The following is a 109318-nucleotide window of genomic DNA, read 5'->3' as shown; positions in this document are numbered from 1 at the left end:
GCCAGTTCGCGGAACATCCGCCCAACCCGCTCCGGATCGGGTCCCTGATCCCCGGACGGACCGAAGACCGCCGGAAAGGCGGCCGGCTGCAGGCGGCCCAGCAGCAGGTTGGCGTCGGTGATCGTCAGCGGTCCGCCGCGGCGATAGCAGGCCGGCCCCGGATCCGCCCCGGCGGAGGCCGGCCCCACCTGCAGACGCTGCCCATCGAAATGGAGCACCGACCCACCTCCGGCGGCCACGGTGTGAATCGGCAGCATCTCCGCCTGCAGGGTGAGGCCGGCGATCTCGGTGTCCTCGCGGCGCTCCCAGACGCCCTCGGAGGCGTCGGGCCGTGCGTGAAAGACATCGGTGGAGGTGCCGCCCATGTCGAAACCGACAATCGGTGCGACTCCGCCGGCGAGCCTGACCGCGGCCACCATCCCGCCGGCCGGACCGGAGAGGATCGTGTCCTTGGCACGGAGCAGCTCCGGGGCGATCAGCCCCCCACTCGACTGCATCACGCGCAGGCGGCAGTGAGGACCGAGGTCGTCTCGCAACCGGTCGAGATAGGCCTCCAGCACCGGTGAGACGCAGGCCTCCACCACGGTGGTCTGGGCTCGTGACACCAGACGGGGCCGCAGGCCCACCCGATGGGAGAGCACCACGGGATCGAAACCGAAGGGCCGCAGCCAGTCGCCCAGCTGCTGTTCGTGGCGGGGGTGCCGTGTGCCATGGAGCAGGGCCACCGCGCAGCTGCTGAGGCCCTCGGCACGGGCCGTTCTCAGGGCGGTCTCCAGCTGGGCATCGAGCCGCAGAGGAAGAAGTTCGATGCCGTCGGCCGCCAGCCGCCCCTCCACCTCCAGCACACGCCGGTAGAGCGGGGCCGGACGCTGGATGTCCAGAGCGAAGATGTCGGGGCGATGCTGATCGCCGATCCAGAGGGCATCGGCGAAGCCCCGGGTGATCAGCAGCAGGGTGGGGGAGCCGCGATCCTCCAGCAGGGCGTTGGTGGCCACGGTGGTGCCGAGACGGACCTCGCTGACGGCCCCCGGCGGCAGGGGCTCGCCCGGGGAGACACCCAGCAACTCACGGATGGCGGCCACGGCCGGATCGCCCAGCAGCCCCTGCTGCTCCGAGAGCACCTTGCGCACCACCAGTTCACCAACGGGGCTACGCCCCACAAGGTCGGTGAACGTGCCGCCTCGGTCGATCCAGAAATGCCAGCCGGAGGACGGACGGGCGGACTTCCGGTTGCCGGGTTCTGCGACAGCTGGCCTATCGCGCTCCAGAGGACCTTCTGCCCAACGCAAGCCCGACGCTATTCGATCGATATGCAGAAGGAACCGCGAGCGGCGACGCGGAACACAACGCGACCCCCGCGCAGGCAGGGGACATGGGATGGAGAGGATCCAGCACAGGCTGAGACCCAGCAGGAATCAACGTGTCTCAGACAGCGATCTAACTGTTCTCTCTTTTGTACTGACCATAATTCGTTCCTTCATAACGAACGGAGGGATTGCCGAGACCACCACCTCCGTTCTTTGTGGCCTGGCCATAGTTCGTACCGCCAGATCTTGGCAGTTAGACTTCCGACGGGTTGTTAGTCAAGTTCGGGTTTCCGCCAGTGATGCTTTCCTCATCAGAAAAGGAAATCAGTTCGAAGAATTTCATGGCTGTTCATCCGATAAGGCGAAGGTGCCAAGAAGCTAGGTCCACTGAAGGGCACCTCGAATAATCAGCACAAATAGGAAATCTTGCGGACATAAAAATGCCGCCATGGAGGCGGCTACGCAAGAAAGCATTATATCAACTATTGACGAGTTTCACTGAACCGTATCACTTCTATGAGTGACTCATGCAACCACTACTACGTGGGCAGAGCGCTGGAGATAGCGCAGTAAATTAAATGTTAGGTTCTTGAGACCCCACCAAGCCTCGTTCCTTTCTAGCCCAATCTTTCTTGTCAGCTTTCCACCCATGGACATGGTCATGCAGCCAAAGACATGCTCGACACAAGCTCTGATCGACGACTTAAGACGATTTAATTCCTTGGCTGCGTCGCTAAGCGGATGATTGCGAGCGCCTTTTTCGTGGATCAGGCTTTCGAAGCCACCGAGACTCAGAAGAGCATCAAAGCATTCGCCGGAATATGCTGAGTCTGCCCAGACATAGTCATGCTCGTTTTCTGGATCAAGCAGAAGTGGAAGCATCTGGCTGTCGTGGATATTGGCAGGAGTGACAGCATATCGGCGTATGAATCCATGGTCGACATCGATGCAAATACTGTTCTTGTAACCGTAGTAACTGAGGCCGTTCTTTTGTGTCCAGCGAGCGTCTAAATCCTTTTGCTGCAAGCGGTCTAGGTTTTCATCCCAGCCCTCTGGCAGCCTTCCGGCTTTGATTTCCTTGTTCTCCTCGCGGGTATTGCGTTGCTTGGGAACAGGGACGAGAGTCGCGTCAATGATCTGACCACCCCGGGCTTGGAGACCCTGAGAGCGCAGGTATTCCTCAAACATCTCAAAGAGTTCCTCGATAACTCCCGCCTTGCGCAGTCGCTCTCTGAAGAAGGCGACTGTGGTGGCATCTGGTATGTCATTCATCACCCCAAGACCAACAAACCCCTCGAAGGAGCGACGGTCATTTACTTGGAATTCGATCTCTTCATCACTTAAATTAAATAGCTGCTGGAGCACCAGCATCTTGAAAAGAATCAGTGGGTCGATTCTCTTGCGTCCAGCATTGCTTTTGCGCTCCTGGCTATAGCCCTTGTCAAGCAAAGGGCGGAAAGATTCCCAGGGAATCGATTCTGCGAGACGGATCAGAACCGGCTTCTTCTCTTGGAGCTTTGCAACTCTTTGTTGTTCGTCCCAGAAACCTCGCTGGCCCATAGAAAGTATGTAATCGGTATGGCCTAGTATAATCTAAATCCGGACGTTATCAAGCGGTCTTACGATTTTTCGAGGTGCCCTGAAGTGAGGCCTGATCACATCAATCCCATCTCAAGAATGACGCTCTGATCTGGCATCACCTGATCAGCAGAACCCAACCGTCTGACAACTCAAGCGTAGCTTCCGCCGATCCGCTGGCCGCCCATGCCCTGACCCCGAAAACACTCTTCACCGCGGCTCCACAGAACCAGGACAAGTAGAGAATGGGAATCATCATCAGCGGTAGTTCTCGAACTGAATCGGCACGTCCAGGTCTTCGGCCCGCAGCAGCTGGATCACCTGCTGGAGATCGTCCTTGTTCTTGCCGGTGACGCGCAGGCTCTCCCCCTGGATCGCCACGGTGACCTTCTTCACCTGGTCGCGCACGGTCTTGCTGAGCTTCTTGGCCAGCTCCTGGCTCAGCCCCTTGCGCAGCTTCACCACCTGCTGAATGCGGTTGCCACCCACGGGCTCGGCGGTCTGGAAATCAAAGATCTTCAGGGAGAGCTCCCGCTTGGTGGCCTTCTGGCGCAGCACATCAGCCACCGCCTCCAGGGTCATGTCGCTGGCGGTGGTGATGGTGATGCTCTCGTCATCCAGCTCGATCTCGGTCTTCGAGTCCTTGAGGTCGTAGCGCTGACCCACCTCGCGCCGGACCTGGTCCAGGGCATTCACCAGCTCCTGACGGTCGAAATCGGAGACCACATCGAAGGAGTAGGTATCGGCCATGGGCGGCGCCGGGCGGTGGAGGTTCAGCGAATCCTAGAAAAGGGGTTCCGCGCCCCCTCGACGATGCCCTCTGTCCTGACCGCCGCGGCCCCTGCCCTGGCCTGGTCCCTGCTGCTGTCGGGCGCCGTGGTGATCCTCAGCCTGGTGCCCCTGGGCGCCGGGCGAGCCAGCGCCGACTTCACCCCGGCCGATCTCGCCGCGCCCCGGGCGATGTTCGACCGGCTGCCGGCCTGGGGCCAGCGGGCCAGCTGGGCGCATCAGAACAGCTTCGAAGCCTTCACCCTGCACGCCCCCGCCTGTCTGCTCTGCCTGCAGGCCGGGGCCGCCGGCTCCGTGGCGCTGGTGGCAGCCTGGCTGCAGCCGGCCCTGCGGCTGCTCTACATCGCGGCCTATGTGGCCGACCAGCCCCTGCTGCGCAGCCTCTGCTGGGCCGGGGCCCTGCTCTGCACGGCCGCTCTCTACGTGGAAGGCCTCCGGGCCGTGCTGGCGGGTTAACCCTTCTGCAGCCCCCGCAGGGCCGCCAGCAGGGCCGCCGGGCTCTGGGGATCCACCATCAGCACGCTGCCGCCGGGGGCCTTGCCCAGCTCCTCGCCCATGGCCATCCAGTCCTGGGCGAGCAGGAGGCGCAGGGCCTCCGAACCCGACGGGCTGGAATCGATCAGTCGGGCCAGTTCAGCTGCCGCCCGGCCCCGAGCCACGGCCAGCATCTCCTGCTGCTTGGCCTGGGCTTCAGCATCGAGCAGCAGCGCCTCCTGCTGGGCCTTGGCATCAAGCACCAGGGCCTCGGCACGGCCCTTGGCCGCATTCACCTCCGATTCCCGCTGCCCTTCCGAGCGCAGCACCGCCGCCCGCTTCTCCCGCTCGGCCGTCATCTGCTGCTCCATCGCCTGCTGGACGCCTTGGGAGGGCATGATGTCGCGCAACTCGACGCGGGTCACCTTCACGCCCCAGGGATCGGTGGCCTGGTCGAGCTCCCGCAGCAGCATCTCATTGACGTCCTGGCGGGTGGTGAAGGTCTGGTCGAGATCGAGCTTGCCCATCTCGGCGCGGATCTGGGTGAGCACCAGATTCACCATCGCCGCCTGCAGGTCATCCACGGAGTAATGGGCCTTGGCGTGCTCCAGCAGCTGCCAGTACACCACCGCGTCCACGGTGATCGAGACGTTGTCGCGGGTGATGCACTGCTGGGGGGGGATGTCGAGCACCCTCTCCTTCATCGACTGGTTGCTGACCACCCGCTCCAGGCCCGGGAGCACGAAGGAGAGTCCCGGCTGCAGCTCGCGGTCGTAGCGGCCCAGCCGCTCGACAAGCAGGGAGCGGCCACCGCTGGTGACCTTCACCCCGCTGGCGCCGAGCACGGCCAGCAGCACCAGGGCAGGGATGGAGAACAGACCTTCCATGACAGGAAGCGCCGCAGAGCGCAGGAGGGGGGACAGCGGCCCAGGCAGAGCCGGGCTCACCCTAGGAAGGCCTCCGCCGCAGACTGGAGGCCCCCGGACTCTCGTGATGCATCCCCTGATCTGGCTGGCCGGTGGCGGGGTGCTGCTGCTGCTGGAGCTGATCTTCCCCAGCGTGGATGGGTTCCTGATCGGCGGGGTGGCGGCGCTGCTGCTCTCAGCCGTCGCGGCCCTGCTGCCCCTGGGCGCAGCCCTCCAGCTGGCCCTGTTCAGCCTGCTCTTTCTGGGGGGCTACGGCGGGCTGAGGCGCTGGTCGCTGCGGGGGCGCCCCACACCCGATGCCCTCAGCGAGCCCGGCAGCGAGTGGGCCGAGGTGATCCAGACCTTCGACGCGCGGGGCCGAGGGAGGGTGCGCTGGCAGGGCCAGAGCTGGGCGGCCGAACTGCTCGAGACGGATGGTGGGCCGGGCCCCAGAGCGGGGGAGGAGGTGACCGTGCTGCGGCGGGAGGGAACACGCCTGCAGGTGCTCTCTGCGCTCAGTCGAAGAACATCAGGCTGACCACCTTGTTCATGTCTTCGGCGGTGCGACAGCTGGAGAGCAGGGTTTCGCTGTCGTGGAAGGCATAACAGATGAGCTGGTCACAGCGACCGATGATCTCCTGATTGCAGAGGCTGCTGGCCATGGGCAGGGGAAGCTCGTCGTGTTCGGGCTTCTCCACGAGATGGAGCACCCGCTCCATCTGCTCGCGGGATTCGCTGGGCTGGCGCTCGAGGCTCTGCGGCAGCAGAACCGTGAGCCGTGCCGGATCGACGCTGAGCACACCGCGAATCACCGCCGCGTTGACCCCCTGGGATCCGGAGGTGATCAGGTTGTGACCCTCCTGGGCCAGCGAGCGGGACACCAGTTCCACCAGGTGGATCGAGACGGCCGGAACGTGGCGGCTGCCGAGGATGGCGATGCGGCGCTTGCCGCGATCCTGGAGCAGGGCCAGCTCCTGGGCCAGCGTGTCGATCCGGTCGAGGGCCGGCAGATCAAGGGACCGGGTCACCTCATGAATGCATCCGATCGGCCGAAACTAGCAGCGCCCTTGCGGGGCCCACGCTTCAGGCCTTCACCACCAGTCCGAGACGCTCGAACAGGCGCTCGAAACGGCAGTGCTCCTCCACCAGACGAATGGCGTAACTGGCCTTGACCGTCTCGTGAAGACGCACGTGGCCGAAGGCACGCTCGATCACCTCCACCGTGGTCAGGGTGTCCTGCTCCACCTTCAGGATCGGCACCTCCAGCTCCTCGGCGCGGCTGATCAGCTGGGGCAGGGGTTCTCCTGCCCCTGTGAGGATCAGGCACTGGGTGGAGGCCTCCAGGGCGGCCAGCTGGATGTCGGTGCGGTCGGCACCGGTGACCACGGCCATGTTGCGGCGGCGGCGGAAGAACTCCATGGCGGAGTTGACGTTCATCGCTCCGATCGAGAGGGTCTCCACCAGCAGATCGAGACGCTCGAGGCAGCAGAGCACCCGCGCTCCCAGGCGGTCCACCAGCTCCTCGACGGTGACGCTCCGCAGCAACGGACTGCGGGGCATGACCCCGAACACCGGCAGGCCCAGCTGCTCCAGGGCGGGCACCACCTCGGCACGCAGGCGCTCCACCGCCTCAGGATCGACGGCGTTGAGCACCACGCCGGCCAGGCGGTCCTGCAGCAGGTCGCGGGCCGCCAGCAGGGGATCGACACTGCGGCTGTCCTCCCAGAGGTGGACGAGCACCACGGGGGCCTCCAGCCCCCTGGCCAGCTGGGGCAGGCTGAGGCCGTAGAGCAGGCCCTCGCTGAGGGTGCCGGTGCCCTCCAGCAGGGTGAGGCCATCGCGGAAGGCCGCGAGCTGCTGCCGCAGGCGGGCGAAGCCCTCACCGGGCTCCAGATCGCCGCGCAGCAGCCGTTCCTGGGCCGTGGCAGCCTCCAGGAGATGCAGGGAGGGCAACAGGTGCTCCTCCGGCAGGCCGAGGATGCTGCCGACGAAACGCACGTCATCATCGAGGCAGCCCAGGGAGGGGGTCTCCCCCTGCCGTGGTGGGCGCACACTGGTGGCCAAAGGCTTGCCGTAGCGGACGGGGAGTCCCTGTTTCGCCAGGGTCCGGGTCAGGCCGAGCACCAGGGCTGACTTGCCGCTGAAGGGATCACAGGATCCGATCAGCAGGGTGCTGCTCATGAAATGACCTCTGGGCTGGGCTCTGGGCCGTCAATCTATGCGGCGGTGGGAGGGTCCCCCAGCAGCAGCCAGCGCCAGAAGGCCTCGGGCAGATCGCGCTGGGGATCGCCGAAGGCCTGGGGTCCCGGCGACTCGAGCAGATCCATCAACCAGCGCACCAACTGATGGGTGGGCAGATCAAAGGAGTAACTGTGCACCGGTGATGCCGGGAAGCTGAGCTCACAGTGGCTGGTTTCCTGCGGCGCGAGCCCCGCTCGCCAGCGCAGCAGGAAGGGATGCTCCCCGTCCGGGCGCAAGCGACGCACCCCCTGGATCTCGCCGATGGCCAGCAGGTCGAGGGCCTGGATCAGCCAGGGTTCCCGCTGCACGCCGTCGCAGTAGGGGGCGTAGAGAGCAACCTGCCCCGGGTCATGACTGGGTGTGGCGCCGAAGATCGAGAAACGGCCCAAGGACAGTGGCGGCACGGAACGCCGAGAACAAGAGACTGGAGGCCACCGTGAGCAGCTCGAACCTGGCCTGGCGGCCAGCCCGATCGCCGTTCGCGGATGATTCCCATGGAAAGAATGCCCCATCCCCGATCCCGCCGTGCCAGGCCAAGACCCTTCTGCCCCAGAAGGGGCGCCCTACGCCCCGCCTGCACTTCTGCCCCTGAGGGGGAGAACGGTGGCTGTGACCGGGGCCAGCGGGGCCCTGGGCACCGCCCTGCTGCGCGCCCTCCATGGCCAAGGGGCTGAGCTGATCGCCCTCACCACCGCCTCCGCACCGGTGGCGCTGCAGGACGGGGAGGGCAGGACGATCCCCCTGCGCCAGGTGGTCTGGTGCTGCGGCGAGGAGCAGAAGCTGGAGGCCAGCCTGCGCGACGTCGACATCCTGGTGATCAACCACGGGGTGAACGTCTACGGCGACCGCAGCGCCGCGGCGGTCGCGCGCAGCCTGGAGGTGAACGCCCTCAGTGCCTGGCGCCTGCTGGAGCTGTTCCTGAGCCTGGAGGAGAGGCCCGCCGGCACCCCCTGCCGGGAAGTGTGGGTGAACACCTCGGAAGCGGAGCTGCTGCCGGCCCTGAGCCCGCTCTACGAGATCAGCAAGCGGCTGCTCGGCCAGCTGCTGAGCCTGCGGACCCTGGACCGGCAAGGCGAGAATCCCTGCCGGATCCGGCGGTTGGTGCTGGGACCGTTCCGCTCCGCCCTCAATCCCTACGGCGTGATGGGCGCGGACTTCGTGGCCGGCCAGGTGATCGCCCAGGCCCGCAGGGGATTGGGCCTGATCATCGTCACGCCCAATCCCGTCACGGTGGTCCTGGTGCCCCTGCAGATGGCGCTGAGGCGCCTCTACGGCCTGCTGTTCAGCCGGGCCGGCGCCTGAGTTGCGGGATCAGAAGTCACGGTCGGTGAGGATCTCGCAGCCGTCGGAGGTGACCACGATCGTGTGCTCCCACTGGGCCGAGAGCGATCCATCCACCGTCACCACGGTCCAGCGGTCGCGCAGGGTGCGGCATTCCTTGCCGCCGGCATTGAGGATCGGCTCCACAGCCAGGGTCATGCCGGCGCGCAGCTTGAGATTGGGGAGGTCGTTGGTGCGGAAGTTGAACACCGAAGGCTCCTCGTGCAGGTTGCGGCCCACGCCATGGCCGGTGTAGTCCTCCACGACGCTGTAGCCATGGGCCTCGACGTGGTCCTGAACGGCGCCGGCGATGTCGAGCAGGGTGTTGCCCGCCTTGATCCTGCCGAGGCCACGCATGAGCGATTCCTGGGCCACGCGGCTGAGACGGGTGGCGTCCTCGGAGCACTCGCCGACGCAGATGCTCACGCAACTGTCGCCGTGGTAGCCCTCGTAGTAGGCACCGGTGTCGATCTTGACCAGATCACCCGCCTGGATCACCTGCCTGGAGCTGGGGATGCCGTGAACCACCTGATTGTTGATGCTGGCGCAGATGCTGGCGGGGAAGCCGTGGTAGCCCTTGAAACTGGGGGTGGCTCCCATGGCGCGGATGCGTTCCTCGGCGTGGCGGTCGAGATCGGCCGTGGTCATGCCCGGAGCGGCCATCTCCATGATCTCGCGCAGCACCGTGGCCACGATGCGGCTGGCCTGGCGCATCACCTGAATCTCGCGGGCTGATTTGATCTCCACCCCCCGCCGTCCCTTCTGGATGCGCGGGCCGGTGCTGGTGGTGGCCGCGGCAGCCCTGCCGGCGGCGTTCGGGGTGGCCGCCAGCAGGTCAGCAAAAAGATTCATTGATGGAGCCCGGGCAATCCAGCGTTCAAGCTATCAACTTTCCTGATCGATGCTGTCGACCATGCAGGTCCTGGCCCGGCTGCGCCGCTGGCATGCCCTGATCGCGCCGGTGGTGGTGCTGCCGCTGCTGATCACGGTCAGCAGCGGCATGGGCTATCGCCTTCTGCGCGACTGGGGCGGTCTCAGCCGCGACCAGGTGCATGGGCTGATGGTGCTGCACGAGGGCGAATGGCTCGGGCCCGTCGGCAAGAGCTGGTACGTGGCCCTCAACGGACTGGGGCTGCTGTGGATGCTGATCACCGGCGCGGGCCTGGCGCTGCAGGGGTGGAACCGGCGGCGGGGACGGACGGAACGTGAGGAGCGGGCGGAGGAGGGGGGAACATGAGCCGTTACAGTGGTTGTTTGGCCGGGCGATCGCACCTCTGGGATGGCCGCGGACAAGAAAGCCAGCGCCGAACTGATGGCGGAACTGAAGGACGACATCAACATGGATCAGACGAGCGTGGATGAGACCGGCACTGCCGAGACCGCGGCCCCGACGGCCGTGGCTGACAAGCCCGCCGTATCCCCGGCTCGCACCGGCAGGCTCAGCGCCCAGGACCTGATCAGGGCCTTCGAAGCCGAGCAGCTCAAGAGCGATCTGCCCGAGATCTACGTGGGCGACACGGTGCGCGTGGGCGTGCGCATCAGCGAGGGCAACAAGGAACGGATCCAGCCCTATGAGGGTGTGGTGATCGCCAAGCGCCATGGCGGGCTGAACGAAACCATCACCGTGCGCCGGATTTTCCAGGGTGTCGGGGTCGAGCGGGTCTTTCTGCTGCACAGCCCCCAGGTGGCCACCGTCAAGGTGGAGCGTCGCGGTAAAGTGAGACGTGCAAAGCTCTTCTACCTGCGCGATCGTGTGGGGAAAGCCACCCGCGTGAAGCAACGCTTCGATCGCTGAAGCTTCATCGCTCAATTGCCCATGCCGGTGCCGTCTTGCGCACCGGTTGAAGGGGCATCGCCATGCGCCGTTAGTTCAGTTGGTAGAACGCAGGTCTCCAAAACCTGATGTCGGGGGTTCAAGTCCTCCACGGCGCGTCGATGCCCCTTCCTGCTCTTTCCTGGTTCCAGACATGGAGTTGGATTTACAACCCGGTGATGTGGTCAAGGTGCTCGAGTCCGCTGCCCTTGGCTGGGTGCGGGCGCGGGTCATCCGGGTCAAGTCCGGCGGTCGTGTGGTCGTCCAGAGCGACCAGGGCCGTGAATTCACAGCGAGAGGCAATCAGGTGCGCCTGATCGAACCCGCCGGTTTCCGCCCCTAGAGCACTGCCGCTGGCCCCGCCGGTTGACGGCGGGGCCAGCGGCAGTGGATACTTTGCTTGTCGTCAACACGACACCAGAAGCCAGGTCGGGCAAGGGTTTTCACCCTTCTCAACCTTCATCTGGGACTGTAGTTCAACCGGTTAGAGCACCGCCCTGTCACGGCGGAAGTTGCGGGTTCGAATCCCGTCAGTCCCGTTTCACTCTCATGAGCGTCCGCCGGTGACCGTTCGGGTTCGTCTGGCTCCCAGCCCCACGGGAACCCTGCACATCGGCACCGCCCGCACGGCGGTCTTCAACTGGCTGTTTGCCCGCCACCACGGTGGGCAGTTCCTGCTGCGGATCGAGGACACCGACCGGGAGCGCTCCCGGCCCGAGTTCACGGCCGACATCCTTGATGGCCTCTCCTGGCTCGGCCTGAGCTGGGATGCGGAGCCCGTGATCCAGAGCGAGCGGATCGAGGCCCACCGCAACGCCATCGGCCAGCTGCTGGAGGCGGGTCTGGCCTACCGCTGCTACGCCTCGGAGGCCGAACTGGAGCAGATGCGCGAGCAGCAGAAGGCCAGCGGCTCCGCCCCCCGCTACGACAACCGGCACCGCCATCTGACACCCGCTCAGGAGCAGGCCTACCTCGCCGAAGGGCGCGAAGCGGTGGTGCGCTTCCGCATCGACGACGGGGCCACGATCGCCTGGAGCGACCTGGTGCGCGGGGAGATGCGCTGGAGCGGCAGCGATCTGGGCGGCGACATGGTGATCGCCCGGCGGGCTCCGGCCGATCGGATCGGCGACCCGCTCTACAACCTGGTGGTGGTGGTCGACGATGCCGCCATGGCCATCAGCCATGTGATCCGCGGTGAGGACCACATCGCCAACACCGCCAAGCAGCTGCTGCTCTACGAAGCCCTCGGCCTGCCCCTGCCGGTCTTCGCCCACACGCCCCTGATCCTCAATCAGGAGGGCCGCAAGCTCTCCAAGCGCGATGGGGTCACCTCCGTGGGTGAGTTCCGGGCCATGGGCTACACCGCCGAGGCGCTGGTGAACTACATGACCCTGCTGGGCTGGTCGCCTCCGGAAGGCCTGGGCGAGCGCTTCACGCTCACGCAGGCCGCCACGGCATTCGACTTCGATCGGGTCAACCGGGCCGGGGCCCGCTTCGACTGGGACAAGCTCAACTGGCTCAACGCTCAGGTGCTGCATGAGCTCAACCCCGCCGAGCTGAGCCAGGCCCTGGTCCCGCTCTGGCAGGCCGAAGGCTGGAGGGCGCCAGATGCCGGCCGTGACACCTGGGAGCAGGAGCTGGCCGAGCTGCTCGGTCCCTCCCTCACCACCCTGCGCGATGGAGTCGAGCAGGCCCGGCCGTTCTTCGAGCGCCCCGAGCCCGACGCCGGCGCCCGCCAGCAGCTGGAGACCGATGGGGCCATCGCGGCCCTCAGGGCTGTGCTCGAGCGGCTTGAGGCCACTGACTCCCCGGACCTGAGCCTGGAGCAGGCCAGGAGCCTGCTGACCGAGGCCGCCAGCACGGCGGGGGTGAAGAAGGGTGTGCTGATGAAGAGCCTGCGGGCAGGCCTGCTGGGCAGCCTGCAGGGACCTGATCTGATCAGCACCTGGAGGCTGCTGCATGCCAGCGGTGAAGACCGGAAGCGGCTGATGCTGGCCGTGGCTCAGGGCTGAGACTGCTCAGGGGGCAAGGCCTGGCTGGCCGCAGCCGGCGCGGGGATGGCCCCAGCAGCGGCGAGCTGCTGATCCCTGGCCTCCTCCCGCTGACGCTCCTCTTCCTCCAGCTCCTGCTCGCTCAGGCGCAGGCCCAGCAGGCCCGCCAGGGGAGCCGCGGTGAATCCCTGCAGGCCCACGGTCATCAGGATCGTGAGGAACACCAGCCCCTGCAGCGCTCCCGCCCCCTCCACTCCCGCTTCGTAGAGGCGCAGGGCGAACAGGCTGGCCACTGCGGCGGTGACGATCCCGCGCGGAGCCAACCAGCTCAGCAACACCTTCTGGCCCATGCTGAGGGGCAGGCCGAAGGTGGCGATCTGCATCGCCACGGGCCGCACCAGCAGCATCAGGGTGAGCACGCAGCCCACCCCTCCCCAGCCCAGGGGACTGAGGTCGGCCCAGGCCACATCAGCGGCCAGCAGCGGGAAGAGAATGCTGATCGCCAGCTGGGCCAGCTGGCGGATCAGGTCGTCGAGCATGGCGGCCTCGGTGTCGGCGCAGCGGCCCACCAGCACCCCGGCCATCACAGCTGCGGGCAGGCCCGACTCGGGCATCAGCACCTCGCAGCCGGTGAACATCAGAAACATCACCCCCAGGGTGAGCTGCAGGCGCAGGCCGCTCTCCGGGTCCACCGGCAGCCGCCGCAGCAGCACCGCCAGCAGGAACCCGCTCAGGGCGCCCACCGCCACACCGAAGCCCAGCCGTTGCAGCAATTCCAGGGCGAGATCCTGCCAGTCGTAGCGGTCGGTGAGCACCAGCTCCAGCAGCAGCAGGGCCAGCACGGCACCGACCGGCTCCAGCACCAGACCCTCCCCCTCCAGCACATCCCCCAGGGGAGGGGCCAGGCGCATCTGCTGGATCAGGGGGGTCACCACCGTGGGGCCCGTGCCGAGCACGATCGCGCTGTACACCGCCGCCAGCTGCCAGCTCAGCCCGGCCAGCCAGTGGGCCGCCAGCAGGCCGGCGGGGAGGGCCACCAGCAGGCGCACCACCACGATCCGCAGCACCGCCTGGCGGGTGGTACTGCCCGGAAGGCTCAGCTTCAGGCCCCCGTCGAACAGAACCAGGCTGACCAGCAGCCCCACGATGGTTTCCAGGCCACTGCCCAGGGCGAGCGGATCCACCAGCCCCAGCCCCGAGCGGCCGATCAACAGCCCCGAGGCCAGCAGCAGCACCACCGACGGCAGCCCGGTGAGCAGGGAGGTCAGCTGGGCCAGCGCCCCGGAGAAGACGGTGATCCCCCAGAGCAGCTGCAGCCTCTCGGGGGCATCAGTCATGGCTCGATTCAACCACCATGGACTCAGTCGTCGAGGGCGGTGTACCGGGGCTCGACGCGGATGCCGACCACACTGCTGGGACGCAGCACCAGGTACTCCCCCTCCAGGTCGTTGATCGGCACATTGACGAAGGCTTCGGCCGGACCGGCATTGAGCACGCTGCCGTACCACTGCTGAAAGGCCTCGAGGGTGGCGAAGTGCACCAGCTCCCGGTGCCCCCCGGCCAGGAGCAGGTGGATGGCGTAGCGACGGGGTTGGCGCGTCATGGCGGCACGACCGGTGCCCCCAGAATGCCCCAGCCGGAATGGGGAACGGGATGGGGAAGGCCGAAGCACCGATGCTGCTGCTGGTGGATGGTCACTCCCTGGCCTTCCGCAGCTTCTATGCCTTCGCCAAGGGGGGAGAGGGGGGACTGGCCACGAAGGATGGCGTTCCCACCAGCGTCACCTACGGCTTTCTCAAGGCTCTGCTCGACAACGTGAAGGGACTGACCCCCCAGGGGGTGGTGATCGCCTTCGACTCGGCCGAGCCCACCTTCCGCCACGACGCCGACGCCAGTTACAAGGCCCACCGGGACGTGGCTCCGGAGCAGTTCTTCAGCGATCTGGCCAACCTGCAGGAGATCCTCTCGGAACCCATGGATCTGCCCCTGTGCACGGCACCCGGCTACGAGGCCGACGACATCCTCGGCACGCTGGCCAACCGGGCGGCGGACCAGGGCTGGCGGGTGCGCATCCTCTCGGGCGACCGCGACCTCTTCCAGCTGGTGGACGACGATCGCGACATCGCCGTGCTCTACATGGGAGGGGGTCCCTACGCAAAGAGCTCCGGTCCCACGACCATCCGCCGGGAGGAGGTGATCAGCAAGCTGGGGGTGTCGCCGGAGGAGGTGGTGGACCTCAAGGCCCTCACCGGTGATGCCAGCGACAACATTCCCGGCGTCAAAGGGGTGGGGCCCAAAACCGCCATCACCCTGCTGAAGGCCCACGCCAACCTCGATGGCATCTACGCCGCCCTCGACCAGCAGAAGGGGGCCCTCAAGACCAGGCTGGAAACCGACCGGGAGAACGCCTACCGCTCGAGGATGCTGGCGGAGATCCTGGTGGACATCCCCCTGCCGGCCGAACCGCGGCTGACCCTCGGTGATGTGAACGCCGCGGCCCTGGCCCAGCGGCTGGAGGAGCTGGAACTGCACAGCCTGGTGCGGCAACTGGCGGCCTTCGAGCGGGCCTTCTCGGCCGATCACCAGGCCCACCAGGACCTGTCGGGCTCAGCCACGGGCAGCTCACCGTCTGCGCCGGCCGATCCGGGTGCTCAGGCTTCGCCCTCAGTGGCGCCATCCGGCTCGCCGCAACCCGACTCCGCCCCGGAAGGCGCACCGCCCCTCCTGGAGCCGGAGATCATCCAGAGCCCAGAGCAGCTCGAAGCCCTGATGGCGCGGCTGATGGCCGCCACCGACCCCGTCCAGCCGATCGCCCTCGACACCGAGACCACCTCGCTGAACCCCTTCCAGGCGGAACTGGTGGGGGTGGGGCTGTGCTGGGGTGAAGGCAGCGACGAGCTGGCCTACGTCCCGATCGCCCACCAGCCCGCTGACGCCACCGATCTGCTGGAGCCGGCAGAGGCGCCACCGCGGCAGCTGCCCCTGGATCAGGTGATGGCGGCGCTGGCCCCCTGGCTCGAGAGTGCCCGGCACCCCAAGACCCTGCAGAACGCCAAGTACGACCGGCTGATCCTGCTGCGCCACGGCCTCGGCCTGGACGGGGTGGTGATGGACACCCTGCTGGCGGATTACCTGCGCGATGCCAACGCCAAACACGGGCTGGAGGTGCTGGCGGAGCGCAATTTCGGCTTCACGCCCACCAGCTTCAGCGCGCTGGTGGCCAAGGGGGAGACCTTCGCGGCCGTGCCGATCGACGCCGCCGCCCGCTACTGCGCCATGGATGTGCATGTCACCCGGCGGCTGACGCCGCTGCTGCGCAGCCAGCTGCAGCAGCTGGGGGAGGCCCTGCCGCGGCTGCTCGATCAGGTGGAACTGCCGCTGGAGCCCGTGCTGGCGCGGATGGAGGCCACCGGCATCCGCATCGACAAGCCCTACCTGGCGATCCTGAGCGAGGAACTGGCGGGCACCCTCGCCAGCCTCGAGGCCGACGCCCGCCAGGCCGCCGGGGTCGACTTCAACCTGGCCTCCCCCAAGCAGCTGGGCGAGCTGCTGTTCGAGACGCTCGGACTTGAGCGCAGGAAATCGCGCAAGACCAAGACCGGCTGGAGCACCGATGCCGCCGTGCTCGAGAAGCTCACTGACGACCACCCGGTGGTGCCGCTGGTGCTGGAGCACCGCACCCTGAGCAAGCTCAAGAGCACCTATGTGGATGCGCTGCCGGCCCTGGTGGAGCCGGAAACGGGCCGGATCCACACCGATTTCAACCAGGCGGTGACGGCGACCGGGCGGCTGTCCAGCAGCAACCCCAACCTGCAGAACATCCCCATCCGCACCGAGTTTTCCCGGCGCATCCGCAAGGCCTTCCTGCCCCAGGAGGGCTGGCAGCTGATCAGCGCCGACTACTCCCAGATCGAGCTGCGCATCCTCACCCACCTCTCCGGCGAGGAGGTGCTGGTGGAGGCCTACGCCAACGGCGACGATGTCCACGCCCTCACGGCCCGGCTGCTGCTGGAGAAGGACGAGGTGACAGCCGACGAACGGCGCCTGGGCAAGACGATCAATTTCGGCGTGATCTACGGCATGGGCGCCCAGCGCTTCGCCCGCGAGACCGGCGTCAGCCAGGCTCAGGCCAAGGAGTTCCTGAGCCGCTACAAGCAGCGCTACCCGAAGGTGTTCGCCTTCCTGGAACTGCAGGAGCGGCTGGCGCTCAGCCGCGGCTACGTGGAGACGATCCTGGGGCGGCGGCGTCCGTTCACCTTCGACCCGGGCGGCCTGGGGCGGCTGAAGGGCAAGCCGCCAGAGGAGATCGACCTGGAGGTGGCCCGCCGGGCCGGAATGGAGGCCCAGCAGCTGCGGGCGGCGGCCAATGCGCCGATCCAGGGCTCCAGCGCCGACATCATCAAGCTGGCGATGGTGCAGCTCGACCACGAGCTGCGGGCCTCGGGCCTGCCCGCCCGGCTGCTGCTGCAGGTGCACGACGAGCTGGTGCTGGAAGCGGCTCCCGAAGCCCTCGAGAGCGTGCTGGCCACGGTGAAGCGGGTGATGGAGAACGCCATGGAGCTGCGGGTGCCCCTGGTGGTGGACACCGGCTGGGGACCCAACTGGATGGAGGCCAAGTAGGCGCCGGTGCACACCGATCGCCGCAGCCTGGCCGCTCCGGCCTTCGCCGCTGATCTGGCCGACCTGCCCAGCTGCCTGAAGCCCCGCACCCTCAGCGCGGTCACGGCCACGATCACCCAGGCCAGCGTGATCAAGGATCCCCTGGTGGCTCAGGGGTTCAGGACCTCCGACCCCGCCTGCACCTACCAGGTGGCCAGGCCCGTTTTTCAGGAAGTTCCCGTGCGCGGCCTCTGGTGATCAGCTGATCCCGGGGTCAGAACACTGACCCCTTACGGTGCCTGCAGCTTCTGACGGCAAGCCTTGACCCTGCGGCTCACCAACACCCTCACCAGGCGCACCGAGCCCTTCGAACCTCGGGTGCCCGGTGAGGTCACCATCTATTGCTGCGGGGTCACGGTCTACGACCTCTGTCACCTCGGCCATGCCCGCAGTTACATCGTCTGGGATGTGCTGCGCCGGTATCTGATCTGGCGTGGGTTCCGGGTCACCTTCGTTCAGAACATCACCGACATTGACGACAAGATCCTCAGGCGTGCCGCCGAAGAGGGCAGCTCGATGGAGGCGGTGAGTGAACGCAACATCACGGCATTCCGTGATGACATGAATGCCCTGAACATCCTTCCTCCCGACAGGACCCCCCGCGCCACAAAGTGCCTGGATGGCATCCGCGCCATGATCGCCGAACTCGAAGCCTCCGGAGCCGCCTATTCCGCCGACGGGGATGTCTACTTCGCGGTGATGGGCCGGCCTGATTACGGCAAACTGAGCGGACGCAGTCTCAGCGATCAGCTGGAGGGCGCCAGCGGCAGACTCAACAGTGACGAAGAGTCCCGCAAGCGCCATCCCTTCGATTTCGCCCTCTGGAAAGGCGTCAAACCCGGAGAACCCAGCTTCCCCTCGCCATGGGGTCCCGGGCGGCCGGGATGGCACATCGAATGCTCGGCGATGGTCCGGCAGGAACTGGGCACCACCATCGACATTCACCTGGGGGGCTCGGACCTGATCTTTCCCCACCACGAGAATGAAATCGCCCAGTCGGAGGCGGTCAACGGGGTACCCCTGGCCCACTACTGGCTGCATAACGGCATGGTCAATGTCGATGGAGAGAAGATGTCGAAATCCCTCGGCAACTTCACGACGATCCGTGCCTTGCTGAGCAGTGGGGTGTCGGCGATGACCCTGCGGCTGTTCGTGCTCCAGGCCCACTACCGCAAACCCCTCGATTTCACCCGTGAAGCCCTCGAGGCCGCCGCCACCGGCTGGCATGGGCTCAACGAAGCCCTGGGGCTCGGTCTGAACCGGGCCTTCAGCGAGCCCCTGGGCTGGGCGGATGCCGCCCCTGGCCACGACACGGGGCTGGAGACCAGCCGGCAGGACTTCATCGATGCCCTCGACGACGACCTGAACACCTCCGCCGCGCTGGCGGTGCTGTTCGAGCTCACCCGTCCCCTGCGGGCCCTGGCCCGGCGGCTCGAGCGGGGATCGTCGCCCAGTGGCCAGGATCGTGCCCTCCAGGGGCGCTGGCTGCTGCTGCAGGAGCTCAGCGGCGTCCTGGGGCTGAAGCCGGAGTCCCCCTCCAGCAGCGAGGCCGAAGCGGGCGCCGGTCCGGAGCCGGCCGAAATTCAGGCCCTGATCAGCGAGCGCCTGGCCGCTCGCCAGGAGAAGCGCTACTCCGAAGCCGATTCCATCCGCGACCGGCTGCGTTCCGCAGGCATCGAGCTGATCGATCGGCCCGATGGCAGCACCGAGTGGATCCGGCGCTGAAGTCAGCGAGGGTCCTCGGCCGGCGGGGAAGCCGCCGGCGACTGACCGCGCATCAGGGTTTCGATCCGGCGGATGCGCACCCGGGTGGTCTCCCACACCTCGAGCCTGAAGGCAGCGTCGGCAGCCGCCGGGGTGCCGGGTGGGCCCTCCGCCAGGGAGCCGCGCAGCTGCTTCACCATGGCCTCGATGTCGTCACCCGCCTCGAACGCATCCCAGAGTTCCCGCTCCAGCCGCGCCCGCTCGATGAAATTCCAACGCTTGAGCCAGAGCATCGCGGCCGCCAGGGGTGAAGATCACCAGTGCAGCCAGTGTGCACGAGCCGCTGGGATCGGTGGGAGACTGGCGCCCGTCGCAGGGATGGCCTGGTGAAAGCGATCAGCGTGCTCGGCTCCACAGGGTCGATCGGCACCCAGACCCTGGCGATCGTGGAGGAGTTCCCGGAACGCTTCCGGGTGGTGGCGCTCACGGCGGGCTCCAATCTCGACCTGCTGATCGACCAGATCCGCCGCCACGCCCCCGAAGTCGTGGCCCTGGCCGACTCCGAGGCCCTGCCTGAGCTGCTCCGCCGCCTGGAGGCGCTGGAGCCTTCCCAGCGACCGGCGCGTCAGCCGGAGCTGGTGGGGGGAAGCGAAGGGCTCTGCGCCGCCGCCGCCTGGCCCAGCGCCGAGTTGGTGGTCACGGGCATCGTGGGCTGCGCGGGCCTGCTTCCCACCCTCGCGGCGATCGAGGCCGGCAAGGATCTGGCCCTGGCCAACAAGGAAACCCTGATCGCCGCCGGGCCTGTGGTGCTGCCGGCCCTGAAGGCCAGCGGCAGCCGCCTGCTTCCCGCCGACTCGGAGCATTCCGCCCTCTTCCAGTGTCTGCAGGGCACCCCCTGGGCCGACACGGCCCGCCTCTCCACCGGCGTCCCCACCCCCGGCCTGCGGCGCATCCAGCTCACCGCCTCAGGCGGTGCCTTCCGCGACTGGCCCGCCGCCGATCTGGCCAAGGCCACCGTGGCCGATGCCACCAGCCATCCCAACTGGAGCATGGGCCGCAAGATCACGGTGGATTCAGCCACCTTGATGAACAAGGGCCTGGAGGTGATCGAAGCTCACTACCTCTTCGGGCTCGACTACGACCACATCGAGATCGTCATCCATCCCCAGAGCATCATCCACTCGATGGTGGAACTGGCCGACAGCTCCGTGCTGGCCCAGCTGGGCTGGCCCGACATGCGCCTGCCGCTGCTCTACTGCCTCAGCTGGCCCGAGCGGCTGGAGACCCCCTGGCGGCGCCTGGATCTCACCGAAGTGGGCCAGCTCACCTTCCGCGCCCCCGACGAGCAGAAATACCCCTGCATGGGTCTGGCCTACGCCTCCGGACGTGCCGGCGGCACCATGCCCGCGGTACTCAACGCCGCCAATGAACAGGCCGTGGCCCTCTTCCTCGAGGAGCGGATCTCCTTCCTCGACATTCCCCGGCTGATCGAGGGGGTCTGCGAACGCCACAGCCCCGACCTCCGTCAGGACCCCAGCCTCGACGACGTGCTGGCCATCGACGCCTGGGCCCGTCTGGCTGCCATCGAGCTGGCCGCCGCCTCGCCCGCCCTGCTGACGGCATGAAGGTCGAGAGGCACCTGCTGCTCTGCGCCACCCCCACCAAGGCCCTCTGCGGCGATCCGCAGACCGGGGCCGCCAGCTGGGGCCGGCTCAAGCAGCTGATCAGGGAGCGTGGCCTGGAGCAGCCCGACCGCCCCCAGGGGGTGGTGCTGCGCACCAAGGCCGACTGCCTGCGCATTTGCGCCGGCGGACCCATCCTGCTGATCTGGCCGGAGGGGATCGCCTATGGCGGGGTCACCCCGGAGAGGATCGAGCGGATCGTGGAGGACCACCTGATCGGCGGACGGCCCATCGAGGACTGGATCGTGGCTCAGCACACCCTGCTGCCCAGCCGCTGCTCCAGCCAGCGCAGCACCAGCTGATCCGACCAGCAGCCTCCTGGCGCATGGAAGCCGTTGTGGCCGCCGCCGGGGCTGATCACCACCTCCAGGGGCGGCCCCAGGGCCAGGGCGCCGGCGGCGGGGACCCAGGGATCATCCAGAGCCTGCACGATCAGCGTGGGCGGCAGCGGGGGCTGCCCGGGCTCGGGCACCAGCAGCCGCGGCAGGGGGCTGGCCTGGCGGTAATAGGCGTCGACACTGGGGTAACCCCAGCGCGGTGCCGTGATCAGGGCATCAAAGCCGCGGATGCTGTCCACCCGCCGCAGGCGCTCAACCAGCTCAGCATCAGGCCTTAGACCGTCGTTGAGGGTCTGCTGGCGCAGGCGCTCCAGCAGCCATCGCTCGTAGAGGAGGTTGCGCGGCCGGGAGATGGTGGCGGAGCAGTGGGCCAGATCGAGGGGACTGCTCACCAGCGCCAGTCCCTCCAGCTGCGCGACCCCGTCGAGCACGGCATTGAGCAGCACCGTCCCCCCCAGGGAGAGCCCCACCGCCAGCAGGGGCCGATCAGCCGCCAGCTCCCGGGCCCGCCCCAGGGCCGGCGCCAGATCCGAGCTGCAACGAGCGGCATAGGTGCCGCTGGCCAGGGCCCGCCCGTCACCGGCGCCACGCATGTTCAGGCGCAGCACCGCGAAGCCGGCCCGGTTCAGGCACCAGCCCAGCCTCCGTACGCCCTCGGCCTGACTGGAGCCGCCCAGGCCATGCAACAGCAGCACCAGCGCCCTGGGCCGACCAGATGGCGCGTCCGCAGCCGGCGGATCGAGCCAGGCGAGCAGGGAACCGTCCCGACCCTGGCGGGAGGGCCCCAGGGGAAGCGCAAGTGGCGTGCTGGCACACGCCGGCAGCACATCCGGCCGGAGCGTGTCGCGCAGGGTCTGCAGGTCGGGTCCCCACCAGGGCGGCCGGGGCCGGAAGGGCTCCAGCCCCAACCGCTCCAGCAGGGTCTGGGAGCTCACACCGGCTGGGGCTGAACGGCAAGCCACTGGGCCAGGGAGACGGGCTCCACCCCGGCAGCGCTGGTGACCTCGATGATCCGCCCGATCGAAGCCGGCGAGTCCAGGGCGTCCAGGCACACCCGGGCCACCAGCCGGCGGGGAATGCTGTTGCTCTCCTGCTGGTCAGGCCCGCTGAAGCGGATGCCCTGGCCGTCGAGGTTCTCCTCCGTCTCCTTGAGGCCACCGGGGCGCACCACGGTCCAGTCGAGGCCACTGGCCTCCAGCCAGCGCTCCCCCACCCGCTTCCAGACCAGGATCAGGCCGAAGAGGTTGAGGGGGTGCAACCAGCGGCCGCTGCACAGCGAGCTCACCAGCACCACCCGCTTCACCCTCGCCGCCGTGCAGGCGGCGCACTGCCGGCGGATCGCCAGGGCATCCACCTTCAAGGGTCCCGCCAGATCCACCGAAGGACGGGCGCCGGTGGCGATCACCAGGGCCTGGACCCCCGCCAGCGCCTGCTCGAGGGCAGCCTGATCACCCAGCTCCAGACGGATCAGCTCGGCCCCCGTCAGCCCATCGGGGACCTGAGAACCAGGGCGCAACAGGGCCTTGACCCGGTAGCCCCGGGCCAGTGCCTCCTGGACGACACGCCAACCGGTCTTGCCGGAGGCACCGCTCACAGCCAGCGTGAATGAGGACTCGGAAGGCACGGATCTCAGAACAGCGGCATCAACTCCTGTTCTAGGCAGCGGGCCCGGGGGAAGTCCCCCTGGTGGCGCAACTGACGCACCCTCAGGATCATCGGATCGATGTCGCACAGCTGGCTGTAGCAGACCTCCAGGTGCTCACGGAACCCGGGCTGGAAGCGGCTGATGGGAAAGGGGTCGTCCAACGGTGATGAAGGCGGGGCCACTGGAGAGCGAAGAGATCTGACCGGGCAGCGCTCGGGATGATGCCCGGACGGTAGGGAAGCTGCATGCGGAAGCCCTGGTGACAAACACTCATTTCCAGGCCGCAGCACGCACAATGACGCCACTCCTGCCGGCGTCGCTGCCATGGACACCAACGCCCGCGGCAGGCCGTCCTTTGACCTGGGTCACGCCCTTGGCCTGCGTCTGGCTCCGCGGCAGTGGCAGTGGCAGCTGATCAATCTGCTGCGCCGGCGCCTGGAGGTGCCCGGCAGCCTTGGGCAGGACGTCCTGGTCCACGCCGGACCCGGCGCCGGCAAGACCTTCGGGGCACTGCTGGGCTTCCAGTCCCTGCTGCGGGAGGGCCGTCTCGCCCATCTGCTGGTGTTCTGCCACCGCAGTTCGATCGCCGCCCAGTGGCGCGACTCGGCCCGCCAGCTGGGGCTGGAGCTGCGCGAGTGGGATCCGGCTCAGGCCCCCGAGGGCGGCCAGGGTCTGCTGCTCAGCTACCAGAGCGCCGCGCGCCACAGGCACCGGCTGCAGCAGGAGCTATTGAGCCTCCTGCCCGGGCCCACCCTCACGGTGGCCGATGAGGTGCATCACCTCGGACTGGATCCGGAGGAACCGGAAGCCACGGCCTGGGGCCATGCCTTCAGCGAGCTGAGCCGGGATCATGCGCTGCGCCTGGGCCTGAGCGGCACCCCCTTCCGCGCCGACAACCTGGCTTTCTGTGCCGCCCGGCGCGTGCCCCGGCACCAGGAGGGACTGCTTGTGGAACAGATCGAGCCCGACCTGAGCGTGGAGCCCCGCCAATTGATCGTGGCCGGTGATGTCAGGCCGCTGGAGTTTCGCTTCCAGGACGGCTGGGTGGACCACGGCCGTGGCGAGGCGGAGCGGGAGGGCGAGGCGGAGCGGTCACCCCTGTCGCTGGAAACCCGCGAAAGCTGGCGGGCCCGCAACCTGCGCCGCGCCATCCGTCCCGGCGACCAGAGCAGCATCGCCCTGCGGGTGCTGCTCAATGCCCGAGAGCGCCTCGACAGACTCCGCATCGACGACCATCCCGAGGCGGGCGGGCTGGTGATTGCCCGTGACATCGCTCACGCGCGCGGTCTGAGCGGCCTGCTGGAGGAGCAGGGGGACCGCGTGCGGCTGGTGCACTCCCAGGATCCCGAGGCGGCCGCCCATCTCCAGGCCTTCCGGGCCGGCGACGCCGACTGGCTGGTGAGCATCGACATGTGCGCCGAGGGATTCGATGCTCCACGCCTGCGGGTGGTGGCCTACCTGAGCACCGTGGTGACCCGCAGCCGTTTCCTTCAGGCGATCACCAGAGCCGTGCGGATCGATCCCGGCCGGGCGGCTCTGGAGCCCATCCCGCGCCATCCCTCCTACGTGTATGCGCCCGCCGATCCACTGCTGATGGGCTATGCCCGCAGCTGGTCCGTGGCAGAGGCCTATGTGATCCGGCCGAGGACCCCGCCGGAGGACGAGCTGGCAGGTGCCGGAGCCGGAGCGGGAAGCCAGCTGCCGCTGGAGGCCCTGCGCGATGGCGCCGGAGAGGTGATCCGCCTGCGCGGCCCCCAATTGCCAGGGTTTCTTGACAGACGACGCTCCTGAGCGCTTGAGCCGCGCGCCCCGGTCCAGTGGCGCTGGTTACAGCACAAAAACGAAGAGAGTGCGAACATCTCCAAACCAACACCACAAATGGTCTAGTCACCATTCAGCCTGGTGCTCACCCGGAGATGGATCATGACCAAGGCCTCTCCCCACCGCCATCTCGCCGCACTGGTGAGCTGGGCCGTGGCCCGCATCGCCGAACTCGACCGCCTGGAGCACTACGAGGAGAGCTTTGCCCTCACCGAAGAGTTCCGTGACTGGATCCTCGGCATCGACCACCAGCCCGAGCGGCTGGCCATGCTGCTCGTGCCCCAGGGGCTCGGAACTCTGGACCTGGCGGAATAGTCGAAGCCACGGCGGGCGAGGGAGCTGAGCGCAAATCTAAGGCAATCCTTAAGAAGCAGGACCCTCCGGCAACCCTCGTCTCATTTCTTCAGGATTCCTGGGCTGGGCCGGCGGAGCGCTTCCCACAGGTCCGCACGCTGTGATCTAAGCTCAACTCATAGTCAGTCCGCATTAGATCCCATGAGCGTTTCCTCAGGCCCCAGGGGCGACGAGGCTGCGGTGGAGAACCTGGTGATCGTGGGCTCTGGCCCGGCCGGATACACCGCAGCCATCTATGCGGCCCGCGCCAACCTCAATCCCCTGCTGATCACCGGCTTCCAGGACGGGGGCATCCCCGGTGGCCAGCTGATGACCACCACCCATGTGGAGAACTTCCCCGGCTTCCCCGATGGCATCCTCGGCCCCGACCTGATGGACCGCATGAAGGCCCAGGCCGTGCGCTGGGGCACCCGACTGGTGGAGGCCGATGCCGAGGCGATCGACCTCTCCGAGCGCCCGTTCAGGATCAGCGCCGAGGGGCGCACGATTCGCACCCAGGCCGTGATCCTCGCCACCGGCGCCAGCGCCAACCGCCTCGGCCTTCCCCACGAACAGCAGTTCTGGAGCCAGGGCATCAGCGCCTGCGCCATCTGCGATGGAGCCACCCCCCAGTTCCGAAATGAGGAGCTGGCGGTGGTCGGAGGAGGGGATTCGGCCTGCGAGGAAGCGGTGTATCTCACCAAGTACGGCAGCCACGTGCACCTGATCGTCCGCCGCGAGAGCCTGCGTGCCAGTGGCGCCATGGCCGACCGGGTGCTGGCCAACCCCGCCATCACCGTGCACTGGAAGCGGGACGTGGTCGATGTGTCGGGGAACGGCTGGCTGGAGGCGCTCACCCTGCGCAATCCCGACGACGGCAGCACCGAGGAGCTGCCGGTGCGGGGGCTGTTCTATGCCATAGGCCACACCCCCAACACGCGCCTAGTGCGGGACCAGCTAGCGGTGGATGCCAAGGGTTACCTCGTCACCACACCGGGTCAGCCCGACACCAGCCTGGAGGGGGTGTTCGCCGCCGGTGATGTGGCCGATGCCCAGTGGCGTCAGGGAGTCACCGCCGCCGGCAGCGGCTGCCAGGCGGCCCTGGCCGCCGAGCGCTGGCTCACCCACCACGGCTTGGCCTCCACGGTGCATCGCACCAACGTGGAGCCGGAACCCAGCGGTGAACCCATCCACACCGCCGTGAGCGATGCCGACAACTTCGACCCCGCTGCCCTCTGGCAGAAAGGCGGTTATGCCCTGCGCAAGCTCTACCACGACAGTGACAGGCCCCTGCTGGTGGTCTACACCTCCCCCAGCTGCGGGCCCTGCCATGTGCTCAAGCCTCAGCTCAAGCGTGTGCTGCAGGAGCTCGGCGGTGCCGCCCAGGGCGTGGAGATAGACATCGAAGCCGAGCAGGAGATCGCTACCCAGGCCGGTGTCAACGGCACCCCCACCGTTCAGCTCTTCCACGCCAAGCAGCTGGCTCAACAGTGGCGCGGAGTGAAGCAGCGCAGCGAATTCAAAACCGCCATTGAAGCTCTCCTGCCGGTGCCGGTGGCCTGAGCCGAAGCCAGAACAGGAGCAAGAGCCGAGCCTGAAGCCGGCCTGCGCTCAGCGCCGCCTCGGACCACCGGGGCGGTTGCCGCCAGGCCTGGGGCCGGTGGCTCCGGCGTTGCGTTCCCGGTAGGTGATCCGGCCGCGGGTGAGGTCGTAGGGGCTGATCTCGACAAGCACCTTGTCGCCTGCGAGCAGCTTGATGCGGAACTTGGTGAGCTTGCCGGCGGCACGGCAGAGGCACTGGTGCCCGGAGGGCTGATCGAGGGTGACCAGGTAGAACCCGTTGCCCTGTTCCTTCTCGATCACTCCCGAGGTTTCGATCATGCGCTGCCGTGGCTCGATGCAAAGGTCACTCCACCTTAAATTGGCGACCCGCTGGCCACCCATGGGCCGATCTCCGGCCCTTGGGGCAGCACCGTCCCTGCATCGAGAGCCCTAGGGTCTGGGACGTTGCCGGCTTGCTCCTTGCTCGTTCCACCCCTGACCCTTGATCTGGGCCTGCTGCTGATTTCAATCGGGGTGGTGAATCTCTGGAAAGCCCGCCAGAGGAATGGCGGTTTCTGAATCAGCCTCCGCGGCCGGGCCGGCCCCGACCACCCTGGTACTGAACAAGCCCTACGGGGTGCTCAGCCAGTTCAGCCCCGAGCCGCTCAGCCCCTGGTCGACCCTGGCCCCCCTGGTGCCCGTGCCTGGGGTCTACGCCGCCGGCCGCCTCGATGCCGACAGCGAAGGCCTGCTGCTGCTCACCAGCGATGGCCGACTGCAGCAACGCCTCACGGATCCCCGCTGGGGCCACTGGCGCCGCTACTGGGTGCAGGTGGAGGGAACCCCCAGCGAGGCCGCGCTGGAGCAGCTGCGGGAGGGAGTGATCGTGCAGGGCCGACGCACCCTCGCCGCCCAGGCCATCACCCTGGCTGATCCGGGTCTGGCGGAGCGGGTGCCACCGATCCGCCAGCGCCGCTCGATCCCCACCTCCTGGCTGGACCTGAGGCTGCGGGAAGGTCGTAACCGCCAGGTGCGGCGGATGACTGCGGCCGTGGGACTGCCCACCCTGCGGCTGCTGCGGGTGGCGATCGACCTGATGGATGGAGGCCCGCCCCTGAGCCTCGAGGGTCTGGCGCCCGGTGAATGGCGGCCGGTGACCGCTGCCGAGCAGGAGCGGCTGAACCGACTCCTCGACAGGCGCGGCGGCCGGTTCAGCCGATGACCTGCTGCAGCTCGCGCACGGTCTGGAGCTGGCCGTAGTAATAGTTCGCGCGTGCCCGCCGGTCGGCCTCCTCGAGGCTGTCAAGGGCATCGAAACCCAGACTCATCCAGAGCTCATGGCCGCAGGCCCGGTTGAGCTCGGCGGTGGCTTCCTGCTCGAGATTGGCCAGCCGGCGCTGGAGATTCTTGATCTGGGCAATGGACATGGACGTGCCGGCAGTGTCGATTGATGGTACAAAAGAACTGTTGGTCCATCAGAACGGCAGCTTCTTCTTTCCCTCCTTGTCGAGGTCGGCATCCAGCTCCCGCAGGCGGCGCAGGATCGTGTCGTAGTACTCCTTGAGGTAATCCTCCAGGCGGGTGGTCTCAGCAGGATCGAGGGCGAAGGCCTCGTAGCTGGCCTCCATCGGGGCATCCAGGGGCTGACCGCCACCGGTGACCTCGGCAAAGGCCAGCCGCTCCGCCACGTTCACCCCGGGCTCGAAGAAGGACGCCAGCCCCTGCATCAGACGGATCAGAAACGGCCTCACCCGGAACACCCGGGCCGGCTTGCCGCTGTAGCGCTCACACAGCTGGGTGACCTCACCGGTGTTCCAGGCTTTGGGACCCACCACCGGGAAGGCCTGACGCACGGTGGCGGGCTGGCTCAGAGCCGCCACCGCGAAGCGGGCCACGTCCTGGGTGTTCATGTAGGCGATCGGAGTGGGGGTGCCGCTCACCCACACGGTCTGGCCCTCGAGCACGGGAATGGCGAACTGACCGATCACCCCCTGCATGAAGGCCACGCAGCGCAGGATCGTGTAGTCGAGATCGGAGCCGATCAAGAGCTGCTCGGTGCAGTACTTGATGTCCATCAGGGGCACCTCGCGGTGGAGTTCAGCCCCCAGCAGCGACACGAAGACGAACCGCTTGACACCCGCCTGCTCACAGGCCCGCAGCAGGTTGAGCTTGCCGTCCCAGTCGATCGTGTAGATGCCGGCGCTGTCCGTGGGACGGGCGGTGGCCGCATCGATCACCGCATCCTGCCCCTCGAGGGCGTAGGCGAGGCTTTCGGGTTCGAGCAGATCACCGCGGGTGAGTTCACAGCCCCACTCCTGCAGGAAGGCGGCCTTGCGGGGTGAGCGCACCATGCAGCGCACCTGGTGGCCCTGATCGAGGGCACGGCGGGCAATCTGGCGACCAAGGGTGCCGGTACCGCCGACGACCAGAACCTGCATGAAGCACCCGACCAGGAGGGGCTGAGCCTAGAGGTGCGGCTGTCACCGGCGCGCCGGCGTAAACGTCCTGGCCGAGGGCGAGGACTTCACCCCCAGGGCCTCAATCTTTCTGCAGTTTGAGCAGAAGGGCTCCGCCCACGAGGCCGACGGGGATCAGCACCCAGAAGACCGCTGCGGTGAAGAAGATTTCCGAGGCCATGGGGGCAGGCGAGAACGGCTACCCGCCCAGTGTCCCATCTCCCGCAGCGGCCAGCTCCAGGACCACCGCCCAGGGCGCTGAGGTGCGCAGCTGCCCGGGCATCACGCCACTGACGCCCGCGCTCCAGCCCCCCCGGCGCAACCGCTCCTGCAGCTGCCGCAGGCGGACCGTGCCGCCGGGCGATCGCCGGGCGATCTCCGCCATCGGCCAGACCCGCGCGCCCTCCCCCGCGTCGGCACTCAGGTTGGCCAGCAGCCGCCGGCCCTCCTCAGCCATGGAGCCAGAGACGGCCAGGGCCGAGAGCTCGCCAAGGCAGTCGGCATCCTGGAGCGGACCGATCCAGAGCGGACCACTCACCGCCAGGGGTGGGGCAGCGCTGCAGCCGCAGCTCTGCCAGCCCCGCAGGCGCTTGAGGCTCTGCACCTGCTGATCCCCGCAGCCGTGGCAGTGGGCCAGCAGACCCAGCTGGTCTTCCTCCCGAGCGACGGGACTGCGCTGCACCTGCACGGCCGTGCGGAAGGTGCGGCCGTCGCTGAAACTCAGCAGCGGCCTGATGCCCCGGCCCAGGCACCAGGCCGCCCGGGCCACGACCCCGAGCTGAAGGCGCAGGGCCAGCTCCCAGCTGGCGGGGTGGGCCCGGGCCGCCGCCCCCAGCGAGCGCAGGGCGGCCACACGGTCGTGGCCGGTGGGGGAGCGCCCATCGGTGCTGGCCAGATAGAGCACGCCGCCGAAGCGCACGGCCTCCAGCGCCAGGGGCAGCAGCGCCGCGGGAGAACCGAAGGCATCGAGGTCCACCAGCTCGAAGCGCTGATCGCGCAGCAGGCAATCGGCCAGGAGCTTCTGGGCCGTCAGGGCACTGAGCCGCAAGGCCAGACGCTCCGCCAGAGGCTGCAGATTGACCTGCAGCAGCGGCAGCCGCTCCGGATCGGCATCGTTGGCCCAGATGGCGGCGGCCCCGGCCTCGAGGCCATAGCGCAGGGAGCGCACGCCGCAGCCCGCCATCAGATCCAGCACCCGCAGGGGGCCGACACCCGCCAGCCGCCGGGCCAGCAGCACCCCCAGATCCCTGGCCGGGCGCGAGTCACGGCGAAAGAAGCCCTCCCCCAGCCGCAGCCGGGCCGCGCCTTCGCAATAGTGAGGGTCGTTCGGCGTGGCTCCGACTCCGGTGGTGACAGCTCCAGCCCAGCCTGTCGCAAGGGACGGCATCGACTGGGGTCTGCACGGCACCTGGCACTGGCGCGGCCTGGCCTGCCACTGGCGCGTGCTCGGCGACCCCTCCCATCCGCCGCTGCTGCTGCTGCATGGCTTTGCCGCCAGCAGCGGCCACTGGCGTCACAACGTCGCCGGACTGGTGGCGTCGGGCTGGTGTGTGTACGGACTGGACCTGATCGGCTTCGGCGCCTCCGACCAGCCGGCCCTGCCCCTCGACAACCGGCTCTGGGCCCGCCAGAGCGCGGCGTTCCTGCAACAGGTGGTGCAGCGGCCCGCCGTGCTGCTGGGCCACTCCCTGGGTGGTCTGGTGGCTCTGACCACGGCGGTTTTCAGCCCGGAGTGGGTGCGGGCGGTGGCGGCCGTGCCCCTGCCTGATCCCAGCCTGGTGATGGCCGTGCCGCGGCGGCGCCCCCCCTGGCGGCGGCGGCTGCAGCGGGTGCTGGTGCTGGTTCTCTGCCGGCTGCTGCCCCTGGAACTGCTGGTGCCCCTGATCGCCCGCACTCCCCTGCTGGACCTGGGGCTGCAGTCGGCCTACAACCAGCCGGTGATCGGTGACGCGGAACTGCGCCGGCTGTTCGCCCGGCCGGCCCGTCGGGCCACCGCCGCCTGGTCCCTGCGGGGCATGAGCATCGGCATGGCCCTGCGCCCCAGGGGTGCCACGGCCGAGGCGCTGCTGGCGCGACTGGTGCAGCCGCTGCTGCTGATCTGGGGTGAGGCCGACCGGCTGGTGCCGATCGAGGTGGGGGAGCTGATCGCCCGCCTCAGACCGGATCTGCAGCTGGAGCGCCTGGAGGGGATCGGCCACTGCCCCCACGACGAGGCCCCCGAAGCCTTCGAGGCGCTGCTGCTGAGCTGGCTGGAGCGGCTGGACGCAGAGCCGCAGGCGGCCGGCACGTAATTTGGGGCCTTGATGCCCCGTCGAGCGCCGCCCCGGCCATGAAACACACCCTCTCGGTGCTGGTGCAGGACGAATCCGGCGCCCTCAGCCGCATCTCCGGGCTGTTCGCCCGCCGCGGCTTCAACATCGAAAGCCTGGCGGTGGGTCCAGCCGAGCAGCGCGGCCATTCCCGCCTCACGATGGTGGTGGAGGGTGACGATCACACCCTCGAGCAGATGACCAAGCAGCTGAACAAGCTGATCAACGTGCTCAACGTGATCGATCTCACCCGCATCCCCGCGGTCGAGCGGGAGCTGATGCTGCTGAAAGTGGCGGCACCGCCGGAGAACCGAGCCGCGATCCTCGACCTGGTGGAGGTCTTCCGCGCCAAGGTGGTGGATGTGGCCGACAATGCCCTGATCCTGGAGGTGGTGGGCGATCCGGGCAAACTCGTGGCCCTCGAGCAGATTCTCGAGAGCTTCGGGATCCTCGAGATCGCCCGCACCGGCAAGGTAGCCCTGGAGCGGGCCTCGGGCGTGAACACCGCCTTCCTCAAGGTCACCGCCTCCGACAAGCGCGTTCCCGCCTGACACGGGTCCAGGCTCAGGGCTTGTCCTTCACCAGGGTGCCGCCCTTGAGGAGGGTGGCCTTGACAAGCCGGTCACCCTGCTTGATCCGGTCGACCACGTCCATCCCCTTCACAACCCGGCCGAACACCGCATAGCGGCCATCGAGCTCGGTGAGGGGCTTGAGGGCGATGTAGAACTGCGCGCTGGCGGAGTTGGGATCGGCCGAGCGGGCCATGGCCAGGGCTCCACGGTCGTGCTTGAGGCTGAGCTTGGCGCTCTCGGCGGGATCCACCACCTCGACGCCGTAGCGCGGCTCCGGTTCACCCTTGAGACCAAGCTCGAGGGGGATCAGCCGGGGCTGGTCGGTGGCTGGATCGATGAAGCTGCCGGTGCCGTAGAGGGTGGCCGGAACCTTCGGGTCCGCGCTCTGGGGATCTCCTCCCTGCACCACGAAGGGGGTGGGCTCATTGACCACCCGGTGGAACACCGTGTTGTCGTAGGTGCCACGGCGCACCAGGTCGACGAAGTTTCCGGCCGTGAGGGGGGCGGCATCTCCGTCGAGCTCGAGTTCCACAACCCCTCGGCTGGTCTTGAGCGACACCAGGGCGGAACCACTCAGGCAGGGTGTGCCCGCGGCGGCGCAGCCCAGCGGACTCTTGGGAGCATCGGCGGCACAGGCCCCGAGCCCGAACGGGGTGAGCAGGAGCACTCCCAGGAGCAGCAGGCGGCTGAGGCGGATCGTCATCAGCTCAGACTCCTTCGAGGGGAACTTTGAGGAAACGGGCCAGTTCGGCGCCGCTGCGCTCCAGCTCGGCCAGGGGCAGGGGTTCCCCCACCCGGGTGAGCGGCAGATCGCGGCGGCCCTGCAACCGCAACGAGAGCCGGCGGCGGGGATTGAGGCCATCGCGCACATCCACCTTCACCGCCAGGATCTCGCGCAGGGGGATGTCCACTTCGATCTTCTGACGGAAGCCCCGCCTGGTGATGGTGGCCTTGCTGCTCTCCTGATCGAATCGGTTGCTGCCGGCCCCCACGTCCAGGGTGATCACCGACCAGAGATAGAGGGACAGCAGAAGAGCGGCGATGCCGTAGGCCCCCATCACCAGTCCCTGGGGAACCCACTCCAGCTCGGCCGGATGGCCCAGGGGGAGCAGGTCGAGGCCGAGACGGCTGGAGAGGCTGGTGAGCAGGAAGCCGATTCCGCCGGCGGTGACCACGGAGGCCACCAGATAGTTGGAGAGGCGGCGGGAGCCCTGCACCGGCTGCTCGAGCAGGGAAGGGCGGGTGGCGGAGGCGCCGTTGGCCATGGGGTCGGCTGGGAGGCGGTGAACCGTCATCTTGGACGGCGGCGGGCGAGGGCAATTGGAAGAAATACCTAGAAACCCTGCCGAGACGGGCAATGTCAGCCCATTGCGGGCGCGCTCGCGCTGCCCGTGAACATTGTTACCATCGCCCGGTATCCCACAGCCAAGCGGGATTTCCGCACCGTTTCTACCCATGACGATCGCTGTAGGGCGCGCGCCTGCCGCACGGGGATGGTTCGACGTCCTCGATGACTGGCTCAAGCGTGACCGCTTTGTTTTTGTCGGCTGGTCCGGCCTGCTGCTGTTCCCCACGGCCTACCTGGCCCTGGGCGGCTGGCTGACCGGCACCACCTTCGCCACCTCCTGGTACACCCACGGCATTGCCAGCAGCTACCTGGAGGGTTGCAACTTCCTCACCGCCGCGGTGAGCACCCCGGCTGATGCCATGGGGCACAGCCTGCTGCTGCTCTGGGGCCCGGAAGCCCAGGGTGACTTCGTGCGCTGGGTGCAGCTGGGCGGCCTCTGGCCGTTCGTCGCCCTGCACGGCGCCTTCGCTCTGATCGGCTTCATGCTGCGTCAGTTCGAGATCGCCCGTCTGGTGGGCATCCGTCCCTACAACGCCATCGCCTTCTCCGGTCCGATCGCGGTCTTCGTCAGTGTCTTCCTGATGTACCCGCTGGGCCAGAGCAGCTGGTTCTTCGCCCCCAGCTTCGGGGTGGCCGCCATCTTCCGCTTCCTGCTCTTCCTGCAGGGCTTCCACAACTGGACCCTGAACCCGTTCCACATGATGGGAGTGGCCGGCATCCTCGGTGGTGCTCTGCTCTGTGCCATCCACGGCGCCACGGTGGAGAACACCCTGTTCGAGGATTCCGAGCAGGCGAACACCTTCAAGGCGTTCGAGCCCACCCAGGAAGAGGAGACCTACTCGATGGTCACCGCCAACCGCTTCTGGAGCCAGATCTTCGGGATCGCCTTCTCCAACAAGCGCTGGCTGCACTTCTTCATGCTGTTCGTGCCGGTGATGGGTCTGTGGACCAGCAGCATCGGCATCATCGGCCTGGCCCTCAACCTGCGTGCCTACGACTTCGTGTCGCAGGAGATCCGCGCTGCTGAGGACCCTGAATTCGAGACCTTCTACACGAAGAACATTCTTCTGAACGAGGGTCTGCGTGCCTGGATGGCACCGGCCGACCAGCCGCATGAAAACTTCGTCTTCCCTGAAGAGGTCCTGCCCCGTGGAAACGCCCTTTAATTCGTCCATGGTGGCCGTCGGGGGCAAAGACCTCGACTCCACCGGTTATGCCTGGTGGGCCGGTAACGCCCGCCTCATCAATCTCTCCGGCCGCCTGCTCGGCGCCCACGTGGCCCACGCGGGTCTGATGGTCTTCTGGGCCGGAGCGATGATGCTGTTCGAAGTGAGCCACTTCAGCTTCGACAAGCCCATGTACGAGCAGGGTCTGATCCTGTTCCCGCACGTGGCCACCCTGGGTTACGGCGTCGGCCCCGGCGGAGAGGTCACCAGCCTCTACCCGTTCTTCGTGGTCGGTGTGTTGCACCTGATCAGCTCCGCCGTCCTTGGCCTTGGCGGCCTGTACCACGCCCTCCGTGGTCCCGAAATCCTGGAGAACTACTCCTCGTTCTTCTCCCAGGACTGGCGTGACAAGAACCAGATGACCAACATCATCGGCTACCACCTCATCCTTCTGGGTGTGGGTTGCCTGCTGCTGGTGTTCAAGGCGATGTTCTTCGGAGGTGTCTACGACACCTGGGCGCCCGGTGGCGGTGATGTTCGCCTGATCACCAACCCCACCCTCGATCCGGGTGTGATCTTCGGGTACCTCTTCCGCGCCCCCTTCGGCGGCGAGGGATGGATCATCGGGGTCAACTCGATGGAGGACATCATCGGCGGCCACATCTGGCTCGGCCTGATCTGCATCTTCGGTGGCATCTGGCACGTGATCACCAAGCCCTTCGGCTGGGTGCGCCGCGCCTTCATCTGGAACGGTGAGGCCTACCTGAGCTACAGCCTCGGCGCTCTGAGCTTCATGAGCTTCATCGCCTCGGCCTTCATCTGGTTCAACAACACCGCCTATCCCTCGGAGTTCTACGGCCCCACCAACGCCGAATCCTCCCAGGCTCAGAGCTTCACCTTCCTGGTGCGTGACCAGCGCCTGGGTGCCAACATCGGTTCCGCCATGGGCCCCACCGGCCTGGGCAAGTACCTGATGCGCTCCCCCACCGGCGAGATCATCTTCGGTGGTGAGACCATGCGCTTCTGGGACTTCCGCGGTCCCTGGCTCGAGCCCCTGCGTGGCCCGAACGGCCTCAGCCTCGACAAGCTCCAGAACGACATTCAGCCCTGGCAGGTGCGCCGCGCGGCTGAATACATGACCCACGCTCCCAATGCCTCCCTCAACTCCGTGGGCGGCATCATCACCGAGCCCAACTCGGTGAACTTCGTGAACGTGCGTCAGTGGCTCTCGGCCACCCAGTTCGTGCTCGCCTTCTTCTTCCTGGTGGGTCATCTCTGGCACGCCGGCCGCGCCCGCGCAGCCGCCGCCGGGTTCGAGAAGGGCATCGACCGTCAGGCCGAGCCCACCCTGGCGATGCCGGATCTCGACTGAAGTCCTTTTGCCGCTTCACCCCGGCATCAAGGCTCGACCCCCCGCGATCGCGGGGGGTTTTTTCATGGCCTGAACGCATCACAGGCCCATGACCACTGGGCGCATGGACCTTGTCACCCCTGGCCCGGGCCCAGATGAACTCTGGTTGCACCTTCAGCGCTCAGGACCCATAAGTTGCGTGCTGTCCGCTGAACGGAGCCCCGATGACGACCACCATCAAGAGCCCATCCCGGCCGTCCCAAGCCTCTCTGGCGATGGCGGCCAGTTGGCTCATGCTCACCGCCCTCCTGCCCCAGCCCGGCTGGAGCCGCACCAGCAGCCTCGATTTTCCCAGCGACGGAGTCGTCTGTGATCGCGGCAGCAGGATTTGCTACGACCGCCAGGGTCCCTCGCTGTCATTGACCCGGCGCGAATACGGTCAACGCTCGGAGCAGAACCTGCTGCGACAGCTTTCAGGCCGCCCCATCTCCAGGGATATTCGCTTCAGCAGCGGTGAAGTGTGCGATCTGCGCCGGGAAATCTGCTGGGATGACGGCTGGGGCCGCACCAATGTGAGCAAGCGCCTCAGCCGCCAGCTGTTCGGTGACAACGGCGGCTGGACGCGCGACAACGACTGGAGGAACGACAACTGGCGGGGAAACCCAGGCAACTCCAGCTGGGGACAGACGACAGCACAGGACTCAGGATTCTGTGAGCTCAGTCAACGCGGGCGCCGCATCTTCTACGGCAACTGCAACCTGCAGCAGCGCTACACGCCGAATGGCACCGCCTATCTCGTCGACTTCCGCAATGGACGGAGCTACAGCTTCTACAACCGCCGGGGACAGCTGGTGATGGTGGATGGCACGGGAACGTGGCCCGTGTCCTACAACCGCAATGGAGACGGAGGCGAGTTCCGCTGGGGAGACCTGCAGCTGGTGGCCCGCCAGACCCGATTGATCGCGCCTGGATACAACCCCGGATACAACACTGGAGCCTCGGCAGGCTTACTGCAGGATCTGATCAACAGCCTCTTCCGTTGATCAGGCCAGCCAGCGACGCAGAAGGGGCAGGCTCAGGCCGATCACGTTGCTGAAGCAGCCCTCGATGCGCTCCACCAGGGCACCCGCCCGGCCCTCGAGGGCGAAGCCGCCGGCACAGGAGAGGGGTTCACCGGTGGCCACGTAAGCGGCGATCTCCGCGTCGCTGAGTTCCGCGAACCTGACGCGGGTGGTGACCGTGGCCACCAGGGGATCGGGCGGACAGCAGCCCGGCGTCCCGAGGGTGTCCCCCATCGGCAGGAGGCAGTGACCGGTGTGCAGTTCCCCCCACGACCCGGCCATGCGCCGCCAGCGGCTGGAGGCTTCCTCGGCGTCCCGAGGCTTGCCGTACACGCTCCCGTCGAGCACGAACAGGGAATCGCAGCCGAGCACTCCAGCCACCCTCTCGCCCTCGCTCAGCACCAGCGCACGCCCCACCGCCTCGGCTTTGGCCCGTGCCAGCGCCTGCACCAGCTGGAGCGGATCCGGATCCCGCCAGGCCTCCTCGTCGACGCCGCTCACCCGAACCCGGTGGGAGATCCCCGCCTGCTCCAGCAGCCGGCGTCGCGCCGGTGAGGCCGAGGCCAGCACCAGTGGGGCTTGCGGCACGGACCCTGACCTCCTGGCCTGGGATGAACCCAGGGATTCTCCCCCGCCGGTGGACCCTGCCAGTAGACCCTTCCGGTTCGCCGCCACCAGGGCACACGCTGATCCGTGAGAATCGGCCCATGCATGGCTCCCTCACCAGCACCCTCAACGATCCCCGCTCACTGGAGCGGGCGGCCAGCGCTCTGCGTTGCCTGCCGTTCCGGCGGGCTTTTTACGGGCTGCTCAGCGGCGAGGCGATCAGCAGCGAGGAGCTCCACCGGCGTGACGACCAGCCGCAGTTCACCTTCACTCCCCTGAGCAGCGACGGGGCTGAAGGGCACTTCATCTGGCTGATCCGGGTCGGGGTCCTGCGCCGGGAGGTGGATGGACAGGGCCTCACGGAGCGTGTCCGGCTGACGCCGATGGGCCGGGAGCTGCTGCAGCGCTGGAACGGGGAGATTCCCAGGGCCGCTCTGCTGGAGAGGATCCGCCATGGCCTGCGCCGCCGCTGGCCGCGCCTGTGAAGCCCCTGATGGTGCTCGGAACCAGCAGTGGCGCCGGTAAATCGCTGATGGCCGCCGCCCTCTGCCGGGTGCTGCGCCGCCGGGGCGAGACGCCCCTGCCCTTCAAGGGTCAGAACATGAGTCTCAATGCCTGGGTGGATGCCGCCGGCGGCGAGATGGCCTACAGCCAGGCCCTGCAGGCCTGGGCGGCTGGGCTTGAGCCGACGGTGGCGATGAATCCGGTGCTGCTCAAGCCCCAGGGCGACAGCACCAGCGAGCTGATCCACCTGGGGCGTTCCGTGGGGGTCTGCCGGGCCGAGCACTATTACCGCGACTGGTTTCGTCCAGGCTGGGCAGCGATCCGCCAGGGCCTGAGCGATCTGCAGACCGGCCATCCGGGCGGCCGTCTGGTGCTGGAGGGGGCCGGCAGTCCCGTGGAGGTGAATCTGCAGCCCCGGGATCTCACCAACCTGCGCCTGGCCCAGTTCCTGAGGGCCCGCTGCCTGCTCGTGGCCGACATCGAACGGGGGGGAGTCTTCGCCCAGATCGTGGGCACCCTGGCGCTGCTGCGACCGGTGGAGCGGCCCTTGATCCGGGGCATCCTGATCAACCGCTTCCGTGGCCGCCGGGAGCTCTTCGACGAGGGCCGCAGCTGGCTGGAGCGCCACACCGGCCTGCCGGTGCTGGGGGTGATGCCCTGGCTCGATGAACTCTTCCCTCCCGAGGATTCCCTCGACCTGCTGGAGCGCAAGGCGCGCAAACCCGATGCGGACCTGGAGATCGCGGTGATGCGCCTGCCCTCGATCAGCAATTTCTCCGATCTCGATCCGCTCGAGGCCGAACCCAGCGTGCGGGTGCGCTGGCTGCGCCCCGGAGAAGCGCTGGGCAGCCCCGATGCCGTGGTGATTCCCGGAAGCAAGCAGACGCTGCGGGATCTGGAGGTCCTGCGCGCCAGCGGCCTCGGCGATGACCTGCGGCGGTATGTGTCGGGCGGCGGCCATCTCTTCGGCCTCTGCGGCGGCCTGCAGATGCTCGGCCGACGTCTGCTCGATCCCCTCGCTCTCGAAGGCGGTGGCGGCAGCGGCGGTCACACCGGGCTGGGGCTGCTGCCCCTGATCACCCACTACGGCGACGGCAAGGCGACGCAGCAGGTGTGCGCCCCGGCCCTGTGGCCGCCGGGCAGCAGCCTGATGCTGGAGGGATTCGAACTGCACCGGGGCCAGAGCCTGTGCCAGGAACCCGATCAGTGCCAGCCCATCGCCATGCGCCCGGGCCTCGGCTGGTGGACAGCCGGGCCGAGCGGCTCCGTGGTGGCCGGCACCTACCTGCACGGGGTGTTCGACTCGGGACCCTGGCGACGGCGCTGGCTGAACCAGCTGCGCCGTCGCCGCGGCCTGAGTCCGCTGAGTGAGCAGCAACCGCACCACGGGCAGCAGCGGGAGGCCCTGCTCGATCGCCTCGCCGGGGCCTTCGAAGCCCACGTGAATCTGACTCCCCTGCTGGAGAGGGAATGAAGTCCGCCGCCTCGCCGGTCCTCGTGCACTGGCCCAATGGGCGCAGCACCCGGGTGCCCCCAGGCAGCGACTGGCTGCAGGCGGCGGCCGAGGCCGGCCAGACGATCCCCACCGGCTGCCTGGGGGGCAGTTGCGGCGCCTGTGAGATCGAGGTGAACGGCCGGGTGGTGAGGGCCTGCATCGCCACGGTGCCCGCTGCGCGCAGCGGCGATCTGCGGGTGGAACTGGCCTGCGATCCCTACTGGTGAGCCGGATCGGGCAGCTGTCCCTGGATCAGCCCGCCACCGAGCACCACCTCGCCGGCATAGAACACCGCCGCCTGGCCAGGGGTGATCGAAAACTGGTCATCGCGGAAGGTCAACCGAGCACGGTGGGGGCGGCCCGCAGCATCGTCAGCGGCCGTGGGCTCGAGGGGAACGAGCTGGGCCACCACCGGCGCGCTGCGATAGCGCACCTGCACCTCCAGCTCCAGCGGTGCGTCCGGGGGGGGCATCGAGATCCAGTTGATCGCCCCCACCACGCAGCCGCTGCGGGCCGCCTCGGCCCGTGGAGCCACCACCACCCGGTTCATCGCCCCATCGAGGCGCACCACATGCAGGGGCTCGCTCCAGGCCACACCCAGCCCCTTGCGCTGGCCGATCGTGAAGTGCTCGATGCCATCGTGCTCGCCCACCACCGTGCCGTCAGCCAGAACGATCTGACCCTGGCGAGGCGGCAGGAAGGCATCGAGGAAGGCCTTCATCGAACCGTGGTGGTCGGCCAGGCAGAGATCCTGGCTTTCCGGTTTCCGGGCGGTGCGCAGGCCGAGAGCCTCGGCCTCCAGCCGGGTGTCGGGCTTGGTGAGTTCTCCGAGGGGGAACACCAGCCGCGCCAGCACCGACTGGGGCAGGTCATAGAGGAAGTAGCTCTGGTCCTTGTGGGCATCGAGACCCCGCAGCAGCTGGTGGCGGCCGGCGGCGGCGCTGGGGCCAGCGGAGTCAGCCAGGCGGACCCTGGCGTAGTGGCCGGTGGCGATGCGGCCGATCCCCAGTTCGGCCTCGGCCCACTCCAGCATCGGCGCGAACTTCACCTCCCGGTTGCAGCGGGAGCAGGGCAGCGGTGTCACCCCCTGCTCGTAGCCCTGCACCAGAAAGTCGACGATCTGCTCGCGGAAGCGCTCGCGGCTGTCGACCACATGATGCGGCACTCCCAGCTGGTCACAGAGGCCGGCTGCATCCACCAGCCCTTCGGCGCAGCAGGCCCCCTTGCCGCTCATCAGCCAGAGGGTGAGACCGTCCACCTGCCAGCCGGCCGCCACCAGCAGGGCGGCGGTGAGGGAACTGTCGACCCCGCCGGAGAGGCCCACCGCGACCCGATGCTCACCGGGCCAGGCGCGCAGGCGTTCGATCGCCGCGGCCCCGGCCGCGGTGACCGGGCCACCGGCAGCCGTGAGGGGGGACAGCGCAGGTCCGACGGGACCTGGACCGGAGGCTGGGGCAGTGGTGGTCAAAACCGGAAACCTCCGGGGCGGGGGAGGAACGACACAAAGCCGAGTTCCCATCATGGGACCGGGGCCCCGCCGGCGGGGCCCGCATCCCCCCCGCAGCGGAGCCCCCTTGAGCAGCAGCCACGCGATTCACTGGCCCCGCAGGGATGCCGACCACCTGCTGGTGCGCTCTGGACAGATGGCGCAGCTGGAGCAGCAGCTGTTTGCCAGCGGCCTGCCGGTGGAAGCGCTGATGGAGAAGGCCGCCCTGGCCATCAGTGCGCGGCTGCTGAGCGAGCCCGAATCCCTGCACCAGGGGGTGCTGGTGCTGGTGGGCCCCGGTCACAACGGGGGGGACGCCCTGGTGGTGGCCCGGGAGCTGCACCTGGCCGGAGTGAAGGTGCGGCTCTGGAGCCCCTTCGAGCGCCGCAAACCGCTCACCGAGTCCCATTGGCGCCATGCCTGCTGGCTAGGGATCGAGCGTGTGGACTCCACCCCTGATCCCGGCGAGGCCTGTCTCTGGATCGATGGGTTCTTCGGCATCGGCCAGCGGCGGCCTCCCGGCGAGGCGATCGAGTCCCTCCTGGGCGATCGGGCCCGGCTGAGGCCCGATCAGCTGGTGGCGATCGACACACCCACGGGCCTGTGCGCTGACAGCGGCAGGCTGCTGGGACACCAGGCCGCCCGCGCCCGCACGACCTACTGCCTCGGACTGCTGAAGCAGGGGCTGGTCCAGGACGCTGCCCTGGCCTGGGTGGGGGAACTGGTGCGGCTGGATCTGGGGCTGGCGCCGGTTCTGCTGGAGCAACTGCCGCCTGATCAGCCCCTGGGTCTGAGCGGTGCGGATCGCACCAGCGCCCCAGCCCTGGACCCTCCACCCGAGGCCGCCAAGTACGGCCGCGGGCGCCTGCTGGTGGTGAGCGGCAGCGCCGCCTATCCCGGTGCCGCCCTGCTCAGCCTGCTGGGGGCGAGCGCCAGCGGCTGCGGCAGCCTGCGGGCGGCCGTGCCGGAGCCCGTGGCCAGGGAGCTCTGGAGCCTCCTCCCCCATGTGGTCCTGGCTCGAGCGCCGGAGGAGCCGGGCGCCCTCGACCGCCTCGATGCCGTGCTGATTGGCCCGGGCCTGGGGCCAGACACCCCGGCGGATGGCACCGACAGCCCGCCGATCTGGGGGGCCCTGCAGTCCTTTGCCGGCCTGGTGGTGATCGATGCCGATGGCCTCAACCAACTGGCCGCGGGGGTGGCCGGCGAGGCGATGGCCTGGCTGCAGGGGCGTCAGGGTCCCACCTGGTTGACACCCCATGGGGGTGAATTCGCCCGCCTGTTCCCCGACCTGGCCGGCGAGCAGCCTCTGGAGGCCGCCGCCGTCGCCGCTGCCCGCTGCGGCGCGGCCCTGGTGCTCAAGGGCGCCCGGAGCGTGATTGCCGCCCCCGATGGCAGGCGCTGGCAGCTGCTGGAGGCCGCAGCGGAAGCGGCCCGGGCCGGAGCCGGCGATGTCCTGGCGGGATTCGCGGCCGGGCAAGGGGCTCTGGCCATGGCAGCGGGGATCACTCCTGGTGAGCCCTCCACCCTGGCCGCTGCCGCCCTGGCCCATGCCCAGGCGGGACTGACGGCCCGGGAACGGTTCGGGCCCGGCCAGGTGACGCCCCAGACTCTGGCCGCCGCTCTGGGCCGGTGGGGCTCAGAAGAGGAAAGCCCTAGTGAGAGTTGACTGTGTCGTTTTACTGGCACAACCTTGAAAGGTTGTTGAAATCACATCATGGCCTGTTCGATTCATCAGAGATTGAATCAACTTTCCAGATGGGCGCATGACAGCCTCCACCCTTCAGCCCCGCGAGCAGCGGCGGCGGGGGAGCGATCCAATCAGCTGGTATCTGAGCACCATCGGACGGGTTCCCCTGCTCACTCCAGCCGAGGAGATCGAACTGGGCAACCAGGTGCAGGCGATGATGCAGCTGATCGATTCTGGCGTGGAGGATCCGCCCAGCGTTCGCGATAAGCAACTGCTGCGCCTGGGCCGCCGCGCCAAGGAGCGCATGATGAAGGCCAACCTGCGCCTGGTGGTCAGTGTCGCCAAGAAGTATCAGGGCAAGGGGCTCGAGCTTCTCGACCTGATCCAGGAAGGATCCCTGGGCCTGGAGCGGGCCGTGGAGAAGTTCGATCCCACCCGCGGCTACAAGTTCTCCACTTATGCCTTCTGGTGGATCCGCCAGAGCATGACCCGCGCCATCGCCTGCCAGTCCCGCACCATCCGGCTGCCGGTTCACCTGAGCGAGCGCCTCAGCGCCGTGCGTCGCGTCAGCCTGGAGCTCACTCACAAGCTCGGGGCCATGCCCAGCCGCAGCGAGATTGCCGAAGCCATGGCGATCCCGATTCAGGAACTCGACGGGCTGCTGCGCCAGTCGTTGACCACCTCCAGCCTGGATGCCCCGGTGAATGGAGAGGATGGACGCAGTTTCCTGGGCGATCTGATCGCCGACTCCAGTCACGACGAGCCCCTCGACCAGGTGGAGCGGGGCATGCATCACGAGCAGCTGGAGCGCTGGCTCAGTTACCTCACCGAGCAGGAGCGCCAGGTGCTCGACCTGCGCTTCGGGCTTGATGGGCACGAGCGTCACACCCTCGCCGAGATCGGCCGTCTGCTCGACGTGTCCCGGGAGAGGGTGCGACAGGTGGAGCTCAAGGCCCTGCGCAAGCTCCGCAGCCTCACGAGCCGGCTGCCCAGCCAGCTCTGAGGCGGAAGGGGTCAGTCCTCGGGGTCAGTCCTCGGCCCAGATGTAGCGAGTGAGCTCGCCGGGATCGGGCTCTGGTGCGCCGACAGCGAACTCGACAGCATCGGCCACTTCGGCATCGATCTCCTTCTCGATCGCCTTGAGCTCCTCGGAGCTGGCCAGATCGTGGCTGGTGAGGTGGGCGGCCAGGGCCTTGATCGGATCCCGCTTGGCCCAGAACTCCTTCTCCGCTTCGCTGCGCAGCTCATCGGGGTCGGCCAGGGAATGGCCGCGGAAGCGGTACGTGAGGCACTCCAGCAGGGTGGGCCCCTCGCCGGCCCTGGCACGCTCCACAGCCCGCTGGGCAGCGGCCCGCACCGCCAGCACATCCATGCCGTCGACCTCCTCACCCGCCATGCCGAAGGCCGCGGCCTTACGCCAGATCTCCGGATCGCTGGTGGCGCGGTCGTGGGCCATGCCGATCGCCCATTTGTTGTTCTCGACGACGAAGAGGATCGGCAGCTTCCACAGCGCCGCCATGTTCAGGCACTCGAAGAACTGGCCGTTGTTGCAGGTGCCATCGCCGAAGAAGGCCGCCGTGACGGCGTCACTGTCCGACTGACCGAGGGCGTCACGCTTGTAGCGGCTGGTGAAGGCGGCCCCGAGGGCCACCGGAATGCCCTCGCCGATGAAGGCATAGCCACCGAGCAGGTGATGCTCCCTGGAGAAGAGGTGCATGGAACCCCCACGGCCCTTGCTGCAGCCGGTGGCCTTGCCGAACAGCTCACTCATCACCTCGCGGGCGGGCACGCCGGCACTGAGGGCATGGACGTGGTCGCGGTACGTGCTGCAGAACCAGTCGTGCTGGGCACGCATCGCCTTGATCACCCCGGTGGAGACGGCCTCCTGGCCGTTGTAGAGGTGAACGAAGCCGAACATCTTGCCCCGGTAGTACATCTCGGCGCACTTGTCCTCGAAGCGGCGACCGAGGGTCATGTCGCGGAAGAGGGTCAGACCCTCCTCACGGCTCACCGTGGCTGGCCCAGCCGGGTAGAGCGCCGCCAGGCGTTCGGCGTGGCTGCCGGCTCCGGCGGCGGCGGTCCCATCTGCGGCCGGTTGGAGCGTGGCGGCGATCTCCTGAGTCATGGCACGGGGAGTCGAAGCTGTTGTAGCGACTGTAAGGGGAGGACTGAGCGGGAAAGGTCAAAACCGATGCCACTGCCTACACTCGCCCCAATGCCCAGGATCAAGGGCCCGTGAGCTGAAGGGGTTGGAACTGCCGATCGACCACTTCCGTCTGCTCGGCGTGAGCCCGGCGACCGATGCCCAGAACGTGTTGCGCACCCTTCAGCATCGTCTGGAGAAGGCGCCGGATCAGGGGTTCACCCTGGAGGCCATCCGGGCCAGGGCCGATCTGCTGGAAGCCAGCGCCGACGTGCTCTCCGATCCCCAGCGCCGCCAGGCCTACGAGGCCCAGCTGATGGAGATCGAGCAGGTGGGTGAGGGAGAGGGGGTGGCGGCCGGCCTTGATGTGGCGCCATCGAAGGATCTCGGTGGGTTGATGCTGCTGCTCGAGGCGGGCATGCCCCTGGAGGCCTTTGAGTCCGCCATCGCCTGCCTGCAGCCGCCCCAGGCCCCTGCCCTCGGCAGCGGCCGCGAAGCCGACCTCTGCCTGATCACGGCCCTGGCCTGCCGCGCCGCCGCAAGTGAGCTCCAGGGCCAGCGCCACTACGAGGCCGCGGCCCAGCTCCTGCAGCAGGGACTTCAGCACCTGCAACGCATGGGCCAGCTGCCCGAGCAGCGCCTGCAGCTGGCCAACGACCTGCACGCGCTGCTGCCATTCCGGGTTCTGGGTCTGGTCAGCCGGCCTCTCACGGCCACCAGGGAACGCGCCGAAGGCCTGGAGCTGCTGGAGAGTCTGGTGAAGCGGCGCGGAGGGCTGGAGGGCGAAGACGATCCCAGCCTGCCCCGCGACGACTTCCAGGCCTTCATCAAGCAGATCCGGCTTTTCCTTACCGCCCAGGAACAGGTGGATCTCTTCGACCGCTGGGCCAGAGGCGGCTCAGCGGCGGCGGAGTTCCTGGCCTGCTATGCCCTCACCGCCTCAGGCTTCGCCCAGCGCAAGCCCGACCGCATCGCCGCCGCCAGGAGCCGCCTGCGGGCCTCCGCCCAGCCCGGCATCCAGCCCCTGCTGGCCTGCCTGCACCTGCTGCTCGGTCAGATCGAGCCGGCCATGCAGGCTTTCAACTCCGGAGCAGGGCCTGAGCTCAAGGCCTGGGCCGAGGAGCAGGCTGATGATCCCCTCGCCCAGCTCTGTGCCTACTGTCGCGACTGGCTCGCCCGGGATGTCCTCCCCGGCTACCGCGACATCGAGGTGGATGCCGATCTCGAGGCCTACTTCGCCGATCGGGACGTGCAGACTTTCGTGGATCAGCAGGATCGCCGCGTGGCCCGCGGCCACACGGTGGAGCCACCCGCTCCGGACCCAGCCGTGATGGCCGCCGCGGACTGGGCCATGCCTGAGCTGGAGCCTCTTGCCCCCGGCGGCGGCGACGGCAACGGCAACGGCGACGGCTTCCACCCTCCGTCCCCGCAGCTGTCCACGCCAGCTGCGGCAGGCGAGCAACGGCCACGATCCAGGCGGCCGCTGGCCCTGGTCGGACTCGCCCTCGCGGCCGGGGCAGCCCTGTTCGCCGGACTGTCGCTGGTGCTGCGTCCCCGGCCGGCGTCACCCCCGCTGGCGCCCCCCTCCACCAGTGGCCAGGCTCCCGCCAGCACGAAGCAGCCGCTGGCGGCCCCCGCCCCGGCGGCACCCCTCACCAGCTCCAGCCCCAGCCAGGAGGAGGTGCGGCTCCTCCTGGAACGCTGGCTGGCGGCCAAGGCGGCCCTTCTGGAGGGACGCAGCAGCGAGGCCGACCTCGATCAACTCGCCCGCCCGGCCCTGGTGGCCGACCTGCGATCCCAGGCCAGGGGACTCAAGGCCCGGGGGGAGCAGCAGCAGATCCAGGCCAGGATTCGGCAGTTCCAGCTCACCGACCGGAGCCCAAGGCGGATCGAAGCCGATGTGCAGCTCGACTACAGCGAGGAGCGCCGCTCAGGCGACAAGGTGATCCAACCCAGAACGAGTGCCCAGCTGCGCAACATCTACGTGTTCGCCCGTGATGGCGGCACCTGGAAACTGGCTGATTTCCACAGTCGCCGCTGAGGTCCCCTGACGTTGTGTCAGGGTCTGGGTCGACGATCACCCCTCCTGGGGTCACCCCTTCCACGACGCCATGTTCGACGAACTTTCCCAGCGTTTTGAGGATGCGGTCAAAAGCCTGAAGGGCCAGGACCGGATCACGGAAAGCAACGTGGAGGGCGCCCTCAAGCAGGTGCGCCGTGCCCTGCTCGAGGCCGATGTGAGCCTGGAGGTGGTCAAGGGCTTCATCGATGAGGTGCGCACCAAGGCGGTGGGCGCCGAGGTGGTGCGTGGCGTCAGCCCCGATCAGCAGTTCATCCAGCTGGTGCATCAGGCCCTGGTGGAGGTGATGGGCGGCGAGAACGCGCCGCTGGCGTTGTCGGATCAGGCCCCCACGGTGATTCTGATGGCGGGCCTGCAGGGGGCCGGCAAGACCACGGCCACGGCCAAGCTCGGCCTGCACCTCAAGGAGCAGGGGAAACGGGCGCTGATGGTGGCCGCCGATGTGTACCGGCCCGCGGCCATCGACCAGCTGCAGACGCTGGGACAACAGATCGGGGTGGAGGTGTTCAGCCTGGGGGCTGACGCCAGGCCCGAGGACATCGCCGCCGCCGGCATCGCCAGAGCCAGGGAGGACGGCTTCGACACGGTGCTGGTGGACACGGCCGGCCGCCTCCAGATCGACGCCGCGATGATGGAGGAGATGGTGCGGATCCGTCAGGCCGCGGCACCCGATGAGGTGCTGCTGGTGGTGGATTCGATGATCGGCCAGGAGGCCGCCGAGCTCACCCGCGCCTTCCACGAGCAGGTGGGCATCACCGGCGCCGTGCTCACCAAGCTCGACGGTGACTCCCGCGGTGGTGCCGCCCTCTCGATCCGCAAGGTCAGCGGCGCGCCGATCAAATTCATCGGCACCGGCGAGAAGGTGGAGGCGCTGCAGCCCTTCCACCCCGAGCGGATGGCCAGCCGCATCCTGGGCATGGGTGATGTGCTCACCCTGGTGGAGAAGGCCTCCAAGGAAGTGGAGCTGGCCGATGTGGCCCGGATGCAGCAGAAGCTGCAGGAAGCCTCCTTCGACTTTTCCGATTTCCTGCAGCAGATGCGCCTGATCAAGCGCATGGGCTCCCTGGGGGGCCTGATGAAGCTGATCCCAGGCATGAACAAGATCGATGACGGCATGCTGAAGCAGGGGGAGGAGCAGCTCAGGAAGATCGAGGCGATGATCGGCTCGATGACGGTGGCCGAACGGGAGCAGCCCCAGCTGCTGGCGGCCCAGCCCTCAAGGCGGCGGCGGATCGCGGCGGGCAGCGGCCACAGCCCCGCCGACGTGGACAAGGTGCTGGCCGATTTTCAGAAGATGCGCGGCTTCATGCAGCAGATGACCCGTGGCGGCATGCCGGGCATGGGCGGTGGGCTCCCCGGCATGGGCGGTGGCATGCCCGGGATGCCAGGCATGCCCGGAATGCCCGGAATGCCGGCGCCCGCTGGACGGGGAGGCGGTTCCCGCAAGGCCGGTCGTCCCCCCAAGAAGCGCAAGGGATTCGGCCAGCTCTGATGGGCGGCAGGCTAAGGTGTTTGTTTGGCGCGTGAACTCACCGCCAGGCGGAATTTCCGCCCACCCCTACACCCCAGTCAGCAAGGCAAGGCCACGATGATCAAGCTCCGCCTGAAGCGGTTCGGCAAGAAGCGGGAAGCGAGTTTCCGCCTGGTGGCCACCAACAGCACGTCCCGCAGGGACGGTCTGCCGCTTGAGGAGCTCGGCTTCTACAACCCCCGCACCAAGGAAACCCGCCTTGATGCCGAAGCCATCCGTGTGCGCCTCAGCCAGGGCGCCCAACCCACCGACACGGTCCGCTCCCTGCTGGAGAAGGGTGGCCTGATCGAGAAGACCATCCGTCCCGGTGAAACCGTCGGCAAGGCCAGGCAGTCTGCCGCCCGCGAGGCCGTGGTGAAGGAAGCCGCCAAGGCCGCCGCCGCTGAGGCAGCCGCTGCGGCAGAAGCCGCCGCTGCCGCCGAGCCTGAAGACGCTGAAGTCGTCAGCGCCGATGCCTGAACGGAAGCCCCATGGCCGGGGCTGAAACGCTTCCTCTCTTTTCGATCGACCTCCCCCACCAGGAAGGCGCCCTTGCCCTTGCCGGCGAGGCCGAAACCACCCTGCATCGCCTTGAGACCCTCACAGGTGCGTCCCTGGTGCTGCGGGGTCTTCAGCTGGTGATCCAGGGCAGGCCCTCGCAGCTGGAGCGGGCCTCGGCTCTGGTGGAGCTGCTGCGGCCTCTCTGGGGCGAGGGCCAGCCCATCGGCGCGGTGGATCTCCAGACCGCCCTCAACGCCCTCGACACCGGCCGCAGCAGCGAACATCGCGAACTCTCCCAGCAGGTGCTGGCCCGCAGCCAGAGCGGCAAGCTGCTGCGCCCGCGCACGGTGCGTCAGAAGACCTACGTGGAAGCGATGGAACGTCACGACCTGACCCTCGCCCTGGGTCCTGCCGGCACCGGCAAGACCTTCCTGGCCACCGTTCAGGCCGTGCGCATGCTCCAGGAACGTCGGGTGGAGCGGTTGATCCTCACCAGGCCCGCGGTCGAAGCCGGCGAGCGGCTGGGCTTCCTGCCCGGGGATCTGCAGCAGAAGGTCGACCCCTACCTGCGCCCCCTCTATGACGCCCTGCATGGGCTTCTGGGGGCGGAGCGCACCACGGCCCTGCTGGAGAAAGGGGTGATCGAGGTGGCGCCGCTGGCCTACATGCGCGGCCGCACCCTGGCCGATGCCTTCGTGATCCTCGACGAGGCGCAGAACACCACCACCGCCCAGATGCGCATGGTGCTCACCCGGCTTGGGGAGAACTCACGCATGGTGGTCACCGGGGATCCCACCCAGTCGGATCTGCCGCGCGAGCAGCTCAGTGGCCTGGTGGAGGCCGCTGGTGTGCTGGCCGATGTGGAGGGCGTGGCGATCTGCCATCTCACCGCCGCCGATGTGGTGCGCCATCCGCTGGTGCAGCGCATGGTGCAGGCCTACGCCCGCCGCGACTCGTCCGGACTTCCCCGGACGGTCCAGCGGGGATGAGGACCCAGCGGGGATGGGGAGAACCGCACACTCCCAACCCGCCGGCACTGGCAGGATGGTGAGAATCGAATTCACTGGTCCCATGCCAGCCAGCAGCAATTTCCAGGAAGCGATCCGCGAGGCCCAGCAGGGCGCGCTGGTCGGTCCCAACGTCGTCAACAAAGCGCTGCCCTACGTGGGTGGCGGCATGGTGCTCACCGCCGCCGGCGTCATGGGGGGCCTCACCCTGATGGCCAGCAGCCCGGGGCTGTTCATGCCCCTGTTCTGGGTGGCCCTGATCGGCAACTTCATCCTCTTCTTCGTGGCCCAGAACGCGGCCACCAAGGAGAACAACGGCACGGCTCTGCCGATCCTCACGGCCTACAGCCTGATCACCGGCTTCACCCTCAGCGGGATCGTGGCCTACGCCCTGAGCGTTGCCGGCGTCGGAGCCATCGGCACCGCCACCCTGGCCACCGGCATCACCTTCCTGATCGCCTCGGTGGTGGGACGTCGCATGAGCGACTCCATCGGTCAGGCCCTGGCCGGTGTGGTGGGCCTGGGCATCCTCGGCCTGATCATCGCCATGGTGATTCAGATCGTGGGCGGCATCTTCATCCCCGGCTTCGGGGGAAGCGGATTCGAACTGCTGATCGCCGGCTTCGGCACCGTGCTGTTCGTGGGAGCCGCCTTCCTCGACTTCTACACCATGCCCCGCACCTACAGCGACGACCAGTACCTGGCCGGCGCCCTGGGCATGTACCTCACCTACATCAACCTCTTCATCTTCATCCTGCGCCTGATCATCGCCCTCAACGGCGGTGGCCGCCGCGACTGAATCAGCCACCAGCCACAGCTACCCAGGCCCTGGCTCAGTCGTCGGCCACCCCCAGCACCGCTTCGCGGATGGCCGTGCGCTGGGCCTCGTCGTAGCCCCAGCGATCCAGGAAGGCCACATCCTCTCCCGATCCCTCAGCGCCGGCCAGGAGCCTCTCCAGCCGTTGCTTAACCGCCGTGGGCTCCAGCAGCCGCAGCAGTTCCGTGCAACGACGAGCCACCCTCTCGGACCCGGCCCGTTGGCCCTCATCACCACCCCTCTGGTGATGCAGGGCCATGGCCGTGCTCATGGCCAGATTGCGGGCGCTGAGATCCACCACTCCCTCCCCCGCCTGGCGCAGGCTCAGCACCAGGCACTCCGGCAAACGGTCCATCAGCGGGGCGTCGCTGGTGAGAGCCACAACGAAGAAGCCGCGGGCTCCATCGAGGCTGGACACCAGTTCCCCCACCCGGTCGGCCAGCACTTCATCGCTCAGTTCGCCGTTCTGCCAGTGGCCCAGCCAGGCCGCCGCGATCTCCATGGCCTGGGGAAAGGTGGGGGTGGCTGGAGTGGACACCGACATGTCGGATCGTTGGACTGGCACTGTTGAGGTTATGGACAAGCCGGGCCTGATCGAGACCGAACCGGAGCAGCCGCAGGGAGCAGGGCTGCCACGGCCGCTGCCACAGCAGTCCCCGGAGGGCTTTCGCTCCGGATTCGTGGCCCTGATCGGTCGCCCCAATGTGGGCAAGTCGACCCTGCTCAACCATCTGGTGGGTGAAAAGGTGGCGATCACCTCACCGGTGGCCCAGACCACCCGCAACCGCCTGAGGGCCATCCTCACCACCCCCAGCGCCCAGCTGGTGCTGCTCGACACTCCCGGCATTCACAAACCGCACCACCTGCTGGGGGAACGTCTGGTGAAGAGCGCCCGCAGCGCGATCGGCGAAGTGGACGTGGTGCTGCTCCTGGTGGATGGCAGTGAACCGGCAGGTCGCGGCGATGGCTTCATCGTTGAGCTGCTGCGCTTCAGCCGGGCGCCGGTGCTGGTGGCCCTCAACAAGAGCGATCTGGTGGATCCGGCCAGGGCGCTTGAGCTGGAGGACAGCTACCGGGAGCTGCTGGTGCTCTCCGATCAGCGTGCCGATCCTGCCGACCCCGGTCAGCGCCGCAGCGACTGGCCCCTGCTGGCCTGCAGCGCCACCACCGGCGCCGGCTGCCCTGAACTGGTGGAGGCCCTGGCGGCGCGGCTGCCCCTCGGGCCCCATCTCTACCCGCCGGATGCGGTCAGCGATCAACCCGAGCAACTGCTGCTGGCGGAGCTGATCCGAGAGCAGGTTCTCTCGCTCACCCGCGAGGAGGTGCCCCACTCCGTGGCCGTGCAGGTGGAGCGGATCGTGGAGGACGGCAAGCGCATCGCCGTGCTGGCCACGGTGCTCGTGGAGCGCTCCAGCCAGAAGGGGATCCTGATCGGCAAGCGCGGTCAGATGCTCAGGGAGATCGGAAGCGGGGCGCGCGCCCAGATGCAGAAGGTGTTCGACGGGCCGGTGTATCTCGAGCTGTTCGTGAAAGTGGTGCCCAACTGGCGGCGCAACCCGGCACGGCTGGCGGAACTCGGCTACCGCGGCGACTGAGAGGATGGAGGGCCAGAGTCGACCTCGCCGTGAACGGCACCAGCCCCGCCTTCCCCCCCGAAGACCTGCCAGCCTTTCTCGCCCTCTGCGCCGGTCAGTGGATGGTGCTGCGCAGCCGGATGGAGGCGACGACGGCCGCCAGCGGCGGCGACGACGACGCCTGGCATGACAGCAACCGCGGCGACCTGGGGGTGAGCCTGCGCCCGGGCGCCCCGGGCCGCTCCCTGGGGGGGCTGGAGGTGACGGCTCCCGATGGCCTGGCCCGGCAGATCGACTTCGAGGCCGGCGGCACCCTGCTGGGCGCCGAGGGCAGCATCGGCCAGTGGCAGCTGTGGCCCGACGGCAGCCTGGAGCTGGTGATCACCAGCGCTGGCCAGGAGCAGCGCGAACGGATCTGGTTCACCAAGCCGAACCTGCGCCTGCGCAGCGTCATCGTCAACGGCGCCGATGGCCAGCCGGAGCAGGCCAGCTTCTGCTCGGAGATCCGCCGCGTCAGCCGCCCGGCTCCAGAGGAGAGCTGAGCGCGATGCGGCTGGATGTGGTCAGCCTGGCTCCCGAGTCGTTTGCTCCCCTGGCCAGCCTGGGGGTGATCGGGCGGGCGTTCAGCGCCGGCATCGCCGAACTGCACACCCACAATCCCCGCGATCACGCCAGCGACCGCTACCGCAAGGTCGACGACCAGCCCTACGGCGGCGGGGCGGGCATGGTGCTCAAGCCGGAGCCGGTGTTCGCGGCCTTCGAGTCGATTCCCGTGCTGGAACGGCGCCGGGTGCTGCTGCTCAGCCCCCAGGGTCAGCCGCTGCGCCAGGCCGACCTGCAGCGCTGGGCCCTGGATCACGACCAGCTGGTGCTGCTCTGCGGCCACTACGAAGGCTTCGATGAGCGCATCCGCACCCTCGCCGATGAGGAGGTGTCACTGGGGGATTTCGTGCTCACCGGCGGCGAACTGGCAGCGATGGTGCTGATCAACGGCGTCGTGCGGCTGCTGCCCGGCACGGTGGGCCGGGCCGAGTCCCTGGTGGAGGAAAGCCACAGCGCCCTGTTGCTGGAGCATCCCCACTACACCCGCCCGGCCGAGTTCAGGGGCCTGGCGGTTCCCCAGGTGCTGCGCAGCGGCGACCATGGCGCCATCGCCCGCTGGCGGGCGGAGCAGCAGCAGGAACGCACGAAACGGAGGCGACCCGATCTGCACAGGCGCTGGCGGGAGCGGCAGCTGGCGGACGGACAGGAGGCCGTCAACCGCCAGGATGGGGCCATGCGGATGCGGATCGGCAACGGCTACGACATCCACCGGCTGGTGCCGGGGCGCCCCCTGATCCTGGGCGGCCTGACCCTGGAGCATCCCGCGGGCCTTGGCCTCGATGGCCACAGTGACGCCGACGTGCTCGTGCACGCGCTGATGGATGCCCTGCTGGGGGCCCTGAGCCTGGGGGACATCGGCCAGCACTTTCCCCCGGACGACGAGCGCTGGCGCGGTGCCGACAGCCTGGTGCTGCTGGAGCAGGTGGTGGCCCTGGTGCGGGAGCGGGGCTGGCAGGTGGTGAATGTGGATACGGTCGTGATCGCCGAGCGCCCGAAACTGCGGCCCCACATCAGCGCCATGCGCGCCGCCATCGCCCGGCGCATGGGGCTCGATCCAGACCAGGTGGGCATCAAGGCCACCACCAATGAGACCCTCGGCCCCACCGGACGGGAAGAGGGGATCGCCTGCCACGCCGTGGCCCTGCTGGAGCGTTGGGAGAACGGGAATGGGTAGGGTCTGTGCCCTGGCGCTGCTGCTGTTGACCCTGGTCCTGGGTGGGACGGCCACCGCAGTCGCCGCGGCCACCCGTGACGTCGTCCAGCAGAACGGGATCCTGCCTCAGGAGGTGGTGGAGGTTCTGCGCCTGAAGGTGCCCGCCGCCGATCGGGAGGCCTGGCTGGAGGCGGAGCGGCAGAGCTGGGAGCCCTGGTTGCGCTCGCGCAGCGGCTTCCTCGAGCGACGGATCTACTGGGATGCCGACAGCGAGGAGGGCGTGCTGCTGATCCACTGGGCCAGTCGCCGCCAGTGGCAGGACATCGCCGCCGCCGAGGTGGAGCGGGTGCAGGAGCGCTTCGATCAGCTGGCGCGGCAGGGCACCGGCCGTGGCGATCCCCAGCCCTTTCCCCTGCTCTTCAGCGGCGAGCTGATCCCGCAATGACGGCCGACGAGCCCCTGGCGCGGCTGGATCTGGGACGGAGGGAGCGGCTGGGGATGCTGGAAGCGGTCTGGGGTGAGACCAAGGAGGTCGATCAGATCACGGCGATCCTCGAGCGTCTGCATCAGGCCGGCGAGCTCGCCCTGGTGACCAGGGTGTCCGCCGGGAAAGCCGCGGCGATCGAGACGTGGCTGCGCCGCGAGCGGCCCGGGATCGCCGCCAGCCTGGAGCACCACCACCAGGCCCGCTGTGTCACCAGCGGCATACTGCCCGCGGCCGATCCGGCCCTGGGGCGGGTGGTGGTGCTCTGCGGCGGCACCAGTGACCTGCCCGTGGCTCTTGAGGCCCAGCTGGCCCTGCGCTGCCATGGTGTGGGCACCGAGCTGATGGTCGACGTGGGTGTCGCCGGACTGCACAGGCTGCTGGACCAGTTGCCGCGGCTGCGGAGCGCCCGGGTGCTCATCGCCTGCGCCGGCATGGAGGGGGCGCTGCCCACGGTGCTGGCGGGGCTGCTGCCCCAGCCGGTGATCGGCGTCCCGGTGTCGGTGGGTTACGGCGTGAGCGCCGGCGGAGCAGCGGCCCTGAACGGAATGCTGGCCAGCTGCGCCCCGGGGCTGAGTGTGGTGAACATCGACAACGGCTACGGGGCCGCCATGGCGGCCGTGCGCATCCTGCTGGCGCTCAGAGGTGCTGCAGCTGGGGATAGGCCGTCAGCAGTTCCTCGGTGCTGAGCACTTCGCCCTTGCCCTCCGGCTGCCAGATCACCTCGAGGGCGATCAGGTCACCGGCGGACACCGCACCGATCACCCCAAGGGCGTCGCGCAGATCATCGGCGCTGGTGATGGTCTTGATCGGGATGCGGCCACGGCTGGCCACCAGCAGCGTCACGGCGATGAAATCGCTGGCGGCATCGGTGGGGCCACTGGCGGCCACCTCATCCTGGAAGCGTCGTCCGCCCACATTGGAGGTGACCTCGCTGCGCAGCTTGCTGCGCTCGGTCATCGAGAGACGGTTGAAGGTGGATTCGGCACTGGCGAAGGGCACCTGGCCGACTTCGCTGTTGGCGTAGACCCAGAGATCGGGCTGACGCAGCAGGGAGAGGCTGGTTTCCTGCAGCAGCCGCTGCAGACCCGTGCTGCCGGTGGTGTCGGCGGTGGCGGCCAGGCGGCGCAGATCATCCTGGAGTTCGCGGGCCGAAGCCAGCAGGCCCACCTGCAACTGGGCGATGGTCACAGGCCCATCGGCCCGGGGAGCCGCAGCCAGGGAACCGCCTCCGCTGGTCATGCCGCCGCCGGCACCACGCAGCGCGTTCACGAGAACACCGGCGATCGCCATCAGGATCAGGAAGCCGAACAGACCGCCGCCACCGAAGCCGAAGATGGGGATCAGAAAGGGGAAGCCGATCCCGCCGCCATAGCCGCCGCGGTAACCGCCACCGCCATAACTGCCACCACCGCCGCTGTAGCTGCGGGGCATCGAGGGGGCCGAGCGGAAACTGCCGCCGCCGATCCGCCCGCCGCGGGCCGCCCAGCTGGGAGAGGGCGAGGAGAGCAGCAGAAGGCCGCTCACCAGGAGCGGCATCAGCACCAGCAGCGAGAGCCGGCGGAACCTGACGAAGGCGATCGGGAAGGGACGAGGGGACACAGATGTCACCCAAAGCAAGTGCGCCGAATCTAGGAACCACCCCCCACGATGGTGACCACCTCAAGTACGGCGTCCCCACCAACGGCCTGCTCGGCCCAGGCCGAGCGGGGCAGAATCTCACCGTTGAATTCCACCACCACCAGCCGTGGTTCGTAACCGAAGTGGAGCAGCACCTCCAGCAGAGGCAGGCGAGGCGGGCAGGTACGTGCCTCCCCGTTCAGCTGGATCGTGAGGCTGTCTCCGGCCCCGTTCGCCTCGCTCATGCTTCCTCCCCCAGGGCCTCGAGCAGCTCGCGGCTAGCCGCGTGCGGATCGCTCGCCTCGATGATCGCCCGCACCACCGCCACCCGGCGGCCACCGGCCGCCACGACCGGCGGGACCGTTCCGGCATCGAGCCCGCCGATGGCAAAGAACGGAATCGGGCTTTCGGCCGCCGCCTCGCGCACGTAGGCCAGGCCCACGGGTTCCCGGCCGGGCTTGGTGGGGGTCGCGTTGACGGGGCCGACGCCCACGTAGTCGCAGCCATCGACCACCGCCTGGCGCAACTGCTCGATGCGCTGGGTGCTGCGGCCGATCAGGCGATCCGGCCCCAGGAGGCGGCGCGCTTCGGCGGGGGGCAGATCCCCCTGGCCGAGGTGCACTCCATCGGCCTCCACGGCGAGGGCCAGGTCGACCCGGTCGTTGACGATGAACAGCGCGCCATGGCTGGAGCAGAGCTGGCGCAGCGCGCTGGCCTCCCGCCAACGCTCCAGGTCGTCAGCCTCCTTGGCCCGGTGCTGAACCAGCCGCACCCCCGCCTCAAGGGCTGCGGCCACGGTCTCGAGCAGGCGGGGCGAATGGCTGGTGATCAGATACAGACGACAGCGCAGCAGCTGCTCACGGCGGCCCGCGGCAGCGCCACAGGCCCGCATCAGATCCACCTCCAGGTCGTAGAGGGCGTAGCGGATCGCGGCGGCCTCGGCGGCCAGGAGCGGATCCCCGGCGCGGCCGAACTCCTCCAGCACCCGCAGAGCCTCCTGGGCGCGGCCGGCGTTGGCGGCCACCACCTCAGAGGGCTGCTGCCGCTCGGCCTGGGCGGGATGCGTCAGGCCCGCGCCCCCATCGCTGGCGGTGTGGCGGGCCGCCTTGTAGACGGGGAGGTGGCAGCGGCCCAGGCGCTGGCGCAGGTCCTTGAGCCGGGCCACGAGATCCTGGCGGTCGAGGCCGAAGCGGCACCAGTCCTCCAGCACACGCAGGCCCTCGCGGGCACGGTCGAGGTTGGCGTCCAGCAGGCGCAGCACGGCCGGCTCAGGCGTCGTCAGGGCGGCATTCACGGGAGCGGAACCTGCGTAAGGTGAAGCCGACTCCAGGGCGGATGGCAATGGATTTCGGCGGCGGTGACAGCCCGATGCTGGTGCTGATTTCAGGAATTCTGCTGCTCGGGGGGATCGCCGCCTTCATCGGCTGGGGCCTGGGCAACGCCTACGCCCCCGGCTGAGCTTCGGTTGAGCAGGCTGCGGGCCAGCGCAGCATCTTCGCCGATCTGGCGGCTGAGTTCGTTCAGGCCGTCAAAGCGGTGCTGGCGGCGGAGCAGCTGTACGGGCTCCACCTCCAGATCACGGCCCACCAGCTCCAGATCCCTGTCCAGAAGGTGCACCTCCACCGCCGAGGGGGCCAGCGGGTCCACCGTGGGCTGGGGACCCAGGTTCATCACCGCCGCCATGGGGTCACCAGTGGGCAGGAGCGCCTCGCCCCCACCGGCGGGCTCGAGGTTGCGCACCCAGGCGGCATAGACCCCCTCCTGGGGCAGAAATTTGCGGCCGTCCACCTGCAGATTCGCCGTGGGCCAACTGATCGTCCGGCCCAGGCCCCGCCCGCGCACGACCCGGCCGCTGAAGCGGTAGGGCCGCTCCAGCAGGCGGTTGGCCTCGTCGATGGCACCGGCGGCCAGGGCGCGGCGGATGCGACTGCTGCTGATCCGTTCGGCTCCATCCCAGAGCATCGAGGAGACCAGCACCCGCAGGCCATGACGCTCGCCGATCTCACGCAGGCAGGCGGTGTCGCCGGCCCGGTCATGGCCGAAGCGGAAGTTCTCGCCCACGGCCACCTCCCTGGCCTGGAGCTGCCCCACCAGCACCTGCTCCACGAAGGCCTCCGGGCTGAGCAGGGAGAGGTCGCGGGTGAAAGGCACCAGCACCAGCTGGCGGATGCCGTAGGGCTCCAGCAGCGCCAGCTTCTCGCCGGGGAGATCGAGGCGCAGGCGCGGTTCGCCATAGAGCAGCTCGCGCGGATGGGGCCAGAAACTGACCACCGTGGGAATCAACCCCGGGGTCGGTGCGGCGGCGATGGCGGCGATCACCCGGCGGTGCCCCTGGTGCAGACCATCGAAACTGCCCAGGGCGACGGCGGTGGGCCGCATCGCCTCCTGGGGGGAGCGCAGGGGAATCAAGGAATCGGACGCAGCCCGGCTTGGAAACCATCCTTCCATGGGGGTTCGGGCCCCATGGCGGCAGCCGCTGGTGGCCATGGCAAGTTTGTGAGGCTCCGCCTACCGGTTCTGCGCCCCGATGGTTGACCGCCTCGATCTTCAGCTGGTCTCGGCTGCCCTGCGCCGGGTGGGCTGGATCCGCTTCTGGACCCAGATGTCCCTCGGGGTGGTGGTGGTCGGCGTGCTGACCTTCAACAACATCGGCGGACGCCTGGCGGCCAACAGCGCCCGCTCCCTCGGACTCGGTCCTGGTCTGTCACTAACCACCCTCTCCTTCTTCATCCTGGTCTGGTGCCTCTGGCAGAGCTGGCTGGTGGTGCGCTGCGGCAGGGCCCTGGCCAGCCCGGCCCGGCCCAGCCGCGGCGAGACCAGCCGCCTGATCAAGCGGGGCGTCCTGGCCGATCTGGCCGGGCTCACCCTGGCGGCGGTGGGGTACCAGGCCCTGGCCGGCAGCCTGTTCGTGCAGGCCTCGATGCAGGTGCCCGGCTTCTTCGGGGCCCAGCTGGCGGTGCCGCCCGGCACTCGGGGCGGCCTGATGGGGCTGCCGATCACGTCGATCGAGATGCTCTCGGTGCTGAGCAACACCCAGGTACTGTTCGCCCACCTGATCGGGCTGTGGTTCAGCCTCTGGTTGCTGCAGCGGGTTCACCGCCCCAGCTGAACCGGCAGCTCCCCGAGGCCACCCCGCCAGAACAGCTCCGGCTGCAGCGGGGTGAGGGCGGCGCCGCCGGCATGGATCTGGGCCACGTCCGTGGGCCACTCCCGCGGGCCTGCGGTGGCGGATTCCAGGTCATCGACCACCTCACCGGCCAGCCAGTAGTACGTGCGGCCGCGCGGGTCGGTGCGCTGGTCGAACTGGTCGCGGTAGCGGCGCACGGCCGGACGGCACCAGCGCAGGGAACCGATCCGCTCGATCGGCAGGGCCGGCACATTCAGATTGAGCAGCAGCCCCTCCGGCCAGGCCCCGGCCAGGGCCGCCTCCGCCACATCGAGGGCGAGCACGGCCGCCGGACCGAACTGGCGCCAGTCGAAGCAGGCACTGCTCACCGCCAGGGCGGGCAGCCCCTCGAGAGTGCCCTCCATGGCCGCCGACACCGTGCCGGAATAGAAGACGTCGCTGCCGAGGTTGGGGCCGTGGTTGATGCCGGAGAGCACCAGGTCGGGCGGAGCGCTCAGCAGACGGCCGAGCGCGAGCTTGACGCAGTCGGAGGGGGTGCCGCTGCAGGCCCAGGCGGTGACACCATCGGCGAAGAGCCGGTCGGCCCGCTCCGCCCTCAGGGGGGTCTGCATGGTGAGGCCATGGCCGGTGGCGGAGCGCTCCTGGTCGGGGCAGACCACCGTGACCGCATGACCGCGGCCCACCGCCTCGGCCGCCAGGGTCTGGATCCCCTCCGCGAACACCCCGTCGTCGTTGCTGATCAGGATCCGCAGGCTGGACATCGGGACCGGCAGGGGCAGGGGCGCAGGCGGCAACTTAGGCAGGCTCGCTCCGTACAGTCGATCGCTACCGCCCCCGATCCGTGAGCGCCACGATCAGCCTCCAGCAGCTCACTGACCAGCTCGACGCCCTCGAAGCCGAAGCGGCGGCCTCGATCGCCGCCGCCGCCGACACCGCTGAGCTGGAAGGACTGCGGGTGGGTCTGCTCGGCAAGAAGGGCCGCCTCTCAGCGGTGCTGGGGGCCATGGGCAGGCTGGATGCGGCGGAGCGGCCCCTGGTGGGTCAGCGGGCCAACGCGCTCAAGGAGCAGGTGCAGGCGTTGATGGGCCAGCGGCTGGAGGGGCTGCGGAGCGCCGCCATGGCCGAGAAACTGGCGGGGGAACGGCTCGATGTGACCGCTCCGAGCCGCTACGTGCCGGTGGGTCACCGCCACCCGCTGATCCGCACGATCGAGGAGATCGTCGACATCTTTGCCGGTCTCGGCTACCGGGTGGAAGAAGGGCCGGAGGCGGAGACCGACCACTACAACTTCACCGCACTGAACATTCCGCCGCACCACCCGGCCCGGGACATGCAGGACACCTTCTATCTCCCCGGTGACCGGCTGCTGCGCACCCACACCTCACCGGTGCAGATCCGCCACCTGGAGAGCAACCCTCCGCCCGTGCGGATCGTGGCGCCAGGGCGTGTGTACCGCCGCGACGCGGTGGATGCCACCCACTCGCCGGTGTTCCATCAGGTGGAGGTGCTGGCGATCGATGAAGGGCTGGATTTCAGCCACCTGCGCGGCACCGTCACCACGTTCCTGCAGCAGTTCTTCGGCGATCTGCCGGTGCGCTTCCGCGCCAGCTACTTCCCCTTCACCGAGCCTTCAGCGGAGGTGGACGTGCAGTGGCGGGGGCGCTGGCTGGAGGTGATGGGCTGCGGGATGGTGGATCCGGCGGTGCTGGAGGGTCTGGGTCTGGATCCCGAACGCTGGAGCGGCTTCGCCGCCGGCCTCGGGGTGGAGCGGTTCTGCATGGTGCGCCACGGCATCGACGACATCCGCCGCCTGTTCACCAGCGATCTGCGCTTCCTGGAACAGTTCTGATGGCAATCAGGCCGCGGCCGGAAGGCTCCCCATAAACTCAACAGGTCCTCGCCTCCGACCGGTGCCCTGCGTCGGACTGATCGTCAACGACGGCAAGGATCTGGCCGTCAAGACGGCCGATGTCATCCAGAGCCGCCTGGAGGCGGCCGGCACCAGCGTGCTGCGGGTGAGCAGCTCCGGCGGCATGGTGGGCTTCGCCAACCCCGACCAGCACCTGCGCAGCCGCGGGTACAGCGCCTGCGTGCCCGAGAGCTTCCATCCGGAGATGAGCCTGGCCGTGGTGCTGGGCGGCGACGGCACGGTGCTCTCGGCCGCACGCCAGACGGCGCCGATCGGCGTGCCGATCCTCACGGTCAACACCGGCCACCTGGGTTTCCTGGCCGAGGCCTACCTCAGCGAGCTGGATGGGGCCATGGACCAGCTCCTCACCGACCGCTGGAGCGTGGAGGAGCGCACGATGCTGGTGGTGAGCGTGATGCGGGGCGACCAGCGGCGCTGGGAAGTGCTCTGCCTCAACGAGATGGCTCTGCACCGGGAACCGCTCACGAGCATGTGCCATTTCGAGATCGCCATCGGTCGCCATGTGCCCGTGGACATCTCCGCCGATGGGGTGATCCTCTCGACTCCCACCGGATCCACCGCCTATGCCCTCAGTGCCGGCGGGCCGGTGATCACCCCCGACTGCCCGGTGCTGCAGCTCACCCCGATCGCGCCCCATTCCCTCGCCTCCCGCGCCCTGGTGTTCAGCGACCAGGAGCCGGTGACGGTGTTTCCAGCCACCCCCGAGCGGCTGATGATGGTGGTGGACGGCAGTGCCGGCTGCTACGTGTGGCCGGAGGACCGAGTGCTGATCCGCCGCAGCCCTCACCCCGCCCGCTTCGTGCGGCTGCAGGACCACGAGTTCTTCCAGGTGCTGCGCAACAAGCTGGGCTGGGGACTGCCCCATGTGGCCAAACCCGACAACGGCGAGCTCGGCGGCCGCGACGGTTCCGCTGCCGGTGGACGTCCATGAGCGGGCCCCTGATCCTGCTGGTGGGGGAGGAGGCCGAAGCGATGGCCCCTCGGCTGGAGGCCTCCGGTTACCGCACCGCGCCGGTGGGAGCCCTGCCCGATCCGCCGGCGGCGGTGCTGGTGTCGGGAGCTGATGGGGTGGCCACGATTCCGGCCCTGCGCATGATCCTGGAGGATGTGCCGATCCTGCTGGATCTGGTCTGCGACAGCGTCGAGGCCCGCTCCCTCTGCTTCAGCTCCGGCGCCGACGACTTCTGGCTCTCCAGCGCCGGCGGCAGTGACCTGCTGATGCGCCTGCGCCTGCTGCTGCAGATCCGCGGCGACACCCGGGGCCTGGCGCCGCCCCTGCAGCTCGGCGACCTGAGCCTCGATCCCGCCAGCCGGGACGTGCGGCGGGGGCGGCGGCCGCTCGCGCTCACTGCCCGCGAATACCAGCTGCTGCTCACGCTGATGCGACAGCCGGGCATGGTGCTCAGCCGCGAGCAGATCCTCGCCGAGGTGTGGAACGACCAGCAGGGTGCCGCCAGCAACGTGGTGGAGGTGTACGTCCGCTACCTGCGCCAGAAGCTCGAGGAGCACGGCGAGCGCCGCCTGATCCACACCGTGCGCGGGCGTGGCTACTGCCTGTGCGAGCGTGCGCCCCGCCCGGAGCGCCCCGCCCCATGACCCACTCCAGACGGCTGCCGACAGCGCTGACTGCTCTGCTGGCGCCGCTTGGGTTGGTGCTGGGGACCCTCGCCCTGGGCACCCCCCGGTCTCTTGGCGCCGAGAGTCAAGCGCAGACCCCTCCCCAGGTGCTGCCGCTGGAGGCGGAATGGTGCCTGGAGGGAACCTCATCAGGCGGTTGCATCCAGCTGGAGGTGCCCAGGAGCCAGCGCCAGTACAGCCTGGGCCTGATGCAACGCCCGCCGCTGGGGCCCCTGCGGGGAATGTGGTTCCGCTTCGATCCACCCGAGCCGGCGCGCTTCTGGATGCACCAGACCATCACCCCGCTCGACATGATCTTTGTGCGCGAGGGCCGGGTGATCGCCATCGAAGCCGCGGCCCAGCCCTGCCCGCGCCTGCCCTGCCGCAGCTATGGGCCCCAGGAACCCTCCGATGGGGTGGTGGAGCTGGATGCCGGCGAGGCGGCCCGCCTCGGCATTGTTGTGGGCACTCCGGCGCCGATCCGCTGGCTCAATCGACGCGGCGCCCCTTGAGCACCAGCACCGGATTGAGTGGCGCCAGTCGAGTGCCCTCCGCCAGGGGGGAACCCCGCCAGGCCTGCAGCTGACTCACCTGGACCCGCAGCCCGGCCTGCTCCAGCGGCGGACGCAACTCAGCGAGGGCTTCCACGGTGGCCAGAGGAATCACCACCTGGCCGTGCGGCCGCAGGCGCCGCAGCACGATCTCCAGCAGCGCGAGACGCTGGCGGCCGCCGCCGCCGAGCAGCACCCGGTCGGGATCCGGGGGGCCGCCCTGCTCCAGCACGCTGAGGGCGTCACCTTCGAGCACCCCCGCCGGCTCGACACCGAGACGCTCGGCATTGGCGTGGATCAGGGCCGCTGAACCGCCTCGCCGCTCCAGGGCCCAGAGCTCCAGCGCCGGTCGCAGCCGCAGGGCCTCCAGGCCCACCGAGCCCACCCCGGCCCCCACATCCCAGAGCACACCGCGGGCGGGCAGCTCCAGGTCGGCGAGCAACTGGATGCGCACCTCCCGCTTGGTCATCAGGCCGGGACGATCGGGGTGCTGAAGCCAGAGGCCATCCTCGAGACCGAACAGCGGCAGGCCGGCGGGATCGGGAGGGACGGGCGGCTCGGCGATCAGCAGCACCAGGTGCAGGGGATCGAGATCGGCCGGCAACGCCGCCTGGGGCGCCAGCCGCTGCACCCGCTCCCGGGGGTGGCCGAGCCGCTCGCACAGCCACAGGACATAGGCGGCTTCCAGGCCGGAAGCCGCCAGGATCCGTCGCACCTCCTCGGCGCCGCCGCGGCCCGGATCGGTGAGCACCGCCAGAGCCGCCGGGCGCCGCTGCAGGCGGCTGGCCAGGGGTTCGGGGTCGCGGCCGTGCAGGCTCACCCACTCGGCGTCCTGCCAGGGGCGACCGAGCCGGGCGAAGGCCAGCTGCAGGCTGGAGGGAGCGGGATGAAAGCGCAGGCAGTCGCGGGGGAACCGCTCCAGCAGCAGCCTGCCGATACCGAACCAGAGCGGATCGCCGCTGGCGAGCAGCACCACCGCCCGGCCGTCAGCAAGGGCCTGCTCCAGCCGGGGAAAGAGCTGCTCGGGACGATCACTGGCGATCAGCTCCGGCAGCTGCTTGGCATCCGCCAGGGCCTGGCGCAGCTCCGCCAGCAGCCTGGCCGGTGCCGCCACCAGATCAGCCTGACGCACCAGGGCCGCCGCCGGTGCTGGCAGCGAGGCCAAGCCGGCGGCGTCGGTGCCGATCACCTCGAGGCGGTGCGGCTGGTGCGGTGGATGCACAGGGCGACTCCGGTGCGGCGGCTGGCCGGGCCTCGCCATGATGCCCCCGAGTCGAAGCCGCCATGGCAGCACCTGAGCCCCCCTCCCGCCACCAGCGCGTGCACGAGCTGGCCCTGGCCCTGCTGGCTCGGCAGGCCGAAATCGAGCTGCTCAGCCCCGAAGCCACGGGCGGCGGCGGCGAGGACGCCGGCCTCTGGCTGGAGCGCAACCGCCGGGTGGTGCAGCGCTATCAGGCGGTGGTGCGCTCGGCGATCACCCTGGATGCCCTGATCGAGCAGGAAGTGGCCGCCGGGACCGGCCAGCTCTGACAAGCTGGCGCCATCTCGATGAGCACCATGGCTCCGTTCGGCCTGTCCGCCCTCTCCATGCTGCTGCGCGGGTCAGGCGCCGGTCGGCCATGGCAGGCCCCCCCCGCCAGCTGGCAGCGGCCGATCGGCCAGGGTTGGGAGGCCCCCTACACGGTGCGCTACGCCAGCAACCTCGACGACGGACCGAACCACGGCGCCCCACTGGGGGGCTTCGGGGCGGGCTGCCTCGGCCGCGGGCCCGATGGCAGCTTCAACCTCTGGCATCTCGACGGAGGTGAGCACTGGTTCGGGGTGGTGCCCGACTGTCAGTTCGCCCTGTTCGAGCACGACGGCACGGCGAGCCGGGCGCGCGCCCTGGCCCTGGCGCCCGAACGCGACGACTCCCGGCCGGAGGCCAGCGGACGCCCCCTGGGCCGCTGGCAGTGGCTGGAGAAAGAGGGCGGCAGCGCCGAAGCCGGCGGCTCGTCCGGTACCTACGCCGCCCGTTATCCACTCCACTGGTTCGATTACCGGGCCGACTTCCGCGCCGAGGTGAGCTGCGAAGCCTTCAGCCCGATCCTCCCCGGCGACTACCAGCACACCAGCTATCCCGTGGCGGTGTTCCGCTGGCGGCTGGCCAACCCCACCCAAAAACCCCTGGACCTCTCGTTGCTGCTGACCTGGCGCAACACCGTCGGCTGGTTCACCAACACCGATCCCAGCGCCGCCGTCACCTTCCGCGACGACGGCAGCCCGGAGCACAACTACCTGCCCGCCATCGGCCGAGGCAGCGGCCAGCGCAACCGCTGGATCGACGCTCCCGGCCTCAAGGGCGTGCTGCTGGAGGGCACGGCCAGCCAGCCGATCGCCGAGGGGGAGGGCCAGTGGTGTCTGGCGGTGCCCGACCAGCTCGAGGGGGTGGAGGTGATGCGCTGCAGCCGCTGGGATCCCAGCGGCGATGGCGCCGAGATCTGGGAGCCCTTCGCCCGTGACGGCTCGATTCCCGACAGCAACAACGACCGCCGCAGCACCGGCCGAGAGCAGGCCAGCGCGGCGATCTCCCTGCGCCTGAGGCTGGAGCCGGGCGCCGAGATCGAGCTGCCGGTGGTGATCAGCTGGGACCTGCCCGTGACCGCCTTCGCCACGGGCACGGCCGCCCTGCGCCGCTACACGGATTTCTTCGGGGCCACGGGCGACAACGCCGCCACCGTCGCCGCCGAGGCCCTGCGCGACTGGCGCCAGTGGCGGGAGGCGATCGAAACCTGGCAGCGGCCGGTGCTGGAGCGCAGCGACCTGCCGGAGGCCCTGCGCATGGCCCTGCTCAACGAGCTCTACGACCTCGCCAGCGGCGGCAGCCTCTGGACCGCCGCGAGTTCCAGCGATCCCGTGGGCCGCTTCGGGGTGCTGGAGTGCCTCGACTACGCCTGGTACGAAAGCCTCGACGTGCGGCTCTACGGCTCCTTCGCCCTGCTGCAGCTCTGGCCCGAGCTCGACAAGGCGGTGCTGCGCAGCTTCGCGCGGGCCATCCCCGCCGCTGATGCCACGCCGCGGCCGATCGGCTGGTACTTCACCCAGGGCCGGGGCCGGGTGGAAGCGGCACGGAAGGTGGCCGGAGCCACCCCCCACGACCTGGGCGCCCCCAACGAGCGGCCGTTCGATGCCACCAACTACACCGCGTATCAAGACTGCAACCTCTGGAAGGACCTGGCCTCCGACTTCGTGCTGCAGGTGTGGCGCCTGTTCCGGCTCTCGCCCTCGGGGGAGGACCTGCGCTTCCTGGCCGACTGCTGGCCGGCGGTGGTGGAGGCCCTGCGCTACCTCAAGCAGTTCGACGTCAACGACGACGGCCTGCCCGACAACGGCGGCGCGCCGGATCAGACCTTCGACGACTGGCCACTGCAGGGGGTGAGCGCCTACTGCGGCGCCCTCTGGATCGCGGCGCTGGAGGCGGCCCTGGCGATGGCTCAGCGGCTGCAGCTCGACCTCGGCCTCGACACCGGCGCCGAGCAGCGCGAGTTCGGCAGCTGGCTGGAGCCGTCACGGGCGAATTTCGACCGGCTGCTCTGGAACGGGGAGTACTACAACATCGATGCCCAGAGCGGCACACCGGTGGTGATGGCCGACCAGCTCTGCGGTGACTTCTACGCCCGCCTGCTGGGTCTGCCGCCGGTGGTGAGCGACGAGCGGGCCCTCTCGTCACTGACGGCCATCCGCGAAGCCTGCTTCGAGCGGTTCGAGGGGGGACGCCTGGGGGTGGCCAACGGCCTGCGCCGCGACGGGACGCCGCTCGATCCCAAGGGCACCCACCCCCTGGAAGTGTGGACCGGGATCAATTTCGGCCTGGCGGCCTACTACCGGCTCATGGGCCAGACCGACACCGCCCTGGCGATCACCGGCGCGGTGGTGGGGCAGGTGTACGCGGGGGGGCTGCAGTTCCGCACCCCCGAGGCGATCACGGCGGTGAACACCTTCCGTGCCTGCCACTACCTGCGGGCGATGGCGATCTGGGCTCTCTGGGCCACCCACACCGACTGGCAGCCGATCCCCGGTGCCGAGCGCGAACCATGAGGCCAGTGATCCGCAGGGTGGCGCCTCTGCTGCTGGCCGTGGTCCTGCTGCTGGGCAGCCTGGTTGCGGGTGCCGCCCCGATGGACGCGCTCAGCCTGCTGGCCCAGCTGCACGCCCACCCCGGCGAAACCGGCACCCCGGTGCTGCGCAGCCTGGTGAGTCTCCGCGATCTCGATGACCAGGCCTGGCAGCTGGTGGCCTTCCGGGACGGCCCACCCGGAGCTCCCCTGCGCCTGCGGGTGGTGGGCTATCCCGGCAAGGTGCGGCTCGATCACCCCACCTCCCTGCAGGTGCGCTCAGGGCCGTTCCAGTGGGCGCTGGAGGATGTGACCCTGGAGAGCTCGGCCCTCGGCAACGACGGCCGCTCCGCCGCCGCCGAGTTCGACCTGCAGCCGTTGCTGGCGGACCTGAGCCGGGACCGTCCGCTGCGGCTGCGGCTTCCGGGGGTGTTCACCGAGCTGCCCGTGCCGCCGTTCGTGGTGGCGGAGTGGCGCAGCCTGGGGGAGAGTCCGGCGTGAGCAGAGTGGTTCCGGCGTGATCGCGGTGGCCGAGGAGAGCCAGCGGCGCCGCTGGGACGCCTGGATGGAGCGGGCCCTGGGCCTGGCCGCCCTGGCCGACGGCTGCACCAGTCCCAACCCCCTCGTGGGCGCACTCCTGCTCGATGCCTACGGTGGGCTGGTGGGAGAGGGCTTCCATGCCGCCGCCGGCCGGCCCCACGCCGAGGTGGGGGCCCTGGCCCAGGCGGGTGAGCGTGCCCGGGGCGGCACCCTGGTGGTGACCCTGGAGCCCTGCTGCCACCACGGCCGCACCCCACCCTGCAGCGAGGCGGTGATCGCCGCCGGGATCCGACGGGTGATCGTGGCGATGGAGGATCCCGATCCGCGGGTGGCGGGAGCGGGGATCGCACGGCTGCAGGCCGCCGGACTCGAGGTGCTGGTGGGTGTGAGGGAGCTCCGTGCCCACGCCCTCAACGCGGCCTTCTGCCACCGGGTGCGCTCGGGGCGGCCCCTGGGGGTGCTCAAGTGGGCCATGAGCGTGGACGGGCGCACGGCCCTGCCGAACGGTGCGAGCCAGTGGATCAGCGGCCCTCAGGCCCGGGGCTGGGTGCACCGCCTGCGCGCCCGCTGCGATGCGGTGATCGTGGGCGGCGGCACGGTGCGTGCCGACGATCCGCTGCTCACCAGCCGGGGGCTGCGGCCGATTGAGCCGTTGCGGGTGGTGATCAGCCGGGGTCTGCTGCTGCCGGAGCGGGCGCAGCTGTGGGACCAGGGCCCGGCCGCCACCCTGGTGGTCCATGGCCCCGAGGCCCCTGGCGAGCGCCGTCGCCGGCTGGATGCAGGCGGGGTGGAGCGACTGGAGCTCAGCCGCTGCGAGCCGCGGCAGCTGCTGGAGGCCCTGGCCGTGCGGGGCTGCAACCAGGTGCTGTGGGAATGCGGTCCGGAGCTGGCGGCCGCCGCAATGCGCCAGGGCTGCGTGCAGCGCATCGCGGCGGTGGTGGCCCCGAAGGTGCTTGGGGGGAGCCCCGCCCGGACACCCGTGGGCGACCTCCAGCTCACGTCCATGGCCATGGCGCCGCTCTGGAGGGAACGCCGGCTGAGCCGCTCGGGGGCTGATCTGATCTGGGATCTGAGCGTCCCCGAGCCGATGTCCGGGTCTGAGCCGGCTCCTTAAAGTCCTGGCGATGATCAACCCGCTGTCGCTGCGCCTGCCGATTCCCGTGCTCGGGATCCTGGCCGCCAGCGGGATCTGGCTGATTCTGCAACTGCTGGGGCAACGCCTGCCCGGCGGTTCCCTGGCCCGCGCCCTGATCCTGCGCAGCCGGTTGAGTCTGGCGGTCACGATCCTGCTGGGCAGCCTGGGCTGGTGGCTGGTGGCCCTGGTGGGTCCGCAGTGGCTGCCGCTGCCGCGGGGCGGCGCGGAGCTCCGTGATGAGTTGGTCGTGATCGGCCTGATCTGGACGCTGCTGCGCTGGAGAGGGGAGCTGTGGCGCAAGGCGGATGCCTATTCCCAGCAGCTGTTCCCCACGCTGCCCCAGCGCGAGCGGCTGTTTCTCTTCGATCTGAGCAACAAGCTGTTCACGATCGCTGTGGTGGCGATCATCACCGTGGAGGTCCTGCGCCTGCTCGGCACCCCGACGGCCATCCTCGCCACCGCAGGCGGCTTCGGGGCCGCGGCGCTCGGTTTCGGAGCCAAGACGATCGTGGAAAACGGCCTTAGCGGCATCAGTGTGTACATCAACAGACCCTTCGTGGTGGGTGATGTGATCAGGATTCCAGCTGAGGATCTGAGCGGCACGGTGCAGCAGATCGGCTGGTTCTACACCGAATTGCACGATCCCGAACGGCAGCCGATCTTCATTCCCAATGCGATCTTCACGGTGAAGCCGATCATCAACATCGCCCGGATCGACAGCCGGCGGGTGTGGATCGAATTCGGACTGCGCTACGAGGATCTGGGTGTGCTGGAAGCGGTGATCGAGGATCTTCGGCGGGAGCTGGCCGAGCACCCCGGCATCGATCACAGCAAGGCCCATGCCGTTCATTTCGTGCGCTACGGCGACTCCAGCCTCGACATCCGCCTGCTCTGCCACGCCGCCAGCGGCGAGATGGCGGCGTCGTGGGATCTGCAGCAGCAGTTGCTGCTGCGCATCGGCGCGGTGGTGGAGAAGCATCAGGCCGGCATGCCCTTCCCCACCCGCACCCTGCTCAGGAGCTGAGCCATGAGCCTGAGTTTCGCGGAACTCCAACGCCAGCTTCGGCCGGAATGGGGCGAGTTCCACCCCGACGGCGACCAGACCCACGGGCGCGAGGGCAGCAGCGAGGGCTGGGATCTGCTGGTGGTGCCCTCGCTGAGCCTCGATCACCACCAGATGGCGCTGGTCACCGGTGCTCACCACTACGAGGAACGGCAGCTGTTCTCCCTCATCCGCCTGCGGGATCCGGGCGTGCGGGCCGTGTACATCACCAGCAAGCTGCTGCCGGAGCTGGTGGTGGATGCGGTGCTGGAGCTGCTGCCGGGGGTACCCGCCTCCCACGCCCGCCGGCGCCTGCAGCTGTTCGACACCGACGACGCCTCCGCCCGCTCCCTCACCGAAAAACTGCTGGAGCGGCCGGCGCTGCTGGAGCGCATCCGTGAACGGCTGCGGCCGGGACGCAGCTTCATGACCTGCTTCAACGTGACCGAGCAGGAGAAGCGCTTGTCGGAGCGGTTGCAGGTGCCGCTGCTGGGCACCGATCCGGCTCTGAGCCACTGGGGCGGCAAGGCCGGCAGCCGAGAGCTGTTCCGCCGCTGCGCCGTGCCCCATCCACCCGGCAGCCCCCTGGTCTTCGACCTCGACGCCCTCGCGGATGCGACGGCGGAGCTGTGGGAAGCCCACCCTGAGCTGAGCCGCGTGGTGGTGAAGCTGGACCAGGGCTTCAGCGGTGAAGGCAACGCCCCCCTGGAGCTGGCGCCCCTGCAGCTGGCGGAGCGCAGCGGCCGCGAGCGCAGGATCCGTCTGCGGGAGGCCCTCGAGAGCCTGGAGATGCCACCGCCCCAGTGGCGTCAGTTGCTGCGGGAGCAGGGGGCGCTGGTGGAGGCCTGGCTGCTGGGGGGCGAAGAGCTGGCTTCTCCGAGCGTGCAGGGGATGATCCACCCGGGCGGGGCGGTGGAGGTGCTCTCCACCCATGAGCAGGTGCTGGGCGGGGTGAGCGGACAGACCTACCTGGGCTGCCGCTTTCCCGCCGAGGAGCACTACCGCGCGGACCTGATGCGTCACGGGCTGGCGGTGGGCCAGGCGCTGGCGGCGGAGGGCGCCCTGGAGCGCTATGCGGTGGATTTCGTGGCGCGCCGCTTCGGAGACCGCTGGGATCTGCAGGCGATCGAGGTGAACCTGCGCAAAGGCGGCACCACCCACCCCTACATGGCCCTGCGCTATGCCACCAACGGCCACATCGATGCCTCCAGCGGTCTGTTCCGCTCACCCACCGGCCAGCCGCTGTTTTATGCCGCCACCGACAACCTCTGCGACCCCAGGCTGCGGGGCCTGCTGCCGGTGGACCTGATCGACATCGTGGCCGCCGCCGGTCTGCATTTCGACCCGGCCGAACCGCGCGGCAGCATCTTCCACCTGCTGGGCTGCCTCTCGGAATTCGGCAAGCTCGGCATGACCTGCATCGGCCGCAGTCCCGAGGAAGCCGAGCGCATCTACGCAGCCACGGCGGAGCGCCTGATCGCCGGAGCGGAGGCGCTGCGTGGATGAAGATCAGATCAGCAGGTCATCCTGAAGGATCGACATCGATAGTCAGAGACTGATGCCGGGATGGCTCAGGCGAAGGGGAGATCAGAGAATGGAAAGACTCCGTCATTGAAGATGAAGGTTTCAAACTCACTGATGGATGCAGTGGCCTCGGGCAACAGGTATCCCGTGTCCCAGCCGGGGGAGTCAGAGTCGTTTCAGCTCTATAAAACTCGACTGATTTTGATTCATTATCAACAAGCGTGATCTGGAAATCGTTCACGCTGTAGGCAGAAAGATCCCAGACATCATTGCCTCTGCCGCCAACTCCGACGAAGTCACCAAAGCCCTCAAGCCGGTCATTGCCGGAGCCCATGTCCACCAGGATTCCGTCGCCGAAGCCATCCACCATCACGCCACCGATACTGGCCCTGGCGATCACCTCGTCGTTGCCGTTCCCCATAGAGATCGTGCCAGCAAAGCCAATATTCGGATCCAGGGGTGCCCCAAGGGCACTGATTCCATGAACTCCGTGCACAACCGTCAACAGCGGATCATCGCAATCGATTGGCACGATTCCATCAACGCGAGCTTCACCGATAATCCGATCATTGCCATGTCCAGCGAAGATTGAAGAGGTACCGCCTTCCAGCGCCTGCTCATCAAATAGACCAATACCCGCTATACCACCCTCTTCACTGATGAATCCTTGCGCCACCCCCGTGAGCCTGTCGTTTCCGTTACCGAGCAGAACAGTACTGCCATCTTCACCGACAAGCACTCCAGCCAACCAGTAGGCGTAGGCATTGGGATCGTCAGCCCTGGCTGATCCCACAACCTCATCGTCGCCATTGCCAGCCGAATAGAGCGCCCCGTAGCGGAGATTGATCCCCCATCCCACCCTGTAATCACCTCCGACTCCGGCCAGATCAACACTTCCAATCAGCTTGTCATTGCCATTTCCAGCAGACAGGAAACTGCCGTCACTCAGGCGGATGCCATTCAGCCTTCGGACATCAGTCGTCGCCAGGGAAAATGAATTGGATGATGTTCCAATCAGCTGATCAGAACCATTCAGGCTGTAAGCGACGCTTCCACTCGGAAGCTCCAGGGGCTGACCTGGATTAACAATGTCACTACGATTTGTAAATGGGTAAACAGAAAGATCGACGAAGGCGGCGAGTGACTCCAGTGGATCACTGGAGTCACGCAATGGAAGCGATTAAGACGTCAAAAAGACTCTGGCTCGATCTTAAATAATGGATATGACATCGAGTGAAAAGAGAGAATGATTCTCTGAAGCTTCACTGTTTGAAGGAAAGCCTCTGCAAGCATTACCGAGCTGACTGTAGTCCCAGTCTCTGAGAATCGATGAGACCCTGTATTCACAATCCCACCCGAACCACCAACCGGCCAGACCTTGATCCCGGACCAGATCTGGATGGACGAGCGGTCAACAACCGCTGGAGCCAGTCCGAGAGGTGAACCGGACATCACCCTGCACCCTGCCTGGATGGAATCGATCTGTTCAGCCTCCGGGTCATGGATCTGGACAGGATCAAGGATCGCGGACACAGCCTCCAACTCCCGGACCCGTCCACGAAGCCCTATCCGGAACCTTCCCTGCGACAGCCATGCATGCGCCGTGCTGGCTCTGGCCGGCCATGGCAGAGCCATCTCTGCCTGCTGACCATGCGCCCCCACGGCTTCATCGGCCACAACCGAGCGGCCGGGGCTGCAGGATGAATCCTCTTTGCCCTGACGTCATGGAAGCCCGCTGGAACGACACCGTGATCGCCGCCAGTGACGACATCGTGAAGCTTGAAGGCAATGCCTACTTCCCGCCCGAGGCACTCGTGCTCGAGCACCTGCGCCCGTCGTCGCACCGCAGCGTCTGTGGCTGGAAAGGCGAAGCCCACTACTACGACGTGGTGGTGGGGGATCAGGTGAACGCCAATGCCGCCTGGTTCTATCCCGAGCCCAAGCCGGCCGCCGCTGAGATCAAGGGCCGTGTGGCGTTCTGGAAGGGCGTGCAGGTGAACTGAGCCTCCTGGCCCCTGGCCTGGCTACAGAGGAGGCAGCGGGCTCCCGGCAGGCGATGAAACTCATCTTCACTCCGATCCACGTCTTCCGGGAGACCCCGGCGGTCACGTTCTTCGACGCGAGCGTGGCCGGCAGCAACGCCAGTGATGTGGTGCTGCACCAGGGGGCGGCCGTGTCCCCACCCGACGACGGTGACTTCATGCAGTTCTACGTGCACCACCACCAGGTGGATCACAACCTGGTGGTTCTTGGCACCCGTACCTTCACCCTGCTCAATCCCGGCTGGGAGCAGCCCCACCATGTGGTGCATCTGGAGCGGGCCATGGGAGCCCTGGAGCTGCCGATCGACACCTACCACCGCTCGGTGTCGGGGCCGGAGGGGAGCCTGGTGCTGAATCAGCCTGAACGCCTTAAGGACTTCAACATCGCCAGCGAATTCCAGCCCGTGAGCCTGCGTGAGCGCGACGACCTGCGCCAGCTGCTGGCCGTACCCCCATGGGTCTGGTGCTGGCGTGGTGGTCACATCTGCCGCGATCAGGGCTGAGGCAGTCCGTTGGCGCCGTAGATCCGCTCCAGCACCAGCTCCCGCCCCGGCAGGGGGCTCCAGCGGAGCCTCACGGCCAGGGGCTCGCCGAAGCGGCGCTCCAGGGCGGTGGTGAGAGTGAGGTCGTCGGTGAGCTGCCAGCTGCCGCTGCATGAACCATCGCCGCCCGGCAGAACCCTGGCCCGCAGGGGGGGCGCCGGGGCCGGATCCACCACCCCGGGGCGCGCTTCCACCACCACCACCACGCTTTCGAGCCGCTCGGCGCCGTGGCGCACCACCACTCGCCGGCGGCGATCGCCGTCCACCAGGCAAAGCTCCATCACCGCTGGCCAGGGGCCGGTCTTGTCGGGGCCGAGACTCCAGTGCCCATCAGGGCTGATCGCCATCAAGGCCGGCGGTTCGGCAAAGCGCATCGTGGCCACCTTGCCGGTGTTCAGGTAGGTGAGGGCCGCTTCGATCTGACCGTCGGTCTCCGTCACATGCAGGCGTGTGCCAAAACGCTCGCTTTCCAGCCCCTGATCATCAAGGCGAACGAAGGTTCCCTCCCACGACCCGGCGTTGTGCTCCAGCAGGGTGCGGCGGCGATTGAGGCTGGACACGCGTGGACTGAAGGCGGCGGTCCTCCGATGCTGGCAACCCCCGGGCTAGGGCGCGGCCGGCGGCAGGGTCGACTCCGCCTCCGGCAGCGGGTCGGCCTCCTCGCTCTCCTTGCCCCACCCCAGGATCATGCCGGTCACGGGAATGGCCAGGAATACCCCCAGCAGACCCGCCAGCCGCTCGCCGACGAACAGGGCAAAGAACAGCACCACCGGCCGGATTTCCAGGGCCCTGCCCATCACCCGGGGATGGATCAGATTGTCCTGGATCTGTTGCAGCACCACCGAGGCGATCACCACCTGCAGGGCCAGCCACTGGCCCTGGGTCAGGAACACCAGGCTGGAGGCCACGATCACCCCGAGGGTGGCGCCGATGCCGGGGATGGCATCCAGCACGCCCACCACGATCGCCAGCACCAGGGAGAACTTCACCCCCAGCAGGGCGAACACCAGGAAGCTGGCCAGGCTGAGGAAGATCATCAGCGTGATCTGACCGCGCAGGAACCCCAGCACGTTCTTCTGGACACTGCGGTCGAAGCGGCCACGCACGTCCTCCGGCAGCAGACGCAGGACCTGGCTCCAGGTGGCCCCGTTGTCGATCAGCATGTAGACCACGATCACCAGCAGAAACACACCACCGAAGACGTTGCTGAAGGCTCCGCCGATCACGCCGAGGCCGGTGCCGAGGCTGGCGCGCAGAAGCTCCAGCACCTTCGAGAGCTCAAGCGTGTTCAGGTAACCGTGAAAGGGCAGATCCGGACGCTTCAAGCCCAGCACCAGGTCATTGAGCAGGCTGCTGCCCTGGTTGATCAACTGGAACCCGAGCACAGCCACGAACAGGCTGGCCACCGCCAGCACGGCGAACACGGTGATGAGGATCGCCAGGCCCCTGCCGCAACCCAGGCGCGCCAGCCGCCGCACCGGATCGTCGAGCAGCACCGCCAGCACCGCCGCCGCGATGAAGACGACGAGGACCGCTCGGAAGTAGTCGATCAGCTGCACCACCCCCCAGCCACAGGCCAGCAGCAACAGGAAACGCAGCAGGGCGGAGTTGCTCAGCCGCTGCCGGGCCGGACCGTTGGAGTCATTCATGGAGGAGGAGCGGAGCCGGCAGCCCACAAGATTCGCTGAACGGAGTGGAACCCGGCCGAAAAGGAGCGGATTGACTTAAGACCACGGGCCAACGAACCCATGGGGCCTTCCTAGGCTCACCGATCAACGGGACTGGGTTTCTGCACGCCTCCGCTCTGCTCGAGACTCCTCCCCCGGAGCCCCTATCCAACCCGTCCGACAGAACGATCCGCTACAGCGATTTCGTGCTGAGGCCCTTCATGGCCAGCGATGATCGCCTGGCCGTCTGGCAGATCCTGAGCACCGTCGGCGCCTACCTGCTGCTGTGGGTTGCCACGCTGGCCGTCGCCCATGTGTCGCTCTGGCTCACTCCACCCCTGTTGGTGGTGCTGGTGCTGCTCTCGGGGCGCTGTTTCTCGCTGATGCACGACTGCGGCCACCAGTCCCTCTTCAGCTCGAAACGGCTGAACAGGGCCGTCGGCTTTGTGCTGGGCGTGATCAATGCCATCCCCCAGTACCCCTGGTCGCAGGGTCATGCCTACCACCACAAGCACAACGGCAACTGGGATCTCTACCGGGGCCCCTCGGCGCTGATCAGCCTGGAGCAGTACGAGCAGCTCAGCCCCGGTGCTCAGGGCGTGTACCGGCTCCTGCGCCACCCCCTGATGCTGTTTCCGGGCGGCTTCTTCTACCTGGTGATCAAGCCCCGGCTGGCTCTGCTGCTGGGAACCGTCCAGTTCCTCGGCCATGTCATCGCGCAGCTCCGGGCCGACTGGCACACCCCTTGGCCCCAGCTCGTGCGTTCGTTCCAGTCGAAGCAGTGGTACAGCGAAGCTGAATTCATCGATCTGCTGCTCAACAACCTCTGCGTGATCACCAGCTGGGTGCTTCTCAGCCACTGGATCGGTGCCGGCCTGTTCTGGAGCCTGTATTCACTGGTGATGGCCGCTTCGGCAGCGCTGTTCATCTGCATCTTCTTCGTGCAGCACAACTTCGAAGGCTCCTACGCCCACCGCAGCGAAGGGTGGGACCCGATCGAGGGCGCGATCACCGGCACCAGCCTGCTGGTGCTGCCGGGGATCCTGAACTGGTTCACCGCCGACATCGGCTGCCACAACATCCATCATCTCTGTGAGCGCATCCCCAACTACCACCTGCGGGCCTGCCAGGAGGGCAATGCCGCCCTTCTCAGCGGGGCCACGCGGCTGACCATCGCCGATATCCCCCGCTGCTTCAAGTACGTGCTCTGGGACCGGCAGAGCGAAACCCTCTCGCCCATCCCGTCGTCCTCGGCCTGAGCGGCTGAACTCCGGGAGCAGCTCTTAAAAAAGCTGTGGCATCCCTGGACCGAACCCGACACCGGACATAGTTTCGATTGAACGACGTCGCTGGACCCCTCATGGGCATGGGTGAACTGTTCCTCGAAAGCCTCAGCACCGGCGTGATCACGGAGGAGGAGATCAATTGGGTCGCCGCCCAGCAGACGGCCTTCAATCGTCAGGAGGAGGCCGCAGCCCTCAGGCTGGGCCGCCTGCTCGACGCCGGACGCATCCAGATCGGCTGCCGTGTGCCGCCAGCGGCAGCGGCCTGACCACAACGATGGTCCCGGCCCGGCTCAGATCAACTCGGGATGGTCAGGGTCCCCTTTGAAGGGGCCCTCCACCTGGGAGGTGATCCAGCCTCCGTAGAAGCCGCCGGGCTGGGGGATCACCAGTTCCCCGTCCAGCCAGCAACCATCCATCAGAGCCGGGTACACCGCAAACCAGCCGGCGATGGCGGCAAAAGCGGCCGTGGGTTGTGGGTACGACCACACAGCCCGCTCCAGGCGGCGCTCTCCCACCACTACGTCGTAGTAGCGAGCCAGGCCCTTCCATTCACAGAAGCTGCGCCCCGCGGCGGGCTGCAGCAGATCCAGGCGCAGATCCTCCGGAGGCAGGTAGGGGGTGGGCGGATGGAAGGTTTCGAGAACCATCAGGGAGCGACGAGTGTCCGCCAGCAGCTCCCCCAGGGCCCGCACCTGAATCCAGGCCTTCGATGGGACCAGCGCCGGGGGTCGCGGAAAGTCACGGACCCGCTCCGGCTGGCGGTCGCTGGACGGCTCGCTGATCCCCATTCGCAGGCCCTGGCCATGACAATGGTCAGCATGGCCAACCCCTCACCCGTTCGGCAGCGCCGCGGCCTGGATCGCGTCCTCAGCCGGCTCGGCGGCACCGCCGTGATTCCCCTGCTGATCCTCTCCGTGGCCTGGGGTCAGGAGCTGATCGATCAGATTTTCTTTGCCGGGACCTGGAATCTGCCGATGCTGCCGGGGGGTTCAGTCCTCGGGGTGGTCACAGCCCCGTTCAGCCACGCCGACCTGGGCCACCTGCTCGGCAACAGCCTCTGGTTCCTGCCGCTCTCCTGGCTGGTGCTGCTCAAGAGCTGGCACGACTACCTGGCCGTGTGGGTGGGGGTGTATGTGATGGCGATCCCGGTCTGGCTGTTCTCCAGCAACGGCAGCCATGGACTCTCCGGAGTGGTCTTCGCTCTGGTGGGCTACCTGATCGTGATCGGCTTCCTGGAGCGGCGCCCGCTGCCCCTGCTGCTCTCCCTGTTCAGCCTGGTGAGCTACGGCGGATTCCTGCCCGGCCTGCTGCCCTTCTTCACTCCGGCAGGAGTGAGCTGGATCGGCCATGTCAGCGGCTTCGCCGGCGGGGTGCTCGCCGCCCTGGCCGTGTACCGGGAGCCGGCGGGAATGACCAGGAGATGACCCACTGATGTCATGCCCCCGCTGCGGAAGCTGGGAAGTCCGGCGCGACCGCAGCCTCGCCGGTCGGATGGTCTGCGGCCGCTGCAGCCTGCCTCTGGGTGCGGGTGTCACCCCCAGCGCCGGTGGCTTTCGCCGCCTGAGCCGGCTGGGAGGTGACCGCCGGGGGCAACGCCGCAGCTGGCTGCTGCCCGTGGCCGTGCTGCTGGGACTGAGCGCCGTGCTGGCCTGGTTGAGCGATCAGCCTCAGCCCAGCCGTGCTCCCTTCGGCCAGGGGCAGGAGCGGTTGCGCTGATCGCCGGACTGATCTCCGCGCTGACGGCTCAGCCGGGGATGAACGTGCGTAGCCGCCGGGCTTCGATGCCGGCCCGTTGTTGCAGCTCCTCATCGCTCAGCTGGCCCTCCTCCCGCTGCTGGGCGGCAAGCACGTCGCCCTCCTCAACGGGGAAACCCTCCTGGCGGGCCAATTGCAGGAAGGCCTCCAGATCAAGGGGCTGCTGCAGGCGCTCCTGCAGCGACGCCGAGCTGCGGGCATGGAGCAGGAAGGCGTCCAGGTGATGCAGGCCCACGGAAGAGGATTCAACTGACTTCCGTACTAACCCAGGCGGAGACCCGCCGGCGGATTCAGGGGCCAGGAGGTTCATCATGATCCGTCCGGGCCCCCTTGCCGGCCGCATAACGCCCGATCAGCAACCCCATCACGATGGCCATGTAGATCGGGCCGATCACGCTGAAAGCCACGGCACTCATCTGGGAGAGGGGCGAGGTCGGCAGCACATCACCGAGGCCCAGGGTGCTCAGGCAGACAAAGGCGAAGTAGTTGAGCCGAGCAAAATCCAGCAGCTGCACCTGGGGACTGGCCTGGCTGATCGGACCCGTGGCGAACAGCGACCCCCCAGGGTCGTGCAGGCTCGAGAAGCTTCCGGGCTGGATCGTCTCCAGACCCGTGAACAACAGGCCTGCGGTCAGGCCCAGCAGCAGGTAACCCGAGACAGCCCCCATCAGCACCCTCCCGTTCACCTTCTGTTCCTCCGCCAGGAACCCCACCAGACGCAGCACGCTCCAGCCCACGAACAGAGTGGTGAGCACGAGCAGAGGCCAGCCGCTTTCTCGGTGCGTCAAGGGCGTGAAGTACCAGAACCACTGGGCCAGCAGGGTGAGCAGACCGAGCAGCCGGTAGGGCAGATCCAGGCGATTGACCTTGCCGCCATGGCGGATGGAGCCTTCCAGTTCCACCATCAGCAGCATGGTGGTCAGGCTGTAGCCAATCCCGGCAAGGCTGTGCAGATTCCTGGCCAGCGCCAGGCAGGCCATCACCAGCAGGGTGATCAGCAGCAGGTGGGCATAGAAGCGGTGACGGCGCCTCTGGCGTGCCTCGCTGGTGAGTCTGGCGCGATGGGGGAAGCGCAAGGGAGTGAGTGGAGCTTCGAAAGACGGAGAGGCCGTCGGGAGGCCTGTCCTGCATTGTGACGAAGGCGACGCCGAGCCAGCCGTTCAGGCGAAGAGAGAGAGCTGCTCCCGGGACCGCTGCGGCGGCAGGGCCTCCCAGCCGCTGGGATCCCAGCCTGTGAGCAGGGGCTCGAGAGCCCGCAGGCCGGCCCCATCGGCCGGAGCGAGCCAGGCCTGCTCGAGACCATCGGGGAGAAGCACGGGCATGCGCTGGTGGAGGGGTTTCACCAGGGCGTTGGGGCTGGTGGTGAGCACACAGCAGCTCTCCAGTTCGCTGCCGTCGGGACCGATCCAGCGGTCCCAGATCCCCGCCAGCCAGAAGGGTTGCCGGTCGAGCCGGCGGATCAGCCAGCCCTTCTCCAGGAAGCCATCGGCCGGCAGCAGGCAGCGGCGGTGCCGCCAGGCGCCACGGAAGGAGGCCTTCTCGGCCACGGTTTCACTTCGCGCATTGAAGGGCCTCGGCGCATTGAGAGGATCCTTGGCCCACTCCGGCAGCAGGCCCCAGAGCATCAGGGCACTGGCGATCAGCCCGTGCTCCTGGCACAGTGCCAGTACCGGCTGGCCTGGCTGGATCAGGGGACGGGGTGCGTAGTGCCGCTCCAGCTCGGCCGGCAGGCGGCCGCCCAGTCGGGGCAGGAGCCGATCCAGGTCGGTGGTGAGGCAGAACCGACCACACATGGCGACCAGGAGTGGGGAGAAGCGCAGGCTAGGGCTGAGGTGACGTTCGGTTCTCACCCACGCGGCGCGGGTCACCGTCAGATGCGCTCCGCCTAGTTTGGCTCCATTGCCGCGCCCGCCACCATGGCTCTACGCCAGGACGACAACCGCCCGAACAGGCGCTTCGGAATCATCAACCTGGTGCTGATCGGCTTCGGGGTCCTGCTGCTCTTCAGTAACTTCCTGCCGAACACGGGAGCCCAGGTGCCCCGGGTGCCCTATTCCCTGTTCATCGATCAGGTGAACGACGGCCATGTCAAACGGGCTTACATCACCCAGGATCAGATCCGCTACGAGATCACTGATGCCGAAGAAGGCGCCCCCTCGGTGCTCGCCACCACCCCGATCTTCGACATGGACCTGCCCCAGCGCCTGGAGCAGAAGGGTGTCGAGTTCGCGGCCGCCCCTCCGAAACGGCCCAACTTCTTCACCACGCTTCTGAGCTGGGTGGTGCCGCCCTTGATTTTCATCCTGGTGCTGCAGTTCTTCGCCCGCCGTCAGATGGGAGGCGGAGCTCAGGGAGCCCTGAGCTTCACCAAATCCAAGGCCAAGGTGTATGTGCCCGATGAGGAATCCCGCGTCACCTTCGCCGATGTGGCCGGCGTGGATGAGGCGAAGACTGAGCTGAACGAGATCGTCGATTTCCTCAAGAATCCCGAGCGCTATGCCGCCATCGGCGCCCGCATCCCCAAGGGTGTGCTCCTGGTGGGCCCACCGGGAACAGGCAAGACCCTGCTCTCCAAGGCGGTGGCCGGCGAGGCCGGTGTGCCCTTCTTCATCATCTCCGGCTCCGAGTTCGTGGAGCTGTTCGTGGGTGCTGGTGCGGCCAGGGTGCGTGATCTGTTCGAGGAGGCCAAGAAGAAGGCACCCTGCATCATCTTCATCGACGAACTCGATGCCATCGGCAAGAGCCGCTCCGGTTCGATGGGTGTGGTGGGCGGCAACGACGAACGGGAGCAGACCCTCAACCAACTGCTCACCGAGATGGACGGCTTCAACGCTCAGGACAAGCCGGTGATCGTGCTGGCCGCCACCAACCAGCCCGAAACCCTCGATGCCGCCCTGCTCAGGCCCGGCCGTTTCGACCGACAGGTGCTGGTGGATCGTCCCGACCTCTCCGGCCGCAAGAAGATCCTCGACATCTATGCCAACAAGGTGAAACTCGCCGATGGCGTCGATCTCGACAAGATCGCCCAGGCCACCAGCGGCTTCGCCGGAGCCGACCTGGCCAACCTGGTCAACGAGGCTGCGCTGCTCGCCGCCCGCGCCTACCGCACCACGGTGGAGCAGGGCGACCTCAACGAAGCCATCGAACGGGTGGTGGCGGGCCTCGAGAAGAAGAGCCGCGTGCTCCAGCCCGATGAGAAGAAGGTGGTGGCCTACCACGAAGTGGGACACGCGATCGTGGGGCATCTCATGCCCGGCGGCAGCAAGGTGGCCAAGATCTCGATCGTGCCGCGCGGCATGGCGGCCCTGGGCTACACGCTGCAACTCCCCACCGAAGAGCGTTTCCTGAACTCCAAGGAGGACCTCGAAGGCCAGATCGCCACCTTGCTGGGCGGCCGCTCCGCTGAAGAGATCGTCTTCGGCGAGGTGACCACGGGCGCCGCCAACGACCTGCAGCGGGCCACCGACATCGCCGAGCAGATGGTGGGGACCTATGGCATGAGCGACACCCTTGGCCCGCTGGCCTACGACAAGCAGGGAGGCAGCCGTTTCCTCGGCGGACCCAGCAACCCCCGCCGGGTAGTGAGCGACGCCACCGCCCAGGCCATCGACAAGGAGGTGCGGGCCCTGGTGGACCGGGCCCACGACAGGGCCCTGGCCATCCTGCACGGCAACCGTGGCCTTCTCGAGGACATCGCCGGCAAGATCCTCGACAAGGAGGTGATCGAGGGGGATGAGCTCAAGGAGCTGCTGGCCTCCAGCACCCTGCCCAGCGAAGCCGTGCTGGCTCCTGTCTGATCCGCCCCTTGACGCGGGGGTACGTTCTCCCCGATAAGGGTTCTTTGAAATGGGGTCATGGGACCGCACTTCAGTCAGCACTATCCCGGTCTCGCTTGCCTGCGTGGCCGGGATCTGCTGTCTTCAGCGGATCTGAATGCAGAGCAGACCCTGGCGCTGCTGCAGCTGGCGGCAGACTTCAAACGTGGCACCCTGCGCCTCGACCTCTGCGGCAAGGCGCTCGGCCTGATCTTCACGAAAGCGTCCACCCGCACCCGCGTGAGCTTTTCCGTGGCCATGGGCCGCCTCGGAGGCCAGGTGCTCGACCTCAACCCCGCCGTGACCCAGGTGGGACGCGGTGAACCTGTGGCCGACACCGCACGGGTTCTGAGCCGTTACGTGGATGCCCTGGCGATCCGCACCTTCGAGCAACAGGAACTGGTCGAGTACGCCCACTGGGCCTCGGTTCCAGTGATCAATGCCCTCACCGATCTGGAGCACCCCTGCCAGGCCCTGGCGGATGTGCTCACCATCCGCGAAAGCTTCGGTTCCCTCTCCGGCCTCACCCTGGCCTACGTGGGGGATGGCAACAACATGGCCCACTCGCTGATGCTCTGCGGCGCCCTGCTCGGAATCAACGTGCGCGTGGCCTGTCCCGAAGGCTTTGGGCCCGATCCCGCCGTGCTGGCCCGGGCCCAGGCCCTGGCGGGCCGCACGGCCACGGTCTCGGTGCTGCATGAACCGGTACCGGCGGTGAGGGGAGCCGAGGTGCTCTACACCGATGTTTGGGCCTCGATGGGTCAGGAGCAGGAGCAGCAGCTGCGCCTGCAGGCGTTTGCGGGATTCTGCGTCGACGAGGCCTTGCTGGCGGAAGCCGACCCCCGCGCGATCGTTCTTCACTGTCTGCCGGCCCACCGCGGCGAGGAAATCAGCGCCGGTGTGATCGAAGGCAGCGCCAGCCGGGTGTTCGATCAGGCGGAGAACCGTCTGCATGTGCAGCAGGCCCTGCTGGCGGCCCTGCTGGCCGACCCCGAAACACCCTGCCTCTGAAGCGTCGGCCCGTGCCCTGGGGGGTAGACAACCGGCGCGCCCGGGGGAACACTGGGGTCATGGTTCATGCGTACTGCCGGTGATCGTTTCCTCCAGGCCAACCGCACCCAGCGGTCAGGAGCTCACCAGCGCTCAGCAGCAGCTCTATGACTGGCTGGCGCAGTACATCCAGCAACACCGCCACAGTCCCTCGATCCGCCAGATGATGGAGGCGATGGGGCTGCGCTCCCCAGCGCCGATTCAGAGCCGTCTGAGGCACCTGCAGCAGAAGGGCTGGATCACGTGGCAGGAAGGCCAGGCGCGCACCCTGCAGCTGCTGGGGCCCACCGGCGCCGGCGGAATTCCGGTGCTGGGCTCGGTGGCTGCCGGCGGCCTGATCGAATCCTTCGACGACGTGCGCGAGCGCCTCGATCTCGCGCCGCTGCTGGACACTCGGGGCCTGTTCGCCCTCACCGTGAACGGGGACAGCATGGTGGACGCCCACATCGACGACGGGGACATCGTGCTGATGGAGCCCGTGAGCGATCCTGCCCGTCTCAGGCCTGGCACGATCGTGGCGGTCCACGTGGCCGGCAGTGGCACCACCTTGAAGCACTTCAGCTGCAAGGGAGGAACAGTGCGTCTGGAAGCCGCCAATCCCGCCTACGCCCCGATTGAACTGGATGCCGAACAGGTCACCGTCCAGGGCCGCATGGTGGCGGTCTGGCGCCAGGTCTGAGCGCAGCCTCGGACCGACAGGGACGTGGGGTAAGGGTGAACCGCTGCGATGTAAGCTCTTCTGGCGCCAAAGCAAGGGCCCTCAGGGCCCAGCCGAGCGACCAGCGCTCGGTTTGCCTGGCCAACCTATGGGGCCATAGCTCAGCTGGTAGAGCACCTGCATGGCATGCAGGGGGTCAGCGGTTCGAGTCCGCTTGGCTCCATTGACTTTTCAAACGACCACCCCCGTCAGCGGGCTCAGTCATGGGCGGTTGTTGTCCGCTCCATGTCATTGCTGAGGTGACCCTGGTCCATCGAGCCGTTTCGCGGTGCAGGACTCTCAGCATGAATCGCATGCTCCATTCCCAGGATGGGGGAGTGATGGGCAGGAAACCGCTCGGCTTCAGCGACGACGGGGAGAGCATGGACAAACAGCGCGCCATTCACGAGGACTCAACGCTGATGGTTGGAGCAGCAGCTCAACCACACGCGATATGCCCGTTGGCGGAGGTCCTGAAGACGCCCCCCACGAAGATCCGAAACTCACAGAGATGATCAGGATCCGTCGATAGCAACAATCAGCAGGACATCAGACACACGGATAAACATGAGGGTCTCCAGGCCGATCCGTTGATGGTCGCGGCTAAGTTACATGTTGTTGATCCATGTCTCCACAGCTCCTGTCCATAGGGCATCGACCACCGCAACCAGCTGCAGCTCCATTGATCAAGCCTGTCCGGGACGCCCTTCAGCAACACCCCCATGAGTACCATCAAGATTCTCGCCTTTGCCGGGAGTGCCCGCAGCGACTCCTTCAATAAAAAACTGGTGAAGATTTCTGGGGCAGGAGCCCGAGCCGCAGGAGCGGACGTCACCGATCTGGATTTTCGCGATCTGCCTCTGCCCCTCTTTGACGAAGACCTGGAGAGGGCGGAGGGCTTGCCAGACAACGCCGTCAAACTCAAGGCCATGCTGAAAGAACATCATGGATTTCTGATTGCTTGTCCGGAATACAACAGCTCAATCACACCGCTGCTGAAGAATGCGATTGATTGGGCATCGCGTCCCGAACCAAGCGAACCCCCCTTAGCCTGTTTCAACGGCAAAATTGCCGTATTGATGAGCGCCTCGCCCGGACGACTGGGCGGCCTGCGCGGATTAGCACATGTCCGTTCTATTCTATGCAACATTGGCGTGCTTGTACTGCCAGATCAAAAGGCAATCGGATCCGCTCATCAAGCATTCGACGCCAATGGCAACTTACATGACGAATCGCAACAGGAGGCAATCATGAAATTGGGCGCCAGAGTTACAAGTGTTAGCCTCAGATTGAATACCTGATTCAACCTTGCGATTCAGAAAATCGTATGATCCAGCACGTCTGCGCTGAGGTCTTGTCGTCAGACCGGTCAGATTCACCGACGTACACGCAGCCAGCCCGGGCAAGCGATAAGCCCATGAAGCCTATCAGAGCCAAGAGAATTCAAGTCAATTCATTGTTTCAAGTTATCGATTTTCCTCTGCAGTCCACATCTGTGCACGTCGTGGCGGCAACCTGAAGGTGTACGCGGAGTTCTTGATCTCCGGCAAGAGAGAATCCGTGAGCATGTCCCGGTAGGGGTGGTTCCACTTGAATCTGAAGCGGGTGTCCACCGTGATCAAGTGCTCCTGATCGCACTTGTTGATGGCCACGATTCCAGCCTCCAGGCGTCGCCAGAGCAGGCTGCAGGCGTCAGCAGCCAGCACCTCCATCGGCTTGCCCTGCATGCGGTTGTGGAACGCAATCATGCGCCGCATCCTGTCACGATGCCAGACGCCTCGCCAACGCCCATGATTGGATCGTCCATCCGACTGATCGTCGAACACCAGAGGCGTACCACCATCTCTGCCCATAATGTAGACATAAGCCAGATCCTCATCAATGGATGAATCCGCGCCCTGATCAAAGATCAGTGACCGGAAGACATCGTTATAAGGGATGTCGTGCGTGACAACCACAGTGACGGCACGGCTGTTCTCCAGAGCATGTCCGCTGGACCAGGGAAAGGCCACATCAGAGAGGGGCCTGCCAAAGGAGAAGGCCTGCTTCAGCGCATTGAGCAGGGGAAAATCATAGGCCCCGAACTGTGGAGGCAGCTCTCGGAGGTAAGGCTCCAGAAACCGCTGGAAGTCTCCGGAAGATGCACCGCCAGAAGTGATGATCTCAGCAAAGACCTGGGAGTTTCTGGCCACCTCATCGGGCACAAAATACTTGATGGCACCATACGGCATGTGCTTGGCCGCATCGATGCGAAAGCCCCGCACACCCAGGTCGTAGAGAGCCTGAACATACTGTTGACGCTGGTCATTGACCCAGTTGCTGCTGGGGTCCGTGTCCCTGAGATCCGGCAGGCCGGGATCAGGATCCGGACCGCAGATGCGATCACGGATCACTGAGAGCTGATTGCTGTAATCGCGAATGCAGGCTGCCGGATGAAAGTCCGTGGGGCCGAAAAGCCCGTCAGGGGTCCCATCGTCAGGAAGTTTTCCATTATCCAGAATGCCATTGCCGTTGCTGTCACCATAGAGAATCTGTCGACTCCAATACCGCTGGTTCGCTGCATACTCACGCAAGACAACATCACCGGGAAAGACGGTTGCCCCGTTCCGTTCATTGGCCATGTGATTGACCACCACATCGGCATAGGTCCTCACACCATGAGCCTGGAGAGACTGAATCGCGAGCACGAGAGAGTCCTTGTTGCCATCGCAGTGATCAATCACCCGAAAGTCCTGGGGCTGATAACGCAGCCACCACTCACAACTCCCTGATTTCGGTGATTTCAGAGGAGGCGTCACCAGCACCGCCCTGTACCCAGCTGCCGCGATCGCCTCGGCCTTCGCGGCAATGTCCGCGTAGGACCAATCGAACGCATGCAGGATCACATCCGCCCTGACTTCAGCGCCGAAGCCGAGGAGGCCTCCCCCGAACCCAGCGACCGAGAGGATCAGGCCGGTGATGGAACCGGCCAGCGAACGAAGCTTCATCGGATCACCAGGGCAACACCTCACCATTGGCATGCCAGAAGGTCCCAGAGGTCTCCAGGCTGAGGGCATCGAGGCGATCCATCACCCCGCGCTTGGAGATCGAGTGCCAACGATGTGCCGGCCATGCAGAGCGCCACCTTCGACACGCGGTAGCCGTAGGAGCCGCCGGAGCGGTTATCCGCGATCGATCCCATCCGACTGGTCATATGGTGCGACCGGGCTGGGATGGGCTGATCGGCTGAATCGTATGGGGGATCCCCGTCCCAGGCACCGGTCTCAGGCCATCAGCAGCTGGTAGGCGGCATGAATGCGGCGGAAGTCGTCCACAGCTCCACCCTGGTCGGGATGGTGGGTCTTCACCAGGCGGCGGTGCGCCCGCTTGATGGCCTCGCGCGAGGCACCCCAGCGCAGACCGAGGAGAGCGAAGGCGGCGGCCCGCTCTGGATCGGAGCTGTCCTCGGCCGGGGCCGGGCGGGTGGACTGCTCCAGGGCGGCGATCCGCTCCAGCAGGTCGTCGACCACACGCCAGGGCGACTCCGAGAGCCACTCGGGGGCCCGGACCCCATGGATGGCAAAGGCAACCCGAACCGCCAGGCGAGCCTTGGTCTGGGGTCCACGCAGAGCCTGTCTCAGGGAGCGACCGAGGCCTGGCAGGCAGCGATCAAGCTCCTCCTCCAGCTGGGCGCGCGGATCGCTCCACTGGGCGCGCTGGTGCTCCAGCAGGCCGCGCAGACCGCTGAAGACCAGCGTCTCGCCCACCCGCGCCGAGGCTCCCACTCGCAGTTCACGCCAGCGGGGATGGCGAGCGAGCGCCTCAGCCCAGACCTGCACCCGCTCGGCACTGACATCCCCCCTGAAGGCCGGACCCGGGGACTGCTGGTGGAACAACTGCTGGCGCAGAAGAGCCACTTCCCTGCGCAGGGCTTCGTTCTCGGCGAGCAGCGCGTCGATGTTGGCGGTGACCTGGGCTCCCCGGGCCGGCGCACGGGCCCAGCTGCGCGGATCGAACCCCATCCTCAATCAACCCGAAGCGCGGCAGCGGCCAGCTGCAGCAGAGCCAGATGATCAATCCTGTCGGTGGCGTCGAGGGAGATCTGGTCGGGCCCGCTGCGAGCGGGCTGTTCGGGATGGAGGGTCACGTAGGCGCGCACAGTCTCACCATGGACAGGAGCGTGGATGCCGATCATGGCCACGAGGCCCACGGCCAGGGGATCCTCCAGGACCATGGCTCAGCCAGGGCTCAGCTGAGGATGGGGCCGTGAACTGGCACAGGGAAGGCGATGCTCGGGTGGATCGATCCGGACCGGATCAGAAAACCTGATGTCGCCGCACCTGGACTCGCTGCTCGACCGTGAACTCCTTGTTGTGCAGATCCATGCCTCGCACGGCGGCCACCTCGCCTTGAATGCCCTGGGCAGTCAGCTGTTCCACCAGCTGCTTCATCAGTTCGTCCTCCACCTTGTTCTGATCGAAACCGCTGGGGGTGAGATCGGCAAGAAAGCGACCGATACGCGAGGCCACCACCGAAGAAGAGTTCGCGATCTTGATCACAATCATCACCAGAAAGGCGTCAGACGAAGTGACTCTATCGTAGTTCTGCCTGCATACGGGTTGACGATTGCAGCCGCGTGAATGCGATCAACGCAGCCTCAGGGATCACCGCCACAAGACTCCCAGATGTTGAGACTTCGGCATGTACTGCACCAGTTCGGGCATCTCGGCACCAGTCACTCGTCCGAAATTCTTCAGCCGTAGGTGGAGATCGTCGAGAGGCGCTGGAAGGATGGATCCGCCATGCCATCCACCCGGAAGGAGGACCAGGTGGCGCTGGCCGCCGGAACTTCAGACTGCCGGGGGAATTCGATGCGGCGGCGCTGGTAGGTGAGCCCGACGCAGCTGAGATCCTCGTCATCGGCCATCAACGACCAGAGAAGACGTAGATCGCCGCGGTCGTAGGACCACGCCTGGGAGATCGGTAAAGCCTCAGCCAGCCGGCCTGGGCCGAAACGCACCGAACAGGCTCTCTCGGAAGCCAGGTAATGACCGTCCTCGGTTGGATAGAACCAGCAGGTTTCGTTGGTCAGCTGCTTCAGGGGAACAGCATCGAGCCACTGGCAACGCAGTGGTGACTCGTACGCGGAATCAACGTCGCCGTACTCCAGAAGATGAACCTGCAGCCAGAGGCGGGAGACATCGAAACAGGGAATGAGGGCATCACAGAGGAGATGCTCCCGGGTCGAACCGGGGGCGGATCCCTCGGCGAAGGGGTCCTCGCAGGAGGTCGTGGCCCGACCCTCCTGGACCAGCTCATCAAGAGTGCCGCTCCAGCCGGCAGGGCAGCGCAGGATCCGCAGCGTCCTGGCTTCACTGAGGGCACTCTGATGATCAGCAATCACCTGCCGCCAGGCGATGGACTCCTCCCCTGGCTGGGGAGGAGCAAGCCTGAAGGTGAATGTCAGAGTGGATGTCATGGCCGGGAATGAACCAGTCATGACGGGTGACCTGTCGCTGGTGACGACGACGATCAGCCCAGTCCGATCTGGCTGAGGATGCCCTGGCCGGTGAGGAGCTCTGTGGCCAGACCGATCACGAAGCCAAGCATGGCCAGGCGGCCGTTCCAGGTTTCAGCGAAGGCAACGAAACCGAAGCGGGTGGTGGAGTCAGTCATGGGTGCAGAGCGAAGTGCTTTGCGAAGCGTAACACGAATCTTTGAGCATTGTTAAGAGCTGGTCCTGGGCAGGCCGGTCCGTGCTGCCGATCCATTGGTCTTAGGCCTGCAGCTAGGGCTCAGACTCAGCGCTGCTGCCCGGGTCCCGGCTCACCTCCACCCCGAACGGGGCGAAGAGAAAGACCATCTCGCCGAGCCGCTCCTGGTGCCCATCGAGGGCGAACACCCCACCAGAGACAAAATCCGCCGAGCGCTGCGCCTCTTCCGGAGGCATCGAGCCGAAGTTGAGCACCACCGTCTTGCGCTCGCGTACAGCCTGAACCGCCTGCAGCACGTCCTCGAAGCGGTGCGGCTCCATCAGAACGACCTCGGGAGGCAAGTCGGAAAACCGATCCATGCCAACACGGTGCCATGGGCAGCTGAGCGGCGCCAACCGCTGCACCCGCTCGGGTCAGGGCTGTGGCACAGGTTCGGCCAGGGCGAGCAGGTCGTCCCCATGCAGATCCTCCCGGCGCCGCAGAGCGAAGACAGTCCCCGTCTGTCCCCGGCAGACCCGCAGCTCCTGATCCAGAACGGTGATGTCCAGCCAGGCCGGATAGCCCTGGGTCACCCGCCGCAGCAGGCGCATCTGCACCGACCCCAGGGTCGGGCCGATCCAGCCACCACGCTCGAAGCTCACCGAGACCCGCTGGGGACCCTGGACGGCGATCCGCGCCAGCACCGCGATGCCGCCCAGACCCGAGAAGGCGCCGGAGGGGCGCAGCAGGTTCATGGCCCGGCCACGGGCCGGAGCAAGAATCTGAAGATTCTCGATCCAGGGAGCCACCCTCAGGTACGGAGCCCGGCTGCTGCTCCAACGCAGCTCCCAGACCCCCGCCAGAGGCTCCGGCCGCTGCAGCAGATCAGCGGGGGACTCCCGCTCGAGCCGTTCGATCAGGGAGCGGATCCGCTGATCGCCGAGCGCGGCAGGGTTGCGCAACCCTTCGAGCAATTGGTCGCGGGGAGACATGGCGTCGAGGGAGTGGGTGGAGATCCTGGGGCCGGGTGCGTGTGTAGAGTGAACGTTGATTTTTCGATCACTGGTGAGAGCAACACTTCCAGCCGTCGACGGATCGGTTCAAGTTATTTAAAGTTACATGACAATCTACGTAGGCAACCTCTCGTTCGATGCCGAGCAAGAGGATCTCCGTGACCTTTTCAGTCAGTACGGAGAAGTGCGCCAGTGCAGCCTGCCCCTTGACCGGGAAACTGGACGCAAGCGTGGTTTCGCATTTGTGGAACTCGCGAACGATGCCGAAGAGCAGAAGGCCATCGACGATCTTCAGAACGTCGAATGGATGAACCGGATGATCCGGGTCAACAAAGCCGAGCCCCGCGGTGGCGGTGGTGGTGGTGGCAATCGCGGCGGTGGCGGCGGCTACGGCGGCGGTGGCGGCTACGGCGGTGGCGGCGGTGGCCGCAGCCGCTACTGAGTCTCGGAAAGGGCTGCAGATCAGATTGTTCTGACTTTGGCTTGATGCTGAACCCCGCTCCGGCGGGGTTTTTTGTTGGGCGCCCAGGCCGTCAGGCCAGGCACCCAGCGGCTTCAGCCAGGCGTGGTGAAGATCACTCCTCCCCTTCGTCTTCGGCACCGACGGGCACCAAACGGATCTGCTTGCGGCCGATCTTCAGCTCGAACTCATCCCCGGGCTTGAGGTCGAGCAGAGCCGTGTAGGCCTTGCCCACCAGCAGATTGCCGTTGCCTTGAACCGTGGCGATGTAGCTGAGCTTGCGGCCACCTTTACCGGCCGCCTGTCCGCCACCGGTGGTGCCGAGGTTGACTCCCTTGGCCTCCAGCAGAGCTTCATAGAAGGCCGTGAAATTCAATCGTTCACTGCCGTCCTTCTTGGTACTGACATAGCCGGCAGCACGCACCAGCTCTGATTTGCTTACCTCACCAAGCTCCTTGACCTTGGCGAGCAGATCGGCACCTGTCAACATGGCATTCATTGAGAACATCACTGCCAACATACTGAATGGCGTGGGATGGTCGAGGTTGGAGGACAAAGGAACCTGACCTGACCAGTTCAGATCCGGCAAAGATCCTGCTGATCTCACACTCCCCGTCAGGACACCCTGATCCCGCTCAGGTGAGTCATGACCGCGAAGTTGCGGAATCCTCTCAGCACTGCTGAGCCCCATCCGATCGCTTCAGTGGGAACGGCTGAGTCGAGGACGCTGAAACCAGAACCAACTGGCGCCCCCCAGCAGGATCATCAGGATCAGGGGTCCTTCGCGCCAGATTTGATAGGTCGTGGACCGCTTCAGGCGCTCCAGTTGAAATATCCCCAGCTGCGCCCCCCCCGGTGGCAGGGCGGCGCGAACCACCCCTCGGCCGTCGATCACCAGGCTGGGTCCGGTGTTGGCGGTGCTCACCAACCAGCGCCCCACTTCGATGGCGCGCAGCTGGGCCAGAGCCGTGAACTGATCCCTCAACAGGGCTGGATAGGGATCGAGATTGGCGCTGGCCAGCAACCAGCCGGCCCCTTCTGAGCTGGCCTCGCGCAGGGCCTCGCCATTGGCCAGCTCGTAGCAGATCGCCACAGCCGGATTCGCTCCGCTGCGCCTCAGCAACCGCGAGGGCGGCCCTGGCTCCACACCCCCCACGGCAGAGAGTCCACCCCAGCGCCAGACCCGCGCCAGCGGAACCCATTCGCCCAGGGGCACCACCCGGGCCTTGTCAACCCAGCTGGAGGCCTCAGGCGCACCCGGCTCGAAGCGCAGGACACTGCTGCGCAACTCCTCCCCCTCCAGGCGGAAGCCTCCGCTGAGCACTTCCGCCCTGGCCTCGGGCATGGCCTGCCCCAGCACCAGGGTTCCTTCCGGAAGAAGCAAGGGCACCCCGAGGGCGGCCGCCTGCTCGCGGGCCCTGGCGATCTGCAGCAGCAGCTCCCGCTGGCGCCCGGGTTCGAACTTCTCCCGGGTCGGCAGTGCCGGCTGCAGCACCAGCACCCGGAAGGGCTCCCCACGCTCTGCCCGATCAGCCCGCAACTGACTCCAGCCGAGGCCATGGCTGAACAGCAGCAGAGCGGCCAGACCGAGCCCCCAGCCGCGCCGGCTGGCCGCAGGCGCCACCAGGGTGCGCCAGCAGAACCAGCCGATCCACAGTTGAACGGCAGCCACCAGGCCGGATCCCCCCACAGCCGCCAGGCCGGCCAGGGGCCGGTCGGCGGGCAGGGGGGACGCTCCCAGCCCGATCCAGAACAGGGGACCCTGGGCCAGCAGCACTTCCGCCAGTCCCCATAGGCCTGAAGCCAGAACCGCCGTGGCCAGGCGGCGGGGCTCGAGGCGGCGCACGAGCCAGCCCCAGCACGCCACCAGCAGGCCCCCGGCCAGGCCGCAGGCCAGCCACAGCGCCAGGCAGATCGGCAGACTCAGAGGCCCTGGGACACCGATCCAGTCGAGGGGGTGCAGCCAGAGCAGCCAGCGGTGGCTGACCAGCACCGCGGCGGCCCCCCAGAGGGCGGCGGCCGCTGGGGATGAGCCCCAGAGGGGGACGAGGGCAAGCCAGAGCAGCGGGGGCAGACCCAGGGGTGCCAGAGAGAGACCCGCCAGGGCACCGGCGAGGGCGGTGATCACCCTCAGACGCCGGTCATCTCCCATGGCCTGCGCCGGCATGCAACGACATCATCGAGGGGTCAGCGCTTGCCGCCATGGACCGGGACAATCTGCTCCAGCAACTGATCCTGCGTGGACTGGGCACCAGTTCCCTGGTGGCCGACCGTCTGCGCAACGTCACCCAGGCCTGGGTGACGAGCGGCCGCCTGGATCCCGGCGAAGCCTCGGTGCTCGTCGACGACGTGATGCGCTCACTGCGGGGCGAGAACCCCGAACTCGAGAAGCAGGCCGAGCGCACCATGGAGCGCAACATCGATCATTTCCTTCAGGATCTGGGTCTGGCCCGCCAGCGGGAGGTGGATGAGCTGCGCGGCCGCATCGACCGACTGGAACAACTGCTGCGCAATCGGCGGGAAGCGGCCGAGGTGCCTGACTGACCGGGCCCGTGGGCCCTCAACCCCGTCGCTGGCAGAATCCCGGAGAGCTCTGTACGGCCCCGCCGCGATCCCACGACCCATGCGTGACATCCTGATCAGCACCGGCGTCTGCGTCGCCTGCCTGCTGCTGGCTCTGGCCAGTCAGCTGATTTCACCCAGCACGGTGGAGGCCAGCGGCGACGGGGCCCTCGCGCCGTCCGCCATCAGCACGGCCAGCCAGCGGGCCGCTGCCACCCCCGGCAGCCGGATCGAGCTGGACCCCGACGATCCGAATCCTTCGCTCTTCACCATGGCCTCCGACAACCCCGTTGATCCAGGCGCCCTTGCCGATGCGTCCGTTGCCCAGTCCGGAGCTGCCGGGCTTGGAGGCGAACTGGTGGCCGCCAAGGAGGTGGTCACTCCCAGTGGACTGCGTATCACCGACCTGGTGGTGGGGGAAGGAGCCGAGGCCGTGAGCGGCCAGTCGGTTCAGGTCAACTACCGCGGCACCCTTGCCAGCGGCAAGGAATTCGACAGCAGCTATGGCCGTGGTCCTTTCTCCTTCCCCCTCGGAGCCGGTCGTGTGATCAAGGGCTGGGATGAGGGGGTGGCCGGCATGAAGGTGGGTGGCAAGCGCAAGCTGGTGATTCCTCCCGATCTGGCCTATGGCGAACGGGGTGCCGGTGGCATCATCCCCCCGAACGCCACCCTCACGTTCGAGGTGGAACTGCTGGGGGTCGGGGGCTGAGCCCCGTCCCGCGGCTCTGGGCCTGGGCGTCCCTCGTTAGGATGGTGTCCCCGGTGGAACGCCGGTCAAGCAGTTCACGGTCACAGTGGTGACAGACCTGGCTCGCCTTTTCTCGACATGCCGCCGGGATACAGCCTGTGGCCCGTGCCATCCCGCTTGAATCGGCGGTCCCCCATGGGTTCCGCCCATCACCACCCTTCGTTGCACAGTTCATGGCTCACACGCTGCCCGCTCTCCCTTACGACATCAACGCGCTCGAGCCCCATATCTCTCAGACCACCCTTGAGTTTCACCACGGCAAGCACCACGCCGCGTACGTCGCCAACCTCAACAAACTTCTGGAGGGCACCGATCTCGATGGGAAGAGCCTTGAGGATGTGATCACCAGCGTGGCGGGCGATGCCTCCAAGGCCGGCGTGTTCAACAACGCCGCCCAGGTGTGGAACCACAGCTTCTACTGGCAGTGCATGAAGCCCGGTGGCGGTGGCCAGCCCAGCGGTGCCCTTGCCGAGAAGATCAACGCCGATTTCGGCAGCTTCGAGGCCTTCGTGGAGCAGTTCAAGACTGCCGGGGCCACCCAGTTCGGCAGTGGCTGGGCCTGGCTGATCCTCGATGACGGCAAGCTGAAGATCACCAAGACCGCCAACGCGGATCTGCCCCTCGCCCACGGTCAGAAGGCTCTGCTGACCATGGATGTGTGGGAGCACGCCTATTACCTCGATTACCAGAACAAGCGACCCGATTACATCACCACCTTCCTGGAGAAGCTGGTGAACTGGGACTTCGTCGCCGCCAACCTGGCCACAGCCTGATCCTCTCCGGTCCTTCTGGGGCCATCCCTCCAAGCCAGGCGGCCGCCCCCTCAGGGGCGCGCCGCCTCCAGCACTGCCTCTGGCGGGATCCACATGGCATCGCCGTAGGAAAAGAAGCGATACCCCTGGTTCTTGGCTTCCTCGTAGAGCGCCAGCAGGCGCACCCGACCGATCAGGGCACTCACCAGCAGCAGCAGCGAACTGCGGGGCAGGTGGAAATTGGTGAGCAGTCCCTGCACCACCTGAAAGCGGAACCCCGGCTGGATCACCAGGTTCACGGGTCCACGGAAGGGCACCAGGCAGCCGCCATGCAGCGCCGCCACCCCTTCCAGGCTGCGGACACTGGTCGTGCCGATCGCGATCACCCTCCCGCCCCGCAGTCGACAGGCGACCACTGCATTCACCAGGTCCTGACTGATCTCCACCCACTCGCTGTGAAGATCCAGACTGGAGAGGTCCTCCTCCTCCAGGGGCCGGAACGTGCCGATGCCCACGTGCAGCGTGGCGGTGGCGATGGCCACGCCCCGGGCGCGGATCGCCTTCAGCAGGTCATCGCTCAGATGCAGGCCCGCCGTCGGGGCCGCCACCGCTCCGGGCCTGGCGGCATAGCGGGTCTGGTAGCGGCTCTCCTGCTCAGGATCCGGATGCCGGATGTAGGGGGGCAGTGGCATCGCTCCATAGCGTTGCAACAGGGCCTCGATCGAGGCTGCATCGATGCAGCCGGGTGGGAAACGGATCACCCGCCCGCCGCTGGCCTCATCGAGGGCCACCACCTCCAGGGGCACTGGCGGCTGGCCGGTGGCGTGGAGCTGAAGCACCTCGCCGGGCCGCACCCGCTTCCCCGGACGCACCAGACAGAGCCAGCAGCTGTCACTCGACGCCACCGCCGCGTCCCGGGGGGCGGTGCTGTCAAAAGGCTGCAGGACGAGCAACTCGACGGCCCCACCGCTGGCGCGGCGGGCCTGAAGCCGTGCCTTGAGCACCCGGGTGTCGTTGACCACGAGCAGATCCTCCGGGCGCAGGTCCTCCTGCAGATCCCAGACGCTGAGATGCCTGACCTGTTCTGGGCCTGAGCCGGCAACCTGACCCGCTGGTCCCAGGGCCAGCAGGCGGGCGCTGTGGCGCGGCTCGGCAGGCGTCTGGGCGATGAAGGACGTCGGCAGGACGTAGTCGTAGCTGGAGAGCCTCAGATCGGCTGACGGGTCGCTCAGGGGTGCAGGGCCCGCAGGGGCCGAGGAAACGACAGGACGAACTCAGAGGGCCAGGCTTTCGGGAGCCGTCTCGATCAGCTGGGCCAGGTCCTTGAGGAAAGCAGCGGCATGGGTGCCGTAGATGACGCGGTGATCGGCCGTGAGGTTCACCTGCATCTGGCGCCTGACGGCGATCGAACCGTCCTTGCCGGCCACCACGGCGGGCCGGGAGGCCGCCACCGCCAGGATCGCTCCTGTACCTGGAGGCAGGATCGCATCGAAACGGTCGACACCGAACATGCCCAGGTTGGAGAGGGTGAAGGTGCCGGTGCTGTACTCCTCGGGCTTCAGCTGCTTGGAACGGGAACGGGCCACGAGATCGGCCCAGGAGCGCGAGAGGCTGTAGAGATCGGTGCGGTCGGCCGCGGCCAGCACCGGCGTGATCAGACCACCGTCATCCATGGCCACCGCCACCGCCACATTGATGGCGGGGGGATAGACCATGCCGGCTTCGCTGAAGGACGCATTGACCTGGGGGTGGCGGGCCAGCACCACCCCCACTGCCTTGGCGAGCAGGGCTGTCATGGTGACGCCCTTGCTCTTCACCGACTTGGCGAACGCATCGAGCCGGTCCGTGGTGATCGTGTAGCCCACGTGGAAGCAGGGCACTGCCAGGCTGGCCAGCATGTTGCGGTTGACGGCCGCCTGCAGGGTGTTGAAGGCCACCGTGTCGCCGGGGTTGCCGAAGGCCTGACCGACGGGGGCCGTCGCCGACGAGCCATTGGCCGATGCGACGGCGGCAGGCGCTGCCGCGACTGCGGGGGCCGTGCCCTCCGCCACGCGGGGCAGGCTGGCGGCCTGACCGGCCGCCCGCTCCACGTCTTCAGCCTGGATACGGCCATGGGGGCCACTGCCCCGCAGGCTTTCAAGAGCGACTCCGAGCTGACTGGCGAGCTTGCGCGCTCGTGGAGTGGCCACCAGCCGCCCACCGGCGGCCACGACGGCTGCGGGTGCAGGCGCGGCCGCCGCCACTGGAGCCGGTGCAGGCACAGGAGCCGCAGCTGGAGCTGCCGGTGCGGGGACAGCGGCCGCCACAGGCGCAGGGGGCTCGGCCGATGCAACCGGGGCAGCTGCCGCAGGGGCAGCCGGAGCCGAAGCCTGGACCGCCGCGATCTCCGCCTCGGTTTCAACGATGAGGCCAATGGTTTCACCCACCGGGGCCGTGCCGCCGGAAGGAAGCAGCACTGAGGCGAGGAAGCCCTCCTGGAAGGCTTCCACGTCCATATCGGCCTTGTCGGACTCCACCACCAGAACCGACTCGCCCCTCTCGACGCGATCGCCGGGCTTCTTCAGCCACTCCACGATCTTGCCCTCCGTCATCGTGGAGCTCAGGGCGGGCATGAAGATTTCGTGGGTCGCCAAAGTCCTGATCCCAATGCAGGCTGCGTGGGGATTTTACGTGCGACCCCTCCAGGCCCCCATCCAGGAGGTCAGCCCCCCTCGATCGCCTCCACCACGCCGTCGCGCACCAGAACGGCCACCTGCAGTTTCTCCACCAGGTTGTCGCCCAACTTGATCTTGCAGGTGCCCTCGATCTGGCCCTGGTCAACGATCTGATCGAACTCGAGATCACGCACCTGACGCTGCTGTTCGATCAGAGTGCGTTTCTGCTCCTCGAATTCGGCCCGCTTGGCCGCCACCTGCTGCTGAACGGAGGCCACCTGCTCCTGCACGCGGGGATCGAGAGGGTTGAGGCTCTGACGGCGGATCTCATCCACCAGCTGCTGACCCTCCTGCTCCAGCTGGGCCAGCTGCTGGTCGCTGTTGCTGACCGCGGCGCTCAGCTCCCGCTCGGCGTCCTCCTTCCAGCGGGGGGTGACCACGGCCCGCACCGTGATCGTGCGTTTGATCGTGAGCGTGTGGCCTTCAGTCATGGGAGGGAGATCGCAATGACCAGGCTCTCAGCCCGGCGTCCAGCGGTCAACCGAAGGCGCCGGGGGAGCTCAGGCCCGGTAGATCCCCTCGATCGCCGCAGCGTCACGCGCGGTGATGCGATCACGCCGCTGCTTGAGGGTCTGGGTGAGCAGTCCATTCTCGATCGAAAAGGGCTCCACCAGGGCCACTCCGGCCAGGCGTTCATCGGGCCGGGAACCCGGTCTGGCCGCCAGCAGCCGGTTGAATTCGCCGCTGAGGGCCTTGAGCAGGGCCCGGTCGGGGGCGTCGGGGCTGGCCCCGGGGACGGGCAGATCCCTGGCCCTGGCGAAGGCGGCGAGCGGGTCCTGGCGTGGCACCACCAGGGCGGCGAGCTGACGGCGGTCCTGGCCCACCAGCATCACCTGCTCCACCAGCGGATGGGCCACCAGGGCTTCCTCCAGGGGTCCCGGTTCGATGTTCTCGCCACTGCTGAGCACGATCGTGTCCTTGGCCCGGCCGGTGAGCACCAGGGTTCCATCCGGCAGAAGCTGACCCAGATCGCCCGTGTCGAACCAGCCGGCCCCATCCAGGACTGCAGCGGTGGCCTCGGGCTTGCCGAAGTAACCGGCCATCACCTGGGGCCCCCTGGCCAGCACACGGCCCCGCTGCCGCCAGCCCAGCAGAGCCCCGCTCTCGGCATCGACGATGCGCAGTTCCGTTTCCGGCAGGGGCTGCCCCGCGCTGCCGCGTCGGTTTCGCCAGGGGCGGCGGCAGGCCAGCACCGGGCTGGTTTCGGTGAGGCCGTAGCCCACCAGCAGCTCGATGCCGATCGCCTCGAAGAAGCCATCCACATGCAGGGCCAGGGCTCCGCCGCCGCTGATGGCCGTTCGCAGGGCGCCTCCGGAGAGCTGCTGCCGCACCTTGGGCCAGAGCAGGGCGGAGGCCAAGGCGTGCCCCGGCCAGCTCAGCAGCCAGCCCAGGCCTGAGGCCAGCCGACCCGGCAGCGATTCGGGCTCCAGGGTGAGATCAAGGGCACGGCGGCGGGACTGGCCGTGCCAGCGGCTCAGCGTCAGGGCCTGACGGATCAGGCCCTGACGGGAGGGGGGCATGGCCTCGAGGGCATCCTCGAAGCCGGCCAGCAGGGCCTCCCACAGCCTCGGCACGCTGATCATGTACTGGGGCTTCACGCGCTGCAGATCGGAGCGCAGGTGTTTCAGGGTGGTGTAACTCTGGCGGCAGCCGCAGGAGAGCAGGAAGTATTCGGCGGTGCGCTCGTAGGCATGCCAGATCGGCAGCACGCTGAGCACGCGATCGGCCGGCCGGGGAGCGACCGCCACCCCGAGGGTGCGCAGCTGGTGCAGAAGATTCGCCTGAGTGAGGGGGACTCCCTTCGGACGGCCCGTGGTTCCGGAGGTGTAGAGCAGAGTGGCCAGACGGTGACCCCCGCTGCTCGGCAGAGACGGCACGGCGGCCTCCCGGCTGCGGCCAAGGGCCTCAAAGGCCTCCCAGTTGAGCTGTCTCGGCCGCGCTGACGAGGGGGTGCTGTCGTCTGTGGGAGCTCCATCCTCAAGCAGCACCACGAAGCGCAGCCGGCTCAGGGCACCGGGCTCAGCGGCCAGGCGCTCCAGCAGGGCCGCGGACTCCACCACCAGCCCGACGGCGCCGGAGTCGTCAAGGATGTAGCGAAGCTCCTCCAGGGGGGCGCTGCTGCCGCGCACGGCATCGGCCGCGCCGCAGCGCATGATCCCCTGATCCGCCACCAGCCAACGGGGGCTGTTTTCCGCAAAGAGAGCCACCACCTCCCCTTCCACCAGGCCAAGGCACGCGAAGGCGGCTGAGGCCCGCAGGATGCGGGCGTCCAGCTCGCGGTAGGTGAGCCGCTCCGGGGGATGGGCATGGGGAGCATCGAGGGCGATCGCCTCCCCATGGCGCTGGGCGAGGATCGGCCAGAGGCCCTCCAGTCCCTCCAGGCCAAGCCAGTCGTCCCGCTGGGCCAGGGCCTTCTCATCGAGCCGGTCTCCCGACCAGAGGATCGAGGCTTTGCCGTCCATGGTCGCGTCCGTGAGCGTGGCCCAGGCTTATCACCGCCAGGGGACTTCCGTGGGCTTCGGTGGCCGGAGCCCCAGGCCGAACCGCCGGGCCAGGGCCTGGCGCAGCAGGGTCTGAACCGTTGCGGTGGTCAGGTCCGGGCACCAGTCACTCAGGCGCGTCACCCCATGACCCTTCAGACCGCAGGGGACGATGGCGTCGAAGCCCTCCAGCCCACAGGTCACGTTGAGAGCCAGGCCGTGCTGACTGATCCAGCGGCGGGCACCCACGCCGATCGCCGCCACTTTGCGCCCCTCCAGCCAGACACCGGTCAGGCCCTCCAGCCGCTCTCCCCTGAGCCCGAGAACCGCCAGCACCTCCAGCACCGCCGCCTCCAGATCACGCAGGTAGAGGTGGAGATCTCCGCCGTGGCGCTGCAGGGCCAGCACCGGATAGGCGACCAGCTGGCCAGGGAGGTGGTGGGTGACCTCCCCGCCGCGGTCGATGCGGAACAGGGGAGCGGGGGGGTCGGCCGGATCGAAGCGCAGGAACCGCTCGCTGGCGCCGCGGCCCAGGGTGTAACAGGGGAGGTGCTGCAGCAGCAGCAGGGCTTCGGGAGCATCCGGGTCGCGCAGCAGCCGACCCTGCAGCTCCTGCTGCCAGGCCCAGGCCTGCTCAAAGGGCACGGGCAGGGCTGGTTCAACAAGGATTGCGTCGAGGGGCGGAATCATGCGCGAACGGCTTCCTACAGTCGGTTCAGAACGACAAGCGAGGGGACTGCTCGATGAAGCTGTTGATTCACGGCCGCAATCTCGATGTCACACCGGCGATCCGCGATTACACGGAAGCGAAGCTCGGCAGGGCCATCAATCACTACGAAGGCTTGGTCAAAGAAGCCGATGTTCATCTCTCCGTGGCACGCAACCCCAGGGTGGCGCAACAGACCGCTGAGGTCACGGTCTTTGCCAATGGTGTGGTGATCCGCGCCCAGGAACGCAGTGAGAACCTCTACGCCAGCATCGATATGGTGGCGAGCAAGCTGAGCCGCCAGCTGCGCCGCTACAAGGATCGCCTCAGTGATCATCACGGAGCCGGATCCCCAGCCGACCTCGACGACGATACAGAACAACCCAGCCTGGAGGGAGTTCTTCCCCATGATCTGATCGGCGACCGGGAACCGGCCCTGCCGGTCCCGGCCGTGCGGCGCAAGTACTTCTCGATGCCTGCCATGAGCCTGGATCAGGCCCTTCACCAGCTGGAGCTGATCGACCACGATTTCTATGTGTTCCGCGAGGAATCCAGCGGTGGGATCCAGGTGGTCTATCGCCGCAACCATGGTGGATTCGGTGTGATCCAGCCGAAGGAATCCTGATCAAACCCCAATTCCCCAGCCCCGGTGACGCGTGAAGCAAGGTTCAGGGGACCCCTGCCCGATCTGGCCCCCCTGATTGAGCATGCCCTTCTGGACCCCCACCGGGGCCTCGAGAGCGTGCATCAGATCTGTGATCAGGCACGGCACTACGGCTTTGCGGCGGTGTGCATCTCCTCCCGCTGGGTGGCAGCCGCCCGGGAACGACTCGGGGCTCCAGGGGCCGTGAAGCTGGTGGCTGTGGTGGCCTTCCCCTTCGGCGCGGTGCCGGCCTCGATCAAGCTGGCCGAGGCGGAGGCCGCCGCCAGTGCCGGCGCTGACGAACTCGATGTGGTGCCTGATTTCGGAGCCCTCAGCGATGGCGAGGGCAGCCTGATCTACCAGGAGCTGGGGGCGATCGTGGAGCTCGGCTTGCCGGTGAAGGTGATCCAGGAGGTGGGACGGTTGGATCCAGCCGCTCTGGAGCTGCTGGTGGAGGCCTCGATCGATGCGGGGGCCGCCTTTCTCAAGACCGGCAGCGGCTTCGGACCGCCCGTGACCCCAGAACAGGTGGCCCACCTGCGCGAGCTGGCCCGGGGGAGAGCGGGAATCAAGGCCTCCGGCGGCATCGCCGGGCTGGAGCAGGCCCTGGATCTGGTGGCCGCCGGTGCCACACGCCTGGGCACCAGCCGCGGCGTGACCCTGATCGAGGCCCTGCGCGCGCCCTCCTGATGCCCGAGGAATCGCTTGAGGGTCTCTCGCTGAAATGCGGCCCCCTGGGGGAGCATGACCGGCTGCTCACCCTGCTCAGCGAAGACGGCGGCCTCAGCCGCCTGGCGGTGCCGGGAGCCCGGCGCCCCCGCAGCAGCCTGGCGGCGGCGGTGCCCCTGTCCCAGCTGCGGCTCCAGATCGGCGGAGGCCGCGGCCTGCGGCGAGTGCGCCAGCTGCGGGTGATCCACAGCTTCGGCCAGCTGGGCCAGCGCCTGGAGACGCTCGCTGCCGCCCAGTCGCTGGCGGAGCTCTGCCTGCATCTGGTGCCCGACGGGGATGGGGTAGCCGGTGCCCTGGACGACCTGACCCTTCAGCTCCACCGCCTGGAGCAGGTGGTGTCCGAGCGCCAGGACAACCTTGAAGCACTGGCGATCGCCGTGCACGGACATGTGCACCTGCTGGCCCTGGGAGGCTATGGGCTGCCGCTGCAGAGCTGTGCCCGCACCGGCGAGCCTCTCGCCCCCCCCCTGGACAACCGCGACTGGCGCTGCAGCCTGCTGCCCAGTGAGGGCCTGGTGATCGGCGCTGTGGCCGGGGCGATGATGGTGCTGACCGCCTCCGAGCTGGCCCTGCTGCAACGGCTGCCGCGGCCCGGTCTCCCCCGCTGCCGCGACGGCACCCTGATGGGACCGGCCTGGGTCTGGCTGAGGCTGCTGGACCTGGTGCAGATGTGGTGCCTCCAGCACCTCGGCCGCCGGGGGAAAGCCCTGCGCCTGCTGCAGGGCTGCTTCAGCAGCGATGTTCAGGGGCGACAGGGCGCTGCGCCATCATTGCCGCCGAACGACTGACACCTGGAGCGGATTGTCCCGGCCGACCGCCACGCCCCCCCCGGAACCATCCGGGGACACCAGCCCGGATGCTGTGGAGGTCAGCGGCTCACGCACCGACGGGCTGCAGGCCGTGCTCGCCCTTCCCGATTTCCGCAGGCTCTGGCTGGGGCAGATCTTCTCCCAGCTGGCCGACAAGTTCTACATCGTGCTGATGGTGTTCCTGATCGCCCAGTACTGGGTGACGGACACCCCCCAGAACAACATGGTGCTGGCCGAGGCAGCGGCCAGCCTGCGGCTTGATCTCGAAACCCGCGCCCAGATGATCACCCTTCTGGCGACGGGGATCTATGTGGCGAACACCGTGCCGGCGATGGTGCTGGGCACCGTGGCCGGTGTCTGGGCCGACCGCTGGCCCAAGCGCCAGGTGATGGTGGCCTCCAACGGCCTGCGGGCCGGCCTCACCCTGCTGGCTCCTCTGGCGCTGCTGCCCGGGCCCCAGTGGCTGGGACTGAGCTGGGGCTACTGGGGCCTGGTCGCCATGACCTTTCTGGAGTCGGTGCTCACCCAGTTCTTCGCACCTGCCGAGCAGGCTGCAATCCCGCTGCTGGTCCCGAGACCACGCATGCTCGCGGCCATCTCGCTCTATCAGGCCACCAGCATGGGAGCCACGATCGTGGGCTTTGCCATCGGTGATCCGGTGTTGCGGCTGTTGCGCTCCAGCCTCAAGACGATCGGCATCAGTGGTGGGGAATTCGTGCTGCTGCCGGTCTGTTACGGGCTGGCGGCCCTGTGCATCAGCACGATCCGGATGGACGAGCCGGAGCGGGTGGAGCGGGGAACCAGCGTCTGGAGTGAGATCGCCGAAGGCATCGAGGTACTGCGCGAACGGGCCAGCGTGCGGCGGGCCCTGTTGCAGCTCGTTCTGCTGTACAGCATCCTCGCGGCGCTCTATGTGCTGGCGATCAGCCTGGCTTCGGCCATCGAAGGGCTGGGCCCCACCCGCTTCGGCACCCTGCTGGCCATGAGCGGCGTGGGCATGGCATGTGGCGCCCTCGGCGTGGCCCAGCTGGGCCAGGGCGTCAACCGCCGGCGCATGGCCTCCACCGGCCTGGCGCTGATTGCCTTCAGCCTGGTGCTGCTCGGCCAGGGACGAGGAAGCCTGTGGCTCACCCTCGGCCTGTGCGGTCTGCTCGGCATCGGCGCTGCCCTGGTGGCGATCCCGTCCCAGACCACCATCCAGGACGACACCCCGGAAGCCATGCGAGGCAAGGTCTTCGGCCTGCAGAACAACCTGATCAACGTGGCGCTCAGCCTGCCTCTGGTGCTGGCCGGAGCGGTGGTGAGCCGCTATGGACTGATGCCGGTTCTCTGGGGACTGGCGGCGATCACCCTGATCGCGATCCTGATGGAGAAGCCCTGGCAACGCTGCTAGCGTGCCCCCAGGATGAGGCCTGAACCGTTGGCCCACATTGCGTGGCTGGGCAAGAAGTCACCCTTCTGCGGCAACGTCACCTACAGCCTCTCCACCACCGAGCGGCTTCGGGAACACGGCCATCAGGTCAGCTTCATCCATTTCGACACTCCAGCCGCCGGCCTGGGGCGTTCCTGGGACACGGGCCATCAGGTTGAGGCCAGCCCATCCGGAAGCCAGGTCCCAACGGATCACACCGGTCCCGGCGGGGATGATGTGACGCTGCCCTACCTGGTGAAATCCCAGGTGTACACGATTCCATCACCGGGAGCCCAGAGGGAGCTACGCGAATCGCTGGAGCGCCTGCGACCCGATCTGGTGCATGCCAGCCTCACCCTCTCCCCCCTCGATTTCCGTCTGCCGGATCTCTGCCAGCACCTGGGGGTCCCGCTGGTGGCCACGTTCCATCCAGCCTTCGATGCCGGGCTGCGTAACATCACAGCCGGAACCCAGCAGCTCACGTATCAGCTCTACGCACCGGCCCTGGCCCGCTTCGATCGTGTGATCGTCTTCTCCGAGCTCCAGGCTGAGGTGCTGGCACGGCTGGGGGTGCGGGAGGAGCGGCTGGCCGTGATTCCCAACGGCGTCGATCCCGACCTGTGGTGCCCCCCCGACCCGACATCACCCTCACGAGAACTGACCACTCTCCGAGCCCGCCTGGGCCCGCGCCGCCTCTTCCTCTACATGGGACGGCTGGCCACCGAGAAAAACGTGGAAGCGCTGCTGCGGGCCTGGCGGCTGGTGAAGCCGGCGGGCTGCCTGCTGGTGATCGTCGGTGATGGCCCTCTGCGTCAGGCCCTGCAGGGCAACAGCGACGAGCACGATGTGCTCTGGTGGGGATACGAAGCCAACCTGCACCAACGGGTCGCCCTGCTGCAGGCAGCCGATGTGTTCCTGCTGCCCTCGTTGGTGGAGGGACTCTCCCTGGCCCTGCTGGAGGCGATGGCCAGCGGCACCGCCTGTGTGGCCACCGATGCCGGCGCTGACGGCGAAGTGCTGGAAGGCGGCGCGGGCATCGTGATCAGCACCCAGGGCGTGACCACCCAGCTGCGCACCCTGCTCCCGGTGCTGCGCGACCAGCCGGTGCTGACCACCGAGCTGGGCCGCCGCGCCCGGGAGCGGGTCCTGGAGCGCTACACCCTGGCCAGCAACATCGCCCAGCTGGAGCGGCTCTACGCCGATCTTGTGCCCCAGGGCAGCCTCGCCGCCTGAGCCTCGAGCCTCAGCCGATCGCCGCCTCCAGCCGCTCCCGCAGCTCAGCGGTGAGCCGCTCCACGGCTCCACGGCGGTCGCGGCGGTACGCGCCGCTGCACTCGAGCACATCGATGGGCTCCGCCACCACCATGCGCACCCGCCAGGGGCCGAGAGCGGGCGGTCGCTCCTCCTCGCGGCCACGGATCCAGGCGACTGCCCGCCAGAAGATCATCAACACCTCCCCGTAGCGATCGATGCTGGGCTTTTCGGCGACGTAGGACCCGCTCAGCGTCGCGAAGTGCTCCACCAGGCGCATGTGGGCCATACGGAGGTCGGCCTCCCGTGCCGCCCAGTCAGCCAGGCTGCGCTCCACCTCGGAGAGCTCCTCCAGGTCGTCGCGGTAGATGCAGGCCCAGGCCGCCTGCTCGATGCGGCGGCAGCGCTCGATGACGCTGCCTCGTGGGGAGAGCTGGAAGTGGGCCTCGGCCACGGACAGGGCCTGCTCCCGCAGACGGTCCAGCCGCTCGAGGAGGTCAACCGCCGGGACGTGTTCACTGAGGTGATAGAAGCCCTCCAACAGCGAGAGCAGCCGCTCCGAGAGGGCGATCAGCCGCTGGTAGCGAGGCTCCAGGACCTGGTCGGGATCGGCTGGCCGCCGGGAGGAGGTGGTGGAGAGACCGATCAGGTCCTCCAGGCGCCCCAGCAGGCGATCAATCGCTCTCCAGTCATCACTGGTGGAGAGGTACTGAAGTCCGATCGGCACGATCAGCACCCGCTCGTGGCGCCCCGCAGCCGCCAGATCCTCACAGCACCAGAAGGCCATCTGGGCCAGACCGGGTTCGAGGGGACTGACCAGCTCACCATGGTTGTTGGTGACGCCCTCCGGGGCGATCGCCAGGGGGAACGGCCCGTGAGCGAAGAGCTCGCGGGCCGTCCTGAGGGCCAGGCGATCGAGCTTGCCCCGCTGGATCGGAATGCCGCCCAGCTTCGAGAGGATCCAGCCTGCCGCCGCCCCCGCCCAGAGGGGGATCCCGCGGTCGTAGAGAAACTGGCTGTGGACCGGGGCCTTGAGGCTCAGCCCATGGCGTCGTGCCGCACGAGGGACCTCGCGCCAGAGCAGCTGGGCCATCACCAGCGGGTCGGTCGTGCTCGGATGGCGGAAGGCAATCAGCAAGCGACAACGGCCACTCTGGGCCTCGGCGAACAGGGCGGCGAGGCTCTCGCTGCCGCTGGTCTCGAAGTGCACCAGACCCCGGGCGCGCAACAGCCATGGCAAGGCAGCCCGGCAGAGGCTGTACATCCAGCGGCTGTAGTCCGGCGGGATGAAGCGAAGAGCCGGTTGAGCGGCCTGGATCCCAGCGCGGGGCATCGGTGGTCAGTGGGCGGCGAGAACGGGGGCGCTAGCGGGCGGCATAGCGGTCGGAGACCACTGACCAATCGACCACGGACCACCAGGCGTCGAGGTAGTCGGCGCGGCGGTTCTGGTACTTGAGGTAGTAGGCGTGCTCCCAGACATCGTTGGCCAGCAGGGGCGTGCCGCCCACCGGAGCCAGGTCCATCAGGGGATTGTCCTGGTTGGGAGTGGAGATCACCTGAAGCTTGCCCTCGGAATCCGTGATCAGCCACACCCAGCCGGATCCGAAGCGAGCCAGACCCGCGGCCCGGAAGGCGGAGCGGAACTGCTCCATGGAGCCGAAGTCGCGCACCAGGGCCTCCCGCAGGGCTGGGCTGGGCTCATCCTCCTGCCCGGGCCGGGTGAGCGAGGCCCAGAAGAACGAATGGTTCCAGTGGCCACCGGCATTGTTGCGGACAGCCTCCGGAGTTGTGGAGGCCCGGGACAGCACCTGTTCGAGGCTGAGGCCAGCCAGGGAGGGATCCCCGGCCACGGCGGCGTTGAGGTTGTCCACGTAGGCCTGGTGATGACGGTCGTGGTGGATCGTCATCGTGGTGGCATCAATCGCCGGCTCCAGGGCGTCAACGGCATAGGGAAGGGCCGGAAGCGTGAAGACTGGCGCCGCAGCCCAGGCGCCCTGGCCGGGCCAGAGCAGCAGCAGGGCCACGAGGGCGGCAAGGATCCGTCGCATCGGTTAGGCCCGGAGATCACCGGCCAAGTATGGACAGCTCAGCGCAGCAGGCCGCGAAAGCGGCCGCCGGATCGGCAGCGGCACTGATCGGCCGGCCGATCACCAGCCGGCTCGCTCCGGCGTTGATGGCGGCTGCAGGGGTCATCACCCGCCGCTGGTCGCCCGCCGGGGCTCCGGCAGGACGGATGCCGGGGGTGACCAGGGCGAAGGGCTCGGGGTGGGCCCCGCGCAGGACAGCCACCTCGTGGGGGGAGCAGACCGCGCCGCCGATGCCGGCGGCCACCGCCAGGGCCGCCAGTCGGGGCACGTAGTCGTCGGGGGATTCCGTCACCGCCAGCTCCGCCCTGAAGCGCGCCGCATCCCAGCTGGTGAGCACGGTGACCGCCAGCAGAGTGGGGGAGTCCAGGCCCTCCCGGGCCGCCCCCTCGCAGGCGCCGGCCTGGGCCGCTGCCAGGGCTTCGCGGCCGGAGCAGGCATGGACGGTGATCAGCTCCGCCCCGAGCCGGGCGGCTCTGCGGCAGGCCCCGGCCATCGTGGCCGGGATGTCGTGGAACTTGAGATCAAGGAACACCCGCAGGCCCTCACCGCGCAGCTGCCGCACCACGTCGGGGCCGGCGGAACAGAACAGCTCCAGCCCCACCTTCACCCAGAGCAGATCGGGAATCGAGGCCACCAGCGCCAGCGCCGAGGGGGCATCGGGGCGATCGAGAGCCACGATGATTCTCTCCGCCGCCGCCGCGTCGCTCCCTGGGATGGTCACGGCAGGGCTCACGTCACCAGCCGCAGGAATGTCTTCTTACCCAGTTGCAGCACCCGGCCCTCCAGCTCGGAGGCGGCGCTGAAGCTGCGGTTCACATCCGTGAGCTTCTCTCCATCAAGGCGCACCCCACCGCCCTGGATCTGACGCCGCGCCTCGCTGCTGCTGGCGCAGAGGCCAAGGGCACTGAGCAGATGGAAAGCCTTGGCCGGGAAGGTGACGGGGGCGAGGGAGGTCTCCGGGACCGTTCGGGCCGCCATCTCCCCAGCCACCAGGTTGGCGGCATCGGCCTGGGCGGCGCTGGCGGCCTCCAGGCCATGTCGGCTGGCGGTGATGGCCAGAGCCATGGCCTTCTGGCGCTCCCGGGCATCCCCAGGAAGGGTGTCGGGATCCAGATCGGTGAGCAGGGTGATGTAGTCGTCCACCACCGCATCGGGGACCTTCTCCAATTTCGAATACATCGACAGGGGGTCC

The 109318-nt window shown here is 67.8% G+C and carries 123 protein-coding genes, 3 tRNA genes and 1 pseudogene (2 of these 127 cut by a window edge); 69 read left to right on the top strand and 58 right to left on the bottom strand.

The annotated features are described in order from the left end of the window. The 3 genes from I1E95_RS13305 to I1E95_RS13295 all read right to left on the bottom strand — a co-directional run. Window positions 1-1160, bottom strand: partial view of a hydantoinase B/oxoprolinase family protein gene (locus I1E95_RS13305; protein ID WP_231594640.1) — the beginning only. 2464 nt of this gene lie to the left of the window's left edge; the window shows 1160 of its 3624 coding nt (coding positions 1-1160); it begins with the start codon at window positions 1158-1160; the stop codon falls past the left edge of the window. Between the two features lie 672 nt (window positions 1161-1832). Beyond that, on the bottom strand, window positions 1833-2867 hold the full coding sequence (locus I1E95_RS13300) for an IS5 family transposase (protein WP_197161875.1): 1035 nt from the start codon (window positions 2865-2867) through the stop codon (window positions 1833-1835). A 276-nt stretch (window positions 2868-3143) separates the two neighbouring features. Then, complete coding sequence (locus I1E95_RS13295) at window positions 3144-3635, bottom strand: YajQ family cyclic di-GMP-binding protein (protein ID WP_197162966.1); 492 nt, start codon at window positions 3633-3635, stop codon at window positions 3144-3146. 63 nt (window positions 3636-3698) lie between these two features. Here I1E95_RS13295 and I1E95_RS13290 point away from each other — a divergent pair, with 63 nt between their 5' ends. Further along, window positions 3699-4130 (top strand): MAPEG family protein, encoded by a 432-nt coding sequence (locus tag I1E95_RS13290; RefSeq protein ID WP_197162965.1) that lies wholly within the window; start codon window positions 3699-3701, stop codon window positions 4128-4130. Here I1E95_RS13290 and I1E95_RS13285 read toward each other — a convergent pair. Beyond that, window positions 4127-5035 (bottom strand): SPFH domain-containing protein, encoded by a 909-nt coding sequence (locus I1E95_RS13285; RefSeq protein ID WP_197162963.1) that lies wholly within the window; start codon window positions 5033-5035, stop codon window positions 4127-4129. The two genes, I1E95_RS13290 and I1E95_RS13285, sit on opposite strands and share 4 nt — an antisense overlap. Before the next feature lie 106 nt (window positions 5036-5141). Between I1E95_RS13285 and I1E95_RS13280 the strand changes: the two genes are divergently transcribed. After that, the gene (locus I1E95_RS13280; RefSeq protein WP_197162961.1) at window positions 5142-5591 is read left to right on the top strand and encodes an NfeD family protein; all 450 of its coding nucleotides are present in this window, start codon (window positions 5142-5144) and stop codon (window positions 5589-5591) included. Here I1E95_RS13280 and I1E95_RS13275 read toward each other — a convergent pair. From I1E95_RS13275 to ebsA, 3 genes are read right to left on the bottom strand one after another with little or no spacing between them, the layout of a single operon-like run. Beyond that, on the bottom strand, window positions 5569-6081 hold the full coding sequence (locus I1E95_RS13275) for a DNA recombination-mediator protein A (protein ID WP_197162959.1): 513 nt from the start codon (window positions 6079-6081) through the stop codon (window positions 5569-5571). The two genes, I1E95_RS13280 and I1E95_RS13275, sit on opposite strands and share 23 nt — an antisense overlap. 55 nt (window positions 6082-6136) lie before the next feature. After that, a complete protein-coding gene (locus I1E95_RS13270; protein ID WP_197162957.1) occupies window positions 6137-7234 on the bottom strand; it encodes a phosphotransacetylase family protein in 1098 nt (365 codons plus the stop codon). 35 nt (window positions 7235-7269) lie between these two features. Next, on the bottom strand, window positions 7270-7698 hold the full coding sequence (gene ebsA, locus I1E95_RS13265) for a type IV pilus biogenesis protein EbsA (protein ID WP_197162955.1): 429 nt from the start codon (window positions 7696-7698) through the stop codon (window positions 7270-7272). A gap of 199 nt (window positions 7699-7897) precedes the next feature. Here ebsA and I1E95_RS13260 point away from each other — a divergent pair, with 199 nt between their 5' ends. Continuing rightward, a complete protein-coding gene (locus I1E95_RS13260) occupies window positions 7898-8596 on the top strand; it encodes an NAD-dependent epimerase/dehydratase family protein (RefSeq protein WP_197162953.1) in 699 nt (232 codons plus the stop codon). 9 nt (window positions 8597-8605) lie between these two features. Here the strand turns inward: I1E95_RS13260 and map are convergent, their stop codons facing one another. Beyond that, the gene (gene map, locus I1E95_RS13255; protein ID WP_197162952.1) at window positions 8606-9466 is read right to left on the bottom strand and encodes a type I methionyl aminopeptidase; all 861 of its coding nucleotides are present in this window, start codon (window positions 9464-9466) and stop codon (window positions 8606-8608) included. Window positions 9467-9515: 49 nt separating this feature from the next. Here map and I1E95_RS13250 point away from each other — a divergent pair, with 49 nt between their 5' ends. The 6 genes from I1E95_RS13250 to gltX all read left to right on the top strand — a co-directional run bounded on the left by I1E95_RS13250 (window position 9516) and on the right by gltX (window position 12439). Next, entirely contained in the window at window positions 9516-9851 is a 336-nt protein-coding gene (locus tag I1E95_RS13250; protein WP_231594639.1) for a peptidase, read from the top strand. A 102-nt stretch (window positions 9852-9953) separates the two neighbouring features. Continuing rightward, the gene (gene rplS, locus I1E95_RS13245) at window positions 9954-10409 is read left to right on the top strand and encodes a 50S ribosomal protein L19 (RefSeq protein ID WP_370594593.1); all 456 of its coding nucleotides are present in this window, start codon (window positions 9954-9956) and stop codon (window positions 10407-10409) included. 64 nt (window positions 10410-10473) lie between these two features. Beyond that, a tRNA-Trp gene (locus I1E95_RS13240) sits at window positions 10474-10546 on the top strand. 35 nt (window positions 10547-10581) lie between these two features. Beyond that, window positions 10582-10770 (top strand): hyperconserved protein Hcp, encoded by a 189-nt coding sequence (locus I1E95_RS13235; RefSeq protein WP_006043540.1) that lies wholly within the window; start codon window positions 10582-10584, stop codon window positions 10768-10770. A gap of 122 nt (window positions 10771-10892) precedes the next feature. Next, window positions 10893-10966: transfer RNA gene (locus I1E95_RS13230), tRNA-Asp, on the top strand. A 24-nt stretch (window positions 10967-10990) separates the two neighbouring features. After that, window positions 10991-12439 carry a glutamate--tRNA ligase gene (gltX, locus tag I1E95_RS13225; protein WP_197162950.1) on the top strand — a complete coding sequence of 483 codons (1449 nt, stop codon included), beginning with the start codon at window positions 10991-10993 and terminating at the stop codon, window positions 12437-12439. Here gltX and I1E95_RS13220 read toward each other — a convergent pair. Together I1E95_RS13220 and I1E95_RS13215 are read right to left on the bottom strand one after the other, a co-directional pair. Next, complete coding sequence (locus I1E95_RS13220; RefSeq protein WP_197162948.1) at window positions 12430-13755, bottom strand: sodium:proton antiporter; 1326 nt, start codon at window positions 13753-13755, stop codon at window positions 12430-12432. The two genes, gltX and I1E95_RS13220, sit on opposite strands and share 10 nt — an antisense overlap. 23 nt (window positions 13756-13778) lie before the next feature. Further along, window positions 13779-14021 (bottom strand): hypothetical protein, encoded by a 243-nt coding sequence (locus I1E95_RS13215; RefSeq protein ID WP_197162947.1) that lies wholly within the window; start codon window positions 14019-14021, stop codon window positions 13779-13781. 50 nt (window positions 14022-14071) lie between these two features. On the opposite strand from I1E95_RS13215, the gene polA reads away from it, so the two are divergent. From polA to cysS, 3 genes are all read left to right on the top strand, one after another. Continuing rightward, on the top strand, window positions 14072-17038 hold the full coding sequence (polA, locus tag I1E95_RS13210; RefSeq protein WP_197162945.1) for a DNA polymerase I: 2967 nt from the start codon (window positions 14072-14074) through the stop codon (window positions 17036-17038). A 6-nt stretch (window positions 17039-17044) separates the two neighbouring features. Beyond that, window positions 17045-17275 (top strand): hypothetical protein, encoded by a 231-nt coding sequence (locus I1E95_RS13205; protein WP_197162943.1) that lies wholly within the window; start codon window positions 17045-17047, stop codon window positions 17273-17275. 63 nt (window positions 17276-17338) lie between these two features. Further along, a complete protein-coding gene (cysS, locus tag I1E95_RS13200) occupies window positions 17339-18802 on the top strand; it encodes a cysteine--tRNA ligase (protein WP_197162941.1) in 1464 nt (487 codons plus the stop codon). A 2-nt stretch (window positions 18803-18804) separates the two neighbouring features. Here the strand turns inward: cysS and I1E95_RS13195 are convergent, their stop codons facing one another. After that, complete coding sequence (locus tag I1E95_RS13195) at window positions 18805-19074, bottom strand: hypothetical protein (RefSeq protein WP_197162939.1); 270 nt, start codon at window positions 19072-19074, stop codon at window positions 18805-18807. 93 nt (window positions 19075-19167) lie between these two features. Between I1E95_RS13195 and I1E95_RS13190 the strand changes: the two genes are divergently transcribed. Then, the gene (locus I1E95_RS13190; RefSeq protein ID WP_197162937.1) at window positions 19168-20406 is read left to right on the top strand and encodes a 1-deoxy-D-xylulose-5-phosphate reductoisomerase; all 1239 of its coding nucleotides are present in this window, start codon (window positions 19168-19170) and stop codon (window positions 20404-20406) included. After that, entirely contained in the window at window positions 20403-20765 is a 363-nt protein-coding gene (locus tag I1E95_RS13185) for a ferredoxin (protein ID WP_197162936.1), read from the top strand. Before I1E95_RS13190 ends, I1E95_RS13185 begins: the two co-directional genes overlap by 4 nt. Here I1E95_RS13185 and I1E95_RS13180 read toward each other — a convergent pair. Genes I1E95_RS13180 through I1E95_RS13170 form a run of 3 tightly spaced genes read right to left on the bottom strand, consistent with a single transcriptional unit; the run spans window position 20714 to window position 22607 of the window. After that, window positions 20714-21736 (bottom strand): YheT family hydrolase, encoded by a 1023-nt coding sequence (locus tag I1E95_RS13180; protein ID WP_197162934.1) that lies wholly within the window; start codon window positions 21734-21736, stop codon window positions 20714-20716. The two genes, I1E95_RS13185 and I1E95_RS13180, sit on opposite strands and share 52 nt — an antisense overlap. Then, window positions 21733-22425, bottom strand: coding sequence for an SDR family oxidoreductase (locus I1E95_RS13175; RefSeq protein ID WP_231594637.1), 693 nt, complete (start codon window positions 22423-22425; stop codon window positions 21733-21735). Before I1E95_RS13175 ends, I1E95_RS13180 begins: the two co-directional genes overlap by 4 nt. Window positions 22426-22430: 5 nt before the next feature. Next, complete coding sequence (locus I1E95_RS13170; protein ID WP_197162932.1) at window positions 22431-22607, bottom strand: hypothetical protein; 177 nt, start codon at window positions 22605-22607, stop codon at window positions 22431-22433. 163 nt (window positions 22608-22770) lie between these two features. Between I1E95_RS13170 and I1E95_RS13165 the strand changes: the two genes are divergently transcribed. The 3 genes from I1E95_RS13165 (at window position 22771) to trxB (ending at window position 26163) form a co-directional block, all read left to right on the top strand. Further along, on the top strand, window positions 22771-24237 hold the full coding sequence (locus tag I1E95_RS13165) for a DEAD/DEAH box helicase (RefSeq protein WP_197162931.1): 1467 nt from the start codon (window positions 22771-22773) through the stop codon (window positions 24235-24237). Between the two features lie 132 nt (window positions 24238-24369). Continuing rightward, window positions 24370-24582, top strand: coding sequence for a hypothetical protein (locus tag I1E95_RS13160; protein ID WP_197162929.1), 213 nt, complete (start codon window positions 24370-24372; stop codon window positions 24580-24582). A 180-nt stretch (window positions 24583-24762) separates the two neighbouring features. Further along, entirely contained in the window at window positions 24763-26163 is a 1401-nt protein-coding gene (gene trxB, locus I1E95_RS13155; protein ID WP_197162927.1) for a thioredoxin-disulfide reductase, read from the top strand. 48 nt (window positions 26164-26211) lie between these two features. Here the strand turns inward: trxB and infA are convergent, their stop codons facing one another. Continuing rightward, a complete protein-coding gene (infA, locus tag I1E95_RS13150; RefSeq protein WP_006171764.1) occupies window positions 26212-26481 on the bottom strand; it encodes a translation initiation factor IF-1 in 270 nt (89 codons plus the stop codon). A 226-nt stretch (window positions 26482-26707) separates the two neighbouring features. Here infA and I1E95_RS13145 point away from each other — a divergent pair, with 226 nt between their 5' ends. Further along, window positions 26708-27364 carry a pseudouridine synthase gene (locus I1E95_RS13145; RefSeq protein WP_197162925.1) on the top strand — a complete coding sequence of 219 codons (657 nt, stop codon included), beginning with the start codon at window positions 26708-26710 and terminating at the stop codon, window positions 27362-27364. Here I1E95_RS13145 and I1E95_RS13140 read toward each other — a convergent pair. From I1E95_RS13140 to I1E95_RS13125, 4 genes are all read right to left on the bottom strand, one after another. After that, on the bottom strand, window positions 27354-27569 hold the full coding sequence (locus I1E95_RS13140; protein WP_185467088.1) for a hypothetical protein: 216 nt from the start codon (window positions 27567-27569) through the stop codon (window positions 27354-27356). The two genes, I1E95_RS13145 and I1E95_RS13140, sit on opposite strands and share 11 nt — an antisense overlap. A 48-nt stretch (window positions 27570-27617) precedes the next feature. Then, entirely contained in the window at window positions 27618-28580 is a 963-nt protein-coding gene (locus I1E95_RS13135; RefSeq protein ID WP_197162923.1) for an NAD(P)H-binding protein, read from the bottom strand. Between the two features lie 100 nt (window positions 28581-28680). Continuing rightward, window positions 28681-28779 carry a cytochrome b6-f complex subunit PetM gene (gene petM, locus I1E95_RS13130; RefSeq protein WP_006171769.1) on the bottom strand — a complete coding sequence of 33 codons (99 nt, stop codon included), beginning with the start codon at window positions 28777-28779 and terminating at the stop codon, window positions 28681-28683. Window positions 28780-28797: 18 nt separating this feature from the next. Beyond that, a complete protein-coding gene (locus I1E95_RS13125) occupies window positions 28798-29985 on the bottom strand; it encodes a N2,N2-dimethylguanosine tRNA methyltransferase (RefSeq protein WP_370594549.1) in 1188 nt (395 codons plus the stop codon). On the opposite strand from I1E95_RS13125, the gene I1E95_RS13120 reads away from it, so the two are divergent. Continuing rightward, window positions 29930-30889, top strand: coding sequence for an alpha/beta fold hydrolase (locus tag I1E95_RS13120; RefSeq protein WP_231594636.1), 960 nt, complete (start codon window positions 29930-29932; stop codon window positions 30887-30889). The genes I1E95_RS13125 and I1E95_RS13120 overlap by 56 nt on opposite strands. A gap of 38 nt (window positions 30890-30927) precedes the next feature. Then, window positions 30928-31458 carry an acetolactate synthase small subunit gene (gene ilvN / locus I1E95_RS13115; RefSeq protein ID WP_197162919.1) on the top strand — a complete coding sequence of 177 codons (531 nt, stop codon included), beginning with the start codon at window positions 30928-30930 and terminating at the stop codon, window positions 31456-31458. 13 nt (window positions 31459-31471) lie between these two features. On the opposite strand, the gene I1E95_RS13110 is transcribed toward ilvN, so the two are convergent. Both I1E95_RS13110 and I1E95_RS13105 read right to left on the bottom strand, forming a co-directional pair. Beyond that, the gene (locus I1E95_RS13110) at window positions 31472-32182 is read right to left on the bottom strand and encodes a peptidylprolyl isomerase (protein ID WP_197162910.1); all 711 of its coding nucleotides are present in this window, start codon (window positions 32180-32182) and stop codon (window positions 31472-31474) included. Between the two features lie 4 nt (window positions 32183-32186). After that, window positions 32187-32744 (bottom strand): photosystem I assembly protein Ycf4, encoded by a 558-nt coding sequence (locus I1E95_RS13105; RefSeq protein ID WP_197167516.1) that lies wholly within the window; start codon window positions 32742-32744, stop codon window positions 32187-32189. Window positions 32745-32934: 190 nt separating this feature from the next. On the opposite strand from I1E95_RS13105, the gene psbD reads away from it, so the two are divergent. The 3 genes from psbD (at window position 32935) to I1E95_RS13090 (ending at window position 36387) form a co-directional block, all read left to right on the top strand. Then, window positions 32935-33993: a photosystem II D2 protein (photosystem q(a) protein) gene (gene psbD, locus I1E95_RS13100; RefSeq protein ID WP_006171775.1), complete on the top strand. Its 1059-nt coding sequence runs from the start codon at window positions 32935-32937 to the stop codon at window positions 33991-33993. A gap of 7 nt (window positions 33994-34000) precedes the next feature. Then, entirely contained in the window at window positions 34001-35365 is a 1365-nt protein-coding gene (gene psbC / locus I1E95_RS13095) for a photosystem II reaction center protein CP43 (protein WP_197162908.1), read from the top strand. 203 nt (window positions 35366-35568) lie between these two features. Further along, window positions 35569-36387: a YcgJ family protein gene (locus I1E95_RS13090; RefSeq protein ID WP_197162906.1), complete on the top strand. Its 819-nt coding sequence runs from the start codon at window positions 35569-35571 to the stop codon at window positions 36385-36387. Here I1E95_RS13090 and I1E95_RS13085 read toward each other — a convergent pair whose 3' ends face one another. Next, complete coding sequence (locus I1E95_RS13085) at window positions 36388-36993, bottom strand: nucleoside triphosphate pyrophosphatase (protein WP_197162904.1); 606 nt, start codon at window positions 36991-36993, stop codon at window positions 36388-36390. 119 nt (window positions 36994-37112) lie between these two features. Here I1E95_RS13085 and I1E95_RS13080 point away from each other — a divergent pair, with 119 nt between their 5' ends. The 3 genes from I1E95_RS13080 to I1E95_RS13070 are packed head-to-tail and all read left to right on the top strand — an operon-like array spanning window position 37113 to window position 39237. Further along, window positions 37113-37496: an Npun_F0494 family protein gene (locus I1E95_RS13080; RefSeq protein ID WP_197162902.1), complete on the top strand. Its 384-nt coding sequence runs from the start codon at window positions 37113-37115 to the stop codon at window positions 37494-37496. 8 nt (window positions 37497-37504) lie between these two features. Next, the gene (locus tag I1E95_RS13075; RefSeq protein WP_197162900.1) at window positions 37505-38989 is read left to right on the top strand and encodes a cobyric acid synthase; all 1485 of its coding nucleotides are present in this window, start codon (window positions 37505-37507) and stop codon (window positions 38987-38989) included. Continuing rightward, window positions 38986-39237, top strand: a complete 252-nt coding sequence (locus I1E95_RS13070; protein WP_197162898.1) for a 2Fe-2S iron-sulfur cluster-binding protein — start codon at window positions 38986-38988, stop codon at window positions 39235-39237. Before I1E95_RS13075 ends, I1E95_RS13070 begins: the two co-directional genes overlap by 4 nt. Here I1E95_RS13070 and mnmA read toward each other — a convergent pair. Further along, window positions 39228-40430, bottom strand: coding sequence for a tRNA 2-thiouridine(34) synthase MnmA (gene mnmA, locus I1E95_RS13065; RefSeq protein WP_197167515.1), 1203 nt, complete (start codon window positions 40428-40430; stop codon window positions 39228-39230). The two genes, I1E95_RS13070 and mnmA, sit on opposite strands and share 10 nt — an antisense overlap. A 154-nt stretch (window positions 40431-40584) precedes the next feature. On the opposite strand from mnmA, the gene I1E95_RS13060 reads away from it, so the two are divergent. Together I1E95_RS13060 and I1E95_RS13055 are read left to right on the top strand one after the other, a co-directional pair. After that, on the top strand, window positions 40585-42162 hold the full coding sequence (locus tag I1E95_RS13060) for an NAD(P)H-hydrate dehydratase (protein ID WP_231594635.1): 1578 nt from the start codon (window positions 40585-40587) through the stop codon (window positions 42160-42162). A 97-nt stretch (window positions 42163-42259) separates the two neighbouring features. Beyond that, the gene (locus tag I1E95_RS13055) at window positions 42260-43186 is read left to right on the top strand and encodes an RNA polymerase sigma factor, RpoD/SigA family (protein WP_197162894.1); all 927 of its coding nucleotides are present in this window, start codon (window positions 42260-42262) and stop codon (window positions 43184-43186) included. A 24-nt stretch (window positions 43187-43210) separates the two neighbouring features. Here I1E95_RS13055 and pdhA read toward each other — a convergent pair whose 3' ends face one another. Then, entirely contained in the window at window positions 43211-44308 is a 1098-nt protein-coding gene (pdhA, locus tag I1E95_RS13050; protein ID WP_197162892.1) for a pyruvate dehydrogenase (acetyl-transferring) E1 component subunit alpha, read from the bottom strand. Between the two features lie 124 nt (window positions 44309-44432). Here pdhA and I1E95_RS13045 point away from each other — a divergent pair, with 124 nt between their 5' ends. The 5 genes from I1E95_RS13045 to I1E95_RS13025 all read left to right on the top strand — a co-directional run bounded on the left by I1E95_RS13045 (window position 44433) and on the right by I1E95_RS13025 (window position 50223). Then, the gene (locus I1E95_RS13045) at window positions 44433-46367 is read left to right on the top strand and encodes an IMS domain-containing protein (RefSeq protein ID WP_197162890.1); all 1935 of its coding nucleotides are present in this window, start codon (window positions 44433-44435) and stop codon (window positions 46365-46367) included. A 70-nt stretch (window positions 46368-46437) separates the two neighbouring features. Further along, a complete protein-coding gene (ffh, locus tag I1E95_RS13040; protein WP_197162888.1) occupies window positions 46438-47898 on the top strand; it encodes a signal recognition particle protein in 1461 nt (486 codons plus the stop codon). 96 nt (window positions 47899-47994) lie between these two features. Then, a complete protein-coding gene (gene rpsP / locus I1E95_RS13035; protein WP_197162886.1) occupies window positions 47995-48396 on the top strand; it encodes a 30S ribosomal protein S16 in 402 nt (133 codons plus the stop codon). Between the two features lie 11 nt (window positions 48397-48407). Then, window positions 48408-49406: a PhoH family protein gene (locus I1E95_RS13030; RefSeq protein WP_197162884.1), complete on the top strand. Its 999-nt coding sequence runs from the start codon at window positions 48408-48410 to the stop codon at window positions 49404-49406. 82 nt (window positions 49407-49488) lie between these two features. Further along, window positions 49489-50223 carry a Bax inhibitor-1 family protein gene (locus tag I1E95_RS13025; RefSeq protein WP_197162882.1) on the top strand — a complete coding sequence of 245 codons (735 nt, stop codon included), beginning with the start codon at window positions 49489-49491 and terminating at the stop codon, window positions 50221-50223. A 34-nt stretch (window positions 50224-50257) separates the two neighbouring features. On the opposite strand, the gene I1E95_RS13020 is transcribed toward I1E95_RS13025, so the two are convergent. After that, window positions 50258-50785, bottom strand: a complete 528-nt coding sequence (locus tag I1E95_RS13020) for a hypothetical protein (protein WP_197162880.1) — start codon at window positions 50783-50785, stop codon at window positions 50258-50260. A gap of 31 nt (window positions 50786-50816) precedes the next feature. Here I1E95_RS13020 and era point away from each other — a divergent pair, with 31 nt between their 5' ends. Genes era through larB form a run of 5 tightly spaced genes read left to right on the top strand, consistent with a single transcriptional unit; the run spans window position 50817 to window position 54744 of the window. Beyond that, window positions 50817-51836 (top strand): GTPase Era, encoded by a 1020-nt coding sequence (gene era / locus I1E95_RS13015; RefSeq protein WP_231594634.1) that lies wholly within the window; start codon window positions 50817-50819, stop codon window positions 51834-51836. Window positions 51837-51865: 29 nt separating this feature from the next. Next, window positions 51866-52357: a phycobiliprotein lyase gene (locus I1E95_RS13010; protein ID WP_231594633.1), complete on the top strand. Its 492-nt coding sequence runs from the start codon at window positions 51866-51868 to the stop codon at window positions 52355-52357. Further along, entirely contained in the window at window positions 52354-53592 is a 1239-nt protein-coding gene (trmD, locus tag I1E95_RS13005) for a tRNA (guanosine(37)-N1)-methyltransferase TrmD (protein ID WP_197167512.1), read from the top strand. Before I1E95_RS13010 ends, trmD begins: the two co-directional genes overlap by 4 nt. 25 nt (window positions 53593-53617) lie before the next feature. Further along, window positions 53618-54016, top strand: a complete 399-nt coding sequence (locus I1E95_RS13000) for a TIGR03792 family protein (protein WP_231594632.1) — start codon at window positions 53618-53620, stop codon at window positions 54014-54016. Beyond that, complete coding sequence (larB, locus tag I1E95_RS12995; RefSeq protein WP_197162877.1) at window positions 54013-54744, top strand: nickel pincer cofactor biosynthesis protein LarB; 732 nt, start codon at window positions 54013-54015, stop codon at window positions 54742-54744. The genes I1E95_RS13000 and larB overlap by 4 nt, the downstream gene beginning before the upstream one ends. On the opposite strand, the gene I1E95_RS12990 is transcribed toward larB, so the two are convergent. The 4 genes from I1E95_RS12990 to I1E95_RS12975 form a co-directional block, all read right to left on the bottom strand. After that, window positions 54695-55657: a DUF1517 domain-containing protein gene (locus tag I1E95_RS12990; RefSeq protein ID WP_197162869.1), complete on the bottom strand. Its 963-nt coding sequence runs from the start codon at window positions 55655-55657 to the stop codon at window positions 54695-54697. The two genes, larB and I1E95_RS12990, sit on opposite strands and share 50 nt — an antisense overlap. A gap of 29 nt (window positions 55658-55686) precedes the next feature. Then, a complete protein-coding gene (gene thiS, locus I1E95_RS12985) occupies window positions 55687-55920 on the bottom strand; it encodes a sulfur carrier protein ThiS (protein ID WP_197162867.1) in 234 nt (77 codons plus the stop codon). Beyond that, complete coding sequence (locus tag I1E95_RS12980) at window positions 55917-56969, bottom strand: thiamine phosphate synthase (protein ID WP_231594631.1); 1053 nt, start codon at window positions 56967-56969, stop codon at window positions 55917-55919. Before I1E95_RS12980 ends, thiS begins: the two co-directional genes overlap by 4 nt. Window positions 56970-57058: 89 nt before the next feature. After that, the gene (locus I1E95_RS12975; RefSeq protein WP_197162865.1) at window positions 57059-58084 is read right to left on the bottom strand and encodes a bifunctional riboflavin kinase/FAD synthetase; all 1026 of its coding nucleotides are present in this window, start codon (window positions 58082-58084) and stop codon (window positions 57059-57061) included. Window positions 58085-58202: 118 nt separating this feature from the next. Here I1E95_RS12975 and I1E95_RS12970 point away from each other — a divergent pair, with 118 nt between their 5' ends. Then, window positions 58203-58784 (top strand): DUF3611 family protein, encoded by a 582-nt coding sequence (locus I1E95_RS12970; RefSeq protein WP_197162863.1) that lies wholly within the window; start codon window positions 58203-58205, stop codon window positions 58782-58784. Here I1E95_RS12970 and surE read toward each other — a convergent pair. Next, window positions 58769-59563 (bottom strand): 5'/3'-nucleotidase SurE, encoded by a 795-nt coding sequence (gene surE / locus I1E95_RS12965; RefSeq protein ID WP_197162861.1) that lies wholly within the window; start codon window positions 59561-59563, stop codon window positions 58769-58771. The two genes, I1E95_RS12970 and surE, sit on opposite strands and share 16 nt — an antisense overlap. Before the next feature lie 80 nt (window positions 59564-59643). Here surE and pheS point away from each other — a divergent pair, with 80 nt between their 5' ends. The 4 genes from pheS (at window position 59644) to I1E95_RS12945 (ending at window position 62861) form a co-directional block, all read left to right on the top strand. Continuing rightward, on the top strand, window positions 59644-60651 hold the full coding sequence (gene pheS / locus I1E95_RS12960; protein WP_197162860.1) for a phenylalanine--tRNA ligase subunit alpha: 1008 nt from the start codon (window positions 59644-59646) through the stop codon (window positions 60649-60651). Window positions 60652-60712: 61 nt separating this feature from the next. Next, the gene (locus I1E95_RS12955; RefSeq protein ID WP_197162858.1) at window positions 60713-61663 is read left to right on the top strand and encodes an NAD(+) kinase; all 951 of its coding nucleotides are present in this window, start codon (window positions 60713-60715) and stop codon (window positions 61661-61663) included. Continuing rightward, entirely contained in the window at window positions 61660-62328 is a 669-nt protein-coding gene (locus I1E95_RS12950) for a winged-helix domain-containing protein (protein ID WP_197162856.1), read from the top strand. The genes I1E95_RS12955 and I1E95_RS12950 overlap by 4 nt, the downstream gene beginning before the upstream one ends. Continuing rightward, window positions 62325-62861: a DUF192 domain-containing protein gene (locus tag I1E95_RS12945; RefSeq protein ID WP_197162855.1), complete on the top strand. Its 537-nt coding sequence runs from the start codon at window positions 62325-62327 to the stop codon at window positions 62859-62861. Before I1E95_RS12950 ends, I1E95_RS12945 begins: the two co-directional genes overlap by 4 nt. Here the strand turns inward: I1E95_RS12945 and cbiE are convergent. Continuing rightward, complete coding sequence (cbiE, locus tag I1E95_RS12940; protein WP_231594630.1) at window positions 62839-64161, bottom strand: precorrin-6y C5,15-methyltransferase (decarboxylating) subunit CbiE; 1323 nt, start codon at window positions 64159-64161, stop codon at window positions 62839-62841. The two genes, I1E95_RS12945 and cbiE, sit on opposite strands and share 23 nt — an antisense overlap. A 23-nt stretch (window positions 64162-64184) precedes the next feature. On the opposite strand from cbiE, the gene I1E95_RS12935 reads away from it, so the two are divergent. From I1E95_RS12935 to I1E95_RS12910, 6 genes are all read left to right on the top strand, one after another. Next, a complete protein-coding gene (locus I1E95_RS12935; protein ID WP_197162851.1) occupies window positions 64185-64430 on the top strand; it encodes a hypothetical protein in 246 nt (81 codons plus the stop codon). Window positions 64431-64457: 27 nt separating this feature from the next. Further along, complete coding sequence (locus I1E95_RS12930) at window positions 64458-66977, top strand: GH116 family glycosyl hydrolase (protein ID WP_197162850.1); 2520 nt, start codon at window positions 64458-64460, stop codon at window positions 66975-66977. Continuing rightward, window positions 66974-67495, top strand: a complete 522-nt coding sequence (locus I1E95_RS12925; RefSeq protein WP_197162848.1) for a DUF3122 domain-containing protein — start codon at window positions 66974-66976, stop codon at window positions 67493-67495. The genes I1E95_RS12930 and I1E95_RS12925 overlap by 4 nt, the downstream gene beginning before the upstream one ends. Before the next feature lie 64 nt (window positions 67496-67559). Beyond that, the gene (gene ribD / locus I1E95_RS12920) at window positions 67560-68648 is read left to right on the top strand and encodes a bifunctional diaminohydroxyphosphoribosylaminopyrimidine deaminase/5-amino-6-(5-phosphoribosylamino)uracil reductase RibD (RefSeq protein WP_197167510.1); all 1089 of its coding nucleotides are present in this window, start codon (window positions 67560-67562) and stop codon (window positions 68646-68648) included. A 10-nt stretch (window positions 68649-68658) separates the two neighbouring features. Beyond that, complete coding sequence (locus tag I1E95_RS12915; protein ID WP_197162846.1) at window positions 68659-69693, top strand: mechanosensitive ion channel family protein; 1035 nt, start codon at window positions 68659-68661, stop codon at window positions 69691-69693. A 3-nt stretch (window positions 69694-69696) separates the two neighbouring features. Then, window positions 69697-71217, top strand: coding sequence for a peptide ligase PGM1-related protein (locus I1E95_RS12910; RefSeq protein ID WP_197162844.1), 1521 nt, complete (start codon window positions 69697-69699; stop codon window positions 71215-71217). 16 nt (window positions 71218-71233) lie between these two features. Here the strand turns inward: I1E95_RS12910 and I1E95_RS12905 are convergent, their stop codons facing one another. Further along, window positions 71234-72406: a hypothetical protein gene (locus I1E95_RS12905; RefSeq protein ID WP_197162842.1), complete on the bottom strand. Its 1173-nt coding sequence runs from the start codon at window positions 72404-72406 to the stop codon at window positions 71234-71236. A 553-nt stretch (window positions 72407-72959) separates the two neighbouring features. On the opposite strand from I1E95_RS12905, the gene I1E95_RS12900 reads away from it, so the two are divergent. Then, the gene (locus tag I1E95_RS12900) at window positions 72960-73238 is read left to right on the top strand and encodes a DUF427 domain-containing protein (protein WP_197162841.1); all 279 of its coding nucleotides are present in this window, start codon (window positions 72960-72962) and stop codon (window positions 73236-73238) included. A 53-nt stretch (window positions 73239-73291) separates the two neighbouring features. Beyond that, window positions 73292-73780, top strand: coding sequence for a hemagglutinin (locus I1E95_RS12895; RefSeq protein ID WP_197162839.1), 489 nt, complete (start codon window positions 73292-73294; stop codon window positions 73778-73780). On the opposite strand, the gene I1E95_RS12890 is transcribed toward I1E95_RS12895, so the two are convergent. Then, window positions 73771-74379 (bottom strand): DUF3598 family protein, encoded by a 609-nt coding sequence (locus I1E95_RS12890; RefSeq protein ID WP_197162837.1) that lies wholly within the window; start codon window positions 74377-74379, stop codon window positions 73771-73773. The genes I1E95_RS12895 and I1E95_RS12890 overlap by 10 nt on opposite strands. A gap of 45 nt (window positions 74380-74424) precedes the next feature. Next, window positions 74425-75468: an AI-2E family transporter gene (locus I1E95_RS12885; protein ID WP_197162835.1), complete on the bottom strand. Its 1044-nt coding sequence runs from the start codon at window positions 75466-75468 to the stop codon at window positions 74425-74427. Between the two features lie 239 nt (window positions 75469-75707). Here I1E95_RS12885 and I1E95_RS12880 point away from each other — a divergent pair, with 239 nt between their 5' ends. Continuing rightward, on the top strand, window positions 75708-76745 hold the full coding sequence (locus tag I1E95_RS12880; RefSeq protein ID WP_197162833.1) for a fatty acid desaturase: 1038 nt from the start codon (window positions 75708-75710) through the stop codon (window positions 76743-76745). A 107-nt stretch (window positions 76746-76852) separates the two neighbouring features. After that, a complete protein-coding gene (locus tag I1E95_RS12875; protein ID WP_231594629.1) occupies window positions 76853-77038 on the top strand; it encodes a hypothetical protein in 186 nt (61 codons plus the stop codon). Between the two features lie 24 nt (window positions 77039-77062). On the opposite strand, the gene I1E95_RS12870 is transcribed toward I1E95_RS12875, so the two are convergent. Next, on the bottom strand, window positions 77063-77560 hold the full coding sequence (locus tag I1E95_RS12870; protein WP_197162831.1) for a DUF427 domain-containing protein: 498 nt from the start codon (window positions 77558-77560) through the stop codon (window positions 77063-77065). A gap of 15 nt (window positions 77561-77575) precedes the next feature. On the opposite strand from I1E95_RS12870, the gene I1E95_RS12865 reads away from it, so the two are divergent. Together I1E95_RS12865 and I1E95_RS12860 are read left to right on the top strand one after the other, a co-directional pair. Next, window positions 77576-78196, top strand: a complete 621-nt coding sequence (locus I1E95_RS12865; protein WP_231594628.1) for a rhomboid family intramembrane serine protease — start codon at window positions 77576-77578, stop codon at window positions 78194-78196. Window positions 78197-78203: 7 nt separating this feature from the next. Beyond that, window positions 78204-78488 carry a hypothetical protein gene (locus I1E95_RS12860; RefSeq protein WP_197162829.1) on the top strand — a complete coding sequence of 95 codons (285 nt, stop codon included), beginning with the start codon at window positions 78204-78206 and terminating at the stop codon, window positions 78486-78488. Window positions 78489-78516: 28 nt separating this feature from the next. On the opposite strand, the gene I1E95_RS12855 is transcribed toward I1E95_RS12860, so the two are convergent. The 3 genes from I1E95_RS12855 to I1E95_RS12845 form a co-directional block, all read right to left on the bottom strand. Further along, complete coding sequence (locus I1E95_RS12855) at window positions 78517-78762, bottom strand: Nif11-like leader peptide family RiPP precursor (RefSeq protein WP_006171849.1); 246 nt, start codon at window positions 78760-78762, stop codon at window positions 78517-78519. A 55-nt stretch (window positions 78763-78817) separates the two neighbouring features. Further along, complete coding sequence (locus I1E95_RS12850) at window positions 78818-79603, bottom strand: potassium channel family protein (RefSeq protein WP_197162827.1); 786 nt, start codon at window positions 79601-79603, stop codon at window positions 78818-78820. 84 nt (window positions 79604-79687) lie between these two features. Continuing rightward, window positions 79688-80320 carry an SOS response-associated peptidase gene (locus I1E95_RS12845; RefSeq protein ID WP_197162825.1) on the bottom strand — a complete coding sequence of 211 codons (633 nt, stop codon included), beginning with the start codon at window positions 80318-80320 and terminating at the stop codon, window positions 79688-79690. 123 nt (window positions 80321-80443) lie between these two features. Between I1E95_RS12845 and ftsH the strand changes: the two genes are divergently transcribed. The 5 genes from ftsH to I1E95_RS12820 all read left to right on the top strand — a co-directional run bounded on the left by ftsH (window position 80444) and on the right by I1E95_RS12820 (window position 85390). Then, on the top strand, window positions 80444-82324 hold the full coding sequence (gene ftsH / locus I1E95_RS12840; protein ID WP_197162824.1) for an ATP-dependent zinc metalloprotease FtsH: 1881 nt from the start codon (window positions 80444-80446) through the stop codon (window positions 82322-82324). Between the two features lie 57 nt (window positions 82325-82381). Further along, the gene (gene argF / locus I1E95_RS12835) at window positions 82382-83353 is read left to right on the top strand and encodes an ornithine carbamoyltransferase (protein WP_197162822.1); all 972 of its coding nucleotides are present in this window, start codon (window positions 82382-82384) and stop codon (window positions 83351-83353) included. Window positions 83354-83432: 79 nt separating this feature from the next. Then, window positions 83433-84071, top strand: coding sequence for a transcriptional repressor LexA (gene lexA / locus I1E95_RS12830; protein ID WP_197162820.1), 639 nt, complete (start codon window positions 83433-83435; stop codon window positions 84069-84071). A gap of 129 nt (window positions 84072-84200) precedes the next feature. Then, window positions 84201-84273: transfer RNA gene (locus tag I1E95_RS12825), tRNA-Ala, on the top strand. Window positions 84274-84811: 538 nt separating this feature from the next. Next, entirely contained in the window at window positions 84812-85390 is a 579-nt protein-coding gene (locus I1E95_RS12820) for an NADPH-dependent FMN reductase (RefSeq protein ID WP_197162818.1), read from the top strand. Window positions 85391-85555: 165 nt separating this feature from the next. Here I1E95_RS12820 and I1E95_RS12815 read toward each other — a convergent pair whose 3' ends face one another. The 9 genes and pseudogenes from I1E95_RS12815 to I1E95_RS12780 all read right to left on the bottom strand — a co-directional run bounded on the left by I1E95_RS12815 (window position 85556) and on the right by I1E95_RS12780 (window position 90753). Then, the gene (locus I1E95_RS12815) at window positions 85556-87076 is read right to left on the bottom strand and encodes an alpha-amylase family glycosyl hydrolase (RefSeq protein ID WP_197162816.1); all 1521 of its coding nucleotides are present in this window, start codon (window positions 87074-87076) and stop codon (window positions 85556-85558) included. A 4-nt stretch (window positions 87077-87080) separates the two neighbouring features. Further along, window positions 87081-87282 (bottom strand): annotated as a pseudogene (locus I1E95_RS16955) (short-chain dehydrogenase); the annotation flags it as partial. A 70-nt stretch (window positions 87283-87352) separates the two neighbouring features. Further along, entirely contained in the window at window positions 87353-88090 is a 738-nt protein-coding gene (locus I1E95_RS12810; RefSeq protein WP_197162814.1) for a J domain-containing protein, read from the bottom strand. Between the two features lie 2 nt (window positions 88091-88092). Next, entirely contained in the window at window positions 88093-88302 is a 210-nt protein-coding gene (locus tag I1E95_RS12805) for a hypothetical protein (protein WP_197162812.1), read from the bottom strand. An 82-nt stretch (window positions 88303-88384) separates the two neighbouring features. Continuing rightward, entirely contained in the window at window positions 88385-88633 is a 249-nt protein-coding gene (locus tag I1E95_RS12800; RefSeq protein ID WP_197162811.1) for a hypothetical protein, read from the bottom strand. Between the two features lie 188 nt (window positions 88634-88821). Then, complete coding sequence (locus I1E95_RS12795; protein ID WP_197162809.1) at window positions 88822-89547, bottom strand: hypothetical protein; 726 nt, start codon at window positions 89545-89547, stop codon at window positions 88822-88824. A gap of 53 nt (window positions 89548-89600) precedes the next feature. Further along, window positions 89601-89744 carry a chlorophyll a/b-binding protein gene (locus tag I1E95_RS12790; RefSeq protein WP_006171879.1) on the bottom strand — a complete coding sequence of 48 codons (144 nt, stop codon included), beginning with the start codon at window positions 89742-89744 and terminating at the stop codon, window positions 89601-89603. 112 nt (window positions 89745-89856) lie between these two features. Next, window positions 89857-90123 (bottom strand): cell division protein SepF, encoded by a 267-nt coding sequence (locus I1E95_RS12785; protein ID WP_370594548.1) that lies wholly within the window; start codon window positions 90121-90123, stop codon window positions 89857-89859. A 72-nt stretch (window positions 90124-90195) separates the two neighbouring features. After that, window positions 90196-90753 (bottom strand): PAP/fibrillin family protein, encoded by a 558-nt coding sequence (locus I1E95_RS12780; RefSeq protein WP_231594627.1) that lies wholly within the window; start codon window positions 90751-90753, stop codon window positions 90196-90198. A gap of 127 nt (window positions 90754-90880) precedes the next feature. Here I1E95_RS12780 and I1E95_RS12775 point away from each other — a divergent pair, with 127 nt between their 5' ends. Continuing rightward, entirely contained in the window at window positions 90881-91216 is a 336-nt protein-coding gene (locus I1E95_RS12775) for an RNA-binding protein (protein WP_197162806.1), read from the top strand. 133 nt (window positions 91217-91349) lie between these two features. On the opposite strand, the gene I1E95_RS12770 is transcribed toward I1E95_RS12775, so the two are convergent. Both I1E95_RS12770 and I1E95_RS12765 read right to left on the bottom strand, forming a co-directional pair. Next, entirely contained in the window at window positions 91350-91724 is a 375-nt protein-coding gene (locus I1E95_RS12770; protein ID WP_197167506.1) for an AbrB family transcriptional regulator, read from the bottom strand. Between the two features lie 210 nt (window positions 91725-91934). Then, the gene (locus I1E95_RS12765; RefSeq protein WP_197162804.1) at window positions 91935-93401 is read right to left on the bottom strand and encodes an apolipoprotein N-acyltransferase; all 1467 of its coding nucleotides are present in this window, start codon (window positions 93399-93401) and stop codon (window positions 91935-91937) included. A 35-nt stretch (window positions 93402-93436) separates the two neighbouring features. Here I1E95_RS12765 and I1E95_RS12760 point away from each other — a divergent pair, with 35 nt between their 5' ends. The 3 genes from I1E95_RS12760 (at window position 93437) to I1E95_RS12750 (ending at window position 95317) form a co-directional block, all read left to right on the top strand. Continuing rightward, the gene (locus tag I1E95_RS12760) at window positions 93437-93778 is read left to right on the top strand and encodes a phasin family protein (RefSeq protein ID WP_197162802.1); all 342 of its coding nucleotides are present in this window, start codon (window positions 93437-93439) and stop codon (window positions 93776-93778) included. Window positions 93779-93857: 79 nt separating this feature from the next. Next, window positions 93858-94505 (top strand): FKBP-type peptidyl-prolyl cis-trans isomerase, encoded by a 648-nt coding sequence (locus tag I1E95_RS12755; RefSeq protein WP_197162800.1) that lies wholly within the window; start codon window positions 93858-93860, stop codon window positions 94503-94505. Between the two features lie 212 nt (window positions 94506-94717). Continuing rightward, window positions 94718-95317 carry a superoxide dismutase gene (locus tag I1E95_RS12750; RefSeq protein ID WP_197162798.1) on the top strand — a complete coding sequence of 200 codons (600 nt, stop codon included), beginning with the start codon at window positions 94718-94720 and terminating at the stop codon, window positions 95315-95317. Window positions 95318-95367: 50 nt separating this feature from the next. On the opposite strand, the gene queA is transcribed toward I1E95_RS12750, so the two are convergent. The 5 genes from queA to lipB form a co-directional block, all read right to left on the bottom strand. Further along, entirely contained in the window at window positions 95368-96528 is a 1161-nt protein-coding gene (gene queA, locus I1E95_RS12745; protein ID WP_197167505.1) for a tRNA preQ1(34) S-adenosylmethionine ribosyltransferase-isomerase QueA, read from the bottom strand. A 42-nt stretch (window positions 96529-96570) separates the two neighbouring features. Continuing rightward, window positions 96571-97929 carry a dihydrolipoamide acetyltransferase family protein gene (locus tag I1E95_RS12740; RefSeq protein ID WP_197162797.1) on the bottom strand — a complete coding sequence of 453 codons (1359 nt, stop codon included), beginning with the start codon at window positions 97927-97929 and terminating at the stop codon, window positions 96571-96573. A 68-nt stretch (window positions 97930-97997) separates the two neighbouring features. Next, window positions 97998-98441 (bottom strand): YlqD family protein, encoded by a 444-nt coding sequence (locus I1E95_RS12735; protein WP_197162795.1) that lies wholly within the window; start codon window positions 98439-98441, stop codon window positions 97998-98000. 69 nt (window positions 98442-98510) lie between these two features. After that, a complete protein-coding gene (locus I1E95_RS12730) occupies window positions 98511-100472 on the bottom strand; it encodes an AMP-binding protein (RefSeq protein ID WP_197162793.1) in 1962 nt (653 codons plus the stop codon). Window positions 100473-100502: 30 nt separating this feature from the next. Beyond that, window positions 100503-101180 (bottom strand): lipoyl(octanoyl) transferase LipB, encoded by a 678-nt coding sequence (lipB, locus tag I1E95_RS12725; protein ID WP_197162791.1) that lies wholly within the window; start codon window positions 101178-101180, stop codon window positions 100503-100505. Window positions 101181-101233: 53 nt separating this feature from the next. Between lipB and hpf the strand changes: the two genes are divergently transcribed. From hpf to I1E95_RS12700, 5 genes are read left to right on the top strand one after another with little or no spacing between them, the layout of a single operon-like run. After that, window positions 101234-101821: a ribosome hibernation-promoting factor, HPF/YfiA family gene (gene hpf / locus I1E95_RS12720; protein ID WP_197162789.1), complete on the top strand. Its 588-nt coding sequence runs from the start codon at window positions 101234-101236 to the stop codon at window positions 101819-101821. A gap of 24 nt (window positions 101822-101845) precedes the next feature. Continuing rightward, on the top strand, window positions 101846-102529 hold the full coding sequence (deoC, locus tag I1E95_RS12715; RefSeq protein ID WP_197162787.1) for a deoxyribose-phosphate aldolase: 684 nt from the start codon (window positions 101846-101848) through the stop codon (window positions 102527-102529). Continuing rightward, window positions 102526-103356, top strand: coding sequence for a DNA repair protein RecO (gene recO / locus I1E95_RS12710; RefSeq protein ID WP_370594592.1), 831 nt, complete (start codon window positions 102526-102528; stop codon window positions 103354-103356). Before deoC ends, recO begins: the two co-directional genes overlap by 4 nt. 13 nt (window positions 103357-103369) lie before the next feature. After that, window positions 103370-104770 (top strand): MFS transporter, encoded by a 1401-nt coding sequence (locus tag I1E95_RS12705; RefSeq protein ID WP_370594547.1) that lies wholly within the window; start codon window positions 103370-103372, stop codon window positions 104768-104770. Window positions 104771-104797: 27 nt separating this feature from the next. Beyond that, window positions 104798-106021, top strand: coding sequence for a glycosyltransferase family 4 protein (locus I1E95_RS12700; protein ID WP_197162784.1), 1224 nt, complete (start codon window positions 104798-104800; stop codon window positions 106019-106021). A 10-nt stretch (window positions 106022-106031) separates the two neighbouring features. Here the strand turns inward: I1E95_RS12700 and I1E95_RS12695 are convergent, their stop codons facing one another. The 4 genes in view from I1E95_RS12695 to tyrS are tightly spaced (at most 31 nt apart) and all read right to left on the bottom strand, a layout consistent with a single transcriptional unit that may run on beyond the window. Then, window positions 106032-107372, bottom strand: coding sequence for a 1-acyl-sn-glycerol-3-phosphate acyltransferase (locus I1E95_RS12695; RefSeq protein ID WP_197162782.1), 1341 nt, complete (start codon window positions 107370-107372; stop codon window positions 106032-106034). A gap of 31 nt (window positions 107373-107403) precedes the next feature. After that, complete coding sequence (locus I1E95_RS12690; RefSeq protein ID WP_231594626.1) at window positions 107404-108087, bottom strand: superoxide dismutase; 684 nt, start codon at window positions 108085-108087, stop codon at window positions 107404-107406. 16 nt (window positions 108088-108103) lie between these two features. Further along, entirely contained in the window at window positions 108104-108859 is a 756-nt protein-coding gene (gene pyrF, locus I1E95_RS12685) for an orotidine-5'-phosphate decarboxylase (protein WP_231594625.1), read from the bottom strand. After that, window positions 108856-109318, bottom strand: the 3' portion of a protein-coding gene (tyrS, locus tag I1E95_RS12680; RefSeq protein WP_197162780.1) for a tyrosine--tRNA ligase. Its footprint extends 785 nt past the window's final position; 463 of the gene's 1248 nt are visible here — the last part of the coding sequence; its start codon lies off the right edge, out of view; the stop codon is at window positions 108856-108858. Before tyrS ends, pyrF begins: the two co-directional genes overlap by 4 nt.

The organism is Synechococcus sp. CBW1107 (genome assembly GCF_015841355.1).
Taxonomy (GTDB): domain Bacteria; phylum Cyanobacteriota; class Cyanobacteriia; order PCC-6307; family Cyanobiaceae; genus Regnicoccus_A.
This window is presented reverse-complemented; position numbering and strand designations above follow the sequence as displayed.

Bases quoted from the DNA above. Each gene is read 5' to 3' on its own strand.
- I1E95_RS13290 (WP_197162965.1), top strand. From the start codon at position 3,699: ATGCCCTCTGTCCTGACCGCCGCGGCCCCTGCCCTGGCCTGGTCCCTG.
- I1E95_RS12735 (WP_197162795.1), bottom strand. From the start codon at position 98,441: ATGACTGAAGGCCACACGCTCACGATCAAACGCACGATCACGGTGCGG.
- surE (WP_197162861.1), bottom strand. From the start codon at position 59,563: ATGTCCAGCCTGCGGATCCTGATCAGCAACGACGACGGGGTGTTCGCG.
- petM (WP_006171769.1), bottom strand. From the start codon at position 28,779: ATGGCCTCGGAAATCTTCTTCACCGCAGCGGTCTTCTGGGTGCTGATC.
- I1E95_RS13075 (WP_197162900.1), top strand. From the start codon at position 37,505: ATGGTGCTCGGAACCAGCAGTGGCGCCGGTAAATCGCTGATGGCCGCC.
- I1E95_RS13055 (WP_197162894.1), top strand. From the start codon at position 42,260: ATGACAGCCTCCACCCTTCAGCCCCGCGAGCAGCGGCGGCGGGGGAGC.
- I1E95_RS12750 (WP_197162798.1), top strand. From the start codon at position 94,718: ATGGCTCACACGCTGCCCGCTCTCCCTTACGACATCAACGCGCTCGAG.
- I1E95_RS13145 (WP_197162925.1), top strand. From the start codon at position 26,708: ATGGCGGTTTCTGAATCAGCCTCCGCGGCCGGGCCGGCCCCGACCACC.
- I1E95_RS12950 (WP_197162856.1), top strand. From the start codon at position 61,660: ATGAGCGGGCCCCTGATCCTGCTGGTGGGGGAGGAGGCCGAAGCGATG.
- larB (WP_197162877.1), top strand. From the start codon at position 54,013: ATGACGGCCGACGAGCCCCTGGCGCGGCTGGATCTGGGACGGAGGGAG.
- infA (WP_006171764.1), bottom strand. From the start codon at position 26,481: ATGATCGAAACCTCGGGAGTGATCGAGAAGGAACAGGGCAACGGGTTC.
- I1E95_RS12800 (WP_197162811.1), bottom strand. From the start codon at position 88,633: ATGATTGTGATCAAGATCGCGAACTCTTCTTCGGTGGTGGCCTCGCGT.
- I1E95_RS13285 (WP_197162963.1), bottom strand. From the start codon at position 5,035: ATGGAAGGTCTGTTCTCCATCCCTGCCCTGGTGCTGCTGGCCGTGCTC.
- I1E95_RS12795 (WP_197162809.1), bottom strand. From the start codon at position 89,547: ATGACATCCACTCTGACATTCACCTTCAGGCTTGCTCCTCCCCAGCCA.
- I1E95_RS13195 (WP_197162939.1), bottom strand. From the start codon at position 19,074: ATGCTCTGGCTCAAGCGTTGGAATTTCATCGAGCGGGCGCGGCTGGAG.
- I1E95_RS12870 (WP_197162831.1), bottom strand. From the start codon at position 77,560: ATGGGGATCAGCGAGCCGTCCAGCGACCGCCAGCCGGAGCGGGTCCGT.
- I1E95_RS12895 (WP_197162839.1), top strand. From the start codon at position 73,292: ATGAAACTCATCTTCACTCCGATCCACGTCTTCCGGGAGACCCCGGCG.
- lipB (WP_197162791.1), bottom strand. From the start codon at position 101,180: ATGATTCCGCCCCTCGACGCAATCCTTGTTGAACCAGCCCTGCCCGTG.
- I1E95_RS12860 (WP_197162829.1), top strand. From the start codon at position 78,204: ATGTCATGCCCCCGCTGCGGAAGCTGGGAAGTCCGGCGCGACCGCAGC.
- thiS (WP_197162867.1), bottom strand. From the start codon at position 55,920: ATGAGCGAGGCGAACGGGGCCGGAGACAGCCTCACGATCCAGCTGAAC.
- I1E95_RS12880 (WP_197162833.1), top strand. From the start codon at position 75,708: ATGGCCAGCGATGATCGCCTGGCCGTCTGGCAGATCCTGAGCACCGTC.
- era (WP_231594634.1), top strand. From the start codon at position 50,817: ATGGACAAGCCGGGCCTGATCGAGACCGAACCGGAGCAGCCGCAGGGA.
- I1E95_RS13235 (WP_006043540.1), top strand. From the start codon at position 10,582: ATGGAGTTGGATTTACAACCCGGTGATGTGGTCAAGGTGCTCGAGTCC.
- I1E95_RS12815 (WP_197162816.1), bottom strand. From the start codon at position 87,076: ATGAAGCTTCGTTCGCTGGCCGGTTCCATCACCGGCCTGATCCTCTCG.
- polA (WP_197162945.1), top strand. From the start codon at position 14,072: ATGGGGAAGGCCGAAGCACCGATGCTGCTGCTGGTGGATGGTCACTCC.
- rplS (WP_370594593.1), top strand. From the start codon at position 9,954: ATGGATCAGACGAGCGTGGATGAGACCGGCACTGCCGAGACCGCGGCC.
- I1E95_RS13080 (WP_197162902.1), top strand. From the start codon at position 37,113: ATGCATGGCTCCCTCACCAGCACCCTCAACGATCCCCGCTCACTGGAG.
- I1E95_RS12875 (WP_231594629.1), top strand. From the start codon at position 76,853: ATGGGTGAACTGTTCCTCGAAAGCCTCAGCACCGGCGTGATCACGGAG.
- I1E95_RS13125 (WP_370594549.1), bottom strand. From the start codon at position 29,985: ATGCCGTCCCTTGCGACAGGCTGGGCTGGAGCTGTCACCACCGGAGTC.
- I1E95_RS12945 (WP_197162855.1), top strand. From the start codon at position 62,325: ATGACCCACTCCAGACGGCTGCCGACAGCGCTGACTGCTCTGCTGGCG.
- I1E95_RS12755 (WP_197162800.1), top strand. From the start codon at position 93,858: ATGCGTGACATCCTGATCAGCACCGGCGTCTGCGTCGCCTGCCTGCTG.
- pdhA (WP_197162892.1), bottom strand. From the start codon at position 44,308: ATGACTCAGGAGATCGCCGCCACGCTCCAACCGGCCGCAGATGGGACC.
- I1E95_RS12885 (WP_197162835.1), bottom strand. From the start codon at position 75,468: ATGAATGACTCCAACGGTCCGGCCCGGCAGCGGCTGAGCAACTCCGCC.
- I1E95_RS12915 (WP_197162846.1), top strand. From the start codon at position 68,659: ATGATCAACCCGCTGTCGCTGCGCCTGCCGATTCCCGTGCTCGGGATC.
- I1E95_RS13025 (WP_197162882.1), top strand. From the start codon at position 49,489: ATGCCAGCCAGCAGCAATTTCCAGGAAGCGATCCGCGAGGCCCAGCAG.
- psbC (WP_197162908.1), top strand. From the start codon at position 34,001: ATGGTGGCCGTCGGGGGCAAAGACCTCGACTCCACCGGTTATGCCTGG.
- ftsH (WP_197162824.1), top strand. From the start codon at position 80,444: ATGGCTCTACGCCAGGACGACAACCGCCCGAACAGGCGCTTCGGAATC.
- I1E95_RS13280 (WP_197162961.1), top strand. From the start codon at position 5,142: ATGCATCCCCTGATCTGGCTGGCCGGTGGCGGGGTGCTGCTGCTGCTG.
- I1E95_RS13270 (WP_197162957.1), bottom strand. From the start codon at position 7,234: ATGAGCAGCACCCTGCTGATCGGATCCTGTGATCCCTTCAGCGGCAAG.
- ribD (WP_197167510.1), top strand. From the start codon at position 67,560: ATGGAGCGGGCCCTGGGCCTGGCCGCCCTGGCCGACGGCTGCACCAGT.
- rpsP (WP_197162886.1), top strand. From the start codon at position 47,995: ATGATCAAGCTCCGCCTGAAGCGGTTCGGCAAGAAGCGGGAAGCGAGT.
- I1E95_RS12810 (WP_197162814.1), bottom strand. From the start codon at position 88,090: ATGGGGTTCGATCCGCGCAGCTGGGCCCGTGCGCCGGCCCGGGGAGCC.
- I1E95_RS12765 (WP_197162804.1), bottom strand. From the start codon at position 93,401: ATGCCGGCGCAGGCCATGGGAGATGACCGGCGTCTGAGGGTGATCACC.
- I1E95_RS12690 (WP_231594626.1), bottom strand. From the start codon at position 108,087: ATGCGACGGATCCTTGCCGCCCTCGTGGCCCTGCTGCTGCTCTGGCCC.
- I1E95_RS12970 (WP_197162863.1), top strand. From the start codon at position 58,203: ATGGTTGACCGCCTCGATCTTCAGCTGGTCTCGGCTGCCCTGCGCCGG.
- I1E95_RS13300 (WP_197161875.1), bottom strand. From the start codon at position 2,867: ATGGGCCAGCGAGGTTTCTGGGACGAACAACAAAGAGTTGCAAAGCTC.
- I1E95_RS12865 (WP_231594628.1), top strand. From the start codon at position 77,576: ATGACAATGGTCAGCATGGCCAACCCCTCACCCGTTCGGCAGCGCCGC.
- I1E95_RS12900 (WP_197162841.1), top strand. From the start codon at position 72,960: ATGGAAGCCCGCTGGAACGACACCGTGATCGCCGCCAGTGACGACATC.
- I1E95_RS12760 (WP_197162802.1), top strand. From the start codon at position 93,437: ATGGACCGGGACAATCTGCTCCAGCAACTGATCCTGCGTGGACTGGGC.
- I1E95_RS13030 (WP_197162884.1), top strand. From the start codon at position 48,408: ATGGCCGGGGCTGAAACGCTTCCTCTCTTTTCGATCGACCTCCCCCAC.
- I1E95_RS12845 (WP_197162825.1), bottom strand. From the start codon at position 80,320: ATGTGTGGTCGGTTCTGCCTCACCACCGACCTGGATCGGCTCCTGCCC.
- I1E95_RS12820 (WP_197162818.1), top strand. From the start codon at position 84,812: ATGAGTACCATCAAGATTCTCGCCTTTGCCGGGAGTGCCCGCAGCGAC.
- I1E95_RS13105 (WP_197167516.1), bottom strand. From the start codon at position 32,744: ATGGCCAACGGCGCCTCCGCCACCCGCCCTTCCCTGCTCGAGCAGCCG.
- ffh (WP_197162888.1), top strand. From the start codon at position 46,438: ATGTTCGACGAACTTTCCCAGCGTTTTGAGGATGCGGTCAAAAGCCTG.
- I1E95_RS12695 (WP_197162782.1), bottom strand. From the start codon at position 107,372: ATGCCCCGCGCTGGGATCCAGGCCGCTCAACCGGCTCTTCGCTTCATC.
- I1E95_RS12930 (WP_197162850.1), top strand. From the start codon at position 64,458: ATGGCTCCGTTCGGCCTGTCCGCCCTCTCCATGCTGCTGCGCGGGTCA.
- I1E95_RS12910 (WP_197162844.1), top strand. From the start codon at position 69,697: ATGAGCCTGAGTTTCGCGGAACTCCAACGCCAGCTTCGGCCGGAATGG.
- I1E95_RS13250 (WP_231594639.1), top strand. From the start codon at position 9,516: ATGCTGTCGACCATGCAGGTCCTGGCCCGGCTGCGCCGCTGGCATGCC.
- I1E95_RS12935 (WP_197162851.1), top strand. From the start codon at position 64,185: ATGGCAGCACCTGAGCCCCCCTCCCGCCACCAGCGCGTGCACGAGCTG.
- I1E95_RS12730 (WP_197162793.1), bottom strand. From the start codon at position 100,472: ATGGACGGCAAAGCCTCGATCCTCTGGTCGGGAGACCGGCTCGATGAG.
- I1E95_RS12805 (WP_197162812.1), bottom strand. From the start codon at position 88,302: ATGGTCCTGGAGGATCCCCTGGCCGTGGGCCTCGTGGCCATGATCGGC.
- map (WP_197162952.1), bottom strand. From the start codon at position 9,466: ATGAATCTTTTTGCTGACCTGCTGGCGGCCACCCCGAACGCCGCCGGC.
- cbiE (WP_231594630.1), bottom strand. From the start codon at position 64,161: ATGGCGAGGCCCGGCCAGCCGCCGCACCGGAGTCGCCCTGTGCATCCA.
- I1E95_RS13215 (WP_197162947.1), bottom strand. From the start codon at position 14,021: ATGACGCGCCAACCCCGTCGCTACGCCATCCACCTGCTCCTGGCCGGG.
- I1E95_RS13160 (WP_197162929.1), top strand. From the start codon at position 24,370: ATGACCAAGGCCTCTCCCCACCGCCATCTCGCCGCACTGGTGAGCTGG.
- I1E95_RS13070 (WP_197162898.1), top strand. From the start codon at position 38,986: ATGAAGTCCGCCGCCTCGCCGGTCCTCGTGCACTGGCCCAATGGGCGC.
- trxB (WP_197162927.1), top strand. From the start codon at position 24,763: ATGAGCGTTTCCTCAGGCCCCAGGGGCGACGAGGCTGCGGTGGAGAAC.
- I1E95_RS13140 (WP_185467088.1), bottom strand. From the start codon at position 27,569: ATGTCCATTGCCCAGATCAAGAATCTCCAGCGCCGGCTGGCCAATCTC.
- psbD (WP_006171775.1), top strand. From the start codon at position 32,935: ATGACGATCGCTGTAGGGCGCGCGCCTGCCGCACGGGGATGGTTCGAC.
- ilvN (WP_197162919.1), top strand. From the start codon at position 30,928: ATGAAACACACCCTCTCGGTGCTGGTGCAGGACGAATCCGGCGCCCTC.
- I1E95_RS13295 (WP_197162966.1), bottom strand. From the start codon at position 3,635: ATGGCCGATACCTACTCCTTCGATGTGGTCTCCGATTTCGACCGTCAG.
- I1E95_RS13185 (WP_197162936.1), top strand. From the start codon at position 20,403: ATGAAGGTCGAGAGGCACCTGCTGCTCTGCGCCACCCCCACCAAGGCC.
- hpf (WP_197162789.1), top strand. From the start codon at position 101,234: ATGAAGCTGTTGATTCACGGCCGCAATCTCGATGTCACACCGGCGATC.
- I1E95_RS12780 (WP_231594627.1), bottom strand. From the start codon at position 90,753: ATGTCTCCCCGCGACCAATTGCTCGAAGGGTTGCGCAACCCTGCCGCG.
- I1E95_RS12770 (WP_197167506.1), bottom strand. From the start codon at position 91,724: ATGTTGACAGGTGCCGATCTGCTCGCCAAGGTCAAGGAGCTTGGTGAG.
- I1E95_RS13090 (WP_197162906.1), top strand. From the start codon at position 35,569: ATGACGACCACCATCAAGAGCCCATCCCGGCCGTCCCAAGCCTCTCTG.
- I1E95_RS13110 (WP_197162910.1), bottom strand. From the start codon at position 32,182: ATGACGATCCGCCTCAGCCGCCTGCTGCTCCTGGGAGTGCTCCTGCTC.
- I1E95_RS12775 (WP_197162806.1), top strand. From the start codon at position 90,881: ATGACAATCTACGTAGGCAACCTCTCGTTCGATGCCGAGCAAGAGGAT.
- I1E95_RS13020 (WP_197162880.1), bottom strand. From the start codon at position 50,785: ATGTCGGTGTCCACTCCAGCCACCCCCACCTTTCCCCAGGCCATGGAG.
- I1E95_RS13165 (WP_197162931.1), top strand. From the start codon at position 22,771: ATGGACACCAACGCCCGCGGCAGGCCGTCCTTTGACCTGGGTCACGCC.
- I1E95_RS12925 (WP_197162848.1), top strand. From the start codon at position 66,974: ATGAGGCCAGTGATCCGCAGGGTGGCGCCTCTGCTGCTGGCCGTGGTC.
- I1E95_RS13135 (WP_197162923.1), bottom strand. From the start codon at position 28,580: ATGCAGGTTCTGGTCGTCGGCGGTACCGGCACCCTTGGTCGCCAGATT.
- I1E95_RS12790 (WP_006171879.1), bottom strand. From the start codon at position 89,744: ATGACTGACTCCACCACCCGCTTCGGTTTCGTTGCCTTCGCTGAAACC.
- argF (WP_197162822.1), top strand. From the start codon at position 82,382: ATGGGACCGCACTTCAGTCAGCACTATCCCGGTCTCGCTTGCCTGCGT.
- I1E95_RS13220 (WP_197162948.1), bottom strand. From the start codon at position 13,755: ATGACTGATGCCCCCGAGAGGCTGCAGCTGCTCTGGGGGATCACCGTC.